The sequence below is a fragment of the Paracoccus pantotrophus genome, assembly GCF_008824185.1.
In the GTDB taxonomy this organism is placed as follows: domain Bacteria; phylum Pseudomonadota; class Alphaproteobacteria; order Rhodobacterales; family Rhodobacteraceae; genus Paracoccus; species Paracoccus pantotrophus.
This window is the reverse complement of record NZ_CP044425.1, coordinates 389,739-503,100: the sequence shown is the minus strand read 5'-3', so window position 1 is coordinate 503,100 and position 113,362 is coordinate 389,739. Positions and strand designations below refer to the sequence as shown.

Here is a 113,362-nt window from a genome sequence, read left to right as displayed (position 1 = left end):
CAATATCTGGCTGGACAAGGGCGTGCCGGCCCGCAACGGCGATCTGGTCGAGCGGGCGGTGACGATCCTGAATGCGATGGGCTGCCGCATCCTCGGTCCGCAGGAGGTGCGCGACAAGCTGAAGCTGACCCGGCGCTGAGCCGCAGGCCGAACCAATCCATAACACAAGACAGGGGGTCCATCATGAGTTTCAATCTGACGAGGCAGGGACTGACAAGGCGGGGGCTGCTGGCCGGTGCGGCGGGCGTGGCGGCGGCGGGGCTGATCCTGCCGCGCGGCGCGCGGGCGCAAGAGGCCAGGCGCGGCGGCAGGCTGCGCATCGGCCATCTGGGCGGGGCGACCTCGGACACGCTGGACCCGGCGACCTATGCTGCCGGCCCGGTGGTGACGGCGATGCTGGCGGTCTGCAACAACCTGGTCGAGATCGACGCCAAGGGCCAGGCCGTGCCCGAACTGGCCGAGTTCGAGCCCGATGCCGAGGCCCGCATCTGGACCTTCCGCCTGAAGGACGGCGTCACCTTCTCGGACGGGCGCAAGGTCACGGCGCGGGATGTGATCGCCTCCTTCGACCACCATCGCGGCGCCGATACCAAGTCCGGCGCCAAGGGCTCGCTGGAACAGGTCAAGGAGATCCGCGCCGATGGCGACAATGTGGTGGTGTTCGAGCTGACCTCGGGCAATGCCGATTTCGCCTATCTGACTTCGGACTATCACTTCGTCATCATGCCGGCGAACGAGGACGGCACGCTGGACTGGCAGTCGGGCCTGGGCACCGGCGGCTATGTGCTGGAGAATTTCGAGCCGGGCGTGCGCATCACGCTCAAGCGCCGCGACGATTACTGGAAGCCCGACCGCGCCTGGTTCGACGAGGCGGTGCTGCTGACCATCAACGACGCCACCGCCCGGCAGAACGCGCTGATGACCGGCGAGGTCGATGTCATCAACTCGCCCGACCTCGCTACGCTGCACCTGTTGCAGCGCCGTCCGGGCCTGCAACTGGTCGAGGTGACGGGGACCGCGCATTACACCATGCCGATGTTCTGCGACCAGGCGCCCTTTACCGATCCGAACCTGCGGCTGGCGCTGAAATACGCCATCGACCGGCAGGAGGTGCTGGACAAGGTGCTGCGCGGCCATGGCCAGATCGCCAATGACAGTCCGATCGCGCCGGCGAACCGCTTCTTTGCCGCCGACCTGCCGCAGCGGGCCTATGACCCGGACAAGGCGAAACATTACCTGAAACAGGCCGGCATGGAGGGGCTGAAGGTCGAGATTTCCGCCTCGGACGCGGCCTCGGTCGGGGCGCTCGACATGGTGCAGCTGTTCCAGCAATCGGCCAAGGCGGCCGGGATCGAGCTGACCGTCAAGCGCGAGCCGGACGACGGCTATTGGTCCAACGTCTGGCTGAAGAAGCCCTTCTGCGTCAGCTACTGGAACGGCCGCCCGACCGAGGACGACATGTTCAGCCTGGTCTATGCCCGTGGCGCCGAGTGGAACGAGAGCCACTGGGACAACGAGCGCTTCAACGAGTTGCTGCTGAAGGCGCGGGCCGAGCTGGACGACGGCCTGCGCGCCGAGATGTATCGCGAGATGCAGGGGCTGGTCTCCGAGGATGGCGGCACGATCATCCCCATTTTCGTGAACTATATCGACGTGGCCAATGACAAGGTGGCGCATGGCGAGGTGGCGTCGAACCGCTTCCTCGACGGCTGGAAGATCGTGGAACGGTGGTGGCAGGCATGAAGATCGCGGCAATCGGCGGCGGGGTCATCGGCGGCGGCTGGATCGCCCGCTTCATCCTCTCGGGGCATGACGTGGCGGTCCACGACCCCCACCCCGAGGCGCAGCGCATCGTCGGCGAGGTGCTGGCGAATGCCACCCGCGCCTGGGAAAAGCTGTTCCAGGCGCCGCTGCCCCGGCCGGGGCGCATCCTCTGGGCCGGCTCGCTGGCCGAGGCGGTCCGGGACGCCGACTATATCCAGGAAAGCGTGCCCGAGCGGCTGGAGCTGAAGCACCGCATCATCGCCGAGATCGAGGCCGCCGCGCCCGGGACGGCGCTGATCGGCTCCTCGACCTCGGGCTTCAAGCCGTCTGAGTTGCGGCAGGGGGCGCGGCATCCCGCCCGCATCCTCGTCGCCCATCCCTTCAACCCGGTCTACCTTCTGCCCGTGGTCGAGGTCGTGGGCGGCGGCGAGGCGGCCGGGCGCGCCTGCGAGATCCTGGCGGCGGTCGGCATGAAGCCGGTCCGGATCGCGCGCGAGATCGACGCCCATATCGGCGACCGCCTGCTGGAAGCCGTCTGGCGCGAGGCGCTGTGGCTGGTCCATGACGGCATCGCCACCACCGAGGAGATCGACGACATCATCCGCTTCGGCTTCGGCCTGCGTTGGGCGCAGATGGGCCTGTTCGAGACCTATCGCATCGCCGGCGGCGAGGCCGGGATGCGGCATTTCCTCGGCCAGTTCGGCCCGGCGCTGAAATGGCCCTGGACCAAGCTGATGGAGGTGCCCGACCTCGACGAGGCGCTGATTGACCGTATCGCCGGCCAGTCCGACGCGCAGTCGGGCCGGCATTCGATCCGCGAGCTGGAGCGGATCCGCGACGACAACCTGGTCGGCATCTTCCAGGCGCTCAAGGCGAACGACTGGGGTGTCGGCCAGACCGTGCGCGCGCAGGAGGACGGCTTCTATGCCCGCGCGCCCACGCCTGCGACGGGCTACCCGCTGCGCATCCATCAGGCCCGCGTGACCGGCGGCTGGGTCGATTACAACGGCCACATGACCGAGTTCCGCTATCTGCAGGTGCTGGGCGATGCGACGGACGCCTTCCTGATCCATATCGGGCTGGATGCCGATTACCGGGCGCAGGGCCGCTCGGCCTATACGGTCGAGACTCATATCCGCCACCTGGCCGAGGTGAGGGCGGGCGAGCTTTTGACCGTCGAGACCCGGCTGCTGGGCCATGACGCCAAACGCTTCCGCCTGCATCATGCCATCCTGCGCAAGGACGGAACCGAGGTCGCGACCGGCGAGCATATGCTGCTGCATGTCGATACCGGCGAGGGGCGCGCCATCCCGATGCCGTCCGCGCTGCTGGAGGCGCTGGACCGGGTGGCCGCGCAGGACGGCGCGCCGCATCCTGATCATGCCGGCGCCGGCATCCGCCCGATCCGCCAGAAGGAGGCCACCGCATGAGCGCCGCCGAGGCCCGGCGGCGGCCCATCCTGCGGATGATCGCGGGCCGGCTGGGCATCGGGGTCTTTACGCTCTTCGTCATCTCGGTGCTGATCTTCCTGGCCGTCAGCCTGCTGCCCGGCGACATCGCCCAGCAGGTGCTGGGCCAGTCCGCCACGTCCGAGACCGTCGCCGCCTTCCGGCGCGAGCTTGGCCTCGACCAGCCCTTGGCCTGGCGCTATCTCGACTGGGTCGGCGGGGTGCTGTCGGGCGATTTCGGCCGCTCGCTGGCCAATGGCCGGCCGGTGGCGGACCTGCTGGCCGCGCGGCTGGGCAACACCATGTTCCTGGCCGCCTATGCGGCGGTGATCGCGGTGCCGCTGGCGGTGGGGCTGGGGCTGCTGGCCGCCCTGTGGCGCGGCAGCTGGTTCGACCGCATCGCCAATGTGGCGACGCTGTCGGCGATTTCCTTCCCGGAATTCTTCATCGCCTATATCCTGATGTTCTGGCTGTCGGTCAGGATGGGCTGGTTCCCCTCGATCGCCGATCCCGGCGCCTCGCCGCGGCTGGCCGAGATGCTGGGCCGCGCCTTCCTGCCCGCGATCACCCTGGTCCTGGTGGTGACCGCGCATATGATGCGGATGACGCGGGCGGCGGTGGTCAACGTGCTGGGCGCGCCCTATGTCACCATGGCGCGGCTGAAGGGCGTGTCGCGCTGGCGCGTCGTCACCCGCCACGCCCTGCCGAACGCGCTGGCGCCCATCGTCAACGTGGTGGCGCTGAACGTGGCCTGGCTGATCACCGGCGTCGTCATCGTCGAGGTTGTCTTCGTCTATCCCGGCCTCGGCCAGCTGATGGTGGACAGCGTCACCAATCGCGACATTCCGGTGGTGCAGGCCTGCGCGCTGATCTTTGCCGCGGTCTATATCCTGCTGAACCTGCTGGCCGACGTTCTGGCGATCACCACGAACCCCCGCCTGCTGCATCCGAGGTAAGGCCATGATCCGGATGCTGAAAACCATGCCGTCGACCGCGATCCTTGGGGTTCTGGTCATCGCCGCCTATGCGGTGATCGCGCTCTTCGCGCCGCTGCTGGCGCCCCATGCCGAGGCGCAGATCGTCGGCGCCCAGTTCGAGCCGTGGAGCGCCGCCTATCCCCTTGGCACCGACACGCTGGGCCGGGACATGCTGTCGCGGCTGATCTGGGGCGCGCGCAATACCGTGGGCGTGGCGCTGGTCACCACGGCGCTGGCCTTCGGCATCGGCGCCATTTCCGGACTGCTGGCGGCGGCGCTTGGCGGCTGGGTCGATCTGGCGCTGTCGCGGCTGGTCGATGTGCTGATGGCGGTGCCGGCGCTGATCCTGACGCTGCTGGCCTTGTCGGCGCTGGGACCGGGGGTGGCGAACCTGGTCGTCGTGGTGGCGATCCTCGATTCCACCCGGGTCTTTCGCCTGGCCCGCGCCACGGCGATGAACGTCATGGTGATGGACTATGTCGAGGCGGCGCAGCTGCGCGGCGAGGGCACCTGGTGGATCATCAGCCGCGAGGTGCTGCCGAACATCTCGGCGCCGCTGATCGCCGAGTTCGGGCTGCGCTTCTGCTTCGTGTTCCTGACCATCTCGGCGCTCAGCTTCCTGGGCCTCGGCCTGCCGCCGCCGATGGCGGACTGGGGCGCGATGGTGCGCGACAATGCGGCGCTGATCACCTTCGGCGACATCACGCCGCTTATGCCCGCCGCCTGCATCGCGGTGCTGACGGTCTCGGTCAATTTCGTGGTGGACTGGATGCTGCACCGCGCCTCGGGTCTGAAGGACTGAACCATGCTGCTGAACATCGAGAAGCTGAAGGTCGAGGCGCGGGGCGAGGAAGGCTGGACCCCGATCCTGCACGGCGTCGACCTGCAGGTCGCCCGGGGCGAAGTCGTCGGGCTGATCGGCGAATCCGGGGCCGGGAAATCCACGCTGGGCCTTGCGGCGCTGGGTTTCGCCCAGGGCGGGCTGCGCTTTGCCGGCGGGCGGGTGATCTTCGACGGCACCGACCTGCTGCAATTGCCCGAGCGCCGGCGCCGCGCCTTTCGCGGCCGCCGGGTCGCCTATGTCGCGCAATCGGCGGCGGCAAGCTTCAACCCGGCATGGCGGCTTCTGGACCAGTTCTGCGAGGGGCCGGCGATCCACCACACGGCGGACCGCGCGGAATCCGAAGCCTTCGCGCGCCGGCTCTATGCCGCCATGCACCTGCCCGACCCGGAGCATTTCGGGCTGCGCTTTCCGCATCAGGTCTCGGGCGGGCAGTTGCAGCGGGCGATGGTCGCCATGGCCATGGCCTGCAAGCCCGACCTGATCGTCTTTGACGAGCCGACCACGGCGCTGGACGTGACCACGCAGATCGGCGTGCTGGCGGCGATCCGGCAGGCGGTCGAGACCACGGGCACGGCGGCGATCTACATCACCCACGACCTGGCCGTGGTCGCCCAGATGGCCGACCGCATCAAGGTCATGCGCCACGGCCGCGAGGTCGAGGACGCACCGACCCGCCGGATGATCGAGGCGCCGGCGCAGGACTACACCCGCTCGCTCTGGGCGGTGCGCGCGTTCCGCCGGCCCCAGCGCGCCCTGCCGCAGGCCAGCGCGCCGACGATCAGCATCCGCGAGGTGACGGCGGGCTATTCGTCGCTGGACGTGCTCAGCGAGGTCAGCTTCGACATCCCGCGCGGCGCCACCGTGGCGGTGGTGGGCGAATCCGGCTCGGGCAAGTCCACCACGGCGCGGGCGATCACCGGGCTGCTGCCGCCGCGTGCGGGCAGCATCGCGCTGAACGGCACGCCCCTGCCGCCGCGCTTGGCGCAGCGCGGGCTGGAACAGAAGCGGGCGGTGCAGATGATCTACCAGATGGCCGACACGGCGCTGAACCCGCGCCAGACCATCCGGCAGATCCTGTCGCGGCCGCTGCAATTCTACCTGGGCCTGACCGGCCGGGCGCGCGAGGCGCGGCTCAACGCGCTGATGGAGCAGATCGAGCTGGAGCCGGCGCGGTTTCTCGACCGCCTGCCGGGCGAGCTGTCGGGCGGACAGAAGCAGCGCATCGGCATCGCCCGGGCGCTGGCCGCCGATCCCGAATTCATCATCTGCGACGAGGTGACCAGCGCGCTGGACCAACTGGTGGCCGAGGGCATCCTGCGGCTGCTCAGCAAGGTGCAGGACGAAACCGGCGTCAGCTACATGTTCATCACCCATGACATCGCCACCGTCCGCGCCATCGCCGACGAGGTGGTGGTGATGAGGGGCGGACGGGTCATGGACAAGGGCCTGAAGGCCGAGGTGCTGGACCCGCCGCGCCATGCCTATACGCGCGAATTGCTGGCCTCGGTGCCGCAGATGGACCCGGACTGGCTGACGCGTCGTATCGCCGAGGGCCGCATCGCCGAGGGCGCGGCATGATCCGCGATCCGCAGGTGCTGGACTTCATCGCCCGGACCGAGGCCGCCTATCCGCCCGAGGCGAACGGCGCCAGCGCCGCCGACAACCGGCGCTTCTACGATGCGATGTGCGCCGTCTTTCGCGCCCCGCGCCCGCCGGGCCTGAAGGTCGAGGATCGCCGCATCGGCGGCGTGCCCTGCCGCGTCTATGGCCCCGAGACCCCCGTGGCCGTGGCCTATGTGCATGGCGGCGGTTTCGTGGTCGGCGGGCTCGACAGCCATGACGATGTCTGCGCCGAGATCGCCGATGCCACCGGGTTGCAGGTCGTCGCGGTCGATTACCGGCTGGCGCCCGAGCATCGCTGGCCGGCGCAGATCGCGGATGTGCAGGCGGTCTGGGACGCGCTGGACCGTCCCGCCGTCATCGCGGGCGACAGCGCGGGCGGGCTGCTGGCCGCCGCGCTTTGCCTGTCGCGGCGCGGGGCGCGGCAGCCATTGGGGCAGGTGCTGGTCTATCCCGGCCTGGGCGGCGACGGCAGCGCGCCCTCCTATCGCGAGAATGCCGAGGCGCCCTTGCTGCGCACCGAGGATCTGGCCGGCTATCACGCCGCGCTGCATGGCGAGGGGCCGGCCGATCCGCTGGCGCATCCCTTGCAGGCCGACAGCCTGGCCGGGCTGGCGCCGGCCTTCGTCGTCACCGCCGATGTCGATCCGCTGCGCGACGACGGGCGCGACTATGTGCGGCGGCTGCGGGCCGAGGGCGTCGCGGCGCATTGGCGCAACGAGCCGGAACTGCCCCACGGCTATCTGCGGGCCCGCCGCCACTGCGACCGCGCGCGGCGCAGCTTCCAGGCGATCCTGGCCGCGATCCAGCGGTTCGCCGGCCCGCCGCGCTGAGGGGCGATCCGCTGCGGGCTTGACATCCCGCCCCCCGGCACGAATGCCATGAGAGAGCCATGAGAGAGGGGGATCGCCATGCAGCGCAAACGGGTCACGCTGGACGAGGTCGCGCGGATCGCCGGCGTGTCGCGCGCCACCGTGTCGCTGGTGGTGCGCAAATCGCCCCTGGTCGCCGATCACACCCGCGAAAAGGTCGAGCAGGTCATGGCAGACCTGGACTATGTCCGCGACATCGGCGCCGCGCGGCTGCGCAACAACAGCAGCCGCACCGTTGGGGTGATCGTGCCGAATCTGGTGAACGCGTTCTTCACCGAGTTCCTGGCCGGGGTCGAGCGGGTGATGGGCGAGGACGACCGGGTCGTGCTGCTGGCCAACAGCCAGGACGATCCCCGGCGCCAGGAGGGCATCCTGCAACGCTTTCGCGGCCATGGTGTCGATGGGGTGATCCTGTGCCCGGCGGCGGGGACCGATCCGGGCCTGCCCGCGCGCATGCGCCGCTGGGGCCTGCCGATGGTGCAGTCGCTGCGCGAGATCGACCGGGGTGCCACCGATTACGCCGGCGCCGACTATATCGAGGGGGTGCGGCTGGCGGTGCAGCACCTGGTCGGCCTCGGCCGTCGCCGCATTGCCTTCCTGTCGGTCGGCGCCCGCACCTCGGCGCGCGAGGAGCGGCTGGCCGGCTTTGCCCGCGCCCTGGCCGAGACCGGCGCCGAGGATGCCGGTATCGTTGAGGCCGACCTGACCTGGGAGGGCGCGGCGCGCTCGGCCGCCGAGGTGCTGGCGCTGCAAAGCCGGCCCGAGGCGGTGCTGTGCTTCAACGATGTCCTTGCCGCCGGTCTGATGCTGGGCCTGCGCCGCGCCGGGCTGGAACCGGGGCGCGACCTGGGCGTGGTCGGCCTGGACGACCTGCCGCTGGCCGAGCTGACCTATCCGCCGCTGACCAGCGTCGCCATGGACCCGGCCGGGATCGGCGCTGCCGCGGCGCGCCTGCTGGCCCGGCGGCTGGCCGATGCCGGCGCGCCGGTCGAGCGCGCGATCCTGGCGCCGCGGCTGGTGATCCGGGAAAGCAGCGGGCGGGAAGCGGGTTGACTTTTGCATTTGCTTCTTTTAGATCGTTCTAAATAACAGGAATCGACGCATCCGCAGGGGAGGGCAGATGTATCAGTTCAATTTCCAGCCGGTTTTCGGCAATCTCGACCTGCTGCTTTACGGCGCCTGGCTGACGGTGCGGCTGTCGCTGATGGCCATGGTGCTGGGGCTGGTCGTCTCGGTCCTGGGCGCGGTGGCCAAGACCTCGGGCATCCGGCCGCTGCGCTGGCTGACCGATGTCTATGTCGAGGTGATCCGCAACACGCCGTTCCTGGTGCAGATCTTCTTCATCTTCTTCGGCCTGCCCGCTGCCGGTATCAGCCTGTCGCCGAACACCGCCGCGCTGGTGGCGCTGGTGGTCAATGTCGGCGCCTATGGCACCGAGATCATCCGGGCCGGCATCGAATCGATCCCCCGCGGCCAGATCGAGGCCGGCCGCGCGCTTGGCCTCGGCCCCGCCCAGATCTTTCGCTATGTCGTGATGATCCCGGCGCTGCGCAACATCTACCCCTCGCTGACCAGCCAGTTCATCTACCTGATGCTGACCTCCAGCGTGGTCTCGGTCATCTCGGCCAACGACCTTGCCTCGGCCGGGGCGGACCTGAACGCCCGCACCTTCGCCAGCTTCGAGATCTACCTGGTGCTGACGATCCTGTATTTCCTGCTGGCGCTGGGGTTCTCGACCCTGTTCGCCGCCATCCGCCGCGCCTTCTTCACCTATCCTGCGAGCCGCTGAGATGATCCGCGAATTTTCCTCTGCCGACATCCTGTTCATCGTCTCGGCCGTCCGCTGGACGCTGATCCTCTCGGCCATCGCCTTTCTTGGCGGTGCCATCGGCGGGCTGGCCGTCGCGCTGGCGCGGACCGCGCAGGGCCGGCTGCCGCGCCGGATCGCGGCGGGCTTCATCCAGGTCTTCCAGGGCACGCCGCTGCTGATGCAACTGTTCCTGGTCTATTTCGGCCTTGCCGTCCTTGGCCTGCCCATCGACCCGCTGCTGGCCGCCGCCGTCGCGCTGACGCTGCATGCCAGCGCCTACCTGGGCGAGATCTGGCGCGGCGCCATCGAGGCGGTGCCGCCGGGCCAGACCGAGGCGGCGGTGGCGCTGTCGCTGTCCTACCGGGACCGGATGCGCCATGTCGTCCTGCCGCAGGCGCTGCGGCTGGCGACCGCGCCGACCGTGGGCTTCTTGGTGCAGCTGATCAAGGGCACCTCGCTGGCCTCGATCATCGGCTTCACCGAGCTGACCCGCGCCGGGCAGATCATCAACAACGCGACCTTCAAGCCGTTCCTGGTCTTCGGCACGGTGGCCGCGCTTTATTTCGTCCTGTGCTGGCCCCTGTCGCTTCTGGCCCGGCACATGGAGGCGCGCATGCGGCTGGCGATCACCCGCTAGAGCCCCGCGCAGAGGATTTCACGGAGGAGGAAACCATGAAACTGAACCGTCGCATCTTTACCGCCCTGGCCGCCGGCGCGCTGGCCATGGGGCTGGCCCCGCCCGCAAGCGCCGCCGATCTTGACGCAGTCAAGAATGCCGGCACCGTCAGGGTGGGCATGCTGGTCGATTTCCCGCCCTTCGGCATCCAGGACGCCTCGGGCAAGCCCGATGGCTATGATGCCGACGTGGCCAAGGCGCTTGGCGAATTCCTGGGCGTGCAGGCGCAGATCGTTCCGGTGACCGGGCCGAACCGCATCCCCTATCTGCTTTCGGGCCAGGTCGATGTACTGGTCGCCTCGCTGGGCATCACCGAGGAGCGGGCAGAGAAGGTCGACTTCTCGAAACCCTATGCCGGGATCAGCATCGCCGTCTATGGCGACAGCGGGCTGGAGATCGCCGCGCCCGAGGGGCTGGCGGGCCAGTCCCTCGCTGTCGCCCGCGCCTCGACCCAGGACACCGGCGTCAGCGCGGTTGCGCCGCAGGGCACCGACATCCGCCGCTTTGACGACGACGCCAGCGCGGTGCAGGCGCTGATGTCGGGGCAGGTCAGGCTGATCGGGCTGTCGAACGTGGTGTTCTCGCAGGTCTCGACCGTCGCGGGCGACCGTTTCGACAAGAAGTTCGACCTGTCGAGCCAGGTGCAGGGCATCGCCGTTGCGCCGGGGTCGGATGCGCTGCTGGAACAGGTCAACGCCTTCGTGGACCAGGCGAAATCCGACGGCACGCTGGACCAGATCCATCAGAAATGGCTGGGCGAGCCGCTGCCCGATTTCGTCAAGAACGCCCAGTGACGCGCGCCGCGCGGCCGTGCCCCGGCCGCGTGCCATCCCAGGGGAAAGCCACATGACCGAACATGCCATCATCATGCGTGCCGTGAACAAGTATTACGGTGCCTATCACGCCCTGGTCGACATCGACCTGACCGTGACGCGGGGCGAGCGCATCGTCATCTGCGGGCCCTCGGGCTCGGGCAAATCGACGCTGATCCGCACCATCAACCAGCTGGAGCCCATCGAATCCGGCACCATCATCGTGGACGGGGTGGAGCTGACCGCCGGCGGCGAGAACGTGGCCCGGGTGCGGCAGGATGTCGGCATGGTCTTCCAGTCCTTCAACCTGTTCCCGCACATGACCGTGCTGGAGAACTGCGTCCTGGCGCCGATGAAAACCCGCAAGATCCCGCGCGTCGAGGCCGAGGCGACGGCGCGCAAATACCTGGAGCGGGTGCGCATTCCCGAACAGGCCGACAAATATCCGGCCCAGCTTTCCGGCGGCCAGCAGCAGCGCGTCGCCATCGCCCGCGCGCTGTGCATGAAGCCGCGCATCATGCTGTTCGACGAACCGACCTCGGCGCTGGACCCGGAAATGGTAAAGGAGGTGCTGGACACCATGATCGACCTCGCGCGCGAGGGGATGACCATGCTTTGCGTCACCCATGAGATGGAGTTCGCCCGCGCCGTGGCCGACCGGGTGATCTTCATGGACAAGGGCGTGATCGTCGAGGAGAACGCGCCCGACCAGTTCTTTGGCAATCCCCAGAACGAGCGGTTGCAGAACTTCCTGGGCCAGATCGCATGACCCGGCCGCGCATCCTGGCCCTGGCCGAGCTGAAGCCGCAGGACATGGCCGACCGGCTTGCCGCCGAATACCGGGTGATCCGCGACATCGGCGATGCGGCGGATGTCGAGGCGGTGCTGACCGCCGGCAATGTCGGGATCACGGCGGCGCAGATGGCGCGGCTGCCGGCGCTGCGGCTGATCGCGGTGAACGGCGTCGGCGTCGATGCCGTCGACCTGGCCGAGGCGCGGCGTCGCGGCATCGCCGTCACCACCACCCCCGACGTGCTGTCGCTGGCCGTGGCCGAGATGGCGCTTGGCCTGGCGCTGGCGGCGGGGCGCCGGATCGCCGAGGGCGACCGTTTCGTGCGCGCCGGCCAATGGTCCTCGGGCGGCAAGCTGGGCCTCGGCCTTTCGGTGCTGGAGCGGCGGGCTGGCATCCTGGGCTATGGCCGCATCGGGCGCCGGCTGGCCGACCTGCTGCGCGGCATGGGGATGGCGGTGCTCTATACCGCCCGGCACGAAAGGCCGGACGCCCCGGACGGCTTCCGCCCCGATGCGCTGGCGCTGGCGCGGGATTGCGAGTTGCTTTTCGTCACCGCCGCCGGGGGCAAGGATACGCGCGGCCTGGTCGATGCCGGCGTGCTGGCGGCGCTCGGCCCCGATGGCGTCCTGGTCAATGTCGCTCGCGGCCCGGTGGTCGATGCCGGGGCGCTGGCCGCGGCGCTCCATGCGGGCGCCATCGCCGGGGCGGGGCTCGACGTTTTCGACGATGAGCCGAACGTGCCGCAGGCGCTGCTCGATGCCCCGAATTGCGTGCTGACCCCGCATATCGGCTCGGCCACGGCCGAGGCGCGGCGCGCGATGGCGCAGCTGGTGCTGGACAATATCGCCGCCCATTTCGCCGGCCGGCCGCTGCCCACCCCCTACGAGGCCTAGCATGCGCTATCTTTGCATCGGCGAGCCGCTGGTCGAGTTCACCGCCCGCCGCGATGCGCCCTCGACCTTCGACCGGCGCGCGGGCGGCGACACGCTGAACAGCGCCATCTATCTGGCGCGGCTCTTGCCCGCCGGCTCGGTCGGCTACCTGTCGCGACTCGGCGACGACGCGATGAGCGCCTGGCTGCGCGGCGTCATGGCCGAGGAGGGGGTGGCCGATCTGTGCGCCACCGAGCCGGGCGGCCGGCCCGGACTGAGCTTCATCTCGACCGATGCGCGGGGCGAGCGCAGCTTTCTTTACTGGCGCGAGCAGGCGCCGGCGCGGCGCATGTTCGATGATGGCGACATGGCGCTGGGGGCCGTGGCCGAGGCCGGGACGGTGCTTCTGTCCGGCGTCACGCTGGCGATCCTTTTGCCCGAAAGCCGCGAGCGGCTGCTGGCCGCGCTGGAACGGCGGTTGGCGGCGGGGGGGCGGATCGTGCTGGACACGAACTACCGCCCCGCCCTTTGGCCCGATGCCGCCACGGCGCGCGCGGTGATCGGCCGTGCGGCGGCGCTGGCGACGCTGGTCCTGCCCTCGCTGGACGACATGGCCGGTTGTTTCGGCATCGCGGACCCGGCCGGGGCAATGGCGGCCCTGGCCGGGCTGGGCGGGGCCGAGATCGTGCTGACCACCGGCGGGGGCAAGGTGCTGCGCCGCCCGCCCGGCCAGGACCGCATCGAGCCCCATCCGCTGCCCCCGATGGTTGCCGCGGTCGATACCACCGGCGCCGGCGACAGCTTCAACGCCGGCTGGCTGGCCGCGCGCGATGCCGGCCTGCCGCCGGTCGCGGCCGTGACCCTTGCCGCCCGCCTGGCCGCGGTCGTCGTCACCCATCCCGGTGCGGTCATCCCGCGCCCCGCCATGCCCGATCTGGGCCTGGGGGTGGCGACATGAGTGCCGCATTCGATCCCGAGGCCGCCGCCCGCGCCCTGCTGGCGGTCCATGGCGCTGCGCCGCGCCTGCCGGGCCTGGTCCCGCCGCCACCCGATCCCGACGCGGCCTATGCGGTGCAACGGGCGGTGATCCGTGCGCTAGGCGGCGGTGCCTGGAAAATGGCGTTGCTGGCCGGCCGCGACCGCCATGCCGGGGCGCTGCCGGGGCGGGGGGTCGTCCGCTCGGACGCCCTTTTGCCGCCGCTGCCGGCCGATGCTTGCATCGAGGTCGAGACCGCCCTGATCCTTGGCGCGGACCTGCCCGCCGGTGCGACAGCCGCTGCCGCGGCGGACGCCATTGCCGAGGTGCGGCTGGCCTTCGAACTGGTCGCCCCGCGGCTTGCCGACCGCGGGACGGTGCTGCCGCTGGAACTGATGGCCGATGGTTTCGGCTCGGCCGGGATCGTGCTGGGCGATGTTTTGCCCGATTGGCGCGACGGCATGACCGGCCCGCTGGGGATCGCGCTCTGGCTGGACGAGCGCCGGGTCGCGGTCCCGGAGACCGCGGCGAGCCTGGCCGAGGCGGTGGATTTCCTGGCCTGGCTGGCCGGTCACGCGGCGGCGCAGGATCTGCCGCTCTGCCAAGGCGACGTCATCATCACCGGCGCCCGGATCGGCCCGCTGCCACTGGACGGTGCGCGGACCGCGCGGGCCCGCGCCGGCGGGGCCGCGGTCTCGGCCCGGTTCGCCGGGCCCTGAATCAGCGCGTCAGGATGGGCGCGGGCCGGTAGCGCCCGTACAGATGGGCCGGCGCGGCGGCAGCCAGCCGCTCCAGCCGGTCCCGCACCCGCGCGCATCCCTGCGCGGCCAGGATCTCGAACGGGCCGCGCGGGAAGTTCAGGCCCAGTTTCAGAGCCGTGTCGATGCCCTCCTGCGTCGTGCCGCCCTCGGCCAGAAGCCAGCCGGCCTCGTTGACCAGCGTCGCCTCGATGCGCCGGACGATGGCCGCGGCATCCTCGGGGGCGGGGCCGGGCTTTTCCGGGTAAACGAAGCCCCGGCCGGTCTTGCGCCCCAGAGCGCCCGAGGCGACCTGCCGCCGCGCCGCCTCGAAGACGTGATAGCGCGGGTGGCCATCCATCGCCGCGGCAAGGCTTTCGGTCGCGGCCAGGTTGATGTCGGCGCCCACCAGGTCGATCAAGCCGAAGGGGCCCAGCCGATAGCCCGCCGCCAGCATCGCCGCGTCGATCTCGGCCGCGCTGCGGCCCTCCTCCAGCAGCGCCAGCGCCTCGCCGTAAAAGGGCCGGGCGCAGCGGTTGACGATGAAACCGGGCCGGTCGGGGCACGGGATCACGGTCTTGCCGGCGGTCTCGGTCAGACGCCGGGCGCGGTCCAGCGCCGCCGCACCGGTGCCGGGATGGGCCACCAGCTCGACCAGCTTCATCACCGGTGCCGGGTTGAAGAAATGCAGGCCCAGCAGGCGCTGGGGCTGCGAAAGCCCCTCGGCCATGGCGGCGACCGACAGCGACGAGGTATTGCTGGCCAGCACCGCATCGGGCGCCAGCACCGATTCCAGTGCCGCGAACAGGGCGCGCTTGACCTCCATGCGCTCGACCACCGCCTCGATGGCCAGATCGGCGGCGCCCATGGCCTCGGGGCCCTCGACGACGGTGATGCGGGCCAGGGTCGCGTCCAGATCGGCTTGCGCCAGCTTGCCGGCCTGGACCCGAGGCGCAAGGCCGGCGCGCAGCCGCTCCAGCGCCGTTTTCCGCGCGTCCGCCGCGGCATCGGTCGCCAGCACGGCAAAGCCGGCGGCGGCATAGGTCTGGGCGATGCCGAGGCCCATCGTGCCCAGGCCGATGACGGCAATGGTGGTCATGTCGGAAACTCCGCGCTGCATCCCATGGACATCATGCCATCGGCAAGAATCATTTCAAGCTTGAAATTTTAAACTTGAAACGAATCCGATTCGCTGGCAGCTTTTCCCCAACAGGCCGAAAAGGCGCAGGGAGGTGAGCGATGAAGATCTTGTGTATGGGCGGTGGCCCGGCTGGACTGTACTTCGCCATTTCGATGAAGCTGCGCGATCCCTCGCACCAGATCACCGTGCTGGAACGCAACAAGGCCAACGACACCTTCGGCTGGGGCGTGGTGCTGTCGGACGACGCGCTGGGGCGGATGCAGCAGAACGACCCCGCCAGCACCGAGGCGATCCGCAGCCATTTCGCCTATTGGGACGATATTGCCGTGGTGCATGACGGGGTGCGCACCGTCTCGGGCGGGCATGGCTTCGCCGGCATCGGCCGCAAGCAGATGCTGGTCCTGCTGCAAGCCCGCGCGCGCGAGCTGGGGATCGACCTGCGCTTCGAGACCGAGTTCCGCTCGGCCGAGGAATACCGCCGGGACTACGACCTGGTGGTGGGCTGCGACGGCATCAACAGCCTGGTGCGCAGCGAATATGCCCAGGTGTTCCAGCCCGATATCGACACCCGCCGCTGCAAGTTCGTCTGGCTGGGCACGCATCAGAAATTCGATGACGCCTTCACCTTCATCTTCGAGCGGACCGAGCATGGCTGGGTCTGGGCGCATGTCTACCAGTTCGACGGCGACACCGCGACCTTCATCGTCGAGACCCTGCCCGAGACCTGGGAGAAGCTGGGCTTTGCCGACATGTCCAAGGAGGAATCGGTCGAGACCTGCCGCAGGATCTTCGAGCGCCATCTGGGCGGCCACGCGCTGATGTCCAATGCCGCGCATCTGCGCGGCTCGGCGGTCTGGATCCAGTTCCCGCGGGTCATCTGCGAGCGTTGGTATCACGAGAATGTCGTGCTGATGGGCGATGCGGCGGCGACCGGGCATTTCTCGATCGGCTCGGGTTCGCGGCTGGCCTTCGACAGCGCCATCGCGCTGGCCGAATACCTGCATTCCGAACCGACCATGCAGCGCGCCTTCGAACGCTATCAGGAAGAACGCCGCGTCGAGGTGCTGCGCCTGCAATCGGCCGCCCGCAACAGCCTGGAATGGTTCGAGCAGGTCGAGCGTTACCTGGACATGGAGCCGCTGCAATTCGCCTATTCGCTGCTGACCCGTTCGCAGCGCATCAGCCACGAAAACCTGCGCCTGCGCGACCCTGAATGGCTGGGGCAGGCCGAGGACTGGTTTCAGGGACGCGCCGGCGGGCGCAAGGGCCGGCGGCCGATGTTCGCGCCCTTCCGGCTGCGCGACATGGCGCTGGAAAACCGCGTCGTCGTCTCGCCCATGGCACAATACAAGGCCGTGGACGGCTGCCCGACCGACTGGCATTTCGTCCATTACGCCGAGCGCGCCAAGGGCGGCGCCGGGCTGGTCTATACCGAGATGACCTGCGTCTCGGCCGAGGGGCGGATCAGCCCCGGCTGTCCCGGCCTCTACGCGCCCGAACACGAGGCTGCCTGGAAGCGGATCGTCGATTTCATCCATGCCGAGACACGGGCCAAGATCTGCATGCAGATCGGCCATTCCGGCCGCAAGGGCTCGACCCAGCTGGGCTGGCAGGATGCCGACCGGCCGCTGGCCCAGGGCAACTGGCCGCTGATCTCGGCCAGCGCGATCCCGTGGCAGGACGGCAATGCGGTGCCGAAGGCCATGGACCGCGCCGACATGGACATGGTGCGCGACCAGTTCGTCGCCGCGACCCAGATGGCGGCGCGGGCGGGCTTCGACATGGTCGAGCTGCATGCGGCGCATGGCTATCTGATCTCCAGCTTCATCTCGCCGCTGTCGAACCGGCGCGAGGACGACTATGGCGGCAGCCTGGAAAACCGCATGCGCTATCCGCTGGAGGTGTTTCGGGCGATGCGCGCCGTCTGGCCGGAGCAAAAGCCGATGTCGGTGCGCATCTCGGCCAATGACTGGGTGGGCGACGAGGGCGTGACGCCCGAGGAGGCGGTCGAGATCGCCCGGATGTTCGCCGATGCCGGCGCCGACATCATCGACGTCTCGGCCGGGCAGACCAGCACCGGGGCGCGGCCCATCTATGGCCGGATGTTCCAGACCCCGTTCAGCGACCGCATCCGCAACGAGGCCGGGCTCGCGACCATGGCGGTGGGCAATATCACCGAGGCCGACCAGGTGAACGGCATCCTGCTGGCCGGCCGGGCCGATCTGGTCTGCCTGGCGCGGCCGCATCTGGCCGATCCCTATTGGACCTTGCACGCCGCCGTCGAGGCCGGGGACGAGGCCGCGGCCTGGCCCTTGCCCTATCAGGCCGGCCGCGACCAGGCGCTGCGGCTGCGCAGCCGCGCGCAGGAGGCGATCCGGGCATGACGGCGATGGCGGGCAAACGGGTGCTGATCACCGGGGGGGGCACGGGCACCGGCGCCGATCTGGCGCGCGCCTTTGCCGGGGCCGGGGCCGAGGTGGTGATCTGCGGCCGCCGCAAGGCACCGCTGGAGGCCGTGGCCGAACGGACCGGCGCCCGCGCCCTGACCGCCGACGTGACCGACGAGGCCAGCGTCAGGGCGCTGTTCGCCGAGGCCGGTCCCTGCGACATCGTCATCGCCAATGCCGGGGCGGCGGACAGCGCGCCGCTCAGCCGCACCACGCTGGAGCAGTGGAACGCCATGCTGGCGGTGAACCTGACCGGCACCTTCCTGACCTTCCGCGAGGGGCTGGCGCAATTGCCCGGCTGGGGCCGGCTGATCGCCGTGGCCTCGACCGCCGGCCTTCGCGGCTATGCCTATGTCGCGCCCTATGCGGCGGCCAAGCATGGCGTCGTGGGTCTGGTGCGCAGCCTGGCGCTGGAGGTGGCGCGGCGGCCGGTGACGGTCAACGCGCTGTGTCCCGGCTTTCTGGATACCGAGATGACGGCGCGTTCCATCGCCACCATCATGGACAAGACCGGCAAGAGCCGGGATCAGGCGCTGGCCGCGCTGACCGCGACCAATCCGCAGGGCCGGCTGATCCAGCCCGCCGAGGTCAGCGCCGCGGCGCTGTGGCTGTGCGGGCCGGGCTCCGAGGGGGTCAACGGCCAGGCCATCGGTATTTCGGGGGGCGAGGCATGAACGATCCGCTGTCCAAGCGCCGGCTGAAGCTGTGGATCCGCCTGCTGGGCGTCACCCGCGCGGCCGAGGGGCAGCTGCGCGAGTTCCTGCGGGTCAGGCACGACACGACGCTGCCGCGTTTCGACGTGATGGCCGCGCTCTATCGCCGGCGCGAGGGCGTCACCATGAGCGAGCTCAGCCGCATGTTGCTGGTCTCGAACGGCAATGCGACGGCGGTGGTGGACCGGCTGGAACGGGACGGGCTGGCGCGGCGCGAGCCCTCGGAAACCGATCGGCGCACCGTCTTCGTCAGCCTGACGCCCGAGGGGCTGGCGGCCTTCGAGGGTTTCGCCGCCGATCACGAGGCCGAGGTGAACCGCATCTTCGCCGGCCTGACCGAGGAGGACATCGAGTTGCTGACCGAGATCCTGAAACGCATGGGGGGCGCGAAATGACCGAGCTGGCCGGGCTGAAGCCGCAACATTTCATCTGGGAGGTGCGGGACCGCATCGCCACCATCCGCCTGAACCGCCCCGAGCGCAAGAACCCGCTGACCTTCGACAGCTATGCCGAGCTGCGCGACACCTTCCGCGCGCTGGTTTATGCCCGCGACGTGGATGTCGTGGTTCTGGCCTCGAACGGCGGCAATTTCTGCTCGGGCGGGGATGTGCATGACATCATCGGCCCGCTGGTCGGCATGGACATGAAGGGGCTTCTGGCCTTTACCCGCATGACCGGCGATCTGGTCAAGGCGATGATCGGCTGCGGCAAGCCGGTGATCGCGGCGGTGGACGGGATCTGCGTCGGCGCCGGCGCGATCCTGGCCATGGCCTCGGACCTGCGGCTGGCGACGGCGCAGGCGAAATGTGCCTTCCTGTTCACCCGCGTCGGGCTGGCCGGCTGCGATATGGGCGCCTGCGCCATGCTGCCGCGCATCATCGGCCAGGGGCGGGCGGCCGAACTGCTTTACACCGGCCGGGTGATGGGCGCAGAGGAGGGCCATGCCTGGGGTTTCTGGAACGCGCTGCATGACGCGGACGCGCTGGAGGCCGAGGCGCAGGCGCTGGCGCGGCGGCTGGCCGCGGGGCCGGTCTTTGCCCATGGCATCACCAAGACCCAGCTGAACCAGGAATGGAACATGGGGCTGGAACAGGCCATCGAGGCCGAGGCGCAGGCGCAGGCGATCTGCATGCAGACCCGTGATTTCGAGCGCGCCTATCGGGCCTTCGTCGCCAGGGAAAAGCCGGTGTTCGAGGGCGACTGAAGCCGGGGGCTGTCTGCCCCGTTGTCCATTGGTCCTCGGACCAATGGCGGGCTCAATGGACAACCTCCGAGGATATTTGGACAAGGAAGATGGACAAGAGCTTTCTGGACTGGCCGTTTTTCGAGACCCGCCACCGCGAACTTTCGGCGGCGCTTGAGGATTGGTGCGCCGCGCATCTGCCGGTGGATCACGGCGATGTCGATGCCGCCTGCAAGGTGCTGGTCGCGGCGCTTGGGGCGGCGGGCTTCTTGCGTCATAGCGGCGCGGGCGCGGGCGAGGCGCTGGACGTGCGCAGCCTGTGCCTGATCCGCGAGACGCTGGCGCGGCACGATCCGCTGGCCGATTTCGCCTTTGCCATGCAGGGGCTGGGCATGGGGGCGGTGACGCTGTTCGGCACTCCCGGCCAGCGGGAATGGCTGGAGCAAACGCGCGCGGGCCGGGCGATCTCGGGTTTCGCGCTGACCGAGCCCGGCGCCGGTTCGGACGTGGCCAGCACCGCGACGCTGGCCGAGCGTGCCCCGGGCGGCTGGCGGCTGACGGGCGAAAAGACCTATATCTCGAACGGCGGCATCGCCGATCTCTATGTCGTCTTCGCCCGCACCGGCGAGGCACCGGGCGCGCGGGGCTTGTCGGCCTTCCTGATGCCGGCCGACAGCGCCGGGCTGACGATCGCCGAACGGATCGAGGTCATCGCCCCGCATCCCCTGGCCCGGCTGAAGCTGGACGGGGTGGTGCTGCCGGATGCGGCGCTGATCGGCCGGCCGGGCGAGGGGTTCAAGATCGCCATGTCGGTGCTGGACGTGTTCCGCCCCACGGTCGGGGCGGCGGCGCTTGGCATGGCGCGCCGCGCGCTGGACGAGGCCCTGGCGCGGGCGCGGCGGCCGCGGGCCGGCGGCGGCACGCTGGCCGATCACCAGATCGTGCAGGGCCATCTGGCCGACATGGCGCTGAAGGTGGATGCGGCGGCGCTGCTGGTCTATCGCGCCGCCTGGACCAAGGACATGGGCGCGCCGCGCGTCACCCGCGAGGCGGCGATGGCCAAGCTCTATGCCACCGAGGCCGCGCAGGAGGTGATCGACGCCGCGCTGCAACTGCATGGCGGCGACGGCGTGCGCCACGGCAGCGCGGTCGAGGCGCTTTACCGCGACATCCGCGCCCTGCGCATCTACGAGGGCGCCAGCGACGTGCAGCGCGTGGTCATCGCCCGGAGCGTTCTGGCATGATCTACCGGCGCCGCATCCAGGTCGAGTTCAACCATTGCGACCCGGCGGGGATCGTCTTCTATCCCCGTTACTTCGAGATGCTGAACTCGGTGATCGAGAATTTCTTTGCCGAGGTGCTGGCCTATCCTTTCACCCGCATCCATGTCGAGGAGGATTGCGCGGTTCCGACCGTGCAGATCGAGGCCGGGTTTCGCGCGCCCTCGCGTCTGGGCGAGGTGCTGGATTTCGCGCTGGAGGTGCAGCATGTCGGCGGCTCCAGCGCGCGGCTGGTGCAGCGGGCCAGCGCCGGCGGGCAGTTGAAGCTGCAATGCGTCTCGACCCTGGTCTGGGTCACGCCGCAGGGGCGCGCCGCGCCCTGGCCCGAGGCGATCCGCCGCAAGATGATCGCGTTCATGGAGGCAAGCGATGGTGCATGAGGTTCTGCATCCGAGGAACTGGAAGGCGACGCCGGGCTATTCCAACGGCATCGCCGCCACCGGGCGGATGGTGTTCACCGGCGGCATGATCGGCTGGAACGACCAGCAGGAATTCGAGACCGACGATTTCGCCGGGCAGGTGCGCCAGGCGCTGCAATCCATCGTCGCCGTGCTGGCCGAAGCCGGCGCGCGGCCCGAACATCTGGTTCGCCTGACCTGGTATGTCACCGACAAGCGCGAATATCTGGGCGCGCTCAAGGACATCGGGCAAGCCTACAAGGAGATCATCGGCCGGCATTATCCGGCCATGGCGCTGGTGCAGGTCGTGGCCCTGGTCGAGGACCGCGCCAAGGTCGAGATCGAGGCAACCGCCGTGATCCCCGCCTGACGGGGGCGCGGCACAAGCGGGCCAAGGCACGACAAGATGCCGGCCCGCCCAACAGGGAGATTGAAGATGACGGGCAATCCGCCGCTTGGACCCTCGGCGCATGTCGATAGCTTCTCGCGCGACAACCTGCCGCCGGCCGAGCTTTGGCCGCGGCTGAAGCTGGAGGGCTTCGCCTATCCCGAATACCTGAACGCCGCGGTCGAGCTGACCGACTGCATGGTCGAGAAGGGTTTCGGCGACCATATCGCGCTGATCGGCAACGGCCGCATCCGCAGCTACAAGGAACTGACCGACTGGACCAACCGCATCGCCCATGCGCTGGTCGAGACTTACGGCCTGCGGCCGGGCAACCGGGTGCTGATCCGCTCGGCCAACAACCCGGCCATGGTGGCCTGCTGGCTGGCCGCGACCAAGGCCGGGGCGGTGGTGGTCAACACCATGCCGATGCTGCGCGCGGGCGAACTGGCCAAGATCATCGACAAGGCGCAGGTCAGCCACGCGCTTTGCGACACAAGGCTGATGGACGAGCTGGCGCTGGCCGCCAAGGGCAGCCGGCACCTGAAGACCGTGATCGGCTTCGACGGCACGGCGAACCACGATGCCGAGCTGGACCGCGCCGCCCTGTCGCAGCCGGTGCGGTTTCAGGCGGTGCGCACGGGGCGCGACGACGTGGCGCTTCTGGGCTTCACCTCGGGCACCACGGGCGAGCCCAAGGCGACCATGCATTTCCACCGCGACATCCTGATCATCGCCGACGGCTATGCCCGCGAGGTGCTGGAGGTGCGGCCCGAGGATGTCTTCGTCGGCTCGCCGCCTTTGGCCTTTACCTTCGGGCTGGGCGGGCTGGCGGTGTTTCCGCTGCGCTTCGGCGCCTCGGCGGCGCTGCTGGAGAACGCCTCGCCGCCGAACATGGTCGAGATCATCCAGAAATACCGCGCCACCATCTGCTTCACCGCGCCGACCGCCTATCGGGTGATGATGCGGGCGATGGACGAGGGCGCCGACCTGTCCAGCCTGCGCGCCGCCGTCTCGGCCGGCGAGACGCTGCCCGGCCCGGTCTACGAGGAATGGATGGCCAAGACCGGCAAGCCGATGCTGGACGGCATCGGCTCGACCGAGATGCTGCACATCTTCCTGACCAACCGTTTCGGTGACAGCCGCCCGGCCTGCACCGGCCGCCCGGTCGCGGGCTACGAGGCGCGGATCATCGGCCCGGACGGGCGCGAATTGCCGCCGGGCGAGACCGGGCGGCTGGCAGTGCGCGGCCCGGTCGGCTGCCGCTATCTGGCCGACCCCGAGAAGCAGCGCGCCTATGTGCAGGACGGCTGGAACCTGACCGGCGACAGTTTCTGGCGCGACGAGCAGGGCTATTTCCACTTTGCCGCCCGCACCGACGGTATCATCGTCTCGGCCGGCTACAACATCGCCGGCCCCGAGGTCGAGGCGGCGCTGCTGGCCCATCCCGACGTGCTGGAATGCGCCGTGGTCGGCGCCCCGGACGAGGCGCGCGGCCAGATCGTCGAGGCGCATGTCGTGCTGCGCCCCGGTGCCGCGGCCGGCGAGGCCTTGGCCAAATGCTTGCAGGATCATGTCAAATCCGTCATCGCGCCCTTCAAATACCCGCGCCGCGTGGTCTTTGCCGAGGCGCTGCCCAAGACCGAAAGCGGCAAGATCCAGCGATTCCGTCTGCTGGAAGGGCGGGCGTGACCCTTGGGGTTGCGGACTGATGCGCGAAAGCCGTTGCAGCCCGCGACCGCATCATAAAAACATGCGACGACCAATCATCGCGCATTATTCAGGGAGTTCGACATGAAACTGAAAAGACTGCTGATCTGCGGCTCTGCCGCCCTGGCCCTGGCCGGGGCCGCCCAGGCCGAACCCGTCAAGGTGGGCATGATCACCACGCTGTCGGGCGGCGGGGCCGGGCTGGGCGTCGACACGCGCGATGGCTTCCTGCTGGCGCTGAAGAACGCCGGCGATGCCGGCAAGCAGGTCGAGCTGGTGATCGAGGACGACCAGCAGAAACCCGATGTCGCGGTGCAGATCGCCGACAAGATGATCCAGTCCGAACAGGTGGACGTGCTGACCGGCATCGTCTGGTCGAACCTCGCCATGGCGGTGGTGCCGGCGGCGGTGGCGCAGGACAAGTTCTATCTGTCCACCAATGCCGCGCCCTCGCAGCTGGCCGGGGCGGGCTGCAATCCGAAATACTTCTCGGTCTCCTACCAGAACGACAACCTGCACGAGGCGGCGGGCGCCCATGCCACGGATGCCGGCATCGGCAAGGTCTTCATCATGGCGCCGAACTATCCCGCCGGGCAGGATTCGCTGGCGGGCTTCAAGCGTTACTACAAGGGCGAGGTGGTCAGCGAGATCTATACCCAGGTCGGCCAGACCGATTACGCCGGCGAAATCGCCCAGATCCGCGCCAGCGACGCGGATGCGGTGTTCTTCTTCCTGCCCGGCGGCATGGGCATCGCCTTCATGAAGCAATATGCCGAATCCGGCGTCGGCAAGCCGGTGATCGGCCCGGCCTTCAGCTTCAGCCAGGACATCCTGCCCGCGGTGGGCGATGCCGCGCTGGGGGTCAGGAACACCGCGCAATGGTCCAAGGATCTGGACAATGAGGCCAACAAGGCTTTCGTCGAGACCTTCCAGGCCGAATACGGCCGGCTGCCCTCGCTTTACGCGGCGCAGGCCTATGACACGGCCAACCTGCTGCTCTCGGCCGTCGCCAAGGCGGATGTGGGCGATGCCGATGCCTTCCGCGCCGCGCTGGCCGAAGCGGATTTCCCCAGCGTGCGCGGCAAGTTCCGCTTTGGCCCGAACCAGCACCCGATCCAGGACTATTACGTGCGCGAGGTGGTCAGGGAAGGCGAGGTGCTGACCAACAAGATCATCGGCCCGGCCATGGCCGACCATGGCGACGCCTATGCCGAGCAGTGCAAGATGTAAGCCCTGCCGGGCCGGGTCGACAAAGCCCGGCCCCCTGGCAAATCGGGAGAGAAAGCGGTGATGCTTCTGGCCGAGCAGGCGCTGAACGGCCTGCAATACGGGATGATGCTGTTTCTGATGGCGGCCGGGCTGACGCTGGTCTTCGGCGTCATGGGGCTGATCAACCTTGCGCATGGCTCGCTCTACATGACCGGGGCCTTCGCCTGCGCGGCGGTGGCGGCGGCCACCGGCTCGTTCTGGCTGGGGCTGGTCGCCAGCCTGGCGGCCGCCGCCGCCGCGGGTGCGCTGGTCGAGATCGCGGTGATCCGCCGGCTTTACGCCCGCGACCACCTGGACCAGGTGCTGGCGACCTTCGCGCTGATCCTGGTGTTCTCCGAGGGCACGCGCTGGCTCTTCGGTTCCTTCCCGCTTTACCTCAAGCTGCCCGGCTCGCTTTCCGGCGCGGTGGTGCTGCCGGGCGGACTGCATTATCCGCTGTTCCGGCTGGTGATCATCGGCTTCGGCGCGGCAGTGGCCCTGGGCCTGTGGTGGCTGATCACCCGCACCCGGCTGGGCATCCGCATCCGCGCCGGCGAGGCGGATCGCGAGATGATCGGCGCGCTGGGGGTGGACATCGCCCGGCTCTACACCATCGTCTTTGCGCTTGGCGCGGCGCTGGCGGGACTGGCGGGCGCGCTGGTCGGCACCATCCAGTCGGTGCAGGTCGGCATGGGCGAGCCGGTGCTGATCCTGGCCTTCGTCGTGGTGGTGATCGGCGGCATCGGCTCGATCAAGGGCGCCTTCATCGGCGCGCTGCTGGTCGGCATGACCGACACGCTGGGCAAGGCGCTGCTGCCGGGGCTGCTGTCGCGGGTGCTGGACGCGTCCAGCGCCAATACCGTGGGCGCCTCGCTGGCCTCGGTGCTGATCTATGTGCTGATGGCCGTGGTGCTGATCCTGCGGCCGCAGGGGCTTTTCGGGGCGAGGGCCTGAGCGATGCGAGAGACATTGAACCGCGACACCGCGATCAACCTGGCGATCCTGGCCCTGCTGGTCGCCACCGCCGTCGCCGCGCATCTGCTGGGCGAGGGCTTTGCCGTCACGCTGGCGACCAAGGCGGCGATCTTTGGCCTGGCGGGGGTGGGGCTGAACCTGGCGCTTGGCTATGGCGGGCTGATCTCGTTCGGCCATGCCGCCTTCTTCGGCATCGGCGGCTATGTGACCGCGATCCTGGCCAGCCATGCCGCGGCGGGCACGCCGGTCGCCACGCTGCCCTTCACCGTCATGGGCAGCAACGAGATGCTGGGCATCTGGCCCATGGCGATGCTGGCGGCGGGGCTGGCGGCGCTGGCCATCGGGGCGCTGTCCTTGCGCACCTCGGGCGTCTATTTCATCATGGTGACGCTGGCCTTCGCGCAGATGCTTTACTATTTCGCCATCAGTTGGCCGCGCTACGGCGGCGAGGACGGGCTGAGCTTCTATGTCCGCAACAGCTTTCCCGGCCTGAACACCTTTGCCCCGATCCAGTATTTCGCCATCTGCGCCACATTGCTGGCCGTGGCGCTGGCCTTTACCGCGGTCGTTACCCAGTCGCGCTTTGGCCTGGCCTTGCAGGCGGCGCGGCAGAACAGCCAGCGCACCGTCGCCGTCGGCATCCGCCCCTATGCGATCCGGCTGACGGCTTTCGTGCTGTCGGGGATGATCGTCGGGCTGGCGGGGTCGCTTTACGCCGATCTGAACCGTTTCGTCAGCCCGGCCATGCTGTCCTGGCACATGTCGGGCGAGATCATGGTCTTCGTCATCCTGGGCGGTGTGGGGCGGCTTTGCGGCCCGGTCGCGGGTGCGGCGATCTTCATCCTGCTGGAGCATGTGCTGGGCGGCATCAGCGATTACTGGCAGGCGCTGCTGGGCCTTCTGCTGCTGGGGATCGTGCTGTTCGCGCCGGGCGGGCTGATCGGCATCGTCACGAAAAGGGGCCGCCATGCCTGAACCCAAGCTGAACGAACCCATCCTGGAGATCCGGGGCCTGCGCAAGGCCTTCGGCGCCTTGCTGGCGACCGACGATGTCAGCCTGGATCTGCGCCCGGGCGAGATCCACGCCCTGATCGGCCCGAACGGCGCCGGCAAGTCCACGCTGATCAAGCAGATCGTCGGCGAGATCCGACCCGACGCCGGCAGCATCCGCTTCGAGGGGCAGGTGATCGACGGGCTGGGCGCCGCGGCGCGGGCGCGGCTGGGGCTGGCGCGCAGCTTCCAGGTGTCCTCGGTGATCCCGGATTTCACCGTGCTGCAAAACGTCATGCTGGCGGTGGCCGGGGCCAGCGGCACGGTGTTCCGCTTTCACCTGCCGGCGCTGGCCGACCGCAAGCTGACCGAACCCGCCCTGTTCCATATCGAGCAGGCGGGCCTGGCCGGGCGGCACCTGGTCCCGGCCGCGAGGCTTTCGCATGGCGAGCGCCGCAAGCTCGAGATTGCCATGGCGCTGGCCCTGCGCCCGCGCGCCTTCCTGCTGGACGAGCCGATGGCCGGCATGGGGCTGGAGGGCGGGCGACAGCTGACCGCGATCCTGTCGGAGCTGCGCAACGAGGCGCCGATCCTGCTGGTCGAACATGACATGGATGCGGTCTTTGCGCTGGCCGACCGCATCTCGGTGCTGGTCTATGGCCGCGTCATCGCCACCGGCAGCGTGGCCGAGATCCGCGCCAATCCCGAGGTGCGGCGCTCCTATCTGGGAGAGGATGCATGACCCGGCTTTTGGAACTGCGCGACGTGACCGCATCCTATGGCCCGGTGCAGGCGCTGTTTGGCATCACGCTGGACCTGGATCAGGGCGAGGTGGTGGCGCTGATGGGCCGCAACGGCATGGGAAAGACCACGACGATCCGCTGCATCAGCCGCCTGATGCCGCATTCCGGCGGCAGCCTGCGCCTTGCCGGCCGCGATGTCGCCGGGCTTTCCGCGCCCAAGGTGGCGCGGCTGGGCGTCGGGCTGGTTCCCGAGGGCCGGCGCTGCTTCGCGCCGCTGACCGTGGCCGAGAACCTGACCGTCGCCGCCCGTCCCGGCCCCTGGGACATGGCCCGGGTCTGCGCGCTGTTTCCCCGCCTGCAGGAACGCATGGGCCAGGTCGCGCGCACCCTGTCGGGGGGCGAGCAGCAGATGCTGGCCATCGGCCGGGCGCTGATGACCAATCCGCGCCTGCTGGTGCTGGACGAGGCGACCGAGGGTCTGGCCCCGGTCGTGCGGCAGGAGATCTGGGCCGGCGTGCGGCGGCTGAAATCCGAGGGGTTGTCGATCCTGCTGGTGGACAAGTCGCTCAGCGAGATCGCCTCGGTCGCCGACCGCGCCGTGATCGTGGAACGCGGCGCGACGGTCTGGCAGGGCGGCATCGCCGACCTGACCGCCGACCTGACCGACCGCTATCTGGGGGTATGAATGGCGGTGGCGATTTACCGGGGGATGACCCGGCAGGAACTGGGCGTGGCCTATAGCAACACTGGCAGGCTTGCGGATTTTCCGGGGCTGATGCGGGATTTCCGCGCCCGCAGCGACCGGTTCTACGCCGCGCATGACTGCCGGCGGGATCTGCGTTACGGCCCCCGCGCGCGCCAGACCTATGACTGGTTTTCCTGCGGCCGGCCGGATGCGCCGGTCTTCGTCTTCATCCACGGCGGCTATTGGCAAAGCTGCGTCAAGGAGGATTTCGCCTTCTGCGCCCAGGGCCCCATGGCGCGCGGCCATGACGTGATCCTGGCCGAACACACCTTGGCGCCCGAGGCGTCGATGACGCAGATCGTGGCCGAGATCGGGCAGCTTCTGGACCATCTGGCGGCACAAGGGGTCGGGCCGCTTTGCCTGGCCGGGCATTCCGCGGGCGGGCACCTGGCGGCCATGCATCGGGGCCATCCCGCCGTCGGCTCGGTCCTGGCGATCAGCGGGCTGTTCGACCTGGAGCCGATCGGCCTGGGCCAGCTGAACGACAAGCTGCGACTGACCGCGGCCGAGATCGCCGCCTGCAGCCCGCAGCGCAATATCGGCGCCGGCGCGCCCATGCTGATCGCTGTCGGCGCCGAGGAACTGCCGGAACTGATCCGCCAATCCGACGATTATGCCGGGGCCTGCCGGCTGGCGGGCGAGCGGGCGGCGCTGCTGCACGTTCCGGGCTGCGACCATTTCCAGGTGCTGGACGATCTGGCGGACCCGGCCGGGATGCAATTGTCGGCCCTGGCGGCGCCGGACATGCGGCCCTGATCCGGGCGTGTGGCGCGGGGTTCAGCGATTGCTGTCGATCCAGCGCGACAGCAACTGGCGGTCGCGGAAGCATTCGTCGGGCACGGCGCGGCGCTTGAGCCGGGCGATGCGCTCGGCAAAGGCGACCTGTTTCGATGTCGGCAGTCCCGTGGCCGGCCGCATCCGCGCCTGCGCCTCGATCCAGGCGCTGAGCGTGCGGCGGTCCTGCTGCACATCCCAGGGCAGCAGCGTCTGGTTCCTCAGCGCCAGCGAGCGGGCATAGGCGATCTGGCGCGGCGTGGCCGGCAGGGCAAAGGTGGTGGCATCCATGGCGGATCTCCCTTGCGGATCATGGCCCCAATCTAGAACATATCGGGAACAAAATCAATCCGGGGGGAGCGATGCCGCCGCGGCTAGAGGGTCAGGCGGCGGGTCACGATCTTTTCGATCTCCAGGATGGCCATGGTCACGACGCCGGCCAGCACGATCACCAGCCCGTCGACAAAGGCCAGGGGCGCGCTGTCGAACAGGGCGTGCATGAAGGGCGCATAGGTGAACAGAAGCTGCGCCGCGACCACCACGGCAATCGCCCCCAGCACCGCGGGCGTGCCCATGGCGCCGATCAGGCTGAAGGATGTGCGATGCAGGTAGCGCACGTTGAACAGGTAGAAGATCTCCATCACTACCAGCATGTTGACCACCATGGTGCGGGCACCCTCGATCCCGTAGCCGCGATGCTGGGCATAGGCGAAGATGCCGAACACCCCCAGCATGAACAGCACCGAGACGAAGCCGATGCGCCAGACCAGGAAGCGCGACAGGATCGGCGCGTCGCGCGGGCGCGGCGGGCGGTTCATCACGTCGGGCTCGGGCGGCTCGAAGGCCAGCACGAGGCCCAGGGTGACGGTCAGGATCATGTTGATCCACAGGATCTGCACCGGCGTCATCGGCAGGGTCACGCCCAGGATGATGGCCAGGATCACGCAAAGCACCTCGCCGCCATTGCTGGGCAGCGTCCAGCCGATCACCTTGCGGATATTGTCGTAGACGGTGCGGCCCTCATGCACGGCGGCGACGATCGAGGCGAAGTTGTCGTCCAAAAGCACCATCTGCGCCGCCTCCTTGGCGGCTTCGGTGCCCTTGCGGCCCATGGCGACGCCGACATCGGCCTGCTTGACGGCGGGCGCGTCGTTCACCCCGTCGCCGGTCATGGCGACGATATGGCCGTTCGCCTGCAAGGCATTGACGATGCGCAGCTTGTGCTCGGGCGTGGCGCGGGCAAAGACACTGACCTCCTCGACCACCTGGCGCAGCCTTTCGTCGGGCATGCCGTCCAGCGCGGTGCCCTCCAGCACCTTCGGGTCGTCGGCGATGGCCAGCTGGCGGGCGATGGCCGCCGCCGTGCCCTTGTGGTCGCCGGTGATCATCTTGATCGCGATCCCGGCCGAGCGGCATTCGGCCACCGCGGCGATGGCCTCGTCGCGCGGCGGGTCGATGAAGCCGGCCAGGCCCAGGAAGGTCAGCCCGCCCTCGACCATGGCGAAATCCAGCCGCTCTACCTCGGGGCCGGCGGCAAGGCTGGCAAAGCCCAGCACCCGCTCGCCGCCCTCGGCACAGGCGTCGATGCATTCCTGCCAATAGCCGGGATCGAGCGGCAGGGTGGTGCCGCCCGCCGCCTGCGCCGCGCACATGGCCAGCACCCGTTCCGGCGCGCCCTTGACGAAGATGCGCCGCCCGCCCTGCGGGGTTTCGTGCAGCGTCGCCATGAAACGGTGCTGCGCGTCGAAGGGGATCTCGTCCAGCCGGTTCCAGGCGGCGCGTTCGGTTTCCGGGTGCAGGCCGGCCTTGGCGGCGGTGGCGACCAGCGCGCCTTCCATCGGGTCGCCCAGCACGGCCCAAAGCCCGTCGCGTTCGACCAGCAGGGCGTCGTTGCACAGAAGCCCGGCGCGGATCAGCGCGTCGCGCTCGGGGTCGGGCAGGGGCTCGGCGCCGTCGGGGCCGGAAAACCGCCCCTCGGGGGCATAGCCGGTGCCGGATACCGCGGTCAGGCTGGCGGCAGTCACCAGATGGCGCACGGTCATTTCGTTGCGGGTCAGCGTGCCGGTCTTGTCCGAGCAGATCACCGAGGTCGCGCCCAGCGTCTCGACCGCGGGCAGGCGGCGCACCACGGCATTGCGCGCGGCCATGCGGCGCACGCCGATGGCGAGCGTGATGGTGATCACGGCGGGCAGCCCCTCGGGGACCACGCCGACCGCCAGCGCCACCACCACCATCAGCGCATCCAGCGGGGCATAGCCCCGGAACAGCGTGGCAAAGGCGAACAGCAGCGCCGCGGTGGCGATGGCGAACCAGGTAAAGCGGGTGCCGAAGGCGTTGATCTGGCGCAGAAGCGGCGTGGTCAGGGTCTGCACCGCGCCGATCATGCCGGAAATGCGGCCGATCTCGGTTCGCGGGCCGGTCGCCACGGCCACGCCGATGCCCTGGCCGGTGGTAATCAGCGTGCCGGAATGCAGGATCGGCGCGCGGTCGCCAAGCGCGGCATCGGGCGTCACCGGCGTTTCGGTCTTTTCCGCCGGCACCGATTCGCCGGTCAGGAGCGCCTCGTCGGCGCTGAGCCCGCGGGCGCGCAGCAGGCGCAGGTCGGCGGGCACCTTGTCGCCGGCCTCGACCACCACGATGTCGCCGGGCACGATCTCGCGGGTGTCGAGGGTGTGCCGCTCGCCCTCGCGCAGCACCACGGCATGGGGGGCGATCATGTCGCGGATGGCGTCCAGCGCGCGTTCGGCCTTGCCCTCCTGGACAAAGCCGACGACGGCGTTGACCAGCACCACGACGACGATCACCGCGCCGTCGATGACATGCCCCAACGCGATGGCCGCGACCGCCGCCGAAAGCAGGAAATAGATCAGCGCATTGTTGAACTGCGCGAGGAAGCGCAATGCCGGATGGGTGCGGGCGGCGGGCGGCAGCTCGTTCGGCCCGAAACGCTCCAGCCGCCGCGCGGCCTCGTCATGGGCCAGCCCGTCCAGGCTGGTCGCCAGCGCGGTGCAGACCTCCTCGCCGCTCTGGGCGTGCCATGCGGACCCGTCCGGCACGATCTCGGCTGGCTTCATGGCGCTCTCCTTCGGCAGTCACCTGTCCCGGACCTGTTTGGCGGCATTCGTCCCTGCGTGCAATGCGCGGGGCCGGGCCCTAGCGTTGCAGCACATAGCTGCCGGGCGCATCGGCCAGCGGTGCATAGCCGGCCCTGCGGGCGCCCAGGGCCGGCGGCGGGACGTGCTTGGCCGAGGAATGCGCGGCCAGCCATCCGGTCCAGGCCTCCCACCAGGAACCCGGCCGCGCCTCGGCGGTCTCGGCCCAACTGTCGGGGCTGGGGCAGCGTCCGCCGGCCTCGCGCAGCGCGATGCGATAGCGCCGGCGCGGCCGGCCCGGCTCGCTGACGATGCCGGCATTGTGGCCGCCGCTGGTCAGCACGAAGGTCAGCTCGGTATTGCTGAGGTAATGGATCTTGAAGACCGAGCGCCAGGGCGCGACATGGTCGCGCTCGGTGCCGACGACGAAGATCGGCACGCGGATGTTCTGGATCGCAGCGGGCCGGCCCTCGACCATGAAGCGTCCGGCGGCCAGTTCGTTGTCCAGGTAGAGCCGCTTGAGGTATTCGGCATGCATCCGGTAGGGCATGCGCGTCGAATCGGCGTTCCAGGCCATCAGGTCGATCATCGGCTTGCGCTCGCCCATCAGGTAGTCATGCACCATGCGCGACCAGATCAGGTCGTTCGAGCGCAGCAGCTGGAAGGCCCCGGCCATCTGGTCGGCGGACAAATAGCCCCGGTTCCACATTATGCTTTCCAGAAGGTTGACCTGGCTGTGGTCGATGAACAGCGCCAGCTCTCCCGGCTCGCTGAAATCGGTCTGCGCCGCCAGCAGGGTCAGGCTGGCCAGCCGGTCGTCGTCGCCATGCGCCATATCGGCGGCGGCGATCGACAGCAGCGTGCCGCCCAGGCAATAGCCGACGGCATGGACCTTGCGCTGCGGCAGGATGGCGCCGACCGCATCCAGCGCCGCCATCACCCCCAGCCGGCGATAGTCGTCCAGTGACAGGTCTCGATCCTCGGCCGTGGGATTGCGCCAGGAGATGCAGAAGACCGTATGCCCCTGCGCCACCAGGTGCCGGATCAGGGAGTTCTGCGGCGACAGGTCCAGGATATAGTATTTCATGATCCAGGCCGGCACGATCAGGACCGGCTCGGCCAGCACCGTTTCGGTCGTGGGGGCGTATTGGATCAGCTCGATCAGGTGGTTGCGATAGATCACCTTGCCGGGTGTCACCGCCACGTCCTTGCCGACCACGAAAGCCTCGGTCCCGACCGGGGGCTGGCCGGTGGCCTGGCGGATCACGTCCTCGGTCCAGTTGCGCATGCCGGCGACCAGGTTCATGCCGCCGGTCTTCATGGTGCGGGCGATCACCTCGGGATTGGTGAAGGGCAGGTTCGAGGGCGAGAACACGTCCAGCATCTGCCGCGCGGCGAAGGAGACGATCTCCTCGTGATGCGGGTTCACGCCGGGCACCTCATGCGTGGCATTGTGCCACCATTGCTGTTGCAGCAGGAAGGCCTGCGCCCAGATGCTGAAGGGCGGCTTCTTCCAGCCCTCGGCGGCAAAGCGATAATCGCCGGGCAGCGGGTCGATGCAGGCCGGCGTCTCGCGGTCCACGCCAAGCGCGGCCAGGTGGCACAACAGCCGCGCGGCCTTGCGGTTGGCCTTGTCGACCAGTTCCATCCGCTTGCCCGGCGCGGCGGCCAGGTGCATGGTCCAGTCCTGCAGGGCCAGCGTCAGCGCCGCCGGCGACAGCCCGCCGGTGAACTGCGCCGCCATTGCCTCGCGCATGCGGTCGAAGGTGCGGAAGGCTTCGCGCCCCAGCGTCTCGGGGCAGGGCACGGGCGGCAGGTCGGCGGATGCGGATGCGGCAGCGGGCTTCGGTGCGCTGGTCGGGGTCTTCATGGGCATCTCCTTGGCGGACGCGGGGGCGGGCACGCAGGGACCGGATGACGATGGGGCGCGGCTCGGTCCTTCCGACCTGGCGGCGCCAGCATCTTGCCCACCCTTGCGGATATCAAGCCGCCAGGACGTTGATTCAAGTCAAGTCGCGTGGGTTTTCCTGGGCCCTGGCCCCTTCGCGCCCGTCAGTCCCGCGCGCCCCGGCGCCGGGCCCAGAGCAGCCAGCCCGCCCAAAGCGCCGCCAGCGAGAACCAGGTCAGGGCATAGCCCAGGTGGCTGTTGCGGAAACGGACCACGGTCAGCCCGCCGATGGGCTGCGCCCCGCCGCCCTGGGCATCGGCGTCGAGAAACCAGGGCGCGACCGGGCCAAGCCCCTGCGCCGCGGCGATGGCGGCGGTGTCGCGGGAATACCAGCGCCCGGCCGCGGGATCGTTGCCGCGCAGGAAGGCGCCGCCGGGCTGGCTCATGCGCAGCAGGCCCGTCACCGTGACCTCGCCCTGGGGGAGGGGGCGGTCGTCGCGGGCGGTATCCGCGACGAAGCCGCGATTGACCAGCACGGTCCAGCCCTCGGGCGTTTGCAGCGGCGTCATCACCCAGAAACCCGGCCCGCGTTCCGTCACCGCCTTGACCAGCGTGTCGCTGTCCGCGCGATAGGTTCCCGTCACCGCGATGCGGCGGTATTCGGCATCGCGCGCGTCCATCCCGGCCCATTCGGCAGGTCCGGGGGCGGGGACCGGGCCTGCCGCCAGCCGCACCTCGACCCGCGCGATCAGGTCGGTCTTCCAGGCCAGCCGCTGCACCTGCCAGAGCCCCAGCGCCATCAGCGCCAGGAACACCGCCAGCGCCCCGGCCGGCGCCGCCAGCCGGCGCAGGGTCACGAACCGAAGCCCTGCATCAGCTCATGGTCCATCTGCGGCATCATGTTGGTGTTCATGTGATACATGACCCAGAGCGAGCCGGCCAGCAGGATGACCACCACCACCACGGTGAAGATGGTGGAGAGCATGGTCCAGCCCTCTTCCTGCCTGCCGTTCATGTGCAGGAAATAGACCATGTGGACCAGGATCTGCACCACGGCAAAGCCGATCACCGTGACGGCGGTCAGGGCGCGGCTTTCGAAGCCGCCGGCCATGACCAGGCCGAAGGGGATCGCGGTCAGGATCACCGAGAGCAGGAAACCCTTGAGGTAAGAGGCATAGCTGCCATGGTCGTGGCCGTGATCGTCGTGATGCGCGGCATGGGCGTGTTCGGCGGACATCAGATCATCCCCAGCAGATAGACGAAGGTAAAGACGCCGATCCAGATGACGTCGAGGAAATGCCAGAACATCGACAGGCAGACCATGCGGCGCTGGTTCGCCGGGATCAGCCCGGTCCGGGTGATCTGCACCATCAGCGTCACCAGCCAGATCGAGCCGAAGGTGACATGCAGCCCATGCGTGCCGACAAGCGTGAAAAAGGCCGACAGGAACCCGGACCGCTGCGGCCCGGCGCCGATATGGATCAGGTGGTGGAACTCGTAAAGCTCGATGGCCAGGAAGCACAGGCCGAAGAACAGCGTCACCGCCAGCCAGCGCAGCGTGCCGCGCTGGTCGCCCTTGCCCATGGCCAGCATGGCGAAGCCGAAGGTGATCGAGGACAGCAGCAGCATGGCGGTGTTGACCGCCACCAGTTCCAGGTCGAACAGGTCCTTCGGTCCCGGCCCGGCGGCGAAGCTGGTGCCCAGCACGCCATAGACCGCGAAGAGCACCGCGAACATCAGGCAGTCGCTCATCAGGTAGACCCAGAAGCCTAGGCTGGTCGAGGCGCCCTCGGGGTGGTGATGGGGCTCAAGCTCCCAGTATTGGCGCATGGTGTCGGTTGTCGCGTGGCTCATCTCTCAAACCCCCTGCGCAAGCTGGCGCGTCCGGGCATCCTCGGTCGCCTCGATGTCCGAGACGGGGATGTAATAGTCGCGGTCGTAGTTGAAGGTATGGGCGATCGACACGGCGATGATGCCCAGGAAGCTCAGGGCCGCCAGCCACCAGACATACCAGACCAGCGCCATGCCGCAGACCGTGGCCAGCGCGGCCAGGATCACGCCGGCGCCGGTGTTCTTGGGCATGTGGATCGGCATGTAGCCCCCGGTCGGACGCACGGCGCCCTGCTGCTTCATCTCCCACCAGCTGTCCAGCCCGTGCGAGATCGGGCTGAAGGCGAAGTTATAGGCCGGGGGCGGCGAGGAGGTCGCCCATTCCAGCGTGCGCCCGTCCCAGGGATCGCCGCTGACGTCGCGATAGTCCGGCCGGTTGCGGCGCAGGATCGAGACGCCGAACTGCACGAACATGGCCGCGATGCCGCAGGCGATCAGCACCGCGCCGAAGGCGGCGATGGCGAACCAGATCCGCAGGTCCGGGTCGTCGAAGACGCGCAGCCGCCGCGTGACGCCCATCAGGCCCAGGATGTAAAGCGGCATGAAGGCCACCCAGAAGCCCACGACCCAGAACCAGAACGAGACCTTGCCCCAGAACACGTCCAGCTTGAAGCCGAAGGCTTTGGGCCACCAGAAGTTGATGGCCGCGAACAGGCCGAACAGCACGCCGCCGATGATCACGTTGTGGAAATGCGCGATCAGGAACAGCGAGTTGTGCAGCACGAAATCCGCCGGAGGCACCGCCAGCAGCACGCCCGTCATGCCGCCGATCACGAAGGTCAGCATGAAGGCGATGGTCCACATCATCGGCAGCTCATAGCGGATGCGGCCGCGATACATGGTGAACAGCCAGTTGAAGAGCTTGGCCCCGGTCGGGATCGAGATGATCATCGTGGTGATCCCGAAGAACGAGTTCACCGAAGCGCCCGAGCCCATGGTGAAGAAATGGTGCAGCCAGACCAGATAGGACAGCACCGTGATGCAGACGGTCGCGTAGACCATCGAGGAATAGCCGAACAGCCGCTTGCCCGAGAAGGTCGAGGTGACCTCGGAAAACACGCCGAACAGCGGCAGGATCAGGATATAGACCTCGGGGTGGCCCCAGATCCAGATGAGGTTGATATACATCATCGGATTGCCGCCAAGGTCGTTGGTGAAGAAATTGGTGCCGACATAGCGGTCCAGCGTCAGCAGGATCAGCGTCATGGTCAGCACCGGGAACGAGGCGACGATCAGGATGTTGGCGCAGAACGAGGTCCAGGTGAAGACCGGCATCCGCATCATGGTCATGCCCGGCGCCCGCATCTTCAGGATCGTCACCAGCAGGTTGATCCCCGACAGCGTGGTGCCGACGCCGGCGACCTGCAACCCCCAGATGTAATAGTCCACCCCGACCCAGGGGCTGTAGCCGATACCCGACAGCGGCGGAAAGGCCAGCCAGCCGGTCTGCGCGAACTCGCCCAGAAACAGCGAGGCCATGGTGATGACCGCACCCCCCACCGTCATCCAGAACGAGAAATTGTTGAGGAAGGGGAAGGACACGTCGCGCGCGCCGATCTGCAGCGGCACGATATAGTTCATCAGCCCGGTGATGAAGGGCATCGCCACGAAGAAGATCATGATCACGCCATGGGCCGTGAAGATCTGGTCGTAGTGATGCGCGTTCAGGTAGCCCTCGGAGCCGCCGAAGGCCCAGACCTGCTGCAGCCGCATCATGACCGCATCGGCAAAGCCGCGCAGGAACATGACCAGCGCCAGCACGATATACATGATGCCGATCTTCTTGTGATCGACCGAGGTGAACCATTCGCGCCAGAGCCAGCCCCAGAGCCGGTATTTCGTCAGCGCGGCCAGCAGCGCGATGCCGCCCAGGGCGACGACGACGAAGGTGGCCCAGACGATCGGCTCCTTCGGGATCGCGTCCCAGTTCAGCCGGCCCAGAAGAAAGGTGGTCTCGTTGGAAAAGGTAGCCATGCTTTGCGTCCGATCAGAAGTTCCGCGCCCGGCCCTCGGCGGGGTCCAGCAGCGTGACGGCATTGTCTTGCGAGGGGGCGAAGGGCCCTTTCGGCGGCACCAGCGCATGGCCGCGCAGCGGGGCCGTGTCCAGCGGCGTGCGGGCCAGCTCGGGCGATTGGCCGAACATCAGCGCCGAATCCTCGGGCGTGCAGAACGAGGCGACCTGGAAGGGTTCCCAGCCCAGCACCGGCGCGCGGGTGCCGCGGCGCTGATGCTTGTCATAGGTCAGGGCCGTCACGTTCATCGTACCGGCCAGCCCGGTGCCGCCCTGCGCGTCCAGCGCCATCATCTCGGCCATGCAGATCTTGCCCGGCTCGACGCACATGTTGACGATGCGCTGGAACAGCTGCGGGTCGACCTCGGCAAAGGACATCGGCGGCACGTTCTCGCTGGGCGCCTCCAGTTCCAGGTAGCGCGGGCGGTCCAGCGTGCCGCCGGTGGCCCGCGCCTTTTCGACCCAGGCGTCGAAGCCGGCCTCGTCGGTGGCATGCGCCTTGAAATGCATCCCCGAGAAGCCGTGTCCCGAATAATGCGAGGCGATGCCCTTGTATTCGCCGGGATGGTTGAAGACGCCGTTCAGCTTGGTCTCCATCCCCGGCATGGCATAGATCATGCCGGCCATCGCGGGGATGTAGAAGGCGTTCATCACCGAGGTCGAGGTCAGCGTGAACGCGACCGGGCGATCCACCGGCACGGCCAGCTCGTTGACCGAGGCGATGCCCTGCTCGGGATAGATGAACAGCCATTTCCAGTCCATCGCCACCACCTGCACCGGCAGCGGCTCATGCGCCTCGGTCAGCGGGCGGTCGGCGCTGATGCGGTCCAGCGGCCGATAGGGATCCAGCAGATGCGTGCCGACCCAGGTCAGCGCGCCCAGGGTGATGATGATCAGAAGCGGCGCGGCCCAGATGACGAATTCCAGCTTGGTCGAATGATCCCAGTCCGGGCGATAGTCGGCGTCCTTGTTCCTTTCGCGATAGCGGCGGGCAAAGATCACGGTCAGCACCATCACCGGCACGATGATCAGCAGCATCAGCAGGGTCGAGATCACCAGCAGGTCGCGCTGCCGCGCGGCCACGTCCCCGGCGGGCGCCAGCACCTCGGCCTTGCAGGCGGCAAGCGGAATCAGCAAGGCAAGCCAGGGCAGGCGGGCGAATTTTCTTATGTAGGTCATTGGACTACCCGATGTCGGTGAGCGACGGGAACGGAGGGCTGAGTCGCGGGGCGCGACATGGCACGGGGCGAATTACCTTGATCTAGATCAAATCCGCCATGCGACGTTTTGTCCTATACAGTTCAGTTTTGGCTTGCGGCAGCTATGAGGCCGGAAACGCCGCGGCGGGTTGGCCCGTGCCCGGCACGAATCTGCATCGCATCGGATTCCTCGACACATGAGCACCACCTCCTCCACGCCCGCCGTGCAATCGGCCGCCCCGTCCTCGCATGGCCGCCACCGGGTTTCGCCCTCGGATGTCGCGGTGGGCGTCATCATCGGGCGCACCTCGGAATTCTTCGATTTCTTCGTCTTCGCCATCGCCTCGGTGATCGTCTTTCCGCAGCGGATCTTTCCCTTTGCCGATCCGCTGACCGGGACGCTCTTGTCCTTCGCGCTGCTGGCGCTGGCCTTCGTCGCCCGACCGCTGGGCAGCGTGCTGTTCATGAGCATCGACCGCCGCCACGGCCGCGTGACCAAGCTGACCGCGGCGCTGTTCCTGATGGGGACCGCGACCGTCGCCATGGGCCTCATCCCCAGCTACGAGAACGTCGGCGGCTGGGCCGTGGCCATCCTGGCCGTGCTGCGTATCGCGCAGGGGCTGGCCCTGGGCGGCGCCTGGGACGGCATGCCCTCGCTGCTGGCGCTGACCGCGCCGCGCCATCGCCGCGGCTTTTACGCCATGGTGCCGCAGCTGGGCGCACCCATCGGGCTGATCGTGGCCAGCCTGCTGTTCGCCTATCTGGCGGCCAACCTGACGGCGCAGGATTTCCTGGACTGGGGCTGGCGCTATCCGTTCTTCGTCGCCTTCTCGGTCAATGTCGTGGCGCTGTTCGCGCGGCTGCGCATCGTCGCGACCGAGGAATTCGCCGAGCTGTTCGAATCGCGCGAACTTCAGCCGACCCGCATCGGCAAGACCCTGCGCGAGGACGGCGGCGCGATCCTGATCGGTATCTTCGTGCCCCTGGCCAGCTTTGCCATGTTCCACATGGTCACGGTCTATCCGCTGTCCTGGATCTATCTTTACACCGACGAGACGCTGCTGAGCTTCCTGATCATCGAGGCGGTGGCGGCGACCGGCGGCATCCTGGCCATCCTGCTGTCGGGCTGGCTGGCCGACCGCTTCGGCCGGCGCAACCTGCTGCTGGTGGGCGCGCTGCTGATCGGCGGCTTTGCCGCGCTGGCGCCGCTGCTGCTGTCCGGCGGCCAGACCGGCGAGCTGGTCTACATGATCGTCGGCTTCTTCATCCTCGGCCTCAGCTTCGGGCAAAGCTCGGGCGCGGTGGCCTCGCTGTTCGAGGCGCGCAACCGCTATACCGGCTCGGCCATCGTCTCGGACCTGGCCTGGATGTTCGGCGCGGGCTTTGCGCCGCTGACCGCGCTGTTGCTGTCCACCTGGCTGGGATTGCCCGCCGCGGGGCTTTATCTGCTGTCGGGCGCGGTCTGCTCGACCGTTGCCATCCTGCTTTCGGGCAAGCTGGAGTTCCGCGCCGTCGACCCCTGATCGCGGCCCTTCCGCACCCCCACCCGCGGCAAGGATGTTGTGCAAGCCCTGGGCTTAGGCTTATCAAGGTATTGCGAGCAGGAGGAAGGCCGGTATGGCGCCGGGCGCAGCCTTGAAAAGGTTGCGCCTGGTGCGGTTTCAAGGTTGGGAGGGGGCAGAGAATCCATGCGCGATTCCTCTGAAGCGGTGGCTTGGTGTCTGTTGGCCGGGCGGCGGGAAGGCCGGCGATGACGGCCGTCGAGCGCGCGCAGCGCCACGAGCAGCGCGAGATGGTGACGCTGGTTACCGCGCGGGTGGGCGACGCCATCCTGCGCAAGCCGCATTTCGTCGATGCCGAAACCGACCTGCTGACGCTGTGCCGCGAACTCGCGGCGCGCGGCATCACCGATGCGCTGGTGCGGGACGGCACGCGCCTGGGCATCTTCACCACCACCAACCTGGTGCAGGCGATCCTGCGCGAGACGCCCCCCGAGGCGCTGAAGGTGCGCGACTTCACCAGCTTCACGCCCTTTTCCGTCTCGATCGACGACGACCTTTTCGACGCGATGACGCTGATGCTGCGCCACCGCATCCACCGCGTGCTGGTGCGCGAGGGCGACGCGGTTGCCGGCATTCTCAGCCAGCTGGACCTGATGGGCTTCCTGGCCAACCAGTCGCACCTGGTCGCGGCCGAGATCGCGCGGGCGACCAGCCCGGCCGAACTGGCCCGGCCCGCCGCCCAGGTCGAGGTGCTGATCCGCGCCCTGCACGAGGACGGCGTGCGAATCGAGGTCATCGCCGGGCTGGTCGGCGGGCTGAACCGGCAGATCTTTCGCCGGCTGTGGCAGCTGCTGGCGCCGCAGGCGCTGCGCGACAACAGCTGCCTGATCGTCATGGGCAGCGAGGGGCGGTCGGAACAAATCATCCGCACCGACCAGGACAACGCCCTGATCCTGCGCGACGATTTCAGCTTCGACGGGCTCGACCGGGTGACGCAGGCCTTTACCGAGGCTTTGATCTCCTTCGGCTATCCGCCCTGTCCGGGCGGCATCATGCTGAGCCGGCCGCTGTGGTGCCAAAGCGTGCAGGGCTTCGGCGACACCATCCGCGACTGGGTCCATGGCGGCGATGCCGAGGGGCCGATGAACCTGGCGATCTTTCTCGATGCCGCGGCGGTGGCGGGCGACGAAGGGCTCTTGGTCGCGCTGCGGGACCGGTTGCGGCGCATCCTGACCGGCAGCGACAGTTTCCATGCCCGCTTCGCCGCCGCGATCCGGCAGTTCGACAGCGGCGCCGAGGGCGGCTGGTGGCGTCGCCTGCCGGGGATGCGCGGACCCGAGGCGGCCGAGATCGACCTCAAGAAGCTGGGCATCTTCCCGGTCGTGCATGGCACCCGCGCCCTGGCGCTGGAATATGGCATCGCTGCGACCGGCACCCGCGCCCGCTTGCAGGCGCTGGCGGCGGCGGGGCGCATCGATGCCGGGCTGGCGCGCGACCTGACCGACGCGCTGCATTGCATGATGGCGCTGAAGCTGGACGGCAACCTGGCGCAGATCGCGCGCGGGCAGGCGCCCGACAACAGCATCCGTCCCGCCGACCTGGGCCGGCTGGATCGCCAGGCCCTGCGCGATTCGCTGAACATCGTGCGCGATTTCAAGCAATGGCTGGGCCAGCATTACCGGCTGGACCTGCTATGAGGCGGCGCGACGGTCCCCGATCCGAGGTGCTGCTGGCGCTGTGCGGCGCCGGCTTCCTGCTGCTCAATTTCCCGCTGCTGCTGGTCTGGGACCAGCCGCTGACGGTGCTGGGGCTGCCGCTGCTGCCGGTGGCGCTGTTCGTGATCTGGATCGGGCTGATCGCCGCCCTGGCCTGGGTCAGCGCGCCGCGCACCGGCCGCGGCGGCAAGGAGCCGCGGGACGCCGGGGAGCGCGAGGGATGATCCAGCCTGCCCTGGTCCTTGCGGTTTCCTTTGGCTACCTGCTGCTCTTGGTGGCGGTGGCGGCGCATGGCGACCGCCGCGCCGGCCAGGGCCGCTCGCTGATCGACAACAGCCTGGTCTATGCGCTGTCCTGGGCGGTCTATTGCTCGGCCTGGACCTATTTCGGCAGCGTCGGGCGCGCCGCCTCGGGCGGGGTGTGGTTCCTGCCGATCTATCTGGGGCCGATGCTGGCCATGCTGCTGGCCTGGCTGGTGCTGCGCAAGATGGTGCGGATCGCCCGCAGCTACCGCATCACCTCGATCGCGGATTTCATCGCCAGCCGCTATGGCAAGAGCCCGCTGCTGGCGGCGCTGGTCACGCTGATCACCGTTGTCGGCATCCTGCCCTATATCGCCTTGCAATTGAAAGCGGTCTCGGCCGGCTACGAGGCGCTGACCGGCGGCCCCGGCCCGGCCGATGCGGCCTGGTGGCAGGACGGCACGCTTTACATGGCGCTGTCGCTGGCCGGTTTCGCCGTGGTCTTCGGCACCCGCCACCTGGACCTGTCCGAGCGGCACGAAGGCATGGTCGCCGCCATCGCCTTCGAATCGGCGGTCAAGCTGGCGGCCTTCCTGGCGGTGGGCATCTTCGTCACCTACGGGCTTTTCGGCGGCATGGGCGACATCTGGGCGCGGGCGCAGGCCCAGCCCGACATCGCCGCGTTGTTGCAACTGGGCGGGCAGGGGTTCCAGGGCTTCCAGGGCGCGCAATGGTTCACGCTGACGCTGCTGTCGATGCTGTCGGTGCTGCTGCTGCCGCGGCAGTTTCAGATGATGGTGGTCGAATGCGTGAACGAGCGGCACATCCTGCCCGCCTCGTGGCAGTTTCCGGCCTATCTGCTGCTGATCAACATCTTCGTGCTGCCCATCGCCATCGGCGGGATGCTGATCTTCGGCGACGGCGGGGCGGGGGCGGAAAGCTATGTGCTGACGCTGCCCTTGTCGCAGGGTGCGGAATGGCTGGCGCTGCTGGCCTATCTGGGCGGGCTTTCGGCGGCGACGGGCATGATCATCGTGGAAACCGTCGCGGTCTCGACCATGGTCTGCAACGACCTGGTGATGCCCGCCCTGCTGGGCAGCGGCCGCTTTGCCCGCACCGGGGGCGATCTGACGCAGCTTTTGCTGAACATCCGCCGGGCCGCGATCCTGCTGGTGCTGCTGCTGGGCTATCTTTATTTCCGCGTGGCGGGCGAGGCCTATGCGCTGGTCTCGATCGGGCTGATCAGCTTTGCCGCGGTGGCGCAATTCGCCCCGGCGCTCTTGGGCGGCATGTATTGGCGTGGCGCGACGAGGGCCGGCGCGCTTGGCGGGCTGATCGGCGGCTCGCTGGTCTGGGCCTATACCCTGATGCTGCCCTCGGTCGCGCGTTCGGGCTGGATTCCGGGCGGTTTCCTCGACGGTCCCTTCGGCCTGGCCTTCCTGGCACCGCAGCGCCTGTTCGGGCTGACCGGCTTTGACGAGCTGACCCATTCGCTGTTCTGGAGCCTTCTGGTCAATATCGGGCTTTATGTCGGCCTGTCGCTTCGGGGCCGCGCCTCGGCCCGCGAGGCCAGCCAGGCGCTGCTTTTCGTCGAGGTGTTCCAGCGCGGCCAGGCGCAGCCGGTCTTCTGGCGCGGCCGGGCGCGGCCCGAGGATCTGCGCCGGCTGGCCGGCCGTTTCCTGGGCGCGGCGCGGGCCGAGGCGCTGTTTCGCGACCACGCGCGCGAGACCGGAACCGCACTGGACAGCCTGACCGCCGACGCCCGGCTGGTGGAGCGGGTCGAGCGCCAGATCGCCGGCGCCATCGGCACCGCCTCGGCCCGTGTCATGGTGGAATCGGTGGCGCAAGAGGAACCGCTGAGCCTGGGCGACGTGCTGGAGATCATCGACGAGGCCTCGCAGGTGCGCACCTATGCCCGCGAGCTTGAGGAGGCGACGGTCGAGCTGCGCGCCGCCAATGAAAAGCTGAAAAGCCTCGATCAGCTCAAGGACGATTTCATGTCCTCGGTCACGCATGAATTGCGCACGCCGCTGACCTCGATCCGGGCGCTGACCGAACTGATGCTGGACACGCCCGATATCCAGCCCGCCGAGCGCGAGGAGTTCCTGGGCATCATCCTGTCGGAAAGCGAAAGGCTGAGCCGGCTGGTCAACCAGGTTCTGGACCTGGCCAAGATCGAATCCGGCATGGCCGAATGGCACAATACCGACGTGGACATGAAGGCGCTGATCGCGGCGGCCCTGCGTTCCACCGCCGAGCTGTTCCGCGAGCGTGGCGCCGAGGTGATGCTGGACCTGCCCGAGCAGGTGCCGATGGTGCTGGCCGATCCCGACCGGCTGACGCAGGTTCTGGTCAACCTTTTGTCGAATGCCGCGAAATTCGTCCCCGAGGGCCGCGGCCGGGTCGAGGTCGCCCTGCGCCATCAGGGCGACGAACTGGTGGTCATGGTGCGCGACAACGGTCCCGGCGTCGCGGCCGCGGACCAGGCCGCCGTCTTCGACAAGTTCCGTCAGGGCGGCGAGGCCGGCAACCGCCCGCCCGGCACCGGGCTCGGGCTTCCGATCAGCCGGCAGATCGTGGTTAATCTGGGCGGCAGGATGTGGCTGGACAGCCAGCCGGGGCAGGGGGCGTGCTTTGCCTTCAGCCTGCCGCTTTCGCAGCAAGGGAGGGTTGGATGACGGAGAGGGTGCTGATCGCGGATGACGAGCCGAATATCGTTGTCTCGCTGTCCTTCATGCTCAAGCGCGAGGGCTACGAGGTGCTGGTTGCGCCCGACGGTACCCAGGCGCTGGCGATGATCCGCGGCGAGCGACCGCGGCTGGTGCTGCTGGATGCGGCCATGCCGGGCATGAGCGGCTTCGAGGTCTGCGAGGCGGTACGCGCCGATCCCGACCTTTCCGGCATCCGCATCCTGATGCTGACCGCCAAGGGCCGCGACACCGACATCGCCCGCGGCATGGGGGCGGGGGCGGATGCCTATGTGACCAAGCCCTTCTCGACCCGCGAACTGATCGTGCGCATCCGCGAGATGCTGGCATGAGGCCCGGGCCGCGCCGCCTGCTGCTTGCCGCCGCGCCGGGGCTGGCGCTGGCGCTTTGGGCGCTGCTGGGCGCGGGGCTGTTTTATGCCTCGCTGCCCCTGGGGCCGCGCGGGGGGCTGGGCGCCGCCTTGGCCCCGGCGCTGCAAGCCAGCGGCGCGATCCTGTTCGGCTGGTGGCTGGTGGGCGCGGCGCTGACGGGCTGGTGGGCGGCGCGGCTTCATGCCCGCCATGTCGAGGCACCGGCGCGGCTGGCCGATGCCGCGCGGCTCTTGGCCGGGAATGCCGACGCGCCGCGGCCGCAGGCGGATGGTGCGCTGGCCGGGCTGGCCGATGCGGTGAACCGGCTGGCCGACCAGCGCCAGACCCTGCAGACCGACATGGCCCGGCTGGTGGCCGAGGCGCAAGAGAAGGTGGCGCAGGAACGCGACCAGCTTGGCGCGCTGATGGCCGAGCTGCGCCAAAGCGTCGTGGTCTGCAATCTCGACGGCCGCATCCTGCTTTACAATGACCATGCCCGCGGGCTGTTCCATCGCGTCTCGGGTGGGCAGCTTGCCGGCGGGGCCGAGGCGATCGGGCTGGGCCGCTCGATCCACGCGGTGATCGACCGCGCGCTGATCGAGCATGCGCGCGAGACGGTGGACCGCCATATCGCGCGGGGCGACACGGCGGTTTCGGCGCAATTCGTCACCACCACCACCACCGGCAGCCTGCTGCATGTCGTGCTGGCGCCGGTGCGGCCGCAGGCGGGCGCGATCAGCGGCTATGTGCTGCTGCTTGACGACATCACCCAGGATTATGCCGCCCAGTCCCGCCGCGACCGCCGCCTGACCGAGCTGACCGAGGCCAGCCGCGCCTCGCTGGCCAATATGGGCGCGGCGCTGGACATGCTGGATTATCCCGACCTGGAGCCGGCCGAGCGCGACGGCTTCCACGCCATCGTCCGCGACGAGGTGGCGGCCATGGGCCAGCGGCTGGCGGCGATGACGGCCGATGCCTCGCAAGAGATCCTGACCCGCTGGCCCCTGCAGGAGATGCTGGGCGACGACCTGCTGGCGGCGGCGGCGCAGCATGTGCTGGCGCAGACCGGGCGGGTGGCCAAGGTGGAAAGCGCCGATGACGGTTTGTGGCTGCGACTGGACAGCTTTTCGCTGATCCAGGCGCTTGGCGCGCTGGCAGAATCGCTGTCGGGGCCGCAGGGCATGCCGTCCCTGACGCTGCGCCTTGCGCCTGCCGCGACGCCGGGCTGGGCGCATCTGGACCTGGTCTGGCCGCTCGATCCGGCCGCCCCGGCCGCGGGCGGCGATGGCGGCGCGCAGGCCGCCGCCCGCGACATCGCCGAGCGGCATGGCGGCGAATTGTGGCTGGAGCAGGACCGCCCGGCCGGCCTGTCCTTTTTCCGCTTCCTGCTGCCGACTGCCTCGGCCGGGCCCGAGGCCGAGGCGCTGGAGACGCGGCCGGAATTCTATGATTTCGACCTGTTCGCGGCCAGCGATTCCAGCCGCTCGCTGGACGACCAGCTGCTGGAGCGGCTGAGCTATACCGTCTTCGACACCGAGACGACCGGCCTGAACCCGGCGCAGGGCGACGAGATCATCCAGATCGGCGCGCTGCGCATCCTGAACGGCAAGATGCTGCGTGGCGAGCGTTTCGACCAGCTGGTCGATCCGGGCCGCGAGATTCCGCCCGAATCCATCCCCTATCACGGCATCCGCCCCGAGATGGTGCAGGGCCAGCCCCGCATCGCCGCGGTGCTGCCGGCCTTCCACGCCTATGCCGCGGACACGGTGCTGGTCGGCCACAACGTCGCCTTCGACATGCGCTTTTTGCAGATGAAAGAGGCGGCGACCGGGCTGCGCTTCGATCAGCCGGTGCTGGATACGCTGCTGCTGGCCAGCATCGCCCAGCCGCACGAGCCCTCGCATTCGCTGGAAGCCATCGCGGCGCGGCTGGGGGTCGAGATCACCCAGCGCCACAACGCGCTGAGCGATGCGCTGGTGACGGCCGAGGTGTTCCTGCGCCTGCTGCCGCTGCTGAAGGCGCGGGGCATCGTCACCCTGGGCCAGGCGCGCGCGGCGGCCGAGCATTCCTATTACGCCCGGCTGCGCTATTGACGGGCAGGGCCGGCGCCGGCCCTGCCCATGGCATCACAGCGCCAAGGTTCCAGAACAGCGTTTCGCCCGAACTGTCGTCCACGCCGTCATTGTCGGTCACCACCCAGGCGTCGCCCCGTGCGTCGAAGGCCAGCCCCTCGACCTTGTCCACGACATAGCCGTTGGTCAGCGCCCGCAGTTCCGGGATCAGGTCGCGGACTTCTTCCTTGGCGACGACCGGCAACTCGCCGTCCAGCGGGGCCGGCTGCAGGTCGGCCAGCGCCACGCGGAAGATCTTCTTCACCGCCGCCTTGTCGCCGATCAGGTTGTCGCGCTCGATGACATAGGCGTGCCCGCCCTTCACCGCGATTTCCGACAGGCCCATCCAGCCCTCGCCCTTCGGCTCCAGCGGATAGCGCACTGCGCCCCATTCCCCGGCATCGAGATCATAGGCCAGCAGCTTCACCTGACCCTGCGGATCGTCGCCCCATTCGCGCTGCATCGCGACCCAAAGCGTGTTGCCCACCTTGGCGATGCCCTCGGCGCCGAAGCGGGTCTGATGCGCCAGCAATACGGCGGGCAGGGCGATTTCCTGCGTGATCTCGCCCGTCTCGTTCACATGCAGGATTGCGTGGGGCACCAGCTTGGCCGCATCGCCCTCGTTCGCCAGCCAGAAGCCGCCTTCGCCATCCGAGGTCAGACCCTCGATGTCGAGCTTTTGCGCCGGATCGCCGCCGCGGGTGACGATGGTCTGCTTCACGATCCGCGCCGGTTTCGTGCCGGTGTCGATCTCGTAGATCGAGGGCATGGCGGAATAGACGCTGTCCGAGGCGGCGAACAGCCGGTCCTCGCGCCCGGGGGCCGAGGCCAGCGCACCAAGCGCACCCCAGCCGATCAGCCCGTCGGCGCCGGCCGAGGTCAGCATGGGATAGGCCGGTTCCGCGATGCTGCGCTCGAAGATCATCACATGCGCCCGTGCCGCGCCATCCTCGCCCAGGTCGGCCTCGTTGGCGGTGACGAACAGGTTGCGCGCCGGGATGGCGACCGCCCCTTCGGGCGAGATGCCCGAGGGCAGGATCTGGGTCAGTTGCGGCGCTGCCGGGTCGGTCAGGTCATAGACCGCCACGACCGAGGCACGCTCGGACAGCACGAACAGATAGGGCGTCTCGCCAAAGCGGGCGAACTCGACGCTTTCGATCTCGACCCCTTTGGATTTCGAGCGTTTTTCGGGATAGTGGCCGATCTCGGCGATGGCATGTTCCAGCGTGGCGCCGGATTCGGAAACGACCGTGCCGTCCTTGTTCCAGATGGTGAAGCCGCGCGAGCCGCCCTTCCAGTCGCCTTCGTTGGCGGTGACGAAATGGTCGGCGTCGATCCATTTCACCCCGTCGGGTTCGCGCGGGATCGGGTCGGTCTTGCCGGAAAAGTCCAGCCTGCCATCGGTCCTGGTATCGACATTCTCCAGCGCCACGGCGCCGGCCGGAAAATGCGCGGCGACCCGGCCGTCGGCGCCGATGACGGCGATGTGGTTGTTTTCCTGAAGCGTGACGACGATCTCGCCCGCCTCGTTGATGTCGACGAATTCGGGTTCGGGGTCTTCGGGGGCGATGCCGGCCAGGCCGGTCAGGTCGATCCGCTCAAGCGCCGCGCAATCGGGCATGCCGTCGCGGATGGGCAGCTTGGCCAGGAAACCGGCGGGCATCTGCGGCAAGCCGCCGTCGCCCGCCTCCTCGTCGCGCTCGTTCTCGATCGCCACGGCCAGGAAGCTGCCGTCCGGCGCCACCGCCACCGAATCCGGCTGGCCGCCCAGGTCGCAAGAGGCCACCTCGGCCGCGCTGTCCAGATCGACCACGGCAAGCCGGCCCGAGGGTTTGGCACGGCTTTCCGAGGTGTTCACGCCGACGAAAGCGTGCGTGCCGATGATATGGGCGGTCGTCGGCTCGCCCTGCAGCGCGACATTGCCCAGCGGTTTCGGCGCCCTGGGATCGCGGATGTCGATCAGCCCGACCACGCCCAACGGGCTGTCAGTATAGATCAGCGTCATGCCGTCGGGCGAGGCCGAGACGATCTCGGCCGAGGAAGCGCGCGCCCTGTCTTCGCCCTCGGCCATGTTGGCGATGACCGGGATGGAGGCGATGCGGTTGAAGCTTTCGGACAGGGCGGGGCCGGCAAGAAGCGCAAGCATCGAGGCGGCGGAAAGCAGGCGGGCGGTCATGGCAACTCCTGGGATGCGGGTCGCGCGGACGCTAGGGCCGGCATGCAACGGTTCGGCAACGGTTGGCGGACAGTTTGATGTCATTTCTCCGGCTGCGCGGGGCGAAACCTGGGGGCGAAACCTGGGGGCGGGACCGGGGGGCAGGACCGGGACGCCGGCGCAGCGTCGCGCTGGGAAACTGTCGCCGTGCCTTGCCGGGATTCATTGGCCGTCAAAATAATTTGCAATACAAATTATTTTGACATACATGTATCATCATGACCAATCATCCGACCCCTGCGCGCGGCGGTTTCGGCCGCTATTTCGTGACGCTCGGCCGCCAGTGGCGGCGGGCCGTCGAGCAGGCCCTGGCCCCGGCCGGGCTGACCGATGCGACCTGGGCGCCGCTCATCCATCTGGCCGAGGGCGGCGACGGCATCAGCCAGACCGAGCTTGCCGCAAGGCTGGCGCTGGACGGCTCGACGCTGGTGCGGCTGCTGGATCTGCTGGAGGGCCGCGGCCTGGTCGAGCGCCGGCCCGATCCCGCCGACCGCCGTGCCCGCCGCATCCTGCTGACCGCCGCCGGCCGGGACGAGGTGGCGCGCCTGCGCCGGCTGCTGGACCGGATCGAGGCGGAGCTGCTGGCCGATCTGGACGATGCCGCGCTGGACGAGATGCTGCGCCACCTGTCCCGGATCGAGGCGCGCATCGCCCACAGGCTGGCGGTCGGGCAGGAATGAGCGCGGACTGGCTGCTGCGGCGCGGCTTCGACGGGGCAGGCTGTGCTTTGCCAGCCGCACGGCACTGGCCTGCTGCCTTGCGGTTCTGGTCGCCTGGGCCATGGGGCTGGAGCATCCGCAATGGTCTGGCATGTCGGTCTGGGCGGCGGCGCAGCCCTTGCGCGGGCAATTGCTCGAAAAGGCCTTCTTCCGCTTTGCCGGGACGCTGGTCGGCACGGGGGCGGGGGTGCTGCTGGTGCTGGGCGCGCCGCTGCATCCGGGGATCCTGGTGCTGGGGCTGGCGCTCTGGGTCGGGCTTTGCACCTGGGCCGGCAATCTCCAGCGCGGCTTTATCGCCTATGGCACGGTGCTGGCGGGCTATTCGGCCTCGATGGTGGCGCTGCTGGACACGGCGCATCCCGACCGGGTGCTGCATCTGGGCGCCGACCGGTTGGCGACGGTGCTGACCGGGGTCGTGGTGGCGACGCTGGCCGGCTATTTCCTGGCCGGGCAGGGCGGTGTCGCCGATCTGCGCGCCCGCATCGGCGGCCTGCTGGTCGATCTGCTGCGCCATCTGGCCGGAACGGCGCCGGCCGAGGGCCGGGCGCTGCTGTCGCGCATCGCCGCGCTGGAGGAGGGCCTCGATCCCCATGCCGCCGGTTCGCTGCGCTCGCGGCGCGAGGTGCGGGCCAGCCGGGCGGTGCTGCTTGCCGCCATGCCGCTGCTGCTGCGGGCCGAGGGCGCGGCGCCGGTGCCGGTGCCGCTGGCGCGGCGGCTGGCCGATGCGGCGGGGGCGCTGGATCGCGGCGATGCGGCGGCGGCGTGCCGCATCCTTGCCACCCCCGAGGGCGATGACGAGCTGCGCCGGCTGGTGCAGGGGCTGGCCGAGGCGCTGCGCGGCTGGGATGCGCATCCCGTCCCGCCTGCTGCGCCGCCGCCGGTGGCGCTGCATCGCGACTGGATCGGCGCACGCGAGGCCGGGTTGCGTGCCGGCGGGGCGATGCTGCTGTTCGGCCTGATCTGGCTGGCCACCGGCTGGAGCCTCGGCCCCTTCATGCTGCTGGGCCTGTCGGTGATGATCTCGCTGTTCTCGACCTTCGAGAACCCGGCCCAGATGATGCGCCACGTCAGCGCCGGGCAGGCGCTCGGCATGGTGGCGGCGATCCTGTGCCACTGGCTGCTCTGGCCCCTGGCCCGGACCGAATTGCAGCAGATCCTGATGCTGGTGCCCTTGCTGATGCTGGCACCGCTTTTGGCCGGACACCGCCGGACCATGCTGGCCGCCACGGATTACAGCATGATCCTGTTGCTGATGTCGCAGCCGCATCTGCCGCTGCAGGAAGGCTTGCCGGACCTGCTGCTGAAGGGGCTGGCGGTCCTGGCCGCGCCGCTGACGGCCTGGGCCGGTTACCGGCTGGTCTATCCGGTCAGCCTGCAACGCCGCCAGCGGCACCTGGTGCAGATGATGCTGCGCGATCTGGCCGCAATCGCCGACAACCCGGATGCGCTGGCGCGCCGCAGGGTCTGGCAGGCGCGGCTGTATCATCGTGCGCTGCGGCTGGTGCGGCTTTCCGAGCGGCTGGCCGGGGCGCGCGACCGGGCGCTGGCGCAAAGCCTTGCCATTCTGACCCTGGCCCATGCCGCGATGCGCTGCCACGCGCTGCTGGCCGCGCCCGACACGCCGGACCCGACCCGACGCGCGGCGGGGCTGGCCCGGCGGCGGCTGGCGCGCATCGCCCGCGACGCCGGCCGCGCCGGCCCCAGCCTCGACCGGCTGGCGCAGCGTCTGGACGGCGCCGAGGCGCAGGCCATCCGGCAGGCGGCCCGCGGTTTGCGGCATGTGGCGCCGGCCGCCTGACCGCGCGGCGCCGGCGCGGGCTTCCGCCCTGTCAGCCCGCCAGCGGGCTTTTTCGCGCCGTATGGGGCTGGACGAGGTCATAGGCATGGCCCAGTTCCAGCACCGCCCGGTCCGCGTGCGGCGGCCCCATGATCTGCAACCCCATCGGCAGGCCCTGCGCGCCGAAGCCCGCCGGCACCGCCAGCACGGGGATGCCGGCCATGCTGCCCGGTATCACCACCTCCATCCAGCGGTGATAGCTGTCCATCCTGCGCCCGGCGATCTCCTTCGGCCAGGGCTCGCCGGCGTCGAAGGGGAAAAGCTGCGCCGTGGGCAGCGCCAGGTAATCGTAGCGGTCGAACAGCCGCAGAACCTCCTGGTACCAGGCCGAGCGCGTCACCGAAGCCTCGAAGACCTGGCTGCCGGTCAGCGCGCGGCCGGTCTCGATCTCCCAGATCGCCTCGGGCTTTAGCAATGCGCGGGTGCGGGGCAGGTCGTGGACCGCCCGCAGGCTGCCCGAGACCAGAAAGCTGCGCAGCACGACCCAGGCCGACCACAGCCGCGCCATGTCGAATTGCGGCAGGGCGGGCTCGACGGCGCAGCCCATCGCCTCGAAGATCCGCAGCGCGCTTTCGCAGATGTCCAGCACGCCCGGTGCCATCGCCAGATGGCCGCCCAGATCGCCCAGCCAGCCGATCCGCTTGCCCCTGGCATCGCCGGCCAGCGGCGCGGCGAATTCCGCGCCGTCGCCCGCCAGCGACAGCGGCAGCCGCGGATCGCGGCCGGCCTGGGTCGCAAGCAGCATGGCAAGGTCGGCGACATTGCGCGCCATCGGCCCCTCGTGGCCGAGCTGCTGGAAGAACAGCTCGGGCGCCGGGCCGTTGGGCACCCGGCCCATCGAGGGGCGGAAGCCATAGACGTTGTTCCAGCCCGCCGGGTTGCGCAGCGAGCCCATCATGTCGCTGCCATCCGCGACCGGCAGCATGTGCAGCGCCAGCGCCACCGCCGCGCCGCCGGAACTGCCGCCCGCCGAAAGCGCCGGATCCCAGGCGTTCGGCGTGGTGCCGAACAGGGCGTTGTAGGTATGCGAGCCAAGGCCGAATTCCGGCGTGTTCGTCTTGCCGATCAGGATCGCGCCGGCCGCGCGGCTGCGCTCGACCAGCACGGAATCGGCCTTGGGCAGGTGGTCCCGGAGGCCGCGGAACCCCATGGTCGTGGGAATGCCGGCGGTCGCGGTCAGATCCTTGGGCGCCTGCGGGATGCCGTGCAGCCAGCCGCGCGACCGCCCCGCCGCCAGTTCCGCATCCGCCGCGCGGGCTTCGGCCAGCAGCGCCTCGCGCGGGCGCAGCGAGACGAGGGCGTTCGCCCTGGGATTCAGCGCCTCGATCCGGTCCAGGAAGGCCGTCATCACCTCGACGCAGCCCAGGTCGCGGGCCTGGATGGCGCGGCTGAGGTCCAGCGCCGAAAGCCCGGTGATCCCGGTCGCGGGCAGGGGGGTCGGGGAAGGGGTGCCGGTCGCCGGGGTCGGTTTCATCATCGCATGCGGATCAGGGGACAGGGTGGCCTGCCGGCGATGTTCGCCCGTCGCGCGGGCCGGCGCAACCCCGGTGCCTGTTCTGCGCCCGTCCTGCGCCCGATCCGGGCGGATCTGGTTCGATCGCAGCATGTCCGGGCCGCGTGACGCATATCGCAAGCCTCCTACCGCCCCTGTCGGCGTTCCGGGTCTTGGTGCTGCAGGCTAGGGCGCGCCGGCTTCCGTGCCGGCCAGCCGTGCCAGCGCCCTGTCGAGGGCCTCGGCCTCCGGCCCCAGCTCGGCGAGCAGCTCGGCCTGGAAGGCCTCGGCGATGCGCCCGAGCCGCGCCATCAGCGCGCGGCCCTCGGGCGTCAGCTCCAGCACCACCAGCCGGCGGTCGGCCGCGTTGCCCGATTTGCGCACCCAGCCCGCCTCTTGCAGCCGCGCGGCGGCGCGGCTGACCACCGACTTGTCCAGATGCACCCGCGCGTTGATGTCGCGCACGCTCACCGCGCCGGAATGGGCCAGATGCGCCAGAACCCGCCATTCGGGAATGCTCAGCCCGGCCTCGGCCGCGTAGCGGGCGGCAAAGCGGCGGCTGACCTGGGCGGCGGCGACCGACAGGCGATAGGGCAGGAACCGGTCCAGAGCGAATGACATGCGCTTCTCCTTGGCCGGCAGAACAGCAGAAAGCCGTTGCGCCTGCAACAAGGATCGGCCGAGCCGCAGATCCGCGTTGACATCGTTGCCGATGCAACGGCATATTCGTTGCAACAGCAATGATGCCGACCGAGGAGGAGCGCCCATGACCCACGACCTGCCGCGCGGGATGACCCGCGCCACCGTCGCCACCGGCACGCATCCGGGCTACATGCCCGGCTTCGGCAACGATTTCGAGACCGAGGCCCTGCCCGGCGCCCTGCCGCAGGGCCAGAACAGCCCGCAGAAATGCGCCTACGGGCTTTATGCCGAGCAGCTGTCCGGCACCGCCTTCACCGCGCCGCGCGGCCAGAACGAGCGGACCTGGTGCTATCGAATCCGGCCCTCGGTCCGCCATACCGGCGATTTTGCGGCCATCGACCTGCCCCATTGGAAGACGGCGCCGAACCTGCGCGACGACATCGTCAGCCTGGGCCAGTATCGCTGGGATCCGATCCCGGTGCCGGAGGAGGAGCTGACCTGGATCACCGGCATGCGCACCATGACCACGGCCGGCGACGTGAACATCCAGGTCGGCATGGCCAGCCATGTCTACCTGGTGACGCAATCCATGCAGGATGAATACTTCTTCTCGGCCGACAGCGAATTGCTGGTGGTGCCGCAGGAGGGCCGGCTGCGCTTCTGCACGGAACTGGGCGTGATCGAGCTGGAGCCGAAGGAGATCGCCATCATCCCCCGCGGCCTCGTCTATCGCGTCGAGCTGCTGGAAGGCCCGGCCCGCGGCTTTGTCTGCGAGAATTACGGCCAGAAGTTCGACCTGCCGAACCGCGGCCCGATCGGCGCCAATTGCCTGGCCAATCCGCGCGATTTCAAATGCCCGGTCGCCGCCTTCGAGGATCGCGAGGCCCGCTCGCGCATGGTCATCAAGTGGTGCGGCCGGTTCCACGAGACCTGGATCGACCACAGCCCGCTGGACGTGGTGGCCTGGCACGGCAATTACTGCCCCTGCAAATACGACCTGCGGACCTATGCGCCGGTGGGTGCGGTTCTGTTCGACCATCCCGACCCGTCGATCTTCACCGTGCTGACCGCACCCTCGGGGCAGGAGGGGACGGCGAATATCGACTTCGTGCTGTTCCGGGAACGCTGGCAGGTGGCCGAACACAGCTTCCGCCCGCCCTGGTATCACAAGAACATCATGTCCGAGCTGATGGGCAATATCCACGGCATCTATGACGCCAAGCCGCAGGGCTTCGCGCCGGGCGGCATCAGCCTGCACAATTGCATGCTGCCGCACGGCCCGGATCGCGACGCCTTCGAGGGGGCCTCCAACGCGGAACTGAAGCCCGAGAAGCTGGACGACACCATGTCCTTCATGTTCGAGACCCGCTTTCCCCAGCACCTGACCGAATTCGCCGCCCGCGAGGCCCCGATGCAGAAGGACTATATCGAGGTCTGGAAAAAGCTGGAGAAGAAGTTCGACGGCACGCCGGGCGGGAAGTGACGCGCCCCCGGACCCGTGGCCCCCGGACCCGTGGCCCCCGAAGGCCGGGGGTTTCACACCCGTCGCCGGCTGGTTCTCGAACCGGTGGCGCACCAGCCGGCGACCTCCCGCGGGATATTTTCACAAGAAAGAAGGAAGATGCGCATGGCGTTGCTGCGGTCTCGGGTCGAAAGCGCCAATCGGCCGGATTGTCCCTTTCCCCTGAACAACCTGCCCTATGGGGTGTTCTCCGTGTCGGGCGCTGCGCCGCGCTGCGGGGTGGCCATCGGCGACATGATCCTGGATCTGGCCGAATGCGAGGCGTGCGGGCTGGTCGATGCGGACGGCACCTTCGCGCAGCCGGCACTTAACAGCTTCATGGCGCTTGGCCGGGCGCGTTGGGACGCAGTGCGTGCGCGGCTGACCGAACTGCTCGCCGAGGGCGCGACGCCAGACCTGCCGCTGGTCGCCATGTCTGACGCGCAGATGCACCTGCCGATCCGGGTCACGGAATACACCGACTTCTATGCCTCGAAGAACCATGCCTTCAACGTCGGCGTGCTGTTTCGCGGTCCCGAGAACGCCCTGCCGCCGCAATGGACGCATATGCCCATCGGCTATAACGGCCGGGCCTCGTCGGTGGTGGTCTCGGGCACGCCGATCCGCCGGCCGATGGGGCAGGTCCGGGGCGAGGCCGGGCCGGAATGGGTGCCCTGCCGCCGGCTGGACCTGGAGCTGGAGCTGGGCGCCGTCGTCGGCGCGGACAGCGAGATGGGCAGCCGCGTCAGCGTGGAGCAGGCCGAAGCGATGATCTTCGGCTATGTCCTGCTGAACGACTGGTCGGCGCGCGACATCCAGGCCTGGGAATACCAGCCGCTGGGGCCCTTCCAGTCCAAGGCGCTCGGCACCACCATCGGCGCCTGGATCGTGACCCAGGCGGCGCTGGAGCCGTTCCGTTGCGCAGGGGCCGAGAGGCTGAACCCGCTGCTGCCCTATCTGCACGAGCGGCGGCCGGGGCTTTACGACCTGGAGCTCGGCTGGACCATGAACGGCCAGGTGATGGGACGGACGAATTACAACGTCATGTATTACTCCAGCGCCCAGCAGCTGGCGCATCACACCAGTTCCGGCTGCCCGATGCGGGTCGGCGACCTCCTGGGCTCGGGCACGATCTCGGGGCCGGGCCGCGACCAGGCCGGGGCGCTGCTGGAGATGACCGGGGGCGGCAAGGCGCCGGTCACGGTCAATGGCGCGCCCCGCACCTTCATCGAGGATGGCGACGAGATCGGGCTTTTCGCCCAGGCGCAGGGCGCGGGCTATCGCATCGGCTTCGGACCCTGCACCGGGCGCATCCTGCCGGCGCAGCCATGAGCGCGGCCCTGGCCGCGGCAGGGGGGCTGTCGCCGGTCCTGCTGCGGCATCGGCGCGCGCCCGAAACCCGCCCGGCCCGTTGATCGGCGCCGCGCGGTCGGGCAACATCGGCCAGGCGCGCGCTTGTCGACCAGGCGCCCAGCAGCCGGGCGCCGGCATGGAGAAGACATGGAGAAAAGGACCGAGTTCCACATCTGGTATTGGATCCTGGCCTTCCTGGCCGTGATCCTGGTCCAGGATCTGTTGTCGGGCGCGCGCGATGTCGCGCCGATCAGCTACAGCCAGTTCGAGGATTACCTGGAGCAGGGCCGCATCTCGTCGGTGGCGGTTGGCGGCGACCGCATCACCGGCAATTTCAATAGCCCGGTCGACGGCCGCAACCAGTTCGTCACCACCCTGGTCGATCCGGCCGTCCTGGAGCGCATCGACCAGGCCGGGGTCGAGATCAGCGGCGTGCCGCAGAACACCTGGCTTGGCGCGCTGCTGTCCTGGGTGGTGCCGGTGGTGCTGTTCCTGGCACTGTGGATGTTCGTCTTTCGCAAGTTCGCCGAGCGCCAGGGCCTGGGCGGCTTCATGCAGGTCGGCAAGAGCCGGGCCAAGGTCTATATGGAAAAGGAAACCGGCGTGACATTCGCCGATGTCGCCGGCGTGGACGAGGCCAAGGCCGAGCTGGAGGAGATCATCGCCTTCCTGCGCGACCCCGAGGGCTATGGCCGCCTGGGCGCGCGCATTCCCAAGGGGGTGCTGCTGGTCGGTCCGCCCGGTACCGGCAAGACGCTGCTGGCGCGGGCCGTGGCGGGCGAGGCGGGGGTGACCTTCCTGTCGATCTCGGGCTCGGAATTCGTCGAGCTGTTCGTCGGCGTCGGTGCCGCGCGGGTGCGCGACCTGTTCGAGCAGGCCCGCAAGAGCGCCCCGGCCATCATCTTCATCGACGAACTCGACGCGCTTGGTCGCGCCCGCAACTCGGGCCAGTTCACCGGCGGCAATGACGAGCGCGAGCAGACCCTGAACCAGCTGCTGTCCGAGCTGGACGGCTTCGACCCTTCGTCGGGCGTGGTGCTGCTGGCCGCGACCAACCGGCCCGAGATCCTGGACCCGGCGCTGCTGCGCGCCGGCCGCTTCGACCGGCAGGTGCTGGTGGACAAGCCCGACCGCAAGGGCCGCATCGACATCCTCAAGGTGCATATGAAAAAGGTGCGGCTGGCCCCGGATGTCGAGGTCGGGCAGGTCGCCGCGCTGACGCCGGGCTTTTCCGGCGCCGACCTGGCCAACCTGGTGAACGAGGCGGCGCTGCTGGCCACCCGGCGCAGCGCCGATGCCGTGGCCATGGCCGATTTCAACCAGGCGGTCGAGCGCATCGTCGCCGGGCTGGAAAAGCGCAACCGCCTGCTGAACCCGCGCGAGCGCGAGATCGTCGCCTGCCACGAGATGGGCCATGCGCTGGTCGCCATGGCGCTGCCCGGCGTGGACGTGGTCCACAAGGTCTCGATCATCCCGCGCGGCATCGGCGCGCTTGGCTATACCATCCAGCGCCCGACCGAGGACCGCTTCCTGATGACCCGCGCCGAGCTGGAGGACAAGATCGCCGTCCTGCTGGGCGGGCGGGCGGCGGAAAGCGTGGTCTTCGGCCATCTCTCGACCGGCGCGGCCGACGATCTGGTCAAGGCGACCGACATCGCCCGCGCCATGGTCACGCGCTATGGCATGGACGACGATCTGGGCCATGTCAGCTATGACAGCGACCGCCCCGGCTTCCTGGGCACGAACGAGCAGGGCTCGTGGCTGAGCCGGCGTTATTCCGAGGCCACGGCGCAGCGGATCGACGCGGGGGTCAAGCAGATCACCGACAGGATCTTTGCCCGCACGGTGGCGCTGCTCGAGGCCAATCGCGACCTCCTGGAGCAATCCGCGCGCGAATTGCTGGAGCGCGAGACGCTGGAGGATGCCGAGCTGCGTGCCTTCGCGGCAAGGGTGCGGCCGGCGGCCGCGGCCGCCTGAGCCCAGCCCGGCCGGTCAGGCCAGCAGCGCCGCCATCCCGCGGACCTGCGCCAGGGCCGCGGCATTCAACGTCCGCGCGGCCTCGTCGGTCCCGGCCTCGGTGTAAAGCCGCAGCTCCGGCGCGTTGCCGGACGGGCGCAGGTGGATGATCGCGCCGTCCGCGAAGGTCATGCGCAGCCCGTCGGTCTGGTCGATCCGCCACAACCCGCCGGCCAGCGGGCCGAATTGCGCCTCGATCCGGGCGCGGCTCTCCGCCTCGCTGCCCGCGGTCAGCCAGGCCAGGATCGCCTGGGAATCCCGGGTCGGGAAATCCTGCAGCCGGTCGCTGAAGGTCACGCGCCGCGGCAGGCCGGCGCAAAGCTCGGCCAGCGGCCGCGCCCTGGCCGCCGCCAGCACCGCGACCACCGGCAGGACCGCGTCGCGCGTCGGCAGCGCCGCCAGCCGCCGCCCGTCCCGCACGATCTCGCTGCCCAGCAGGAAGCCGCCGTTCGCCTCGTAGCCGCAGACCGGTCCCAGGGTCTCGCACGCCGCCTCGCTCATCGCCGCGATGACATAGGGCGAGCCGATGCGGGTGCGGATGGTGCGGGCGAAGGCCCCGCTCAGTTCCAGCGCGGTATTGCTGCTGACCGGGGTGACGACGCATTCGGCGCCCAGTTCGCGGGCGCAAAGCAGGCCCAGCAGGTCGCCGCGCAGCCATTCGCCGCGGTGGTCGGCCAGGAGCGGACGGTCGGAATCGCCGTCGGTCGAGACGATGGCGTCCAGCCGCTGCCCCGCCGCCCAGTCCCGCGCCAGGGCGATGTCCTCGGGCCGCAGCGCCTCGGTATCGACGGGGATGAAACGGTCCGAGCGGCCCAGCGGCAGAACCTCGGCGCCAAGCGCGCGCAGGATGCGGGCGATGAGGTCGCGGCCGACGGCGGAATGCTGGTAAAGCCCAAGCCGCAGCCCCGAAAGCGCGTCCTTGCCGAAGAAGTCCAGATAGCGGCGCAGATAGCCGTCCTCGATGTCCATGGGCTCGGGCAGGGGGGCGGCTTCGGCCAGCCCGCCGTCGGGGTCGAAGCGGGCGGGATCCGGCGCCAGCGCCTGCCGGGCCATGCCTTCCTCGTCCGGCTTCAGGATCTCGCCGCCGGGGCGGTGGAACTTGATGCCGTTGCGGTCGTCGGGAATATGGCTGCCCGTGACCATGAGCGAGGGGATGGCGCGGCCAAAGGCGTAATGCGCCAGCGCCGGCGTGGGCACATGGCCGCAGAACAGCGCCCGCCCGCCCGCGTCGCGGACCGCCTGGGCGCAGGCGCGCAGGATGCGCGGGGTCGAGGGGCGCAGGTCGCCCGCCAGCGCCACCTCGGTTCCGGGGGCGAACTCGCCGATCTCGCGCAGATATTGCAGGAAGCCCTGGACGCAGCCATGGGCCACGCGGTCGGTCAGCGCGCTGGCCAATCCGCGCGCGCCGCTGGTGCCGAAGGCGACGCCGCTTTGCGCCATCAGCGTCCGGAGGGTGAGGGGGCCTGTCTCGGTCATGCTCGAAGCTCGCTCTTTGGAAAGCCGATCATGCAGGCGCGGCGGGCGGTTCGTCCAGAGCCGCCGTGCCGGGTCTCGCGGCTTCTCTGTTCCGAAAATACCCGAAATCCCGCGACGCCGGGCGCAAGCCGGGCCCGGATCGCGGCCACCTTGCGGCGCTGGCAAGCCGCTGAAACCGGTGGCAGAATGCGCCGATGGACCCGGATCAGATCCTCAGCCGCCTTGCCGTGTCGCTGGCCATCGGCCTGCTGGTCGGGCTCGAACGCGGCTGGCGCACCCGCGACGAGCGCGAGCATCAGCGCGCCGCCGGCCTGCGCACCTTCGCGCTGGCCGGGCTGACCGGCGGGGCGACCGGCGTCCTGGCGCTGCAATACGGCGGTCTGGTGATCGGCATCGTGTTCTGCGGCTTCGCGCTGGTCTTTGCCGCCTTCCAATGGCTGGAATCGCGGCTCGACCGGAATGTCAGCGCCACCTCGGCGGTGGCGGGGATGCTGGTCTTCCTGCTGGGCGCGCTGGCCGTCACCGGGCCGCTGGTCCCGGCCGTCGCCGCCGCCGTGGCGATGACGCTGCTTCTGGCGGGGCGCGAACACCTGCACCGCTGGGTCGCGGCGCTGAGCTGGGCCGAGATCCGGGCGATCCTGACGCTGGCGGCCATGTCCTTCCTGCTGCTGCCGGTCATCCCCGACCGCAGCGTCGATCCCTGGGGCGCGGTCAACCTGCGCGAGATCTGGCTGCTGGCGATCCTGATCGCCGGGATTTCCTTTGCCGGCTATGTCGCGGTCCGGGCCTTTGGCGACCGGCTGGGGATCGTGGTGATGGCGGCGGCCGGGGGGCTGGCCTCATCGACCGCGACCACGCTGGCCTTTGCCCGGCTGGGCAAGGCCCAGCCCGGCGCCGCCCGGTTGCTTGCCGCCGGCATCCTGATTTCCGGCATCGTCATGCTGGTCCGCGTCGGCGTGGTGACGGTCGGGTTGAACCGGGCGCTGCTGGCGCATCTGGCGCTGCCGCTGGCGGCGGGGGCGGCGGTGATGGCCGCGGCGGCGGCGCTTCTGCTGTGGCGGCGGCCGGCGCAGGCCGGACCGGCGCTGCCGATCAGCAACCCGCTGGCGGTGGGCACGGCGCTGAAGATCGCCGCCTTCATCGCCCTCGTGCTGCTGGCGGCCGAGATCCTGCGCCACCACTATGGCGATGTCGGCGTGCTGATCATCGCGGCGATCTCGGGCATCGGCGATGTGGATGCGGTGTCGATCTCGATGGCGCGGCTCGGCGGCGGCGACCTGGCCACCCCGGTCGCGGCGCGCGCGATCCTGGTCGCGGTGGCGGTGAATACCCTGTCCAAGGCGGCGATGGCGGCGCTGGTCGGCAACCGGCGGATCGGGCTGACCGTCGCCGGGATCAGCGCGCTGGCGCTTGCCGCCGGGCTGGCGGCGGTCTGGGCGCAGGCGGTGCTGGAGCGGGGATGAACGCCGCCCCTAGACCGGGCCGGAATCGCCGAAATCGATGCTGTCGAAGATCCGTGTGACCTTTTGCGCATAGTCCGGACTGTCCAGCCAGTCGGCCAGCTTGTCCATGGTGGCGATGAAGGCCTGCACCTCGGCCGGCGAGAGCGGCTCGAACACCGCCTCCAGCGCGCGGGCGGAGAGCAGGTCGGCGCGGTCGCGCACCCTCTGCCCGGCCTGGGTCACGAACAGGCCGAAGCGGCGGGCGTCGGCATCGTCGTTGCGCCGCTCGACATGGCCGCCGCGCACCAGATTCTGGATCAGCCGCGATACCAGGCTGCGCTCCAGCCCGGTCATCACCGTCAGTTCGGCAAAGGTCGTGCCGGGATTGTCGCCGATCAGCCGCAGCACCCGGATCGTGCGCACGTCCAGCCCGACCAGGGCGATGAAACGATCCTCGACCGAGCGGATCGATTCGGTCGCCAGCAGGTTCAGCTTGTAGATCGCATTGCCCTGACGAAAGCTTCTCGACCAGGTTTTTCCCATGTTTCCGCCCATTTGTCCGTCCTTGGCCCGGGGGCATAGCAAAGGTGAAATAATTCCTTTGCGCAATGATCTTATTATGCAACAATTTCATATCAAGACAGACAGGCGTGATTCGCAGGGAGGGAAGCATGGGTCTGATCGAGGATATCGTCGCGCAGGAAAGCACCTTCGTCGGCTGGCGCCGCGCGATGCACGAAAACCCGGGTATCGGCTTTCAGGAAACCTTTGCCGCCGAACTGGTCGCGCGCAGCCTGCGCGATTTCGGCTTTGACGAGGTGCATGCCGGCATCGGCGGCACCGGCGTGGTGGGGGTGCTGCGCGGCAAGCGGGAATCGAACCGCGCCATCGGGCTGCGGGCGGATATGGACGCGCTGCCGATCCAGGAGGAGACCGGCAAGCCCTATGCCTCGAAGATTCCGGGCGTGATGCATGCCTGCGGCCATGACGGCCATACCGCGACGCTGCTGGCCGCGGCCTGGCACCTGGCGCGGACCCGCGACTTCGCCGGCACCGTGCATTTCATCTTCCAGCCCGCCGAGGAGGGGCTGGGCGGTGCGCTTGCGATGATCCGCGACGGGCTGCTGGAGCGTTTCCCCTGCGACCGGCTTTACGCCTATCACAATTTCCCCGGCATGGAGCAGGGCCATATCTACAGCAGCACCGGCCGGGCCATGGCGGGATGCAGTTTCTTCACCATCCGGGTGCAGGGGCGGGGCGGCCATGCCGCGCTGCCGCAGACCACCGTCGACGCGGCGCAGATCGCCGCCAATCTGGTGGTGACGGCGCAAAGCGTCGTGGCGCGCAACCTCGACCCGCTGGAAACCGGCATCCTGTCCTTTACCGATGTCTATGCCGGCACCAACAGCCATAACGTCATCCCCGACAAGGCCACGCTCAAGGGTTGCCTGCGCTATTTCGACAAGGCGGTCGGTGCGCTGATGAAGCGGCGGCTGGACGAGGTCGCCCAAGGCATCGCCGCGACCTATGGCGGCGCGGCGCGCGTGGAATATGACGACAATTTCGTGCCGCTGGTCAACGATGCCGAGGCGACACGGCTGGCGCTGGCCGTGGCCGCGCAGGTGGTCGGGCCGCAGCGGGTGCATGCCGATGCGCCGCCGCTGACCGGCAGCGAGGATTTCGCCTTCATGACCGAGCGCGTGCCGGGCAGCTATGTCCTGGTCGGCGCCGGCCCCGGCGCCATGCCGCACAATCCCGGCTATGACTTCAACGATACGATCCTGACGGTCGCGGCCAGCTATTTCTGCCGCCTGGTCGAAACCGAACTGGCCTGAGCGCCCCCTGCCCGGCAGGGCTTGCAAGGATTACCCGCATGGAACATGTCTTCTCGGTGGCCAACGGCCCCGTGCTGTGGCTGCTTGCCGGCCTGATCGTCGGCACCGTCGTGGTGCAGGCATTGCTTTACCTGCGCATGACGCTGCGCCTCTCGAACGATTACGGCATCCTGACCCGCGACGAACGCCTGCGGGTCTACAAGACCGCGACGATCAACTCGATCGGGCCGGCGATCGCGGTCTTCTTCGTCGCCGTCTCGCTGGTCGCCATGGTGGGCGGGCCGGTGACGCTGATGCGGGTCGGGGTGATCGGCTCGGCCATCTTCGAATTCGTCGCCGCCGAGATGGGCGCCAAGGCCGCGGGCGCGACGCTGGGCACCGACAGCTACACGCTGCAAGCCTTTACCGCCTCGGTCTGGGTGATGACGCTGGGCGGCATGGGCTGGCTGGTCAGCACCTTCCTGATGACGAAAAGCCTCGACCGCACGCGCGACAAGCTGTCGGTCGGCAATCCGCAGCTGATCCGGGCGCTTGGCAGCGCGACGCCGGTGGCGATCTTCCTGACGCTGGGGCTGGGCGCGGCCGTGGCCAAGACCGGGCTGGCGGAGATCGCCGTGGCCTGGGACGATCTGGCCGCGCTGCTGATCGGGGCCGGCACCATGCTGGTGCTGGGCCAGCTTGGCAAACGCTGGCTGTGGCTGCGCGAATGGGCCGTGGGCTTCGCGCTGATCGGCGGGCTCGCCGCCGGATATCTCGTCGGCCAGATCCTGGCCTGATCCCCAAGCATCAGGAGCGATCCATGACCAAGCAGAACCTCGAGACCCATTACCGGACCAGCTTCATCCCGCGGGCGCATCGCATCGGGCGCATCACGCTGCTGATCGCCATGGCGGTCTGCCTGCTGCCCGCGCTCTACCTGTCCTTCGTGCTGGGCGCCTGGCCCGGCGCCGGGGTGATCCTGACCGGCTTTCTGGCCGTGCTGGCCTTTGTCGGCATCATCTGGATCGTCGAGCCGATCTCGTATTTCCCGGTGCTGGGAGTGTGCGGCACCTATATGAGCTTCCTGTCGGGCAATATCGGCAACATGCGCATGCCGGTGGTGATCTCGTGCCAGCAGGCCGTCGAGGCCGAGACCGGCTCGCGCAAGGCCGAGGTCGCGGCGGTGCTGGGCATCGCCGTCTCGGTGCTGGTGAACCTGGTCTTCCTGGTGGCGCTGGTGGTGATCGGCCGGGCGCTGATCGACGCCATGCCCGCGCCGATGGCGCTGGCGGTCAAGGAATACACGCTGCCCGCGCTTTACGGCGCCGTGCTGGTCATGTTCATGAACAGCGCCACCCGCCGCAACGCGCTGACCGGCATTCTGTGCGGGCTTGCGATCTTCCTGTCGCCGATCCCCGGCGTTCTGGGCACGGCGGTCGCGGGCATCCTGGCGATCCTCGTCTGCTTCGCGACCAACCGCAGGCCCGCACGCCCGGCCGGCAGCGGCCAGTCCGCCTGACCATCCCCGCGGCTCGGGCTGTCCCGGTCGGCGCCGCCGGCCGGCTGTCCCGGAGCGGGGCCTCAGCGATCCGCTTCGGCCAGCCGCACCAGTTCCGCCACCCGTTCCGCATTCGAGGCGGCCGGGTGGCCATCCATGTTCAGCAGGTTGTTCTCGAACCCGATCCGCGCCTTGCCGCCCCGCCGCATCGTCGCCAGCAGGCATGCGGTCTCGGCCGGGCCGAAGGCGCAGGCCGCCCAGTCGGCGGCCAGCCCGGCGGCGCGCTGGCGGGCCAGGGGCGCGTCGAGCTCCGAGGGCTGCGAGATCTGGCCCGCCGCATAGCGGCCCAGCACATGCAGGATCTGCAGCCCCGCGGCCGGCACGGTGCCATCCGCCAGCAGGGCGGCGAGCCGGTCCACCTCCTCGGGCGCATAGAGGATATGCTGCACCGCGATCCCGGCCGCGGCGCAATCGTGGAAGAAGGCGCGGGTCAGCCGCGCATCCGGCTCGGCCGTGATCTCGCGCAAGGCGACCGAGACCGCGGCCGGGCGCAGCCGCGCCACCAGCGCGCGCTGCTCGGCAGGACTGTAGCGGCCCACCGCCTCGGTGGTGATCTGCACTGCCATATCGGGCACCGCGCGGGCCAGTTCGGCGATCAGCTCGGCATAGAGCCCGGCGTCCAGCACATGCCGGCCCTCGGCGTCCCGGACATGGGCATGGATGCCGCCTGCGCCAGCCGCATGGCACGCCCGCGCGCAGCCGACGATCTCGGGGATGGTGACGGGCAGGGCGGGGTGGTCCGCCTTGCCGCGCCGCGCGCCGTTCGGCGCGACCATGATCCGCGGCAGGCTCATGCCGCCAGCGCCCCGCGGATCGCGCCCGAAAGCTTGCCGACCAGCTCGTCGATCTGCGCGTCCTCGATGATGAAGGGCGGCGCCAGCAGGATGTGGTCGCCGCGCTGCCCGTCGATGGTACCGCCCATCGGATAGCAGATCAGCCCGGCCTCGAAGGCCAGCTTCTTGATCTGTGCATGCAGCTTGCGCGCCGGGTCGAAGGGGGTCTTGCCGGCGCGGTCCTCGACCAGTTCGATGCCGCGGAACAGCCCGCGGCCGCGGATGTCGCCGACATGCGGATGCTGGCCGAACTCGGCCCGCAGCGCCGCGTCGAGCTTGGCGCCCTGTTCGCGCACCCGCGCCAGCAGGCCGCGCCCCAGGATGGCGTCCAGCACCGCCCCGGCCGCCGCCGCCGCCATCGCATGGCCCATATAGGTATGGCCATGCTGGAAAAAGCCCGAACCCGCCGCGATGGCACCGTAGATGCGCCCCGAGGCCAGCAGCGCCCCGACCGGCTGGTAGCCGGCGCCCAGTCCCTTGGCGATGGTGATCATGTCGGGCGCGACGCCGTCCTCCTCGCAGGCGAAAAGATGGCCGGTCCGTCCCATGCCGCACATCACCTCGTCGAGGATCAGCAGCACGCCATGGCGGTCGCAGATCTGGCGGATGCGCTTCAGATAGCCGGGCACGGCGGGCACCGCGCCGGCGGTCGCGCCTACAACCGGCTCGGCGATGAAGGCCATCACCGTCTCGGGGCCGAGGCGGCGGATCTCGGCCTCCAACTCGTCGGCGGCGCGCTGGCCGTAGGCCTCCTGCGTCTCGTCCTCCTGCCGGTCGCGATATTCGTAGCAGGGCGCGATATGGCTGGTCTCGACCAGCAGCGGCGCGAATTGCGCCCGCCGCCAGGCATTGCCGCCCGCCGCCAATGCGCCCAGCGTATTGCCGTGATAGCTCTGCCGCCGGGCGATCACCCGGTGCCGCTGCGGCTGGCCGATCTCCAGGAAATACTGCCGCGCCAGCTTGATCGCTGCCTCGACCGCCTCGGAGCCGCCCGAGACCAGATAGACCCGCTCGATCCCCTCGGGCGCATGGGCGGCCAGTGCGTCGGCCAGCGATTCGGCGGGCTCGGAGGTGAAGAAGCCGGTATGGGCAAAGGCCAGCGCATCCAGCTGCGCATGCAGCGCGGCGCGCAGCCCGGCATCGGAATGGCCAAGGCAGGACACCGCCGCCCCGCCCGAGCCGTCCAGATAGCGTTTCCCAGAGGAATCAATGATGTAGCAGCCTTCGCCGCGTGCCGCCACCGGCAGCACCCCCTTGGTCGTTCGTCCGAAAACATGTCCGGGCATCGCGACTCCATCCTTTCATGGGCCAGTGATCGGCAAATCTAATTGCATTGTTTGGTGATTTATGCAAATAAATTTGCGAGCGCGGTGCCGGTCTCTCGGTGCCGTTCCACAGGGAGAAAGAACAAATGAAGACGCTTTTCGCATTCGCCGGCGCTGCCACCCTGGCCCTGGGCATCGGGACCGCCGCCATGGCCGAGGATCTGGTCGTCGCCACCGACACCGCCTTCGTGCCCTTCGAGTTCAAGGAGGGCGACAAGTATGTCGGCTTCGACATCGACCTCTGGGATGCCATCGCCACCGAGATCGGCGTCACCTATAAGCTGCGGCCGATGGATTTCGCCGGCATCATCCCGGCCTTGCAGACCGGGCAGGTGGACGTGGCGCTGGCCGGCATCACCATCAAGCCCGAGCGGCAGGAAGTCATCGACTTCTCGGACGGCTATTACGACAGCGGCCTGATGCTGATGGTGCCGGCCGACAGCGAGGTCGCCAGCCATGCCGACCTGGCCGGCAAGACCCTGGCGGTCAAGACCGGCACCTCGTCCTCGGACTATGCCGAGGAGAACTTCAAGGAAACCACGCTGCGCAAGTTCCCCAACATCGACAACGCCTATCTGGAGCTGCGCACCGGCGGCGTCGATGCGGCCATGCATGACACGCCGAACGTGCTTTACTACATCGCCACCGCCGGCGGCGGCCAGGTCAAGGCCGTGGGCGAGCAGATGATGGCGCATGAATACGGCATCGGCTTTCCCAAGGGCAGCGAGCTGACCCCCAAGGTCAACGAGGCGCTGGCCAAGCTCAAGGCCGACGGGCGCTACGAAGCGATCTACGAGAAATGGTTCGGCACCAAGCCCGCCGAGTGATCGTTCCGGGCGGCCAGCGCGGGTGACGGGGACCGATCCGTCCCCGTCCGTCCGGCCGTATCCTGTCCTTTCCGCGTCACGGAGGTCTTCCCTTGGAAGTCGATTGGTCCGTCGTTCCCGGCTTCTTGCCGCAACTTCTCGCCGGCGCCCGCGTCACCATCCTCATCGCGCTGGCCGGTCTGGTCGGTGGCACCGTCCTCGGGCTGATCGCCGGGCTGATGCGCGCCTATGGCGGCGTCATCCTGAACGCCATCGCCTTCGCCTATATCGAGGTGATCCGGGGTACGCCGATCGTGGTGCAGGTGATGTTCCTGTATTTCGCGCTGCCGGTGCTGGCCGGGGTGCGCATCGACCCGATGACCGCCGCGATCCTGGCCATCGTGGTCAATGCCGGCGCCTATATCGCCGAGATCGTGCGCGGCGCCTTCCTGTCGATCCCGCGCGGCCTGACCGAGGCGGGGCTGGCCATGGGCCTGCCGCAATGGAAGGTGCTGACCCATATCGTCGGTCCGCTGGCCTTTCGCCGGCTGATCCCGCCCCTGGGCAACCAGTTCATCGTCTCGCTCAAGGACACCTCGCTGTTCATCGTGATCGGGGTGGGCGAGCTGACCCGTACCGGGCAGGAGATCATGGCCTCGAACTTCCGCGCCGTCGAGATCTGGACGGCGGTGGCGGTGCTTTACCTGGCCATGACCGGCGTCCTGACCTTTGTCCTGCGGCTGATCGAAAAACGCATGAGGATCCTGTGAGCATCATCGAGTTTCGCAAGACCTCCAAGCACTTCGGCGACCTGAAGGTGCTGGACGAGGTCGATCTCTCCATCGAGACCGGCGAGGTGGTGGTGCTGATCGGCCCCTCGGGCTCGGGCAAGTCCACGCTGCTGCGCTGCATCAACGGGCTTGAACAGATCACCGGCGGCGACCTGCTGGTGGACGGCATCTCGGTTCGCGCCGGGGCCAAGCAGCTGCGCCGCATCCGGCAGGAGGCCGGGATGGTGTTCCAGCAGTTCAACCTGTTCCCGCAGATGACCGCCTTGCAGAACGTGGCCTTTGGCCCGCGCAAGGTGCGCGGCCTGCCGCGCGCCGAGGCCGAGGCGCAGGCGATGCGGCTTCTGGAAAAGGTCGGGCTGGCGGCGCGTGCCCATCATCCGCCCTCGGCGCTGTCGGGCGGCCAGCAGCAGCGCGTGGCCATCGCCCGGGCGCTGGCGATCCGACCCAAGGTCATGCTGTTCGACGAGCCGACCTCGGCGCTCGACCCCGAGCTGAAGCAGGAGGTGCTGAACGTCATGCGCGAACTGGCGCAGGAGGGCATGACCATGGTCGTCGTCACCCATGAGATGGGCTTCGCCCGCCAGGTCGGCACGCGGCTGATCTTCATGGAACATGGCAAGATCTCGGTGGACGGCGATCCGGTCCAGACCATCGCCAACCCGCCCAACGACCGTCTGAAGGATTTCCTGCAACATGTCTGAGGTTTCGACCGCGCCCGGGCTGGGCTGGCTGCAACTGGCCGGCACCCCGCATCAGATCGGCGTCGCGCTTGGCCGCGCCGGCCGCGCGGCGGTGCGGCGGCACCTGTCCGGCCATCCGCTGTGGCAGGAGGTCAACGCCGCCGCCCATGCCCCCCGCCTTGCCGCCATGGCCGCGGCGACCCGTGTCCGCTTTCCGCGCATCTGGCAGGAAATCGAGGGGCTGGCCGAGGGGCTGGGCCTGCCGGTGGCGCAGGTCTTTGCCTGGAACTGCCGCGGCGACCTGCTGGCCTCGGTCCCGGACGGCTGCACCACCGTCATGCTGCCGGGCCCCGAGCCGCTGCTGGCGCATAACGAGGACGGGCTGCCCTGCTTTCGCGGCGCCTGCTTCATCGCCGAGGCCCGGCCCGAGGCCGAGCCGGGCTTCCATGCCTTCTGCTATCCCGGCTCGATCCCCGGCCATACCTTTGCCTTTACCGGCGCCGGGCTGGTGCAGACGGTGAACAACCTGCGCCTGACCGGGGTCGAGGCGGAAATCCCGCGCATGGTGCTGGGCCGGGCGGTGCTGGCCTGCCCGACGCTGGCGGCGGCGCTGGAGGTGCTGGCCGATGCGGCCTCGGGCGGGTTCCATTTCGCGCTGATGCAGCGCGGTGACGGGCGCATCCTGTCGGTCGAGTTCGGCGGCGGCGCGATGTCGCGGCGCGAGATCGTCGCCCCGGCGCTGCATGCCAATCACGCGCTGCACCTGCCGCGCGGCCTTGACGGCCAGATCGTCACCGCGTCCTCGGGCGACCGGCAGCGGCGCGGCGATGCGCTGGTGGCGGCGGGCGCGGCTCCGCTGGCGATCCTGCGCGATACCGGCGGCGAGGGGCTTCCCATCCGGCGCGATGCGGAGGATGATCCCGACGAAGAAAACACCCTCGGCACCGCGATCCTGCGCCTGACCGTCCGGGGGCTCGATTGGAGCATCCATGACCGCGCCACCGGACCCGCCCGCTACAGCGGCACCGCCTGAGACCCTGCAAGAGCTGCGCGCCCTGGCCGTCGCCATCGCGCAGGGCGAGGGCGGCATCTCGCTGGGGGCCAAGGCGCGCGGCGCGCTGTCGCGCATCCTGGACCTGACCGGCGATCCGGTGCTGCTGTCGATCACCACGCTGGCCGAGCGGCTGGAGGTCAGCCCCTCGACCCTGACCCGGCTGGCGCATTCGCTGGGCTACTCCGGCTTTCCCGGTTTCCAGCAGGTTCTGCTCTCGGCCTCGATGAGCGCGCCGGGGGCGTTCTATTCGCGCCGGGCGGCTTCGGCGCTCGAGGGCGGCAGTTCGACCCGCGCCCGCGCCGCGCGGCTGTGCCGCGAGAACCAGGCCAATATCGACCGGTTCATCGAACAGTTCGACGAGGCCGCCTTCGATATGGCGGCCGAGATGATCATGGCGGCGCCGCGGGTCGTGGTTCACGGCATCCGCCAGTTCCATTCCATCGCCAGCTTCCTGGTCTATGGGCTGCGCATGATCCGCTCGGACGTGGCGCTGCTCGATGCGAACGGGCTGGGCATTGCCGAGGGGCTGGCGCTGCTGGGCGAGGGCGGGGTGCTGATCTCGACCAGCTGCGCGCCCTATTCGGCGCAGGTGGTCGAGGTCGCGGCCGAGGCGCGCAAGCTTGGCATCGGCACCGTGGCCCTGACCGACCGGACCGATTCGCCGCTGGTGCAAAGCTCGCGCGCCGCGATCCTGGTCGCGCATGAGACCAGCTTCCTGTCGAACAGCATCGGCGCCTTTACCGTCGCCGTCGAATGCCTGGTCAACGCCTGCGCCGCCACCCGGCCGGCGGCCGCGCGCCGCGCCCTGCGCGAGCGCGACAGGATGATCGAAAGGCTGCGCGTCGAAATCGGCTGATCCGGTCCGGCGCGCGCGCCGCCGTCAGGCCGGCTCGTTCTCGCGCCGCAGCGCCGGCAGGCCGACGCCGGTGGCGTCGAAGCCGCCATCCACCGCCAGCGTCTGCCCCGAGACGAAGCTGGCCTTCTCCGAGCACAGGAACACGATGGCCTCGGCGATCTCGCGCGCCTCGCCATAGCGGTTCAGCGGGATGGCGTCGTAATAGGCCGAGATGATCTCGGGCGCATGCACCGCCATGGCCAGCTTGGTCTTGACCGGGCCGGGGGCGACGCAGTTGACGCGGATGCCATGCTCGCCCAGTTCGGCGGCGAATTGCTTGGTCAGGTGGATCACCGCCGCCTTCGAGGTGCCATAGGCCACCCGCAGCGTCGAGGCCCTGAGCCCGGAAATCGAAGCGATGTTGACGATGGCGCCGCCGGTTTTCGCCAGTTCCGGCGCCGCGGCCTGGGTACACAGGAACACGCCGTCCAGATTGGTCGCCATCACCTCGCGCCATTCCTCGAAACTGGTGCGGCCCGCGCGCGAAAACAGCGCCACGCCCGCGTTGTTGACCAGCGCATCGACGCGGCCAAGGCCGGCGACGGTCTCGGCCACCATGCGCTCGACCTGGTCGGGGTCCGAGACATCGGCCTCGACCGCCAGCACGTTCTCCATGCCCTCTGCGACCCGGTGCAGTTCCTGGGTGTCGCGGTCGACCATGGCGACGCGCCAGCCCTGTTCCAGGAAGATCTCGGTGGCGGCCAGGCCGATGCCGCGGCAGCCCCCGGTGACGATGGCGGTTTTCATGGCGTTTCCCCTGTCGGTTCGATGATGAGTTCCAGCGTCACGCCGACGGGGTTCGCGCCCCGTTCCAGCGTGCCGCGCGCGATATGGCCGTCGATGTCCACAACCTCGATCGGCACATGCGCCGTGCCCCGGGCCAGCCGCGCGCCGTCCAGCCGCAGCTCGGTGGCCAGGCAGTCCATGCGATGCCCCTTGGCGAAGCGGATATGGTCGATGCTGCCCACGCCATGCAGCCGCGCCGTGGCGATGCCGTGCCGGGCGGCCAGCGTCTCGATGGCTGTGATCACATCCTCGCCCGGCAGGATGCGGGCGAAAAGGCCGGGGCCGTCACCGCCGCCCTGCGGGGTGAACAGGGTGAAGGCGGTTTCCTCGTCGGGCAGCGCCTCGAACCATGTCTCCGCCGCGCCCAGCCCCTCGACCGCCACGTCCTCGGCAATCACCGCATCAAAGGGCAGCAGGTGGCCCATCGCGACCTCTCGCCCGTCCGACCAGATGCCGTGGCAATGCAGGAAGGGCGCGCCGTCCTTCCTGCCGACCGTCGCGGTGGCGCTGTCGAGGGTCCAGCGGCCGGCGGGCGCATGGGTGTCGGAATACCAGGCCGCGTGCAGCCCGTCGGTCGACAGCGCCGGCAGGACATAGCGCATCGGCGCGCAGGCAAGGCCCGCCAGCGAGACGACGCCACCCTTGCAGCCGTGATCGGCGAACAGCTCGCCCACCGCCTGCATCACCGTCTGCCCGGCGCGCAGTTGCCCATGGACGGGACGCAGCGCGGCGCGCCGGGCCTGCACGCGCTCGACCGCGCGGGGGCCGGGATGGACCATGTTCATGCCGGGGCCTGCTCCAGCAGGCCGCGCGCCTCCAGCTCCTCGCGGATCATCTTCTTGGTGATCTTGCCATAGGCCGATTTCGGCAGGCCGTCCCAGAACAGGAAGCGCCTGGGCAGCTTGTAGCGCGACAGTTTCGGTGCAAGGAATGCCGCCAGCTCCTCCTCGGTCACGGGGGTTTCGGCCACGCAGACCGCCCAGCCGACCTCGCCCCAGAGCGGATCGGGCACGCCTAGCACCGCGACCTCGGAAATGGCGGGATGGGTCAGGATCTTTTCCTCGATCTCGCGCGGATAGACGTTCGAGCCGCCCGAGATGAACATGTCCGACTCGCGCCCGGTGATATACAGGAACCCCGCCTCGTCCATATGGCCCAGGTCGCCGGTGCGGAACCAGCCGTCGCGGAAGGCCTTCGCATTGGCCTGCGGGTTCTGATAGTAGCCGGCAAAGACTGCCGGGCCGATCACGCAGATCTCGCCGGTCTGGCCGGGCGGCAATTCGCGGCCCTGGTCGTCCTGGATCTGGATCTCGATGCCGGTGCGGGCATGGCCGCAGGTGCCGATGCGGGCGGTCGGGCCGTCCTCGGCCTCGTGCAGATGCGCGGGCAGCACGGTGATGTTGCCGGTGCATTCGCCCAGGCCGAAATATTGCACCAGCACCTTGCCCAGGACGCGCAGCGCCTTTTGCTGGTCCACGCGATACATCGGCGCTCCGGCATAGATCACGTAGCGCAAGGACGAGGTGTCGGCCGTCTCCGTCGCCGGATGCTCGACCAAGAGCTTCAGGATCGTCGGCACGGTGAACATGGTGGACACCCGCCATGCCCGCACCAGATCCCAGACCTGCGCCACGTCGAAACGCTCGGTCGGCAGCAGCACGGTTTTCACCCCGCGCGCCACCTGGGTCAGCTGGTGTACGCCCGCGCCATGCGACAGGGGCGCCACGACCAGCGAGGCGTCGTCTCTGGTCAGGCCCGGCATCAGGTCGGCCAGGTGGTTCGTGACCACGAAACCCATCTGGCCGTGGGTCAGCACCGAGGCCTTGGGCCGGCCGGTGGTCCCCGAGGTGAAGAAGAACCAGCAGGGATCGTCGCGATCCACCGCCGCCACCTGCGGGCGGCTTCCCATATGCTCGGCGGTGATGGCCTGCACCGAGGGGCCGAAACCGGCCTGCCCGAAGACCAGCGTGGTCACGCCGCAGGCGGCGGCGTGATCGGGAAAGGCGGCATTGCAGAACATCAGCGTCGCGCCCGAGGATTCGGTCAGCCAGGCCACTTCCTCGGGCGTCTGGCGGAAGTTCGCGGGCACCCAGACGCCACCCGCGCGCCAGGTGGCGAACATGGCCTGCATCATCTCCATGCAGTTCTGCGACTGGCACATGACCCGGTCGCCCTTGCGCAGGCCAAAGCGGGTCTGCAGCGCATGGGCCAGGGCGTCGGCGCGGGCCTCGAACTCGGCCCATGTCCAGCGCGCCTCGCCCATGACCAGCGCGATGCCGTCCGGGTCGCGCCGCGCGGCCTGGGTCAGGAAGGTGGCAAGATTCATTACCCGGGTCGAGACCGGGGTCACGCCGCCAGCCGGGTCGGTGGCGGGTTCGGTCATTTCACCCGCTCCAGGATCGAGCAATAGCTGGCGACCGCGGCGCCGCCCATGTTGAAGACCCCGCCCAGGCTGGCGCCCGGCACCTGCATGGCGCCGGCATCGCCGGCCAGCTGCATGGCGACCATGACATGCTGCGAGACGCCGGTGGCGCCGATGGGATGGCCGCGCGATTTCAGCCCGCCCGAGGGGTTCACCGGCAGCGCGCCGTCGAACCGGGTCACGCCGTCGCGGATGACGCGCCAGCCCTGGCCGCGCGGGGCCAGGCCCATGGCCTCGTATTCGATCATCTCGGCGGTGGTGAAGCAGTCATGCGTCTCGACCAGCGACAGGTCCGTGATGCCCAGGCCCGCCTGCTCCAGCGCCGCAGCCCAGGCCCGGTGCGGGCCGTCGAAGGCGATGGGATCGCGCCGCGACAGTGCCAGCAGGTCGCCGGCCTGCGCACGGGCGCGGAAGCGGATGGCGCGCTGCAGGTCGGCCGCCAGTTCGGGCGCGGCCAGCACCAGCGCCGCCGCCCCGTCCGAGACCAGCGAGCAATCCGTGCGCCTGAGCGGCCCGGCGACGCGCGGGTTCTTGTCCGAGATGGTGTTGCAGAAGGCGAGGTCGAAAGGCTTCTGCATATGCGCATAGGGGTTGCGCATGCCGTTTTCGTGGTTCTTGGCGGCGATCATCGCCAGTTCCTCGGACCGGTCGCCGTGGCGCTGGAAATAGCTCTCGGTGATGCGGCCGAAGACGCCGGCGAAACCGCCGGGGATCTCGCCCTCCTCGGGGACGTAGCTGGCCGACAGCAGGATGTCGCCGACCTGGTCGCCGGGCGTCGCGCTCATCTTCTCGGCGCCGATGACCAGGGCGACCTTGCCGCGCCCCGAGGCGATGAAATCGGCCGCCGCATAGAGCGCGGCCGAGCCGGTGGCGCAGGCGTTTTCCGTGCGCATGAAGGGCACGCCCGCCAGCTCCGGCGTGCCCATGGCGACCAGCGCGCCCTGGAAATCCTGGCGCGAGAAGCCGTTGTTGTAGACGCCGACGAAGATGCCGTCGACGGCATCGGGCGGCAGGCCGGCATGGTCCAGCGCCGGCCGCGCCACCTCGGCCATCAGGGCCAGCGTGTCGGGGGCCTCGGACTTGCCGAATTTCGTATGCGCCCAGCCGACGATCAGCGGATCACTCATGCGATGTTCCTTTTCGGTTGCGTGTCCAGCGCGGCCAGGCGGGCTTCGACCCGCCGCGCCTCGCGATGCAGCAGGGCGGCCAGTTCGGCCTGCCGCGCCGCGCCCATGCGGTTCTCGATGGCGGCGATGGAAAGCGCGCCGGCCGGCCGCCCGTCGGGCCACAGGATCGCCACCCCCAGGCCCCAGGATCCCGGCACCACCCGGCCGGGGTTCAGCGCGTGCCCGGCCGCGCGTGCCCCTGCCAGATCCTCGGCCAGCGCGGCGGCAAGGCCGGGGGCCAGCGCCTCGGCCAGGGGCGCCACGCGGCGCAGCAGCGCGTCGCCCTCGGCCACCGGCAGGGCGGCGAGGATCGCCAAGGCGCCCGCGCCGACGCCCGCGGGCTTGCGGTCGCCGCGCATCAACGCATGGGTGCGGATCGGGAAATCGCCCTCGATCCGTTCCAGGCACAGGGTATGGTCGCCCTGCGGCACGGTCAAAAGCAGGGTGTCGCCGGTCTCGCGCGCCAGCCGCAGCATCGGGTCGCGGGCGTGATGCAAGATGCCGTGGCGCTCGGCGGCGAAGCTGCCCAGCAGATAGGCCTCGGGGCCCAGGTGATAGCGCCGGGTTTGGCGGTCCTGCTCGACCATGCGCGCCGCGGCCAGCGCCAAGAGCAGCCGCCGCACCGTGGGCCTTGCCAGCCCCGAGGCGGCGGCCAGCTGCCCCAGCGCCAGCCCCGCATCGCCGCCCCTGCCGACCAGCGACAGCAGCGACAGCGCCCGCGCCACCGCCTGCGCGCCGCCGGTCGTTTCGGGGGCGGGCGCGTCCGTCATCAGGCCAGCTTCCGGCCGATGGCGGCTTCCAGGATCTCCCATGCCTCGTCGCCATAGGTCTTTTTCCACTCGGCATAGAAGCCCGCCTCGCGCAGCTTGCCCTCGAAGGGCTGCGGATCCACGTCGTTGAAGACGAAGCCGTGGCTTTCCAGATCGCCGCGCAGGGTGGCGTTCAGCGCCATCACATCCTCGCGCTGGCGTTCCGCGCCGGCGTTGAAATGCTTGGCGATGGCCTGCTGCGCGTCCTCGGGCAGGGCGCCCCAGGCGCGGCGGTTGCCCAAGAGCCAGAACCCGTCCCACATGTGGTTGGTCATGGACAGGTATTTCTGCACCTCCCACAGCTTGGCGACCTTCATGATCGCCAGCGGGTTTTCCTGCCCGTCCACGATGCCGGTCTGCAGCGCGGTATAGACCTCGGCGAAGTTGATCGAGGCGGGCGCGGCGCCGAAGGCCGAGAACAGCGAGGTCCAGAGCGGGCTGACCGGCACGCGGATCTTGAAGCCCTGCAGATCCTCGGGCGTCTGGATCGGCTTGGTCGAGGTGGTGGTCTGGCGAAAGCCATTGTCCCAGATCTTGTCCATCACCACCAGGCCGGCATTCTCGATCTGGCCGCGGGCATAGGCGCCCAGCTCGCCGTCCATCGCCTTCCACACCGTGTCGTAGTCGGGGAAGGCGAAGCCCACGCCGTTGATCGAGGCGTTCGGCACCAGCGTGGACAGGATCACCGGCGAAAGCTGGAAGAACTCGACCCCGCCCGAGCGCAGCTGGCCCAGCACGTCGGTATCGGCGCCCAGCTGGTTCGAGGGGAAGATCTGGATATCCACCGCGCCCGAGGTTTCCTCCAGGATCGCCTTGACCGCCTCGGCCAGCCGCACGTTGCTGGGATGCTCGAGCGGCTGGTTGTTCGCGATCTTGTAGCTGAACTCGGCGGCGCGGGCGGCGCCCGGCCGGATGAAGGGCGCGGCAAGCGCCCCTGCGGCGGCACCCATCAGGACGCTGCGGCGGGTGATGGTCATGGTTTCCTCCTCCCCGAGGGTTGTTGACGTCAAAGCAAGGCGGTCGAGAACCAGGGCACGGCGGCGATGGCCAGCAGGCCGACCAGCAGCGCCGCCAGATAGGGCCAGATCCGGCGCATGACCTGGTCGGCGGGCACGTTGGCGATCTTGCAGGCGATGTAGAAGCCGATGCCGATGGGCGGGGCCATCAGGCCGATGTTCATCGCCGTGACGATGACCATGGCGTAATGGATGTCGTGGATGCCCAGGCCGCGGGCGATGGGGAACATGATCGGCGCCAGAAGCACGATGGCCGGCAGCCCCTCCAATACGCAGCCCAGGATCAGGAAGATCAGGATCGAGGCCAGCATGAACACCACCCAGCCGCCCGGCAGGCCGGTGACGACGGCCATCAGGTCGCGGGCGAAGCCCGATTGCGTTAGCGCCCAGGCCATTGCGGATGCCGCGCCCAGGATCAGCAGGATCGCGCCCGACATGGCCGCGGTCTCGACCAGCATGGTGCCCAGCTTGCGCAGCGGGATGCCGCCATAGAGCACGACGCCGATGACGAAGGCATAGACCACGGCGATGGTCGAAACCTCGGTCGCCGTGGCGACGCCGCCGCCGACCAGGCTGCGGATCATGAAGGGCAGGACCAGCGCCGGCGCCGCGATCAGCGCGGTCCGGCCGATCAGCGGCAGGGTGGCGGCGCGTACGCCCGACATGTCCTCGGCCCGCGCCTTCCAGCGTGCCAGCACCGCCAGCACGACCAGCAGCACCATGGCGATGACGAAGCCCGAGGTGAACAGCCCGGCGATGGACACGCCCGCGACCGAGCCCAGCACGATCAGCACGATCGAGGGCGGCACCGTATCGGCCATGGCCGCGCCGGTCGCGAGCAGCGCCGTCATCTCGGGCGCGGAATGGCCGCGACGGCGCATTTCCGGGAAAAGCGCAGGCGCCACCGTCGCCATGTCCGACACCTTCGAGCCGGAAATCCCCGAGACCAGGAACATCGAGCCCAGCAGCACATAGCTCATCCCCGCCTTGACGTGGCCCAGAAGCGAGGCGAGGAAATTGACGATGGCCTTGCCCATGCCGGTGGCGTCGAGGATGCAGCCCAGCAGCACGAAGACCGGCACCGACAGCAGGATCAGCGAGGACATGCCCTCGTCGATGCGGCCCATCATCACGAAGATCGGCGCGTGGCTGGCGAAGGTCAGATAGGCCAGCGTCCCCAGCGCGAAGCAGAAGGCGATGGGCACGCCGATGCACAGCAGCACCGCGACCAGCAGGCCCAGCCAGATCGGCAGGTTCCAGTTGCCGATGGACAGAAGCGCCGGCCGCGCGAACCACATCAGCGCCACTGCCAGTGCCGTAATGGCCAGGGTCGCGGCGATGATGCGCCATTCGCGCGAGCGCAGGACCGAAAGCACCGCCAGCACCGCCATCAGCCCGATCCCGGCCGGCAGGGCCGAGGCGCGCCAGGACATCGGCAGTCCCAGCGCCGGCGACCTGACAAAGCTTTCCTCATAGGCATATTCCACCGCGACCGGCAAGAGCCGCAGCAGCAATACGCAGACCAGCACCTGACCCGCCACCTCGGCCACCCGCGCCAGCCGCTCGGGCAGCAGCGGCAAAAACACGGTCAGGCGCATATGCTCGTGCCGGTCCACCGCCAGCGCCGCGCCCAGCATCGCCATCCAGATGAAGCTGATGGACGCGACCTCGTCGCCCCAGATCAAGGGCTTGGTCAGCACATAGCGGAAGAACACGTTGGCCAGCACGGTGACGATCATCACCACCAGAAGGCCAGCGGCGGCGATCTCGACCGGGCGCATCCAGAACTCGGCGCGCTTGGGCTCGGCCAGTGCCTCGATGCCGCCCAGGGCCAGCTCGCCCTCGGGCGGGGTGTCGGTCAGTTGCATCGCATCCCTCCCATGGCGGCGGGCCTCCCCTCCCTGCTGATGATCCATGATATGGACATTACAGCTGCCGCGTTTTTGGGAATTTCTGGGCGATTCTTGACAAAGTGCAAGTGAAAATTGCCAGTTGCCGCGATTTTGGCGGTATTTGGCGATCCTTTGCAAATATGCCATTCTACATCATGGAACAAATCTCCGCTCGGGCAGCGAAAATGACAAGGGCCGCGCCGGCTTGGCGCGGCCGTTTCTGTCAGGGCTTGCGACTCGGCTCGAATCCGCCTTGCGCGGCGCGTCATCGGATGATGGGCTGGCCGTCGATGCGCAGGAAGGCAGCGAACAGGCCCCGCCTGCCCGGCCCACCCCGGACAGGATCCGGGCGGGGCGGACGGCACCGGGACCAGAGGGCGGTCCCTTACTCCGCCGCCAGCGCCGGGCTGTCGGCCAGGTCCAGCGTGCGCATCACCGCATCGACGCGCTGCTGGAAGACCTCGGGGCTGTTTGCTGTGGCCGCAACATAGAAATCCGGCCGGATCAGCACAAATTTCGCGTCGATCTCGTCGAACCAGCGCCTGTAGGTGCCCTCGGTGTCGATCACGGCGCAGCCGCCGCCGGGGGCGCAGAGCTGCACGCCGAACCCCTCGAGCAGGTCAAGCTGCGCCCGCTGCCTCGGCGTCAGCGCCGCCAGCGGATCGGCCTCGTGGCCGATCACCACCCAGCCCCGGCCCACGGCCTGGTCGAAGCGGTCGCGCCGGCCCTTGTGCTCGACCACGCCCTGCACCGACAGCTCGCCGGCATGGGCGCTGGCCGGGCACCAGGCGCCGGGGCCGAGATGGCAGATGTCGGTCGGCACCGGCCGTTGGCCGCGGGCCTGAAGCTCGGCGATCATGCGGGTGTCGCGCACCGCGGCCTCGGCCGCGTCGGCGATGCAGATGATGCGGCCCAGTTCCCGGCTGAAGTCGATGTAGTGGCAGGCATGATCCTTGCGCTCGCTGGTATAGCTGTCGAGCAGGCCGAGCCCTGCCTTGCCCTCGAGGATCAGGTCCAGCCGCCAGGCCATCGCCACCGCGTCGCGGATGCCGGCGCACATGCCCTCGCCGGCAAAGGGCGGCATCAGATGCGCGGCGTCGCCGCCGATCAGGCAGCGGCCCTTGTGCCATTGCTTCGCCCAGCGGGCCTGGAAGCGATAGACGGCGGCGCGCTCCAGCGCGGCATTCTCGGGGGTCAGGCCCCAGGGCTGCAGCAATTCCCACGCCTTTTCCGGGGTCTGCATCTCGGCCGCCGATTCGCCGGGCAGGACCATGAACTCCCAGCGGCGGCGGTCGGGCTGGCCGGGCAGCGGTGCCGGCCCGCCGGGGACGATGGTGGTCGGGCGGCTGGGGTCGCAAAGCTGCCATTGCGCCGGCTCATCCGGGTGCGCGGCGCAATAGTCGAATTTCGGCAGCATGTCGAGGATCAGCCAGTCGAAGAAATAGCCCTTGTCCTCGTTCTCGATGCCAAGCGCATGGCGCACGAAGCTGTTGGCGCCGTCGGTGCCGACGACGAATTTCGCCCGGATCGTCCGGCGCTCGCCATCCGGGCCGACCTCCTCGGGGTTCCGTTGCAGCGCCAGGGTGACGCCCTCGGCCTCCTGGTCCAGCGCGACGGCGTTCCAGCCGCGCATCACGGTGATTTCCGGCATGCCGGCCGCGATCTTCAGCAGGCGCTTTTCCAGCAGCGGCTGGTTGAACCAGTAGCGCACGCGCCAGCCGCTGGCCGACTGGCTCTGCCAATCCACGATCTGCAGGTTCTCGCCCCTGGCGTTGCGCCAGTAGTAAAGCTCGTCGTGATGGTTGATCGACGGGTCGGATTCGGCGTCGATGCCCAGCGTGGCCAGGATGCGCGCGATCTCGTGGTCGAAGGTCACGGCGCGCGGCAGGTCGTAATGCGTGCTCCAACGCTCGATCAGCGTGACGCGCTTGCCGCGCTGGCCCAGCAGGATCGCCAGCAGCGTCCCGACCGGACCGGCGCCGACGATGGCGACATCGGTGTCGATGGCTTGGGTTGATGGGGTCATGCTTGCTCCTCCCTGAAACGATTGCCGGGGGTTCCGGCCCGATCGCCCGCGCTCCCATGCGGGTGGATCGGTCGGCGGTGAATTTGTTCTAAAAATGAATTATCGTCAACTTTGATTATAATTCATATCGGCCGGAAGCTTGCAACGCATTGACTGGACGCTAAAAACTCTCCCACCGCCCGCGGCTTCTTGTCGCGCCGGCGGGGCGAGCCGCCCCTCGGCTTGAGATCCGATTCGTTTCCGAATATGGTTCGGGTTCGAATACGGAGCAGGGCATGGCCGAGGCAGGGATCCAGGGCGAGGGCCGCGTGGCGCGGCGCCAGCGGCGCAACCGGGCGGCGCTGATCAAGGCGGCGCGCGAGATCATGACCGAGAAGGGCACCGAGGCCGCCACCATGCTGGAGATCGCCGAACGCGCTGATGTCGGGGCGGGGACGATCTACAATTACTTCAGATCCAAGGACGAACTGGCCATCGCCGTACTCGAGGGGCTGATGCATGACCTGGGGGTCAGCATCCAGGCCGTCACCGACCGGTTCGAGGATCCGGCGCAGGTCTATGCCTTCGGCATCCGCACCGTGCTGGACGCTGCGACCGGCGATCCGCGCTGGCGGCAGATGCTGCGCCGTTCCGAGGTGATCGCAGATGCGCTGTTCCGCATGATGGGCCCCTTTGCGATCCGCGACCTGCGCCAGGCCTCGGCGGCCGGCCGCTTTCGGGCCGAGGACGCCGAGTTGACCTGGCGGCTGACCTGCCACGCGCTGATCGGCGCCAGCCTGGCGATCACCGAAGGCCAGCTTTCCCCCGCGGAAAGCGAGCGGATCGTGGCCCGCCTGCTCTGCATGGCCGGTCTGGACCTGGCCAGCGCCACCGAACTGGCAGGCCGGCCGCGCCCGCCGCTGCCCGGCCGCTAGCGCAGCACCCGGCGCAGCCCCTCCTGCACCCGGAGCAGCGCCGGCAGGTAGAGTGCGACCAGTTCCTCGGCCGAGGATTGCACCGCCGCCACCCCGGTATTCAGCGCCGCCACCACCCGGCCATGCGCGTTCAACAGCGGCACGGCAAGCGAGCGCAGGCCCAGCTCGACCTCCTGGTCGATCACCGCATGGCCGTCGTCGCGGGCTCGGGCGATGCGCGCCATGATCTCGTCCGGCGCGGTCAGGCTGTGGCGGGTGCGCGGCGTCAGGTCCGAGCGCTCGACGATGGCGCGCGCCTCGGGCTCGGGCAGGGCGGCCAGCAGCACCCGGCCCATCGAGGTGCAATGCGCCGGCAGCCGCGAGCCCGGCATCAGCCCGATGGACATCACCCGCCTTTGCGCCGCCCGCGCCAGATAGACGATCTCGGTATCATCGAGGATCGAGACCGAGGTGGATTGCCCGATCTGCTCGGACAGCTGGTCCAGCCAGGGCTGCACCAGCTGCGCCAGCGGCATCGCCGCCAGGGCCCCCATGCCCAGCCGCAGGATGCGCGGCGTCAGGGTAAAGAACTTGCCGTCGTAATCGGCATAGCCCAGCTCGTGCAGGGTCAGCAGGCAGCGCCTAGCCGTCGCCCGGTCCAGCCCCGTCGCCTCGGCCACCTCGGCGATGGAAAGCCGCGGCCGTTCCGCCCGGAACGCCTCGATCACGCCCAGACCCTTGGCCAGCGAGGCGATGAAATCGGTCTTGTTCACCATGCGCACAGGTTTTTACGCAGTTTGAACAAATGTCAACATCCGCACGAAATCTCTGGCCTCGCGGCGGCCATGCGCGCATGACATCCCCGGAACCCGCAGGAGGAGGTCATGGACAAACGCATCCCCAACCTGGCCGAGGCCGTCGCCGGCATCCCGGACGGCGCCACGGTGATGATCGGCGGCTTCGGCGGCTCGGGCGCGCCGATCGAGCTGATCCACGCGCTGATCGACCGCTACCTGGCCACCGGCAGCCCCAAGGATTTGACCGTCATCAACAACAATGCCGGCAACGGCCATGTCGGCATCGCCGCGATGATCGAGCAGGGCATGGTCCGCAAGATGGTCTGTTCCTTCCCGCGCTCGGCCGATCCGCGGGTCTTTACCGAGAAATACCTGGCCGGAGAGATCGAGCTGGAACTGGTGCCGCAGGGCACGCTGGCCGAACGCATCCGTGCCGGCGGGGCCGGCATCCCGGCCTTCTACACGCCGACCAGCTACGGCACCGACCTGGCCCGCGGCAAGCCGGTCGCCGAGTTCGACGGCCGTCCCTATGTGCAGGAACGCTGGCTCAAGGCCGATTTCGCGCTGATCAAGGCCGAGCTGGGCGACCATTACGGCAACCTGACCTATCGCATGGCGGCGCGGAACTTCTCGCCCTTGATGGCGATGGCGGCGGCGCGCACCGTCGCGCAGGTGACGCAAGCGGTCGCGCCGGGCGGCATCGACCCCGAGCATGTGGTGACGCCGGGCATCTTCGTCTCCGGCATCGTCGAGGTCGCCAACCCGGCGCAGGAAGAGGCGCTGAACCGCGCCGAGGCGGCCCATCCCCCCGCCCGTCCCCAGGAGGTGCAGGCATGACCACGCAGCTTTCCAACGCCCAGATCGCCTGGCGCGCGGCGCAGGACATCGCCGACGGCGCCTATGTGAACCTCGGCATCGGCTTTCCCGAGATGGTGGCCAAGTTCCAGCCCCCCGGCCGGCAGGCGGTGTTCCATACCGAGAACGGCGTGCTGGGCTTTGGCGAGGCCCCGCCGGCGGGCGAGGAGGATTGGGATCTGATCAATGCCGGCAAGAAGGCGATCACGCTGAAGCCCGGCGCGGCCTTCTTCCACCATGCCGACAGCTTTGCCATGGTGCGCGGCGGGCATCTGGACGTGGCGATCCTGGGCGCCTATCAGGTGGCGCAGAACGGCGATCTTGCGAACTGGTCCACCGGGCCGAAAGGCGTGCCGGCGGTGGGCGGCGCCATGGATCTGGTGCATGGCGCCAAGCGCGTCGCGGTCATCACCGACCATGTCACCAAGGACGGCAAGCCCAAGCTGGTCGAAGCCTGCACCCTGCCGCTGACCGGGGTGGGCTGCGTGACGCGGGTCTATACCTCGCTCGCCGTGGTGGACATCGAAGGCGGCCGCTTCGTGCTGCGCGAGAAGCTGGCCACGATTTCCCTTGACGACCTGCAAGCCGTGACCGGCGCGCGGCTGCATCTGGACGGTGCGGTCGGCGACCTGGTCGTGCCGGAGCTGTGACATGACCGACGTCTTCATCTGCGACTATATCCGCACGCCCATCGGCCGCTTCGGCGGCGCGCTCTCCCCGGTGCGGGCCGACGACCTGGGCGCCATCCCCTTGCGGGCGCTGATGGCCCGCCATGCCGGCCTGGACTGGCAGGCGGTCGACGATGTGATCTATGGCTGCGCCAATCAGGCCGGCGAGGACAACCGCAACGTCGCCCGCATGTCCGCGCTGCTGGCCGGCCTGCCGATCGAGGTGCCGGGCACCACGATCAACCGGCTCTGCGGCTCGGGCATGGATGCGGTGCTGGTCGCCGCGCGCCAGATCGCGGCGGGCGAGGCCGGGCTGATGATCGCCGGCGGCGTCGAGTCCATGTCGCGCGCGCCCTTCGTGCTGCCCAAGGCCGAGACCGCCTTTTCCCGCCATGCCGAGATCCACGACACCACCATCGGCTGGCGCTTCGTGAACCCGGCGATGCAGGCGGCCTATGGCACCGACTCGATGCCGCAGACCGGCCAGAACGTCGCCGACGACTACGGCATCTCGCGCGAGGCGCAGGACGCCATGGCGCTGGCCTCGCAGGCCAAGGCTGCGGCGGCGATCGCCAGCGGCCGGCTGGCGCAGGAAATCACCCCGGTGACGATCCCGCAACGCAAGGGCGATCCGGTGGTGGTCGATACCGACGAGCATCCCCGCGCCACCACGGCCGAGGCGCTGGCCAAGCTCAGGCCGCTGTTCCCGGACGGCTCGGTGACGGCGGGCAATGCCTCGGGGGTGAACGACGGGGCGGCGGCGCTGATCCTGGCCTCGGAGGCGGCGGCGAAACGGCACGGCCTGACGCCCATCGCCCGGGTGCTGGGCGGGGCGACGGCGGGGGTGCCGCCGCGCATCATGGGCATCGGCCCGGCGCCGGCGTCGCAGAAGCTGATGGCGCGGCTGGGGCTGACGGCAGCCGATTTCGACGTGATCGAGCTGAACGAGGCCTTCGCGGCCCAGGGCCTCGCCACGCTGCGCCAGCTAGGCATTGCCGATGACGACCCGCGGGTGAACCCGAACGGCGGGGCTATCGCGCTGGGGCATCCGCTGGGCATGTCGGGCGCCCGCATCACCGGCACGGCGGCGCTGGAACTGGCGCGGACCGGCGGACGGCGCTCGCTCTCGACCATGTGCATCGGCGGAGGCCAGGGCATCGCCATCGCGCTGGAACGGGTCTAGGCGGCTTCCGCCGCGCGGCGGCAGACGCCGGAGACAGCGAAAGCCCGGATCCGGGCCGTCATGGCCGCCTGCCACGGATGGCGGGCGGCAGCAATCCGCTGCGCAGCGACAGCTTGCCCCGTAGCCGCAAGGGTCGCGGTGCCCAACAGCCGCCTGAAGCGTATGGGTGCGCCGATCTGCGCGCCATGGCAATGGGTCAGCCCCATGCCTTGCCTGGCCTGCCTAGCCAGACGCGGCATCGGGATTTCGAAGGCGCCTTTTCCGCCGGGCGCGCTGCGCAAGCATGCGCCCGGTGGCCGGGGCTCAGCGCGCCAGCACCTGGCGCAGCACGCGGGCCAGTTCCGCCTCGGGCCGGGGAACAAGGCCGGTCGCGCGCCAGCAGACATGGTGGTCGGGGCGCACCAGCAGGCAGCCGTTATCCCTGATTTCCGAGGCGCGGGCCCAGTCGCCGCTGTGGTCGACATGGGCCCGGCGCGGGCCGATGACATGGGCGACCAGGTCGATGCCCAGGTCGCGCGCCACCCTGCCGGCCGCCTCGGCCCAGGCTTCGCCGCCAAGGCCGGTCAGCAGGGTGAAGCGGCCATGGCCGCACAGGTCCAGGGTCGAGACCTCGGCCCCGTCGTCGTGGCGATAAAGCCAGGCATGCGGCAGGCGGGCGCCCGGCCAGGTGGTCGGCTGGTAATGCAGCTCGGGGTCGAGCTGGAAGTCCGGCTCCAGCTGGTCGTCGGTCACGATGGCATCCGAGCGGTAGCGCTGGTTCATCTCGACGCCATGCGCGTCGAATTCGTATTTCTTGAAGGCGATGGCCTTGCGGATCGCCTCGCGCTGCAACTCGGCTTCGGGCGTGCCGTCGGTGCGGGCCTGCAGGTTCTTCTGCATCTGCACCGGGTCCACCCCCTCGGCCATGCCGAGCGCGGCAAAGATCGGGCCGGTCTCGGTGATCGACTGGTTGGCGCGGGTGACGATCTGCCTGGCCACCGGCGCGCGCTCGGCGTCATAGCTGTCCAGCAGCCGCTCGCCGGCCTGGCCCTTCAGCACCAGGGCCAGCTTCCAGGCCAGGTTGAACGCATCCTGGATCGAGGTGTTCGAGCCCAGCCCGTTCGACGGCGGATGCCGGTGGATCGCATCGCCCATGCAGAACACCCGTCCGTTCGAGGTCCGGGTGGCGTAAAAGTTGTTCACCGTCCAGGTGTTGGCGGACAAAAGCTCGATCTTCAGCTCGGGATCGCCGACCAGCTGGCGGGCGACGCCGGTGGCGAGTGCCTCGGTCACTTCCGGTTCGGGGCCGTTGATGTCATAGCCCCAGACGATCAGCCATTCGTTCCAGGGCCGCACCATGCGCACCAGCCCCATGCCGATGCCGCCGACATCGGCGCCGGGCTGCATCACCCAGTAAAGCACCGAGGGCCGGTGCGCGACGTATTTCGACAGGTCGGCCCGGAACAGGATGTTCATGCTGCCGCCCACGCCCATCCTGCCCTCGAAGGGCAGGCCGGCATGTTCGGCCACCAGCGACTTGCCGCCATCGGCGCCGACCAGGTATTTCGAGCGGATGGTGATCTCCTGTCCGGTCAGCCGGTCGCGGCAGGTGGTGGTGACGCCGGTCTCGTCCTGCTCATGGCGCAGGTATTCGGTGGACAGCCGCCCCTGCGTGCCGCGCGAACAGGCGGTCTTGAACAGCAGGGGCTCCATATAGGTCTGCGGCAGGTCGTTCATCCGGGTGGGCGAGGACATCAGGTGTTCGGCCTTGGACAGCGGATGGTTGCCCCAGGCCTTCAGCCGGCCGATTTCCTCGCCTGCCAGGCTTTCGCAGAAGATATTCTCGCCCATCAGCTCCTGATGGGTGGCGAACATATAGGCCTCGTCCTCGACCTCGCGGCCCAGGTCGCGCAGCACCTCCATGGTGCGCTGGTTGGTGATATGGGCGCGGGGCGTGTTGGCCAGCCAGCGATAGCGGTTCACCGCCATGTTGGCGATGCCGTAGGTCGACAGCAGCGCGGCGGTGGCCGAGCCGGCCGGGCCGGTGCCGATGATCAGCACATCGGTGGTGATATCAGTCATTCGAGGTCTCTCCTCCCAGAGGTTTCGTCGAAATGCGTGGCTGCGGGGCGGGCGGCTCAGCGGTCCGGCGCCTCGCCCGCCCAGGCGGCGGCCAGCAGCCGGCGCAGGGCGTCGCGCTCGACCGGGCGCGGGTTCCAATAGGGGTTGCGGGTGGCGATCTCGGCGGCGCGGTCCAGATCCGTTTCCTTCAGGCCCAGGTCGCGCAGCGCCAGCGGCGCGCCGCTTTCGCGGGCGAAGCGGTGCAGCGCCCGGCCGGGATCGGCATCGCCGAAGATCTCGGCCACCGGTGCCAGCAGCTCGGGCACCGCCTGCGCGTTATAGGCGATGGCATGCGGCAGGATCACGGCATGGGTCTCGGCATGGGGCAGGTCGAAGCTGCCGCCCAGCGTGTGGCAAAGCTTGTGGTGCAGCGCCATGCCGACCTGGCCCAGCACCGAGCCGCAAAGCCAGGCGCCATAAAGCGTCTCGCCCCGCGCCGCCAGGTCGCCGGGCGCGGCGATGACGCGGGGCAGGGCGTCGCGAAAGGCGCGCAGCCCCTCGACCGCCATCAGCGAGGTCAGGGGCGAGCGGTCGCGGGCGTAAAGCCCCTCGGCGGCATGGGCCATGGCATTGATCGCGCTGGTCACGGTCATCGCCACCGGCAGGGTGGCGACCAGTTCGGCATCGTAGAGGATGATCTCGGGCTGCACGCGGCGGTCGGTGATCGTGGTCTTCAGCCCGTTTTCGGTCTGACCCAGGATCGGCGTCGCCTCGCTGCCGGCATAGGTGGTGGGCACGACGATCTGCGGCAGGCCGGTGCGCAGCGCGATGGCCTTGCCGAGGCCGGTGGTCGAGCCGCCGCCCACCGCGACCAGCACGTCGGCGCCGATGCTGCGGGCCTGTTCGGTCGCCTGTTCCGAGACCTCGACCGGGGTGTGCATGACCGCGCCGGTGAAGCGGCCGGCCGCGCGGTCGCCGCAAAGCGCGGCAAATTCCTCGGCCATATCGGCCTGCTGCGGCGTGGTCAGAATCAGCGCGCGGCGGGCGCCGAGCGCGTCGATCTCGTCGGCGATGCTGTTGCGCACATTGCGGCCGAACCGCACCCGGACGGCCGGGCTTTGCGCGGTGAATTCCTCGCGGAAAAAGGACACGGCTATTCCTCCCTCGATCCTCATCGGGGGCAAGCTACACCGGGCAAAGACAAATATTGATCGGATGAATGGAGTATAATATAGCGATAAGTTATGAAAATAGACAGCGAACATCTGGAAATCCTGGCGGTGATCGTCGAAAAGGGCGGGCTGACCGAGGGGGCCGAGGCGCTTGGCAAGTCGCAGCCCTCGGTCTCGCGCAGCATGGCGCTGCTGGAAAAGCGCATCGGCATGCCGCTGTTCCAGCCCGGCCGCCGGCCGCTGCGCCCGACCGAACTGGGGCTGAGCCTGGCGCGCTTCGGTGCCCGCATCCGCGCCGCCAACCAGGAGGCGAGCCTGCTGGTCCAGCGTTTCCGCAAGGGCCATGCCGGGCGGCTGCGGGTCGGCGGCTCGCCGATCTTCATGGACGGCGTGGTCTCGACCATGATCGCGGATTTCCAGATGCGCCACCCCGAGGTGCAGATCGACCAGTCCTATGGCTATGTCGATACGCTGGAGGCGTCCTTGCGCAACGGCACGCTGGACATGGCGATCCTGCCCCTGCATCCCAGCCAGGTGCCGCCGGGGCTGGGCTTCATCCCGGTCCTCGCGGGCCGCAACGTGGTGGCGGCCCGCGCCGGCCATCCGCTGACCCGGCGCAAGGCCATCGCCCAGGCCGACCTGGCGCCCTATCCCTGGATCGCGCCGCCGGCGAACAGCCCGCTTTACCGTGACCTGGAGCGGGCGCTGAAATCCATCGGGCAGGAGGATTTCAACGTCAGCTTCTCGGGCGGCACGCTGGCCTCGATCCAGTCGGTGATGGCGGGATCGGATGCGCTGACCGTGCTGCCCTATTCGGTGGTGTTCCTGTCGCGCCGCAGCGTGCCGCTGGAGGCGCTGCCGCTGCGCATCGACCACCCCGAGCGGCAATTGGGCCTGCTGATGCCCGAGAACCGCCCCGGCCCCCCGGCCATGCGCCAGCTCATCGCCTTCCTGACCGAGGAATTCGCCCGGCTGACCGCGCGGATGGAACACGACCAGCAGGTGACGCGCCGGCGCGGCTGAGGGGGCTATTTCAGCGCCAGATAGGTTTCGGGGTCCAGCATGCCCACCCGCACCGCGACATCGAGGCCGCTGGCCTGTTCCAGCACCTGCCGCATGGTCCCGGCGACGGCGCGGATGCGCTCCGGCGTGCGCCCGCTGCGCGGCAGGATCAGCAGCTCGGCATTCACCTGCGGCTGGTCTGGCAGGCCCAGCACCGGCAGCGCGGCGATCTGGCAGGCGCTGGCCTCGACCGCCAGCCGCTCGCAGAGCAGGTCACGCAGCCGGGGCAGCGCGTCCTCGATGGCGGCGCGGCAGGCGGCGAGGCGGGTTTCGTCGATATAGATCTTGACGTTGGGCATGATCGGCTCAGGCGGGAACGAGGACGAAGTCGAAGGGCGAGCGCCAGAGGGTGTCGCCATCGACGCGCTGGAAGGGGGCGATCAGCGTCTCCTTGACGCCGAACACGGTATCGTCGGCGATATAGTCGTCCTCGGCGACGAAGGTATGGGTGACGACGCGCTGATAGCCCGGTGCCGTCACCATGTAATGCATATGCGCCGGCCGATAGGGATGGCGGCCCAGCTGGCCCAGCATCTGCCCGACCGGCCCGTCATCGGGGATCGGATAGCTGACCGGCTTGATGCCGACAAAGCTGTAGCGCCCGTCCGGTCCGGTGACGAAACGGCCGCGATTGTTCCATTTCGGCTGGATGCCCGGCTGCTGCACGTCGTAATAGCCGTCGGCATTGTCGGACCAGACATCGACGGTCGCGCCCTCGACCGGATTGCCGTCGAGATCCAGCACCCGGCCCTCGAACAGGCAGCTTTCACCCTTGCCGTCCAGGCTGATGCATGCGCCCATCTCGCGGATCGGCGCGCCCTCGACATGGAAGGGGCCGAAGACGGTGTTCTCGGTCGCGCCCTCGGGGCGGCGGTTGTTGATCGCATCGACCAGCATGGAGAATCCCAGCACGTCCGAAAGCAGGATGAACTCCTGCCGCTCGCCCGAGCAGATCCGGCCGGTGCGGGTCAGGAAGTCGATACCGATCTCCCATTCCTCCTGGGTCAGGGCGATTTCCTTGGCAAAGGCGTGCAGGTGTTTGACCAGGCAGGCCATTACCTCGGCCAGCCGGGCGTCGGTCGTCTCGCCCATGCGGGCGTTCACCGCCTCGACCGAGCCTGCTTCGGTGAAATAGGACATGATGCTTTCCTTTCGTGAATCTCAGGGCCGGACGGCCGATGCAGGGTCGGGGGCGCGGTGGCCCAGCGGCAGCAGCTCCAGCCCGGTGCGTCCGGACAGGCTGCCCCAGAGGCCGCGCCGGGCGAACAGCATGACCGCGATGCCGAACAGGCCCAGCACGATCAGATAGGCGCTGCCGTAATCCGACAGCAGCCGCTCCAGCGCATAGAACAGCACCACGCCGACGATGGGGCCGGGCAGGGTGCCGATGCCGCCGATCACCACCACGAACAGCACGAAGGCGGTCCAGTCCAGCAGCGAGAAGGCCGCGTCCGGGGTGATGCGGGTGATCTGGATGAACAGCAGCCCGCCGCAAAGGCCGGTGCCGAAGGCGGTCAGCAGAAAGACCAGCGCCTTGAGCCGCACCGGATCGACGCCCACCGCGCGCGCGGCCATGGCATTGTCGCGGATCGCCTGCAATCCCAGCCCCAGGCGCGAGCGCAGGAAGGCCCAGGACACGCCCAGCGTCACCAGCACCAGCCCCAGCGCCAGCCAGTAAAGCAGGATGTCGCTGGCCGCGGCGCTGGACACGCCCAGCCATTCCTTGACCGGCCCGACGCCCAGCATGTCGCGGGTGGTGCCCTTGGGCAGCGAGGTGCCGGTGCCGCCGCCAAGCGCCTTCCACTGGCCCAGGCCCAGCCGGGCGATCTCGGCCGCGACCCAGGTGCCGATGGCGAAATAGGCGCCGTTCAGGCGAAAGACGAAACAGGCCACCGGCACGGCCAGCGCCATGGCGACCAGCCCGCCCAAGAGCACGCCGGCCAGCGGGTCCAGCCCGAACAGGATGACGGCGGCGAACATGGTATAGGCACCGATGCCGACGAAGGCCTGCTGCCCGACCGAGACCAGCCCGGCAAAGCCCGCCAGCATGTTCCAGTTCAGCGCCAGCACCAGCAGGCAGAGGATGCCGAACAGATCCTGCACCATGGCGCGCGGGCCGATCAGCGGCACCATGGCCAGGACGGCTGCGGCAAGGACGGCGAGCGCCAGGGGGCGATATGCGGGAAAAGCGTTCTTCATCACGGCGCCCTTTCAGTCGATGGCTCGGGGGAACAGTCCGCGCGGGCGGACCATCAGGATCAGCACGAAGGCGACATGCCCGGCCAGGATCTGCCACTCCGGGTTGATCGCCGCGCCCATGGTCTGGGCCAGGCCGATCACCACGCCCCCGGCCAGCGTGCCCCAAAGACTGCCCAGCCCGCCGATGATCACCGCCTCGAAGGCATAGAGCAACCGCGCCGGCCCGATGGACGGGTCGAAATTCGCCCGCGTGCCCAGGTAGAGCGCGGCGATGGCGGCGACGACCAGGGCGATGCCGGTGGCCATGGCGAAGATGCGCTGCGGCCGGATGCCCATCAGCTGCGCCGTCACCGCATCGTCCGAGGTGGCGCGGAAGGCGCGTCCCAGCGCGGTGCGATAGAACAGCAGGTTGAGCCCCAGGATGACCGCGACCGCCGTGGCCAGGGTCATCACCGGCATGACGCCCATCTGCACCGGCCCGACCGCGACCGAGGCGGCCTCGACCGGCCCCGCCGCCAGCTTGCGGCTGTCGGCGGTGAAGGCGGCAAGCAGCCCGTTCTGGATCACCACCGACAGCCCGAACGTGACCAGCAGCGGCGGCAGGATGTCCTCGCCCAGCACGCGGTTCAGCAGGCGGGTCTGCAAGAGCCATCCCAGCGCGAACATCAGCGGCATGGCGATCAGCGCCGCGGCAAAGGGGCTCATGCCCGTCGCCGTGCCGAGGCCGAGGATCAGATAGGCGCCCAGCACGATCAGGTCGCCATGCGCCAGGTTCACCAGCCGCATGATGCCGAAGACCAGGCTGAGCCCGGCGGCGAAAAGCGCATAGAGCCCGCCCAGCAGCAGGCCCTGCACGATCGTATCCAGCGAAAACATCAGTGGGTCGCTCCGAAATAGGCGTCGTGGATGGCGTCGCGCGACAGCTCGCCCGGCCGGCCGGACAGGGTGATGCGGCCCTCCATCATGCAATGCACGTAATCGGCCACCTTCAGCGCCTGGCCCACGTCCTGCTCGATCACCACGATCGAGGCGCCGCCGGCGCGGATCTCGGGGAAGGCGGCATAGATCTCGCGGATCACCACCGGGGCGAGGCCGAGGCTGAGTTCGTCGCAGAGCAGCACGCGCGGATTGGACATCAGCGCCCGGCCGATGGCGACCATCTGCTGCTGGCCGCCCGACAGCGCCGTGCCGGGATGGTCGCGCCGCTCGCGCAGGGCGGGGAACAGGCGATAGACGCTTTCCAGGTTCCAATGCCCGGCGGTGCGGCGCGCATGGGCGCCGATCAGCAGGTTCTCCTCGACGCTGAGCGAGGGGAACAGCCGCCGCCCCTCGGGCACCATGGCGATGCCTGCCATCAGGATGTCGGGTGCGGCGGTGCAGGTGATGTCGCGCCCGTCCAGCCGGACGCGGCCGGCGCTGATGCGGGCGATGCCGGTGATCGCCCGCATCAGGGTGGTCTTGCCGGCGCCGTTGGCGCCGATGATGGCGACGACCTCGCCCGGTTCCAGCGCCAGGTCGACGCCGAACAGCGCCTGGAAATCGCCGTAATGCGCGGTCAGGCCGGACACCGACAGGATGGGGTCGCTCATGCCTCGGCCCCCAGGTAGATCTCGCGCACCTCGGGTGCGTTCATCACCGTGCGGACATCGCCCATCATCAGCAGCCGGCCGAAATTCAGTACGATCAGCCGGTTCACGACGCTGTTGAGCGCATGCAGCACATGCTCGATCCAGACGATGGCGGTGCCCTCGGCGTGGATGGCGCGGATGGTGGCGACCAGTTCGACGCATTCGGCATCGGTCAGCCCGCCGGCGATCTCGTCCAGCAGCAGCACCCGCGGCCGCGTCGCCATGGCGCGCGCCAGTTCCAGCCTCTTGCGGCTGAGCAGCGGCAACCCGCCTGCGGGACTGTCGGCCACGCCGGCCAGCCCGGTGCGGCGCAGGATGTCCATGCAGAATTCCGGCGCCTCGGCCGCCGCGAGCCCGCCGCCGAACCGCGCCGCGACCAGCAGGTTTTCATAGCCCGACAGGTGGCCGAAGGGCTGCGGGATCTGGAACGAGCGGCCGATGCCCGCCGCGCAGCGCGCCATGACCGAATCGGCGCTGACATCGCGCCCGTCCAGCAGGATCTGCCCGGCATCGGGCCGCAGGTTGCCGGTGATCAGGTTGAACAGCGTCGATTTCCCGGCGCCGTTCGGGCCGATGATGCCAAGCGCCTCGTCCGGTTGCAGATCGAAGCTGACATCGTCGGTGACCTTCAGCGCGCCGAAGCTTTTCGACACGGATCGCAACGAAAGCAGGGCCATCACGCCAAGGTCCGGAGGCTGTCGCCCAGCGGGATCTGGGATGCGAGAGCGTTCTCGACGATCACCAGGTCGAAGCTGCCGTCCTGCATGCGGCGCCATTGCCCGCCGACCAGCGGCGTCTTGGCGACGTTCCTGCGGGCGAATTCGGGCACGTTCTCCTGTCCCCAGGCGACGCGGCCGACCACGGTTTGCAGATCGGTGGCGGCGATGGCCTCGGCCAGCGCATCGCCGTCGGTCGGGTCGTCCGTGCGGCGGATGGCGTCGGCGGCGACCTCGAACTGCGCATGGACGAAGCCGGCGGGCTGGGTCCATTGCCGCTTCGCCGCCGCCTCGAAATCGCCGGCCAGTTCGCCTGCGCTCTGCCCGGTCAGCGACGAGCGGAACGGGTGCTGCGGCGACCACCAGACCTCGGCGGTCAGGTTGTCGCCCAGCTCGCCAAGCGCGGCGACGCTTTCGGGGAACAGCAACGCCTTGGCGACCGAAACCAGCTTGGGCCGGTAGCCCTGCTGCCGGGCCTGGGTCCAGAAGGTGGTGAAATCCGGCGGGATCGGGATGCCGACCAGGATCTCGGCCTGCGCCTGCTTGAAGGCGCTGATCTGGGCGCTGAAATCGTCGGTCAGGTTCTGGTAGCGGCCGGGATCGGTCAGCCTGTAGCCGGCCGCGGCCAGCGCCGGCGGCATGCCCACCGCCGAGGACCAGGCATTGCCGTCGCTGTCGTTGGGCCACAGCGCGCCGACGGACTTGTTGGTCTGAACGGCGTCCCACATGTTCATGAAGACCCGGACATTGTCCTCGAGCCCCCAAAAGAAGTGATAGACATAGTCGAATTCCTGCCAGCTGCCCGGATCGGCGGGGTTGCCCTGCTGGCCGATGAACCAGGGCTGCCAGGGCGCCACGGTCGAGATCACCGGGATCTCCTCGGATTCCGCCACGCTGCAGACCGGGTTGGTCGTCTCGGGGGTCGATGCCACCAGGATCAGGTTCACCTCGTCGCGGCTGATCAGCTCGCGCGCCACCTCGGCGGCGCGGTTGGGATTGGACTGGCTGTCCTTGACGATGACCTCGGCATCGAGGCCAAGCCCCGGCGCCGCGGCCAGGAACTGCCGGACCATGAAATCGTCCGCGGCGGAAAAGGCCGAAAGCGGCCCGGTCTGCGGGCTGACATAGCCGATCCTGATCGCCTTGCGCTGCGCCAGTGCCGGGCGCGCCAGCCCCAGCCCGGCCAGGGCCGAGCCCGAGGCGATGAATGTCCGTCTGTTGAGCATTGCCAAACCTCCCATGATCCGCCGCATGCCGTTGCGGGTCCGGCCCTCCTCCGACCGGCGCTTGCGGCAAGCGTCCTGAAGCGGCACTCTATCTCGGGTAAGGTTGCCATATTATCGCATGGTCGCGCAGAAATATGCCCTTGGGTTATATCTCTGCGGATCGCATCCAGGGGGCCGGCCCGTATGGACGGCAGGTCCGGCGAGGGCGCGTCGGCCCGTCCAATACCGGCGTTTCAGGGATTCCCGATCCTGCCGCGCGCCGTCACAGAAAGCCGATCCAGCGCCCCGCCAGCAGCACGGACAGCCAGATCGCCAGCGAAAGCGCCGCCAGGATACGGGCATCCAGGCCGGGCGTCCCGGTCTCGACGGCCTGTCGCCAACCCTTGCCGGCATGTTGCAGGGCGACGACCAGAAGGCCAAGCGCGATCAGCGCGATTTTCCAGCGAAAGGCGGCATTGGCCAGGTAGTCGCGGGCCGCGACCGACCACAGGACCGGCCCGGTCGCAAGGGTGATGGCCAGCCCCATCCCCGCCGCGCGCGACAGAAAGGGCGCCAGCACGCGCAGCGCGCCGCCGCGGACGATCCCGACAAGGCGCAGGTCCAGCGGAACGATCGCGCCCAAGAGCAGCGCGACGCCCAGGATATGCGTGGCGTTCACCACCATATAGAGATGGCCCGACCGGCGCAGCGCCGCCGCCAGCGCGGTGCCCTCGGCCCAGGCCGCGAGTTCCTGCACGGGCCTTAGTCCGCCTGGATACGCTCGGGATACATGTCGTAATTCTGCCCGTCGATCACGATGCGGACGGCCTTCATATGCGCGCTTTGATCCTGGTTGCGATTGCCGATCACCGTGATCGCATCGCCGGGCCCTGCCGTGTCGGCGGTAAAGCCCGAACGGGCGGTCTGGTTGGGATTGCCCAGGTCGACCTGCCAGACGGTGCCCTGGGCATCGCGGACCTGGATCGTAGGATGGGGCGGGTTCATCGAGACGCTTTCGACGGTTCCTTCCAGCGTCGTCTGTTCGCCCTCGGCCCATGACCAGCCGTGATGCGCAAGCAGGGGTGCGGCGCCCAGCGTCAGCGCAGCGGCGAGCATGATCGAGGGAAGGATGCGGGCGTGATTCTGCATGTCGGACCTCTTTGGGAAATGTTGGTCGGGACTGCCGCGGGCCGTGGCGGCCGCCCCACCATGATCGGCCAGCCTGCGGCGGTCGGCGCTGACAATCGCGTGAACGGCCCGATCCCCTGCCGGCCGGCTGAGCGGGCATCCCTAATTAATTGACCGACCGAACGGTTAACGATAAGCCTTGCCACGCGCCGGAGGAGGCGCTTGCACCTGGAGGAGAATACCATGTTCAGGTCTTCGTTTGGCCGCCTGCTGCTGTCGGCCGGCCTTTCTGCCCTTCTGGCCTGTCCGGCCCTGGCCGACACAAGGGTCGAGATCATCCGCGACAACTGGGGCGTGCCGCATGTCTATGCCGACGACGTGCATGGGCTTTACGCGGGCTTCGGCTACAGCGTGGCGCAGGACCGGCTGTTCCAGATGGAGATGGCGCGGCGCTCGGTCCTGGGCGAGGTGGCCGAGGTGCTGGGCATCGAGCGGCTGCCCTTCGATATCCAGACCCGGGCCATGTTCGACCATGCCGAGATCCGCCGCCAGATCGAGGCGCTGGCGCCGGAGGAGCGCGACATCCTGCGCGGCTACGCGGCGGGCTTCAACCTGTGGGTGGACCGGGTTCTGGCCGAACCGGCCGAGCTGATGCCCAGGCAGTTCAACGATTTCGGCTTCAAGCCCCGCCGCTGGACCGAGTTCGACGTGGCGATGATCTATGTCGGGACCATGGCCGGCCGCTTTTCGGGCTACAGTTCCGAATTGGCCAATGCCAGGACGCTGGCCGAGCTGGAGGCGCAATTCGGCGCCGAACAGGCGCGCGCAGTTTTCGACCAGATGTTCTGGGACGAAGATCCGCTGGCCCCGACCACCGTGCCCGAGGGCGAGCAATACCAGCGCAAGGCCGGGCTGACCCCGCCTTCCGCCAGCGGCTTTGCCGAATTGCTGCACGCCGGCGCGCTGCCCGGCGATGATGAGCGCCCGCGTGCCAGCAACCTGTGGATCGCCGGGCCGCAAAAGACCACCGACGGCAGCACCATCCTGATCAACGGCCCGCAATTCGGCAATTTCAACCCGTCCTATGTCTTCAGCATCGGGCTGCACGGCGCGGGGTTCGACCTGACCGGCAACACGCCCTTTGCCGTGCCCAACGTCCTGTTCGGCACCAACGGCACCATCGCCTGGGGCGCCACCGCCGGGCCGCGCGACGTGAACGACTATTACCGGCTGGAGCTGAACCCCGAGAATCCGCGGCAATACCGCGCCCACGACAGCTGGAAGGAGATGACGGCCCGCCGCGAGACCTTCCGCGTCAAGGGCCAGCCCGAGGTCGAGACCACGGTCTGGGAAAGCGATTACGGCGTGGTCGGCCAGATCGATCCCGAAACGGCGACCGCCTATGCCTTCAACCGCGCCTGGAAGGGGCAGGAGATCTCGACCCTCATGGCCTGGGTGAACTCGACCAAGGCGCAGAATTACCAGGAATGGCTGGACCAGGCGGAAAAGGTCGCGACCACGATCAACTGGTATTACGCTGACCGGGACGGCAATATCGGCTATGTCTCGCCCGGCCATGTCCCCGTCCGCGCCGAAGGCCATGACCAGCGGCTTCCGGCCCGGCCGGGCAAGGACGACTGGCAGGGCGTGCGGCCCTTTGCCGATGCGCCCAAGGCCTATAACCCCAGCCAGGGCTGGATCGCGAACTGGAACAACCGCTCGGCCAAGGGCGATGCCGCGAATTTCGAGGCCACGCCCTGGGGCAGCGCCGACCGTGTGGTCGAGATCACCGCGCGGCTCGACGCCAAGGACAAGCTGACACCCGAGGAGGTGTGGAACATCAACCGCGAGATCAGCTTTCTCGACATCAACGCGCGCTATTTCCTGCCCTTCATCCTCGATGCGGCCGAGGGCATCGACCCGCAAAGCCAGCGCGCCGAACTGGTCGAGATCCTGCGCAACTGGGACGGGCAGCAGATCCGGGCCGAGGACGGCCGCGCGACCAGCCCGGCGGTGGGGCTGTTCCAGGCCTGGCTGGACGTGATGGTCGAGGACGTGCTGCGCGACGACAGCCCGGCGATCCCGCCGGCGATCCTGTACAACCGCATCTCGCGCGCCGCGCAGATGCTGCACAACGCGCTGCTGGGCGAGCGGGCCGGCGTGCCGCAGACCCATGATTTCTTCAACGGCGCCGACGCGGCCGGCCGCAAGGAGATCATCCTTGCCTCGCTGGACAAGGCCGCGGCGCGGCTGGCCGACAGGTTCGGCAGCCAGGAGCCGGCCGACTGGCGCATCGAGATCAAGCAGCACGTGTTCGAGACCAGCAACTACCTGGGCATCCCGCAGGCCGGCGAGGACGAGGTCCGCGCCATCGGCACCGCGATGAACCGCGGCACCGAGAACAACCGGATCACCTTCCGCGACGGCAAGGCCGAGTTCTGCGCCGTGACCCCGCCGGGCCAGAGCGGCTTCATCGGCCCCTCGGGCGAGGCTTCCCCGCATTACGAGGACCAGTTGGCGCTTTACGAGGGCTTCGATTGCCGCCCGCAGGCGCTGACCCGCGATGAGGTCGAAGCGGCCGCCGTGTCGCGCGAGACCATCGCCGTCCCGCGGTAAGGCCCGGCCGGCCATCGCGACGGGTGGCCGGCCTCCGCGCCCGATGCTGGGGCAAGCCGCATTGCGCATGACCGCTTTCCCGGCTTCTATGGCAGCGGCGGCGGATGGCGGGGAAACATGCGGCAGGGCGGAATGGCCGAGCGCGGGCTGATCGACGGGATATTGCAGGGGATGGCGCTGCGTTCGGCCGCCTTCATCGTCACCGTCTATGGCGACGTGGTGGTGCCGCGCGGCGGCGTCTTGTGGACCGGCACGCTGATCGAGGTCTGCGAGCGGGTCGGCATCAGCGAATCGCTGGTGCGCACCGCCGTCTCGCGCCTGGTCGCCGCCCACCGGCTGCGCGGCGAGCGGCTGGGGCGGCGCAGCTACTACCGGCTGGACGCCTCGGCCCAGCGGGAGTTCGACCAGGCGGCGGGGTTGCTCTACAAGGCCGAGGTGCCGGCGCAGGGCTGGCAGATCCTGCACGCCCCGGACCTGACCGAGGACGAGGCCCGCCACCAGCGCATGGGCCATATGGGCGGCGCGGTCTTCATCCGGCCCGACCGCGGCCAGCCGCTGCCGGAAGGCGCGCTGGTCTTTCGTGCCCCGGACCCGCCCGAACTGGGCCGGATCGGGCAGTTCTGGGATCTCTCGGTGCTGCATCAGCGTTATCTCGACATGCTGGCGCGCTTTGCGCCGCTGGCCGAGGCGGGCGCGGCGCTGTCGGACGAGATGGCGCTGATCGCGCGGCTGCTCTTGGTGCATGACTATCGCGGCGTGCTGCTGCGCGACCCCCGCCTGCCGCAGGCCGCCCTGCCGCCGGACTGGAAAGGGCACGAGGCGCGGGCGCTGTTCCGCCGCCTCTATCGCCAGCTTTCCCCGGCGGCGGAACGCTGGATCGGGGCGCAATTCGAAGGCAGCGACGGCCTCCTGCCGGAAAAGACCGCGGAAAGCGAGGCGAGGCTGGCCGACCTGTCCCGCACAACAAGTTGAGAAGAACGGATTATTTTTTGCGCCCCAAAACATCACACGACTGACCAAATTTTTCTTTCTTTGTGATGTTTTGGATTGTATAAGTTGACCAACCGGTCGGTGAATTGGAGAATCATCGGCCGTTGCCAAAAAGGGGAGAGAGCATGCAGGACGCCTTCATCTGTGACGCGGTGCGCACGCCGATCGGCCGCTATGGCGGGGCGCTGGCCTCGGTCCGGGCGGACGACCTGGCCGCGGTGCCGCTGAAGGCGCTGATGGAGCGCAACCCCGGCGTGGACTGGGCGGCGGTCGATGACCTGATCTATGGCTGCGCCAACCAGGCGGGCGAGGACAACCGCAACGTGGGCCGCATGGCGGTGCTGCTGGCGGGCATGCCCATCGGCGTGCCGGGAACCACGGTGAACCGGCTTTGCGGCTCGGGCATGGATGCGGTCGGCATGGCGGCGCGGGCGATCAAGGCGGGCGATTGCGATTTCGTCATCGCCGGCGGCGTCGAAAGCATGACCCGCGCGCCCTTCGTGATGCCCAAGGCGGAAAGCGCCTTTTCCCGCGCCAATGCGGTCTATGACACCACCATCGGCTGGCGCTTCGTCAACCCGGCGATGAAGGCGCGATACGGCATCGATTCGATGCCGCAGACCGCCGACAACGTCGCCGCCGATTTCGCCGTCAGCCGCGCCGACCAGGACGCCTTTGCCGCCCGCAGCCAAGCCCGTTGGGAAGCGGCGCAGAAGGCCGGCGTCTTTGCCGACGAGATCGTGCCCGTCACCATACCGCAGAAAAAGGGCGAGCCGGTGGTCTTCGACACCGACGAGCATCCGCGCCCCGGCACCACGGCCGAGGTGCTGGCCAAGCTGAAGGGCGTGAACGGCCCTGACCTGACGGTGACGGCCGGCAATGCCTCGGGCGTCAACGACGGCGCCGCGGCGCTGGCGATCCTGTCGGGCGAGGCCGCGAAGCGCCACGGCCTGACGCCCAAGGCACGCATCGTTGCCATGGCCGCGGCCGGCGTCGAGCCCCGGATCATGGGCATCGGCCCGGCGCCGGCGGCAAAAAAGGTGCTGGCGCGCGCGGGACTGACCATCGAGCAGATGGATGTGATAGAATTGAACGAGGCCTTCGCCAGCCAGGCGCTGGCGACCTTGCGCGACCTTGGCCTGCCCGACGATGCCGCCCATGTGAATCCGAACGGCGGTGCCATCGCGCTTGGCCACCCGCTTGGCATGTCGGGGGCCCGGCTTGTGACGACGGCGATGTATCAGCTGCATCGCACCGGCGGGCGCTATGCGCTTTGCACCATGTGCATCGGCGTGGGGCAGGGCATCGCGCTGATCCTCGAACGCGTTTGACCCAGGGAGAAGTTTGCCATGTATGCCCAGCTTGTGAAATCCGAAGGGATGAAGGCCCGCGAGGAGATGACTCCCCAGGAGATCGCCTTCCAGGAGCGCATCGACCGCGGCGAGAAGATCGAGCCCAAGGAATGGATGCCCGAGGGCTATCGCAAGACGCTGATCCGCCAGATCGGCCAGCACGCGCATAGCGAGATCGTCGGCCAACTGCCCGAGGGCAACTGGATCACCCGTGCCCCCACGCTGGAGCGCAAGGCGATCCTCTTGGCCAAGGTGCAGGACGAGGCCGGGCACGGGCTCTATCTCTATTCGGCGGCCGAGACGCTGGGCGTCTCGCGCGACGAGCTGATGGAGCTCTTGCATGCCGGCAAGATGAAATATTCCTCGATCTTCAACTATCCGACGCTGACCTGGGCGGACATGGGCGCGGTGGGCTGGCTGGTCGACGGCGCGGCGATCATGAACCAGGTGCCGCTGCAGCGCACCAGCTATGGTCCCTATTCCCGCGCCATGATCCGCATCTGCAAGGAGGAAAGCTTCCACCAGCGCCAGGGCTATGCGGTGATGATGAAGCTGGCCCAGGGCACGCCGGCGCAGAAGCGCATGGCGCAGGACGCGCTGAACCGCTTCTGGTATCCGGCGCTGATGATGTTCGGGCCTTCGGACAAGGATTCGGTGCATTCGGCGCAGTCGATGGCCTGGAAGATCAAGATCAACACCAATGACGAGCTGCGGCAGAAATTCGTCGACCAGACCGTGCCGCAGGCGGAATACCTGGGCCTGACCGTCCCCGACCCGGACCTGAAATGGAACGAGGAAAAGGGTGGCTACGATTTCAGCGAGCCGGATTGGTCGGAATTCTTCGACGTGATCGCCGGCAACGGGCCCTGCAACAAGGACCGGCTGGGCGCCCGCGTCAAGGCCTGGGAGGACGGCGCCTGGTTCCGCGAGGGGCTGATGGCCCATGCCGAGAAGGCCGCCGCCCGCCGGGCGCAGGCCGCCGAATAACCCGTCATCGCCAGGAACACGCGCCAGTCGCAGAACCAAGTTTAGGGAGAGAACCATGTCCAAGGAATGGCCGCTCTGGGAGGTCTTCATCCGGGGCCAGCACGGGCTGAACCACCGCCATGTCGGCAGCCTGCACGCGCCCGACGCCGAAATGGCGATCATGAACGCCCGCGACGTCTATACCCGCCGCAACGAGGGCGTGTCGATCTGGGTCGTGCCCTCGGCGCAGATCACCGCGTCGAGCCCCTCGGAAAAGGGGCCGCTCTTCGAGCCCTCGAACGCCAAGGTCTATCGCCACCCGACCTTTTTCGACATTCCCGAAGAAGTGGGGCATATGTGATGCCGTCGCTGCCCGACATGAACACGCCCCAGGTGGCGGAACTGGCCCGGCGCGAGGCCGAGGCCCATCCGGCCCATCCCGCCGTGCCCCAGCCCGACGAGGGCCAGGAGGCGCTGTTCGAAACCCTGCTGCGCCTTGGTGACTCGACGCTGATCCTGGGCCATCGCGTCTCGGAATGGTGCGGCCATTCGCCGGCGCTGGAGGAGGACATCGCGCTGGCCAACGTGGCGCTGGACCTGATCGGCCAGACCCAGCTGTGGCTGGGGCTTGCCGGCGAGGTCGAGGGGCAGGGCCGCTCGGCCGACGACCTGGCCTATCTGCGCGACGCCTGGGATTTCCGCAACCTGCTGATCTGCGAGCGTCCGAACGGCGATTTCGGCCATACGCTGATGCGGCAGTTCCTGTTCGACGCCTGGCACCATGAATTGCTGAAGGGGCTGGCGGCCTCGTCGGACCCGCGCGTGGCCGAGATCGCGGCCAAGGCCGGCAAGGAGGTCGCCTATCACCTGGAACGCTCCTCCGACCTGGTGGTGCGGCTGGGCGACGGGACCGAGGAAAGCCACCGCCGGATGCAGCAGGCGCTGGACGCGCTCTGGCCCTATACCGGAGAGATGTTCCTGGGCGACGACAAGGATGCGCAGATGGCCGCGCGCGGCATTGCCCCCGATCCGGCCAGCCTGCGCGCCGGCTGGGACGCCTCGCTGCGCCATGTGCTGGGCGAGGCGACCTTGCAGATCCCCGAAAGCGATTTCGCGCATAAGGGCGGCAAGCAGGGCATCCACACGGAACATCTGGGCTACATCCTGGCCGAGATGCAGTTCCTGCAACGCGCCTATCCCGGCGCCAGCTGGTAAGGCGCCATGGCCGCTGCGACCCATCCCAGCGTCGAGCAGGTCTGGGGCTGGCTGTCCGAGGTGCCCGACCCGGAGATCCCGGTGATCAGCCTGACCGACCTGGGCATCATCCGCGGCGTCGAATGGCAGGGCGATACGCTGGTCGTCCGGGTCACGCCGACCTATTCCGGCTGTCCCGCGACCAGCATCATCAACCTGGATATCGAGACCGCGCTGCGCGGCCACGGCATCGACAAGCTGCGGCTGGAGCGCCAGATGTCGCCGCCCTGGACCACCGACTGGATCACGCCGGAGGGCCGGGAAAAGCTGCGCGCCTATGGCATTGCCCCCCCCGTGGATGGCACGGCGGCGGACGGGGTGCTGGCCGGGCGCATCGCCCGGATGACCGGCGCCAACCTGACCATCGCCTGCCCGCGCTGCGGCTCGACCAATACCGAAAAGATCAGCCAGTTCGGCTCGACCCCCTGCAAGGCGAATTATCGCTGCAAGGACTGTCTGGAACCCTTCGACTATTTCAAATGCCTGTAAGAAGGCGACCCGCTTCAGGAAGGATACCCCCATGGCACGCTTCCACCCGCTGAAGGTCATCGACGTGCGCCGCGAGACGCGCGACGCGGTGGTCGTCACCCTGGCGCCCCGCGACGAGGACCGCGCGCTGTTCGACTTCACCCAGGGCCAATACCTGACCTTCCGCCGCGATTTCGACGGCGAGGAGCTGCGCCGCTCCTATTCGATCTGCGCCGGCAAGGACGAGGGCATGCTGCGCGTCGGCATCAAGCGCGTCGATGGCGGCGCCTTCAGCACCTGGGCCAACGAGAACCTGGCGCCGGGCGACGAGATCGAGGCGATGCCGCCGATGGGCAAGTTCTTCACCCCGATCGAGCCCGAGGCGGAAAAGCAGTATCTGGGCTTTGCCGCCGGCTCGGGCATCACGCCGGTCCTGTCGATCATCAAGACCGTGCTGGCGCGCGAGCCGCGCGCGCAGTTCACGCTGGTCTATGCCAACCGCCAGATCAACACCATCATGTTCCGCGAGGAGCTGGAGGATCTGAAGAACCTCTATCTCGGCCGCTTCTCGGTCATCCATGTGCTGGAGCAGGAGGGGCAGGAGATCGACCTGTTCACCGGCCGCATCGACGAGGCCAAGATGGCGGCGCTGTTCCAGCATTGGCTGGATGCCGAGGCCGTGGACACCGCCTTCATCTGCGGCCCGGAACCGATGATGCTGACCGTCGCGGCGTCCTTGCGCGACCACGGGCTGCGCGACGAGCAGATCAAGTTCGAGCTGTTCGCCTCCAGCCAGCCCGGCCGCGCCAAGGCCCGGCCCGTCTCGGCCCAGGCCGCTGGTGCCGGCGAGGGGGTCGCGGCCACCGTGACGCTGGACGGCGCCACCCGCAGCTTCCAGATGCCGCGCGAGGGCGAGACGATCCTGGAAGCCGCGCTCGCCAACAGCATGGACGCGCCCTATTCCTGCAAGGCGGGCGTCTGCTCGACCTGCCGCTGCAAGGTGCTGGAGGGCGAGGTCGAGATGGCGGTGAACCACGCGCTGGAGGATTACGAGGTCCGTGCCGGCTATGTGCTGTCCTGCCAGGCCTATCCGATCAGCGACCGCGTGGTCGTCACCTATGACGAATGATCCGGGCGCAGGAGGGGAACCCATGTCCGATACCATGAATATCGAGGACTACCTGGCGCAGGGCGGGGTGCTGACCGCGCCCGGCAACGCGCCCGCCCGCTATCGCGGCGAGCTTTTGCGGCTGATGTCGTCCTTTGTCGACAGCGAGCTGGCCGCCTCGGCCGGCTTTGCCGATGCGATCAACCTGGCCCCCGGCATCAAGGAGCGCATCGCCGCCAGCCGCATCACGCTGGAAAAGGCCGACCATGCCGAGCGCGTGCTGCGGGTGATGGCCGAGTTCGGCACCGATGCCGCGCGCTATCAGACCAGCCATGACTGGGCGGCGCGGGTCGAGCGCGATGCCGATCTGGGCACCGCGCGCCGGCCGGGCGACATGCGGCTGTCGGTGTTCCATTATCCCATCGCCGGCTGGACCGATGCGGTGGTGATGAACGTGCTGCAAGGGCTGGCGACCGGGGTGCAGATGACCGAACTGACCCGCGTCTCCTACGGTCCGCTGGCCGAGGTGTTCCGCGAGATCGCCCCGCGCGAGGCGCGCCATGCCGAGCTGGGTCTTGAGGGGCTGGAGCAGATCGCCCAGACCGAGACCGGGCGCGAGGAAGCCCGCGCTGCCGTCGCCTATTGGCAGCCGCGCGTCGCGGCCGGCTTCGGCGTGGCCCATTCGGCGCGCTATGACACGCTGGCGCGCTTCGGCCTGCGCCACAGTCCGAACGAGGCGCTGCTGGCCCGCTGGGAGGCGCTGGTGTCGGAACATCTGGCCGCGCTTGGCCTCTGAATCGGTGCTTGCGGCCGTGCCCCGACAGGCGCGGCCTTGCCGCCTGACCAAAACGAAGATTGACCGAGGAAACGCCCATGACCACTCCGCGCCGTCTTGAAAGCTATGTCTGCGGGCGCTGGACCCCCGGCGACAAGCCGGGCCAGGCCCTGCTGGACGCCGCCACCGGCGAGCCGGTGGCCGTGATCGATTCGACCGGCATCGACTTCGCCGCCGCGCTGGCCCATGGCCGCGAGGTGGCCGGGCCGAAGCTGCGCGCCATGTCGTTTCACGAACGCGCCGGCATGCTCAAGGCCCTGGGCCTGGCGCTGATGGCGCAGAAAGAGGAGTTCTACGCCGAAAGCCTGCATACCGGTGCCACCCGCGCCGACGGCTGGGTGGATATCGAGGGCGGCATCGGCACCATGCTGACCTATGCCTCCAAGGGCCGGCGCGAATTGCCCAATACCCGCGTGCTGACCGATGGCGATGTCGAGCCGCTGTCCAGGGACGGCAGCTTCAGTGCCCAGCATATCCTGACGCCGCTGCATGGCGTGGCGGTGCATATCAACGCCTTCAACTTCCCGATCTGGGGCATGTTGGAAAAGATCGCGCCGACGCTGCTGGCCGGGATGCCCTGCCTGGTCAAGCCCGCCAGCCAGACCGCCTATCTGACCGAGCTGATGGTGCGCCGCATCGTCGAGACCGGCATCCTGCCGGAAGGCGCGCTGCAACTGATCTGCGGCTCGGTCGGGGATCTGCTGGACCATGTGACCGAACAGGATGCCGTGACCTTCACCGGCTCGGCCTGGACCGGGCGCAAGCTCAAGACCCATCCGGCGATCGTCGCCAATTCCGTGCGCTTCACCATGGAGGCGGACAGCCTGAACGCCTCGATCCTGGGCCCGGACGCGGTGGCGGGCACGCCGGAATTCGACCTGTTCGTGCGCGAGGTCGCGCGCGAGATGACGGTCAAGGCCGGGCAGAAATGCACCGCGATCCGCCGCGTCATCGCGCCCCGCGCCCAGGTCGACGCCCTGGTCGCCGCGCTGGACGAGCGGCTGGGCAAGACGCCGCTGGGCCTGCCGGGCGACGAGGGGGTGCGCATGGGGCCATTGGCCAGCCTCGACCAGCGCGAGGAGGTGCGCGAGCGCATCCGCGACCTGCAGGCGGCGGCCGAGATCGTGGCGGGCGATCCCGACGCGGTGCGCGTGACCTCGGGCGATGCCGCCAAGGGCGCCTTCCTGAACCCGGTGCTGATGTATGCCGCCAGCCCCTTCCAGGCGACGGCGGTGCATGAGGTCGAGGCTTTCGGTCCCGTCTCGACGGTCATGCCCTATGACGACCTGGACGAGGCGGTGGCGCTGGCGCGGCTGGGCCGCGGTTCGCTGGTCACATCGGTCTTTACCGACGATCCCAAGGTCGCCGAGCAGGCGGTGCTGGGTGCGGCGCCCTGGCACGGCCGGGTGCTGATCGGCAACCGCGCCTCGGCCAAATCCTCGACCGGGCATGGCTCGCCGCTCGCGCCGCTGGTCCATGGCGGGCCGGGGCGCGCGGGGGGCGGCGAGGAGATGGGCGGCATTCGCGGCGTCAAGCATTACATGCAACGCACCGCCGTCCAGGGCGCGCCGCGGCTGCTCTCCGCCGTCACCGGGCGCTGGATCGAGGGCGCCGACGTGCAGCAGGGTGTGCATCCCTTCCGCAAGTCGCTGGCCGAGCTGCACATCGGCGACCAGCTGGTCACGGCGAGCCGCACCGTCACCCGCGAGGATGTCGAGCATTTCGCCCATTTCACCGGCGACACCTTCTATGCCCATATGGACGAGGCGGCGGCCAAGGCGAATCCGTTCTTCGACGACCGCGTGGCGCATGGCTACCTGATCGCCAGCTTTGCGGCGGGCCTGTTCGTCGAGCCGAATCCCGGCCCGGTCCTGGCCAATTACGGCGTGGACAACCTGCGCTTCCTGACCCCGGTCTATTTCGGCGACACGCTGCAGGTGCGGCTGACCTGCAAGGAGATCAACCCGCGCGAGAATGCCGGCCATGGCGAAGTGCGCTGGGATTGCCAGGTGACGAACCAGAAGGGCGAGGTCGTGGCGCAATACGACGTGCTGACCATGGTCGCCAAGGAATGGCCGTTGGCCCAGGCGGCGCAATAGGGCCGTCGCCTGATGCGCGAACGGACCGGCGGGACGGTGGGCGCTTGCGCCCCGCTGATCATCGGCGGAACCGTCTCGCCCGATGATCAGCCTTGCGCGGGCAGCAGGCTGCGCCGGATCGGGGCGTCCAGCGCCTTGAATGCGCCGAGTCCGCTCATGTCGTAAAGTGTGGCCCCGGCCCGCATCTTGGACTGCCGGCCGGCCGGCTGGTCGATGCGTGCGGGCTGGCCCTGAAGAACCCCGCGCCTGCGACGAGGATCGCCCCCGGCTGCAAAGCCCGCGAGCGTCCCGCCTGCCCGCAGCGCGCGCTTCCCGTGCCCTGTTTCGCCCCCCATTCCCGCCGCGCCGGGTGCCCAGGCAGATCGGTTTTCCCAGTCCCGCGCCGATGCGCAGTCCGCGGGAGGGGGCAGGCCCGCGCCGCCCTCCTGTGCTGCAATGCGACGCGGCCCCGGCTCAGTCCGCTTTTCGGCGTTCAAGGATTTCCAGCATCCTCTGGCGCGCGGCGGGGGGCAGGTCGTCGGGCAGGTCGGCCTCGGTCGCGGGCCTGTCGCCGACCTGGATCAGCATCACCATGCCCATGGTGAAATGCGGCGAGCATTTGACGCCCCAGATGCCCTCGGCGTCCAGCGTGACTTCGATTTCCTCGTCGATCTTGCCGACGAATTTCTCGCCGCCCTCGGGGATCATCCCGGCGATGGTGGCGGCATTGTGGCCGGGATCGGCGGCGATGAACCGGACCGTGTCGCCGGGCTGGACCACCAGGTAGTCCGGCTCGAAGGGCATCGGGCCGGTGGCATTGCGGTTGAGCATCCTGACCTCATGCGTCTCGGCCAGGGCGGCGGCGGGCAGCAGGCAGGCAAGAAGCGCGGCGCGAAGCAGCATGGGATGTCCCTTCAGGCAAGGCGTTGGAAGGCAAAGACCGGCCGGCCCCCGCCAGGATGGGGGATGATCTCGGCCTCGACGGCAAAGATCTCGCGGATCAGCGCCGGGGTCAGGATTTCCATCGGCGGGCCAAGCGCCACGCAGCGGCCCGCGCGCAGCACCATGATCCGGTCGCAGCGCAGCGCGTGATGCAGGTCGTGCAGCGCGATGACGGTGGTGACGGAAAGCTGCGCGACCAGGTCGAGGATGGCGATCTGGTGATGGATGTCGAGATGGTTCGTCGGCTCGTCCAACAGCAGGACGCGCGGGGCCTGCGCATGGGCGCGCGCGATATGGACGCGCTGGCGCTCGCCCCCCGACAGCGAGGCCCAGTCGCGCCCCGCCATATGCGCCATGTCCACGGCATCAAGGGCCGCCGCGACGGCGTCGTCGTCCTGGGCACCCCATGGCCGCAGCGCGCCAAGCCAGGGCGTGCGGCCCAACTCCACCGCATCGCGCACGGTGATCCGTTCGGCCGTCTCGGCCGATTGCGCGACCAGCGCCAGCCGCCGCGCGATCTGCCGCCGGCCCAGCCGGGCCATGGGACGGCCTTCCAGCCGGATCTCTCCGCGGCTGGGGCGCAGCAGGCCCGCCATCATCCCCATCAGCGTCGACTTGCCCGATCCGTTCGGCCCGATCAGGCCCAGGGTCTCGCCCGGATGCAGGCGCAGGCTGATGTCGGACAGGATCTCGCGGCCGCGCACGGCATGGCTGGCGCCGACGGCTTCCAGGATGGGCGTCATCGTTGCCTTCCCCGGATCATGACCACGGCAAAGGCGGGCGCGCCGACCAGCGCGGTGATGACGCCGATGGGCAGCACCTGGCCGGGAATGACGATGCGCGAGACGACGTCGGACAGCACCAGGAACACCGCCCCCGCCAGCGCCGTCGCCGGGACCAGCCTGGCATGGCGCGGCCCGACGAGGATGCGCATCGCATGCGGCACCACCAGCCCGACGAAGCCGATGGCCCCGGCGATCGAGACCATGATCGCCGTCGCCAGCGAGGCCGTTCCGATCAGCAGCACCTGCGTGCGCCGCAGGTCGATGCCCAGCGACGCGGCGCTTTCCGCGCCGAAGGCAAAGGCGTCGAGCGCGCGCGCATGCCACAGCGCCACCCCCAGCGCCAGCGCCGCCATCGGGACCGCGACCCAGCTGTCGGGCCAGCGCACGCCGGACAGGTTGCCCAGCAGCCAGAACATGATGCCGCGCGCCTGCTCGGCGCTGGCCGATTGCGCGATGATCAGCGCGGTCAGCGCGTTGAACATCTGCGAGCCGGCGATGCCCGCCAGGATGATGACCCCGGCGCCGCGCATCCCGGTCCCGCCGCCGGCGGCGCGCGCCAGCGCCGCCACCAGCGCGAAGGCGGTCAGCGCCCCGGCAAAGGCGCCCGCCGACATGCTGAGCAGCCCCGCGCCGATCCCCGCCACCGCGACCGTGACCGCCCCGGTCGAGGCCCCGGCCGAAATCCCCAGCAGATAGGGCTCGGCCAGCGGGTTGCGCAGCAGCGCCTGCAGGATCAGCCCCGACAGCGCCAGGCTTGCGCCGCCGCAGGCCGCGACCACCGCCCGCGACAGCCGGTAATGCCAGATCACGCTGGCATCGATCGGATCGAGCGCGGCCGAGCCAAGCCCGGCCTTGACCGCCAGCACCTCGATGACGGTGGCCAGCGGAATGCGCGTCTCGCCCACCGCCGTTCCGAAGAGCAGCGCCGCGACCAGCACGGCGGGGGCCAGCCACAGCCAGCCCCGATTGCGCCCCGTGCTGCGGGTCGCGGCGCGCGCCCTCATTTCAGGTCGAACCCGGCCAGCGAGTCAGCCAGCGATTCCAGCGCATAGATCGCGCGCACCGAGGGGTCCATCGCATTGGCCGGCATGGTCAGGATGCGGTCGTTCTTTACCGCCCCCATCTCGCTCGTCACCGGGTCCGAGGTCAGGAAATCCCGCTTGACGGCGATGTCGTCGGCCGGAAAGCGGCGCCGGTTCATCTCGGCGGCGACGATGAAGCTGGGATTGGCCTTGCTGATGGTTTCCCAGCCCACGGTCGGCCATTCCTCGGCCGAGGCGACGACGTTCCTGACCCCCAGCTTGGACATCATCCAGCCCGGCACGCCATTGGCACCCGCGACATAGGGGTCGATCTCGATCTCGGCCGAGGAATACCAGAACAGGCCCGACACCGTTTCGGGCAGGTCCAGCGCCTGCGCCCGCTCGACCGCCGCCGCCTCGCGCGCCTTCAGGTCGGCGATCACCGCGGCCCCGCGATCCTGCACGTCGAAGATCGCCGCCAGTTCCTCGATGCCCTGGTAGAGCAGCGCGGTGTCGAACAGGACCGAGCGCGCGCCGTCCATGCTTTGCGTATTGTCCTTGCCGACGCATTCGGTGGGCATGATCCAGCTGGGGATCTGCGCGTCGTCGAACATCTCGCGTGTGCCGACCACGCCCTGCGGGCCGATCATCCATTCATAGGCCGTGACCACCAGCCCAGGCTTCTTGGCCAGCACGCTTTCGAAGCTGGGGGCGTTGTCGGCCAGCCGCTCGACCCCGGCATCCGCCTCGGCAAATTCGGGCAGGACGGGGTTGATCCACAGCGCCGTGCCCGCCACCTTGTCGGCCAGCCCCAGCATGTAGAGGATCTCGGTCGTGCTTTGCCCGACGCTGACGACGCTTTCGGGCGCCTTGTCGAAAGTGACTTCGTGGCCGCAGCTGGTCAGCGTCAGCGGGTATTCGGTGGCCCCGAACGCCGCCATCGGCGCCAGGGTGAACGTGGCGATCATCGCCGTGGTGAGCCTTGGCATGATGTTTCCTTCCGCTACATCATGAACAGGCCGGATGAGCGGATGGAGACCGGGCGAATGCCGGTCGCAACCCCTCCCGAGCCGACCCGCTCGGATTGGTCAAACGTCGTCGGCAGGTCTCCTGACTGGCGGGTCACGGCAGGGATGCGGCCTTCCCATGGCGCGGGGCCACAGTGGCATTCTCGCATCCTGCTCGCCGCCTAC

At 69.1% G+C, this 113,362-nt stretch carries 104 protein-coding genes, 1 pseudogene and 1 riboswitch (2 of these 106 only partly in view); of the genes and pseudogenes, 65 read left to right on the top strand and 40 right to left on the bottom strand.

The genetic code is table 11. The annotated features are described in order from the left end of the window. The 15 genes from ESD82_RS10270 to ESD82_RS10200 form a co-directional block, all read left to right on the top strand. A protein-coding gene (locus ESD82_RS10270; protein WP_151208816.1) for a BKACE family enzyme crosses the window boundary here: on the top strand, positions 1-139 show its 3' end. Its footprint begins 749 nt before the window's first position; only the last 139 of its 888 coding nucleotides appear in the window; the start codon falls outside the window, past its left edge; it ends in the stop codon at positions 137-139. 44 nt (positions 140-183) lie between these two features. Beyond that, entirely contained in the window at positions 184-1,743 is a 1,560-nt protein-coding gene (locus ESD82_RS10265; protein WP_147429204.1) for an ABC transporter substrate-binding protein, read from the top strand. Then, entirely contained in the window at positions 1,740-3,194 is a 1,455-nt protein-coding gene (locus ESD82_RS10260) for a carnitine 3-dehydrogenase (protein WP_147429205.1), read from the top strand. The genes ESD82_RS10265 and ESD82_RS10260 overlap by 4 nt, the downstream gene beginning before the upstream one ends. Continuing rightward, a complete protein-coding gene (locus tag ESD82_RS10255) occupies positions 3,191-4,168 on the top strand; it encodes an ABC transporter permease (protein WP_147429206.1) in 978 nt (325 codons plus the stop codon). Before ESD82_RS10260 ends, ESD82_RS10255 begins: the two co-directional genes overlap by 4 nt. 4 nt (positions 4,169-4,172) lie before the next feature. Further along, positions 4,173-4,991: an ABC transporter permease gene (locus ESD82_RS10250; protein ID WP_024843787.1), complete on the top strand. Its 819-nt coding sequence runs from the start codon at positions 4,173-4,175 to the stop codon at positions 4,989-4,991. A gap of 3 nt (positions 4,992-4,994) precedes the next feature. Continuing rightward, positions 4,995-6,611 carry an ABC transporter ATP-binding protein gene (locus ESD82_RS10245; RefSeq protein ID WP_147429207.1) on the top strand — a complete coding sequence of 539 codons (1,617 nt, stop codon included), beginning with the start codon at positions 4,995-4,997 and terminating at the stop codon, positions 6,609-6,611. Continuing rightward, complete coding sequence (locus ESD82_RS10240; protein ID WP_147429208.1) at positions 6,608-7,486, top strand: alpha/beta hydrolase; 879 nt, start codon at positions 6,608-6,610, stop codon at positions 7,484-7,486. The genes ESD82_RS10245 and ESD82_RS10240 overlap by 4 nt, the downstream gene beginning before the upstream one ends. Positions 7,487-7,564: 78 nt before the next feature. Further along, positions 7,565-8,578, top strand: coding sequence for a LacI family DNA-binding transcriptional regulator (locus ESD82_RS10235; protein WP_051419605.1), 1,014 nt, complete (start codon positions 7,565-7,567; stop codon positions 8,576-8,578). A 67-nt stretch (positions 8,579-8,645) separates the two neighbouring features. Further along, a complete protein-coding gene (locus tag ESD82_RS10230; protein ID WP_024843783.1) occupies positions 8,646-9,314 on the top strand; it encodes an amino acid ABC transporter permease in 669 nt (222 codons plus the stop codon). Position 9,315: 1 nt separating this feature from the next. Continuing rightward, positions 9,316-9,972, top strand: coding sequence for an amino acid ABC transporter permease (locus ESD82_RS10225; RefSeq protein WP_024843782.1), 657 nt, complete (start codon positions 9,316-9,318; stop codon positions 9,970-9,972). A gap of 35 nt (positions 9,973-10,007) precedes the next feature. Next, complete coding sequence (locus ESD82_RS10220; protein WP_024843781.1) at positions 10,008-10,805, top strand: transporter substrate-binding domain-containing protein; 798 nt, start codon at positions 10,008-10,010, stop codon at positions 10,803-10,805. A 52-nt stretch (positions 10,806-10,857) separates the two neighbouring features. Beyond that, complete coding sequence (locus ESD82_RS10215; RefSeq protein WP_147429209.1) at positions 10,858-11,592, top strand: amino acid ABC transporter ATP-binding protein; 735 nt, start codon at positions 10,858-10,860, stop codon at positions 11,590-11,592. Further along, on the top strand, positions 11,589-12,509 hold the full coding sequence (locus tag ESD82_RS10210; protein WP_028710259.1) for an NAD(P)-dependent oxidoreductase: 921 nt from the start codon (positions 11,589-11,591) through the stop codon (positions 12,507-12,509). Before ESD82_RS10215 ends, ESD82_RS10210 begins: the two co-directional genes overlap by 4 nt. Position 12,510: 1 nt before the next feature. Next, positions 12,511-13,446, top strand: a complete 936-nt coding sequence (locus tag ESD82_RS10205) for a sugar kinase (RefSeq protein ID WP_024843778.1) — start codon at positions 12,511-12,513, stop codon at positions 13,444-13,446. Continuing rightward, positions 13,443-14,183: a fumarylacetoacetate hydrolase family protein gene (locus tag ESD82_RS10200; protein WP_024843777.1), complete on the top strand. Its 741-nt coding sequence runs from the start codon at positions 13,443-13,445 to the stop codon at positions 14,181-14,183. The genes ESD82_RS10205 and ESD82_RS10200 overlap by 4 nt, the downstream gene beginning before the upstream one ends. Position 14,184: 1 nt before the next feature. On the opposite strand, the gene ESD82_RS10195 is transcribed toward ESD82_RS10200, so the two are convergent. Beyond that, a complete protein-coding gene (locus ESD82_RS10195; RefSeq protein WP_147429210.1) occupies positions 14,185-15,300 on the bottom strand; it encodes a 3-hydroxyacyl-CoA dehydrogenase in 1,116 nt (371 codons plus the stop codon). A 140-nt stretch (positions 15,301-15,440) separates the two neighbouring features. Between ESD82_RS10195 and ESD82_RS10190 the strand changes: the two genes are divergently transcribed. The 14 genes from ESD82_RS10190 to ESD82_RS10125 all read left to right on the top strand — a co-directional run bounded on the left by ESD82_RS10190 (position 15,441) and on the right by ESD82_RS10125 (position 28,915). Further along, entirely contained in the window at positions 15,441-17,726 is a 2,286-nt protein-coding gene (locus ESD82_RS10190; RefSeq protein WP_147429211.1) for a bifunctional salicylyl-CoA 5-hydroxylase/oxidoreductase, read from the top strand. After that, positions 17,723-18,463: an SDR family NAD(P)-dependent oxidoreductase gene (locus ESD82_RS10185; protein WP_024843849.1), complete on the top strand. Its 741-nt coding sequence runs from the start codon at positions 17,723-17,725 to the stop codon at positions 18,461-18,463. The genes ESD82_RS10190 and ESD82_RS10185 overlap by 4 nt, the downstream gene beginning before the upstream one ends. Next, entirely contained in the window at positions 18,460-18,897 is a 438-nt protein-coding gene (locus ESD82_RS10180) for a MarR family winged helix-turn-helix transcriptional regulator (protein WP_147429212.1), read from the top strand. The genes ESD82_RS10185 and ESD82_RS10180 overlap by 4 nt, the downstream gene beginning before the upstream one ends. After that, the gene (locus ESD82_RS10175) at positions 18,894-19,706 is read left to right on the top strand and encodes an enoyl-CoA hydratase family protein (RefSeq protein WP_024843847.1); all 813 of its coding nucleotides are present in this window, start codon (positions 18,894-18,896) and stop codon (positions 19,704-19,706) included. The genes ESD82_RS10180 and ESD82_RS10175 overlap by 4 nt, the downstream gene beginning before the upstream one ends. Before the next feature lie 89 nt (positions 19,707-19,795). Further along, positions 19,796-20,929: an acyl-CoA dehydrogenase family protein gene (locus ESD82_RS10170; protein ID WP_147429213.1), complete on the top strand. Its 1,134-nt coding sequence runs from the start codon at positions 19,796-19,798 to the stop codon at positions 20,927-20,929. Beyond that, positions 20,926-21,345, top strand: coding sequence for an acyl-CoA thioesterase (locus ESD82_RS10165; RefSeq protein WP_024843845.1), 420 nt, complete (start codon positions 20,926-20,928; stop codon positions 21,343-21,345). Before ESD82_RS10170 ends, ESD82_RS10165 begins: the two co-directional genes overlap by 4 nt. Then, entirely contained in the window at positions 21,338-21,733 is a 396-nt protein-coding gene (locus ESD82_RS10160; protein WP_024843844.1) for a RidA family protein, read from the top strand. Before ESD82_RS10165 ends, ESD82_RS10160 begins: the two co-directional genes overlap by 8 nt. 66 nt (positions 21,734-21,799) lie before the next feature. Continuing rightward, on the top strand, positions 21,800-23,440 hold the full coding sequence (locus ESD82_RS10155; RefSeq protein ID WP_114669243.1) for an AMP-binding protein: 1,641 nt from the start codon (positions 21,800-21,802) through the stop codon (positions 23,438-23,440). A 102-nt stretch (positions 23,441-23,542) separates the two neighbouring features. Then, positions 23,543-24,688, top strand: coding sequence for an ABC transporter substrate-binding protein (locus ESD82_RS10150; RefSeq protein WP_028710263.1), 1,146 nt, complete (start codon positions 23,543-23,545; stop codon positions 24,686-24,688). A 60-nt stretch (positions 24,689-24,748) separates the two neighbouring features. Continuing rightward, positions 24,749-25,660, top strand: a complete 912-nt coding sequence (locus ESD82_RS10145) for a branched-chain amino acid ABC transporter permease (protein ID WP_114669241.1) — start codon at positions 24,749-24,751, stop codon at positions 25,658-25,660. Positions 25,661-25,663: 3 nt separating this feature from the next. Continuing rightward, positions 25,664-26,656, top strand: a complete 993-nt coding sequence (locus ESD82_RS10140) for a branched-chain amino acid ABC transporter permease (RefSeq protein ID WP_081750502.1) — start codon at positions 25,664-25,666, stop codon at positions 26,654-26,656. After that, the gene (locus ESD82_RS10135) at positions 26,649-27,413 is read left to right on the top strand and encodes an ABC transporter ATP-binding protein (RefSeq protein ID WP_036747293.1); all 765 of its coding nucleotides are present in this window, start codon (positions 26,649-26,651) and stop codon (positions 27,411-27,413) included. Before ESD82_RS10140 ends, ESD82_RS10135 begins: the two co-directional genes overlap by 8 nt. Beyond that, positions 27,410-28,099, top strand: coding sequence for an ABC transporter ATP-binding protein (locus tag ESD82_RS10130; protein WP_024843838.1), 690 nt, complete (start codon positions 27,410-27,412; stop codon positions 28,097-28,099). Before ESD82_RS10135 ends, ESD82_RS10130 begins: the two co-directional genes overlap by 4 nt. Then, a complete protein-coding gene (locus tag ESD82_RS10125) occupies positions 28,100-28,915 on the top strand; it encodes an alpha/beta hydrolase (RefSeq protein ID WP_147429214.1) in 816 nt (271 codons plus the stop codon). 21 nt (positions 28,916-28,936) lie between these two features. Here ESD82_RS10125 and ESD82_RS10120 read toward each other — a convergent pair whose 3' ends face one another. The 8 genes from ESD82_RS10120 to cyoA all read right to left on the bottom strand — a co-directional run bounded on the left by ESD82_RS10120 (position 28,937) and on the right by cyoA (position 38,993). After that, positions 28,937-29,224, bottom strand: a complete 288-nt coding sequence (locus tag ESD82_RS10120; protein WP_024843836.1) for a hypothetical protein — start codon at positions 29,222-29,224, stop codon at positions 28,937-28,939. 83 nt (positions 29,225-29,307) lie between these two features. After that, the gene (locus ESD82_RS10115; RefSeq protein WP_147429215.1) at positions 29,308-32,007 is read right to left on the bottom strand and encodes a cation-transporting P-type ATPase; all 2,700 of its coding nucleotides are present in this window, start codon (positions 32,005-32,007) and stop codon (positions 29,308-29,310) included. A 79-nt stretch (positions 32,008-32,086) separates the two neighbouring features. Continuing rightward, positions 32,087-33,895: a PHA/PHB synthase family protein gene (locus ESD82_RS10110; RefSeq protein WP_024843834.1), complete on the bottom strand. Its 1,809-nt coding sequence runs from the start codon at positions 33,893-33,895 to the stop codon at positions 32,087-32,089. Positions 33,896-34,077: 182 nt separating this feature from the next. Continuing rightward, positions 34,078-34,770 carry an SURF1 family protein gene (locus ESD82_RS10105; protein ID WP_147429216.1) on the bottom strand — a complete coding sequence of 231 codons (693 nt, stop codon included), beginning with the start codon at positions 34,768-34,770 and terminating at the stop codon, positions 34,078-34,080. Then, complete coding sequence (cyoD, locus tag ESD82_RS10100) at positions 34,767-35,150, bottom strand: cytochrome o ubiquinol oxidase subunit IV (RefSeq protein WP_024843832.1); 384 nt, start codon at positions 35,148-35,150, stop codon at positions 34,767-34,769. Before cyoD ends, ESD82_RS10105 begins: the two co-directional genes overlap by 4 nt. Then, entirely contained in the window at positions 35,150-35,767 is a 618-nt protein-coding gene (gene cyoC / locus ESD82_RS10095; RefSeq protein ID WP_011751324.1) for a cytochrome o ubiquinol oxidase subunit III, read from the bottom strand. Before cyoC ends, cyoD begins: the two co-directional genes overlap by 1 nt. A 3-nt stretch (positions 35,768-35,770) precedes the next feature. Further along, positions 35,771-37,777, bottom strand: coding sequence for a cytochrome o ubiquinol oxidase subunit I (gene cyoB / locus ESD82_RS10090; RefSeq protein ID WP_028710266.1), 2,007 nt, complete (start codon positions 37,775-37,777; stop codon positions 35,771-35,773). A gap of 13 nt (positions 37,778-37,790) precedes the next feature. Next, positions 37,791-38,993, bottom strand: a complete 1,203-nt coding sequence (cyoA, locus tag ESD82_RS10085) for a ubiquinol oxidase subunit II (RefSeq protein WP_147429217.1) — start codon at positions 38,991-38,993, stop codon at positions 37,791-37,793. Positions 38,994-39,210: 217 nt separating this feature from the next. Between cyoA and ESD82_RS10080 the strand changes: the two genes are divergently transcribed. The 6 genes from ESD82_RS10080 (at position 39,211) to ESD82_RS10055 (ending at position 47,623) form a co-directional block, all read left to right on the top strand. Then, on the top strand, positions 39,211-40,536 hold the full coding sequence (locus ESD82_RS10080) for an MFS transporter (RefSeq protein WP_024843829.1): 1,326 nt from the start codon (positions 39,211-39,213) through the stop codon (positions 40,534-40,536). Positions 40,537-40,763: 227 nt separating this feature from the next. After that, positions 40,764-42,212 (top strand): putative nucleotidyltransferase substrate binding domain-containing protein, encoded by a 1,449-nt coding sequence (locus tag ESD82_RS10075; protein WP_114669405.1) that lies wholly within the window; start codon positions 40,764-40,766, stop codon positions 42,210-42,212. Continuing rightward, a complete protein-coding gene (locus ESD82_RS10070; protein WP_024843827.1) occupies positions 42,209-42,454 on the top strand; it encodes a hypothetical protein in 246 nt (81 codons plus the stop codon). The genes ESD82_RS10075 and ESD82_RS10070 overlap by 4 nt, the downstream gene beginning before the upstream one ends. After that, complete coding sequence (locus tag ESD82_RS10065; protein ID WP_028710268.1) at positions 42,451-45,150, top strand: ATP-binding protein; 2,700 nt, start codon at positions 42,451-42,453, stop codon at positions 45,148-45,150. The genes ESD82_RS10070 and ESD82_RS10065 overlap by 4 nt, the downstream gene beginning before the upstream one ends. After that, positions 45,147-45,512: a response regulator transcription factor gene (locus ESD82_RS10060; RefSeq protein WP_024843825.1), complete on the top strand. Its 366-nt coding sequence runs from the start codon at positions 45,147-45,149 to the stop codon at positions 45,510-45,512. The genes ESD82_RS10065 and ESD82_RS10060 overlap by 4 nt, the downstream gene beginning before the upstream one ends. Beyond that, positions 45,509-47,623 (top strand): exonuclease domain-containing protein, encoded by a 2,115-nt coding sequence (locus ESD82_RS10055; RefSeq protein WP_024843824.1) that lies wholly within the window; start codon positions 45,509-45,511, stop codon positions 47,621-47,623. Before ESD82_RS10060 ends, ESD82_RS10055 begins: the two co-directional genes overlap by 4 nt. Here the strand turns inward: ESD82_RS10055 and ESD82_RS10050 are convergent. Then, positions 47,562-49,817, bottom strand: a complete 2,256-nt coding sequence (locus ESD82_RS10050) for an esterase-like activity of phytase family protein (protein ID WP_244314513.1) — start codon at positions 49,815-49,817, stop codon at positions 47,562-47,564. The genes ESD82_RS10055 and ESD82_RS10050 overlap by 62 nt on opposite strands. 257 nt (positions 49,818-50,074) lie before the next feature. On the opposite strand from ESD82_RS10050, the gene ESD82_RS10045 reads away from it, so the two are divergent. Both ESD82_RS10045 and ESD82_RS10040 read left to right on the top strand, forming a co-directional pair. Further along, positions 50,075-50,536: a MarR family winged helix-turn-helix transcriptional regulator gene (locus ESD82_RS10045; protein ID WP_024843822.1), complete on the top strand. Its 462-nt coding sequence runs from the start codon at positions 50,075-50,077 to the stop codon at positions 50,534-50,536. Further along, positions 50,454-52,373 (top strand): FUSC family protein, encoded by a 1,920-nt coding sequence (locus ESD82_RS10040; protein ID WP_151208815.1) that lies wholly within the window; start codon positions 50,454-50,456, stop codon positions 52,371-52,373. Before ESD82_RS10045 ends, ESD82_RS10040 begins: the two co-directional genes overlap by 83 nt. Before the next feature lie 31 nt (positions 52,374-52,404). On the opposite strand, the gene ESD82_RS10035 is transcribed toward ESD82_RS10040, so the two are convergent. Both ESD82_RS10035 and ESD82_RS10030 read right to left on the bottom strand, forming a co-directional pair. Further along, positions 52,405-53,886, bottom strand: a complete 1,482-nt coding sequence (locus ESD82_RS10035; protein ID WP_147429430.1) for an amidase — start codon at positions 53,884-53,886, stop codon at positions 52,405-52,407. A gap of 204 nt (positions 53,887-54,090) precedes the next feature. After that, a complete protein-coding gene (locus tag ESD82_RS10030) occupies positions 54,091-54,525 on the bottom strand; it encodes a MarR family winged helix-turn-helix transcriptional regulator (RefSeq protein WP_114669620.1) in 435 nt (144 codons plus the stop codon). Positions 54,526-54,670: 145 nt separating this feature from the next. On the opposite strand from ESD82_RS10030, the gene hmgA reads away from it, so the two are divergent. The 3 genes from hmgA to ftsH all read left to right on the top strand — a co-directional run bounded on the left by hmgA (position 54,671) and on the right by ftsH (position 59,377). After that, positions 54,671-56,029, top strand: a complete 1,359-nt coding sequence (gene hmgA, locus ESD82_RS10025; RefSeq protein ID WP_123130434.1) for a homogentisate 1,2-dioxygenase — start codon at positions 54,671-54,673, stop codon at positions 56,027-56,029. 144 nt (positions 56,030-56,173) lie between these two features. Beyond that, positions 56,174-57,379, top strand: a complete 1,206-nt coding sequence (gene fahA / locus ESD82_RS10020) for a fumarylacetoacetase (RefSeq protein WP_114669164.1) — start codon at positions 56,174-56,176, stop codon at positions 57,377-57,379. 168 nt (positions 57,380-57,547) lie between these two features. After that, positions 57,548-59,377, top strand: coding sequence for an ATP-dependent zinc metalloprotease FtsH (ftsH, locus tag ESD82_RS10015; protein WP_024843450.1), 1,830 nt, complete (start codon positions 57,548-57,550; stop codon positions 59,375-59,377). 15 nt (positions 59,378-59,392) lie between these two features. On the opposite strand, the gene ESD82_RS10010 is transcribed toward ftsH, so the two are convergent. Continuing rightward, a complete protein-coding gene (locus ESD82_RS10010; protein WP_114669160.1) occupies positions 59,393-60,892 on the bottom strand; it encodes a phosphomannomutase in 1,500 nt (499 codons plus the stop codon). 194 nt (positions 60,893-61,086) lie between these two features. Between ESD82_RS10010 and ESD82_RS10005 the strand changes: the two genes are divergently transcribed. Then, positions 61,087-62,355 carry an MgtC/SapB family protein gene (locus ESD82_RS10005; RefSeq protein WP_028710273.1) on the top strand — a complete coding sequence of 423 codons (1,269 nt, stop codon included), beginning with the start codon at positions 61,087-61,089 and terminating at the stop codon, positions 62,353-62,355. A gap of 9 nt (positions 62,356-62,364) precedes the next feature. Here ESD82_RS10005 and ESD82_RS10000 read toward each other — a convergent pair whose 3' ends face one another. Further along, positions 62,365-62,877, bottom strand: coding sequence for a MarR family winged helix-turn-helix transcriptional regulator (locus ESD82_RS10000; RefSeq protein WP_114669163.1), 513 nt, complete (start codon positions 62,875-62,877; stop codon positions 62,365-62,367). A gap of 128 nt (positions 62,878-63,005) precedes the next feature. On the opposite strand from ESD82_RS10000, the gene ESD82_RS09995 reads away from it, so the two are divergent. The 3 genes from ESD82_RS09995 to ESD82_RS09985 are packed head-to-tail and all read left to right on the top strand — an operon-like array spanning position 63,006 to position 65,667. After that, the gene (locus ESD82_RS09995) at positions 63,006-64,169 is read left to right on the top strand and encodes an amidohydrolase (protein WP_147429219.1); all 1,164 of its coding nucleotides are present in this window, start codon (positions 63,006-63,008) and stop codon (positions 64,167-64,169) included. 38 nt (positions 64,170-64,207) lie between these two features. Further along, on the top strand, positions 64,208-64,945 hold the full coding sequence (locus ESD82_RS09990; RefSeq protein ID WP_024843445.1) for a DUF5058 family protein: 738 nt from the start codon (positions 64,208-64,210) through the stop codon (positions 64,943-64,945). 23 nt (positions 64,946-64,968) lie between these two features. Beyond that, positions 64,969-65,667 carry a hypothetical protein gene (locus ESD82_RS09985; RefSeq protein WP_024843444.1) on the top strand — a complete coding sequence of 233 codons (699 nt, stop codon included), beginning with the start codon at positions 64,969-64,971 and terminating at the stop codon, positions 65,665-65,667. Positions 65,668-65,729: 62 nt separating this feature from the next. On the opposite strand, the gene ESD82_RS09980 is transcribed toward ESD82_RS09985, so the two are convergent. Both ESD82_RS09980 and ESD82_RS09975 read right to left on the bottom strand, forming a co-directional pair. After that, positions 65,730-66,500, bottom strand: coding sequence for a BKACE family enzyme (locus tag ESD82_RS09980; RefSeq protein ID WP_024843443.1), 771 nt, complete (start codon positions 66,498-66,500; stop codon positions 65,730-65,732). Continuing rightward, a complete protein-coding gene (locus ESD82_RS09975) occupies positions 66,497-67,825 on the bottom strand; it encodes an aspartate aminotransferase family protein (protein WP_147429220.1) in 1,329 nt (442 codons plus the stop codon). Before ESD82_RS09975 ends, ESD82_RS09980 begins: the two co-directional genes overlap by 4 nt. Before the next feature lie 125 nt (positions 67,826-67,950). On the opposite strand from ESD82_RS09975, the gene glnH reads away from it, so the two are divergent. The 5 genes from glnH to ESD82_RS09950 all read left to right on the top strand — a co-directional run bounded on the left by glnH (position 67,951) and on the right by ESD82_RS09950 (position 72,051). Then, the gene (gene glnH / locus ESD82_RS09970; protein ID WP_147429221.1) at positions 67,951-68,691 is read left to right on the top strand and encodes a glutamine ABC transporter substrate-binding protein GlnH; all 741 of its coding nucleotides are present in this window, start codon (positions 67,951-67,953) and stop codon (positions 68,689-68,691) included. A gap of 92 nt (positions 68,692-68,783) precedes the next feature. Continuing rightward, positions 68,784-69,440: a glutamine ABC transporter permease GlnP gene (glnP, locus tag ESD82_RS09965; RefSeq protein ID WP_147429222.1), complete on the top strand. Its 657-nt coding sequence runs from the start codon at positions 68,784-68,786 to the stop codon at positions 69,438-69,440. Then, entirely contained in the window at positions 69,437-70,162 is a 726-nt protein-coding gene (gene glnQ / locus ESD82_RS09960) for a glutamine ABC transporter ATP-binding protein GlnQ (protein ID WP_147429223.1), read from the top strand. The genes glnP and glnQ overlap by 4 nt, the downstream gene beginning before the upstream one ends. Further along, a complete protein-coding gene (locus ESD82_RS09955; protein ID WP_147429224.1) occupies positions 70,155-71,174 on the top strand; it encodes a C45 family autoproteolytic acyltransferase/hydolase in 1,020 nt (339 codons plus the stop codon). Before glnQ ends, ESD82_RS09955 begins: the two co-directional genes overlap by 8 nt. Continuing rightward, positions 71,131-72,051: a MurR/RpiR family transcriptional regulator gene (locus tag ESD82_RS09950; protein ID WP_024843437.1), complete on the top strand. Its 921-nt coding sequence runs from the start codon at positions 71,131-71,133 to the stop codon at positions 72,049-72,051. The genes ESD82_RS09955 and ESD82_RS09950 overlap by 44 nt, the downstream gene beginning before the upstream one ends. 24 nt (positions 72,052-72,075) lie before the next feature. On the opposite strand, the gene ESD82_RS09945 is transcribed toward ESD82_RS09950, so the two are convergent. From ESD82_RS09945 to mhpA, 8 genes are all read right to left on the bottom strand, one after another. Then, on the bottom strand, positions 72,076-72,837 hold the full coding sequence (locus tag ESD82_RS09945; protein ID WP_024843436.1) for an SDR family NAD(P)-dependent oxidoreductase: 762 nt from the start codon (positions 72,835-72,837) through the stop codon (positions 72,076-72,078). Next, positions 72,834-73,661, bottom strand: a complete 828-nt coding sequence (locus ESD82_RS09940) for a PCC domain-containing protein (protein ID WP_147429225.1) — start codon at positions 73,659-73,661, stop codon at positions 72,834-72,836. Before ESD82_RS09940 ends, ESD82_RS09945 begins: the two co-directional genes overlap by 4 nt. Continuing rightward, on the bottom strand, positions 73,658-75,259 hold the full coding sequence (locus ESD82_RS09935; RefSeq protein ID WP_147429226.1) for an acyl-CoA synthetase: 1,602 nt from the start codon (positions 75,257-75,259) through the stop codon (positions 73,658-73,660). The genes ESD82_RS09940 and ESD82_RS09935 overlap by 4 nt, the downstream gene beginning before the upstream one ends. After that, complete coding sequence (locus tag ESD82_RS09930) at positions 75,256-76,425, bottom strand: acetyl-CoA acetyltransferase (protein ID WP_147429227.1); 1,170 nt, start codon at positions 76,423-76,425, stop codon at positions 75,256-75,258. Before ESD82_RS09930 ends, ESD82_RS09935 begins: the two co-directional genes overlap by 4 nt. Next, a complete protein-coding gene (locus ESD82_RS09925; RefSeq protein WP_024843432.1) occupies positions 76,422-77,234 on the bottom strand; it encodes an IclR family transcriptional regulator in 813 nt (270 codons plus the stop codon). The genes ESD82_RS09930 and ESD82_RS09925 overlap by 4 nt, the downstream gene beginning before the upstream one ends. Beyond that, positions 77,234-78,250, bottom strand: coding sequence for a TRAP transporter substrate-binding protein (locus ESD82_RS09920; RefSeq protein ID WP_147429228.1), 1,017 nt, complete (start codon positions 78,248-78,250; stop codon positions 77,234-77,236). Before ESD82_RS09920 ends, ESD82_RS09925 begins: the two co-directional genes overlap by 1 nt. A gap of 29 nt (positions 78,251-78,279) precedes the next feature. Beyond that, on the bottom strand, positions 78,280-80,157 hold the full coding sequence (locus ESD82_RS09915; RefSeq protein ID WP_024843430.1) for a TRAP transporter large permease: 1,878 nt from the start codon (positions 80,155-80,157) through the stop codon (positions 78,280-78,282). A gap of 409 nt (positions 80,158-80,566) precedes the next feature. Next, positions 80,567-82,207, bottom strand: coding sequence for a bifunctional 3-(3-hydroxy-phenyl)propionate/3-hydroxycinnamic acid hydroxylase MhpA (mhpA, locus tag ESD82_RS09910; RefSeq protein WP_147429229.1), 1,641 nt, complete (start codon positions 82,205-82,207; stop codon positions 80,567-80,569). Positions 82,208-82,482: 275 nt separating this feature from the next. On the opposite strand from mhpA, the gene ESD82_RS09905 reads away from it, so the two are divergent. After that, positions 82,483-83,121 carry a TetR/AcrR family transcriptional regulator gene (locus tag ESD82_RS09905; protein ID WP_147429230.1) on the top strand — a complete coding sequence of 213 codons (639 nt, stop codon included), beginning with the start codon at positions 82,483-82,485 and terminating at the stop codon, positions 83,119-83,121. On the opposite strand, the gene ESD82_RS09900 is transcribed toward ESD82_RS09905, so the two are convergent. Next, entirely contained in the window at positions 83,118-83,876 is a 759-nt protein-coding gene (locus ESD82_RS09900; RefSeq protein ID WP_114669151.1) for an IclR family transcriptional regulator domain-containing protein, read from the bottom strand. The genes ESD82_RS09905 and ESD82_RS09900 overlap by 4 nt on opposite strands. 108 nt (positions 83,877-83,984) lie before the next feature. Here ESD82_RS09900 and ESD82_RS09895 point away from each other — a divergent pair, with 108 nt between their 5' ends. Genes ESD82_RS09895 through pcaF (ESD82_RS09885) form a run of 3 tightly spaced genes read left to right on the top strand, consistent with a single transcriptional unit; the run spans position 83,985 to position 86,603 of the window. Continuing rightward, a complete protein-coding gene (locus ESD82_RS09895; RefSeq protein WP_147429231.1) occupies positions 83,985-84,734 on the top strand; it encodes a 3-oxoacid CoA-transferase subunit A in 750 nt (249 codons plus the stop codon). Then, the gene (locus ESD82_RS09890; RefSeq protein WP_147429232.1) at positions 84,731-85,402 is read left to right on the top strand and encodes a 3-oxoacid CoA-transferase subunit B; all 672 of its coding nucleotides are present in this window, start codon (positions 84,731-84,733) and stop codon (positions 85,400-85,402) included. The genes ESD82_RS09895 and ESD82_RS09890 overlap by 4 nt, the downstream gene beginning before the upstream one ends. A 1-nt stretch (position 85,403) precedes the next feature. Continuing rightward, a complete protein-coding gene (gene pcaF, locus ESD82_RS09885) occupies positions 85,404-86,603 on the top strand; it encodes a 3-oxoadipyl-CoA thiolase (protein WP_147429233.1) in 1,200 nt (399 codons plus the stop codon). A gap of 303 nt (positions 86,604-86,906) precedes the next feature. Here the strand turns inward: pcaF (ESD82_RS09885) and ESD82_RS09880 are convergent, their stop codons facing one another. Beyond that, positions 86,907-88,664 (bottom strand): FAD-dependent oxidoreductase, encoded by a 1,758-nt coding sequence (locus tag ESD82_RS09880; protein ID WP_147429234.1) that lies wholly within the window; start codon positions 88,662-88,664, stop codon positions 86,907-86,909. Between the two features lie 56 nt (positions 88,665-88,720). Continuing rightward, positions 88,721-89,794 (bottom strand): maleylacetate reductase, encoded by a 1,074-nt coding sequence (locus tag ESD82_RS09875; RefSeq protein ID WP_024843421.1) that lies wholly within the window; start codon positions 89,792-89,794, stop codon positions 88,721-88,723. Positions 89,795-89,887: 93 nt separating this feature from the next. Between ESD82_RS09875 and ESD82_RS09870 the strand changes: the two genes are divergently transcribed. Next, complete coding sequence (locus tag ESD82_RS09870; RefSeq protein ID WP_024843420.1) at positions 89,888-90,838, top strand: LysR family transcriptional regulator; 951 nt, start codon at positions 89,888-89,890, stop codon at positions 90,836-90,838. A 5-nt stretch (positions 90,839-90,843) separates the two neighbouring features. Here the strand turns inward: ESD82_RS09870 and ESD82_RS09865 are convergent, their stop codons facing one another. The 9 genes from ESD82_RS09865 to ESD82_RS09825 all read right to left on the bottom strand — a co-directional run bounded on the left by ESD82_RS09865 (position 90,844) and on the right by ESD82_RS09825 (position 97,774). Then, the gene (locus ESD82_RS09865) at positions 90,844-91,176 is read right to left on the bottom strand and encodes a hypothetical protein (RefSeq protein ID WP_024843419.1); all 333 of its coding nucleotides are present in this window, start codon (positions 91,174-91,176) and stop codon (positions 90,844-90,846) included. A gap of 7 nt (positions 91,177-91,183) precedes the next feature. Further along, a complete protein-coding gene (locus ESD82_RS09860; RefSeq protein WP_147429235.1) occupies positions 91,184-92,020 on the bottom strand; it encodes an intradiol ring-cleavage dioxygenase in 837 nt (278 codons plus the stop codon). 18 nt (positions 92,021-92,038) lie between these two features. Next, positions 92,039-93,076, bottom strand: a complete 1,038-nt coding sequence (locus ESD82_RS09855) for a branched-chain amino acid ABC transporter permease (RefSeq protein ID WP_167521749.1) — start codon at positions 93,074-93,076, stop codon at positions 92,039-92,041. 12 nt (positions 93,077-93,088) lie between these two features. Further along, a complete protein-coding gene (locus ESD82_RS09850; protein ID WP_147429237.1) occupies positions 93,089-93,952 on the bottom strand; it encodes a branched-chain amino acid ABC transporter permease in 864 nt (287 codons plus the stop codon). Beyond that, positions 93,952-94,665, bottom strand: coding sequence for an ABC transporter ATP-binding protein (locus tag ESD82_RS09845; protein WP_147429238.1), 714 nt, complete (start codon positions 94,663-94,665; stop codon positions 93,952-93,954). The genes ESD82_RS09850 and ESD82_RS09845 overlap by 1 nt, the downstream gene beginning before the upstream one ends. After that, on the bottom strand, positions 94,662-95,381 hold the full coding sequence (locus ESD82_RS09840) for an ABC transporter ATP-binding protein (protein ID WP_147429239.1): 720 nt from the start codon (positions 95,379-95,381) through the stop codon (positions 94,662-94,664). Before ESD82_RS09840 ends, ESD82_RS09845 begins: the two co-directional genes overlap by 4 nt. Then, the gene (locus ESD82_RS09835; protein WP_147429240.1) at positions 95,381-96,646 is read right to left on the bottom strand and encodes an ABC transporter substrate-binding protein; all 1,266 of its coding nucleotides are present in this window, start codon (positions 96,644-96,646) and stop codon (positions 95,381-95,383) included. Before ESD82_RS09835 ends, ESD82_RS09840 begins: the two co-directional genes overlap by 1 nt. Positions 96,647-96,908: 262 nt before the next feature. After that, positions 96,909-97,382, bottom strand: a complete 474-nt coding sequence (locus ESD82_RS09830) for a DUF6644 family protein (protein ID WP_028710286.1) — start codon at positions 97,380-97,382, stop codon at positions 96,909-96,911. 5 nt (positions 97,383-97,387) lie between these two features. After that, positions 97,388-97,774 carry a DUF6152 family protein gene (locus ESD82_RS09825; RefSeq protein ID WP_024843411.1) on the bottom strand — a complete coding sequence of 129 codons (387 nt, stop codon included), beginning with the start codon at positions 97,772-97,774 and terminating at the stop codon, positions 97,388-97,390. A 222-nt stretch (positions 97,775-97,996) separates the two neighbouring features. Between ESD82_RS09825 and ESD82_RS09820 the strand changes: the two genes are divergently transcribed. From ESD82_RS09820 to ESD82_RS22515, 11 genes and pseudogenes are all read left to right on the top strand, one after another. Then, positions 97,997-100,369: a penicillin G acylase gene (locus ESD82_RS09820; RefSeq protein WP_147429241.1), complete on the top strand. Its 2,373-nt coding sequence runs from the start codon at positions 97,997-97,999 to the stop codon at positions 100,367-100,369. A 117-nt stretch (positions 100,370-100,486) separates the two neighbouring features. Beyond that, positions 100,487-101,341 (top strand): PaaX family transcriptional regulator C-terminal domain-containing protein, encoded by an 855-nt coding sequence (locus tag ESD82_RS09815; RefSeq protein WP_147429242.1) that lies wholly within the window; start codon positions 100,487-100,489, stop codon positions 101,339-101,341. 143 nt (positions 101,342-101,484) lie between these two features. Further along, entirely contained in the window at positions 101,485-102,690 is a 1,206-nt protein-coding gene (pcaF, locus tag ESD82_RS09810) for a 3-oxoadipyl-CoA thiolase (RefSeq protein WP_147429243.1), read from the top strand. Positions 102,691-102,708: 18 nt separating this feature from the next. Continuing rightward, positions 102,709-103,698, top strand: a complete 990-nt coding sequence (paaA, locus tag ESD82_RS09805) for a 1,2-phenylacetyl-CoA epoxidase subunit PaaA (RefSeq protein ID WP_024843407.1) — start codon at positions 102,709-102,711, stop codon at positions 103,696-103,698. Between the two features lie 55 nt (positions 103,699-103,753). Beyond that, complete coding sequence (gene paaB / locus ESD82_RS09800) at positions 103,754-104,038, top strand: 1,2-phenylacetyl-CoA epoxidase subunit PaaB (protein WP_011751029.1); 285 nt, start codon at positions 103,754-103,756, stop codon at positions 104,036-104,038. Then, on the top strand, positions 104,038-104,892 hold the full coding sequence (gene paaC / locus ESD82_RS09795; RefSeq protein ID WP_024843405.1) for a 1,2-phenylacetyl-CoA epoxidase subunit PaaC: 855 nt from the start codon (positions 104,038-104,040) through the stop codon (positions 104,890-104,892). Before paaB ends, paaC begins: the two co-directional genes overlap by 1 nt. Positions 104,893-104,898: 6 nt before the next feature. Further along, a complete protein-coding gene (gene paaD, locus ESD82_RS09790) occupies positions 104,899-105,420 on the top strand; it encodes a 1,2-phenylacetyl-CoA epoxidase subunit PaaD (RefSeq protein ID WP_028710288.1) in 522 nt (173 codons plus the stop codon). A 31-nt stretch (positions 105,421-105,451) separates the two neighbouring features. Further along, on the top strand, positions 105,452-106,528 hold the full coding sequence (gene paaE, locus ESD82_RS09785; protein WP_147429244.1) for a 1,2-phenylacetyl-CoA epoxidase subunit PaaE: 1,077 nt from the start codon (positions 105,452-105,454) through the stop codon (positions 106,526-106,528). 22 nt (positions 106,529-106,550) lie between these two features. Beyond that, positions 106,551-107,303: a Phenylacetic acid catabolic protein gene (locus tag ESD82_RS09780; protein ID WP_024843402.1), complete on the top strand. Its 753-nt coding sequence runs from the start codon at positions 106,551-106,553 to the stop codon at positions 107,301-107,303. A 77-nt stretch (positions 107,304-107,380) separates the two neighbouring features. Next, positions 107,381-109,441, top strand: coding sequence for a phenylacetic acid degradation bifunctional protein PaaZ (paaZ, locus tag ESD82_RS09775; RefSeq protein WP_147429245.1), 2,061 nt, complete (start codon positions 107,381-107,383; stop codon positions 109,439-109,441). Between the two features lie 92 nt (positions 109,442-109,533). Next, positions 109,534-109,743: pseudogene (locus tag ESD82_RS22515) on the top strand (hypothetical protein); the annotation flags it as partial. Positions 109,744-109,894: 151 nt separating this feature from the next. On the opposite strand, the gene ESD82_RS09765 reads toward ESD82_RS22515, so the two are convergent. The 4 genes from ESD82_RS09765 to ESD82_RS09750 are packed head-to-tail and all read right to left on the bottom strand — an operon-like array spanning position 109,895 to position 113,158. Further along, positions 109,895-110,323 (bottom strand): pseudoazurin, encoded by a 429-nt coding sequence (locus ESD82_RS09765; RefSeq protein WP_147429246.1) that lies wholly within the window; start codon positions 110,321-110,323, stop codon positions 109,895-109,897. 11 nt (positions 110,324-110,334) lie between these two features. Then, positions 110,335-111,105, bottom strand: a complete 771-nt coding sequence (locus ESD82_RS09760; RefSeq protein WP_147429247.1) for an ABC transporter ATP-binding protein — start codon at positions 111,103-111,105, stop codon at positions 110,335-110,337. Next, positions 111,102-112,151 carry a FecCD family ABC transporter permease gene (locus tag ESD82_RS09755; protein ID WP_024843397.1) on the bottom strand — a complete coding sequence of 350 codons (1,050 nt, stop codon included), beginning with the start codon at positions 112,149-112,151 and terminating at the stop codon, positions 111,102-111,104. Before ESD82_RS09755 ends, ESD82_RS09760 begins: the two co-directional genes overlap by 4 nt. Continuing rightward, a complete protein-coding gene (locus ESD82_RS09750; RefSeq protein WP_024843396.1) occupies positions 112,148-113,158 on the bottom strand; it encodes an ABC transporter substrate-binding protein in 1,011 nt (336 codons plus the stop codon). The genes ESD82_RS09755 and ESD82_RS09750 overlap by 4 nt, the downstream gene beginning before the upstream one ends. Positions 113,159-113,252: 94 nt before the next feature. Then, positions 113,253-113,362, bottom strand: a riboswitch (cobalamin riboswitch); it runs 93 nt beyond the window's last position.

Coding starts and splice junctions, on each gene's coding strand:
- cyoA (WP_147429217.1), bottom strand. CDS start 38,993: ATGACCTACATAAGAAAATTCGCCCGCCTGCCCTGGCTTGCCTTGCTG.
- ESD82_RS09880 (WP_147429234.1), bottom strand. CDS start 88,664: ATGACTGATATCACCACCGATGTGCTGATCATCGGCACCGGCCCGGCC.
- ESD82_RS09840 (WP_147429239.1), bottom strand. CDS start 95,381: ATGGCCCTGCTTTCGTTGCGATCCGTGTCGAAAAGCTTCGGCGCGCTG.
- ESD82_RS10140 (WP_081750502.1), top strand. CDS start 25,664: ATGCGAGAGACATTGAACCGCGACACCGCGATCAACCTGGCGATCCTG.
- ESD82_RS09925 (WP_024843432.1), bottom strand. CDS start 77,234: ATGACGGACGCGCCCGCCCCCGAAACGACCGGCGGCGCGCAGGCGGTG.
- ESD82_RS10125 (WP_147429214.1), top strand. CDS start 28,100: ATGGCGGTGGCGATTTACCGGGGGATGACCCGGCAGGAACTGGGCGTG.
- ESD82_RS09955 (WP_147429224.1), top strand. CDS start 70,155: ATGTCTGAGGTTTCGACCGCGCCCGGGCTGGGCTGGCTGCAACTGGCC.
- glnH (WP_147429221.1), top strand. CDS start 67,951: ATGAAGACGCTTTTCGCATTCGCCGGCGCTGCCACCCTGGCCCTGGGC.
- ESD82_RS10200 (WP_024843777.1), top strand. CDS start 13,443: ATGAGTGCCGCATTCGATCCCGAGGCCGCCGCCCGCGCCCTGCTGGCG.
- paaB (WP_011751029.1), top strand. CDS start 103,754: ATGTCCAAGGAATGGCCGCTCTGGGAGGTCTTCATCCGGGGCCAGCAC.
- ESD82_RS10120 (WP_024843836.1), bottom strand. CDS start 29,224: ATGGATGCCACCACCTTTGCCCTGCCGGCCACGCCGCGCCAGATCGCC.
- paaD (WP_028710288.1), top strand. CDS start 104,899: ATGGCCGCTGCGACCCATCCCAGCGTCGAGCAGGTCTGGGGCTGGCTG.
- ESD82_RS10115 (WP_147429215.1), bottom strand. CDS start 32,007: ATGAAGCCAGCCGAGATCGTGCCGGACGGGTCCGCATGGCACGCCCAG.
- ESD82_RS09940 (WP_147429225.1), bottom strand. CDS start 73,661: ATGAACATGGTCCATCCCGGCCCCCGCGCGGTCGAGCGCGTGCAGGCC.
- ESD82_RS10135 (WP_036747293.1), top strand. CDS start 26,649: ATGCCTGAACCCAAGCTGAACGAACCCATCCTGGAGATCCGGGGCCTG.
- ESD82_RS10245 (WP_147429207.1), top strand. CDS start 4,995: ATGCTGCTGAACATCGAGAAGCTGAAGGTCGAGGCGCGGGGCGAGGAA.
- ESD82_RS10145 (WP_114669241.1), top strand. CDS start 24,749: ATGCTTCTGGCCGAGCAGGCGCTGAACGGCCTGCAATACGGGATGATG.
- ESD82_RS09755 (WP_024843397.1), bottom strand. CDS start 112,151: ATGAGGGCGCGCGCCGCGACCCGCAGCACGGGGCGCAATCGGGGCTGG.
- ESD82_RS09995 (WP_147429219.1), top strand. CDS start 63,006: ATGGGTCTGATCGAGGATATCGTCGCGCAGGAAAGCACCTTCGTCGGC.
- ESD82_RS09980 (WP_024843443.1), bottom strand. CDS start 66,500: ATGAGCCTGCCGCGGATCATGGTCGCGCCGAACGGCGCGCGGCGCGGC.
- paaC (WP_024843405.1), top strand. CDS start 104,038: ATGCCGTCGCTGCCCGACATGAACACGCCCCAGGTGGCGGAACTGGCC.
- ESD82_RS10205 (WP_024843778.1), top strand. CDS start 12,511: ATGCGCTATCTTTGCATCGGCGAGCCGCTGGTCGAGTTCACCGCCCGC.
- ESD82_RS09855 (WP_167521749.1), bottom strand. CDS start 93,076: ATGAAGAACGCTTTTCCCGCATATCGCCCCCTGGCGCTCGCCGTCCTT.
- ESD82_RS09865 (WP_024843419.1), bottom strand. CDS start 91,176: ATGCCCAACGTCAAGATCTATATCGACGAAACCCGCCTCGCCGCCTGC.
- ESD82_RS10060 (WP_024843825.1), top strand. CDS start 45,147: ATGACGGAGAGGGTGCTGATCGCGGATGACGAGCCGAATATCGTTGTC.
- ESD82_RS10210 (WP_028710259.1), top strand. CDS start 11,589: ATGACCCGGCCGCGCATCCTGGCCCTGGCCGAGCTGAAGCCGCAGGAC.
- paaA (WP_024843407.1), top strand. CDS start 102,709: ATGTATGCCCAGCTTGTGAAATCCGAAGGGATGAAGGCCCGCGAGGAG.
- ESD82_RS09870 (WP_024843420.1), top strand. CDS start 89,888: ATGAAAATAGACAGCGAACATCTGGAAATCCTGGCGGTGATCGTCGAA.
- ESD82_RS10185 (WP_024843849.1), top strand. CDS start 17,723: ATGACGGCGATGGCGGGCAAACGGGTGCTGATCACCGGGGGGGGCACG.
- ESD82_RS10260 (WP_147429205.1), top strand. CDS start 1,740: ATGAAGATCGCGGCAATCGGCGGCGGGGTCATCGGCGGCGGCTGGATC.
- ESD82_RS10175 (WP_024843847.1), top strand. CDS start 18,894: ATGACCGAGCTGGCCGGGCTGAAGCCGCAACATTTCATCTGGGAGGTG.
- ESD82_RS09945 (WP_024843436.1), bottom strand. CDS start 72,837: ATGAAAACCGCCATCGTCACCGGGGGCTGCCGCGGCATCGGCCTGGCC.
- mhpA (WP_147429229.1), bottom strand. CDS start 82,207: ATGACCCCATCAACCCAAGCCATCGACACCGATGTCGCCATCGTCGGC.
- ESD82_RS10035 (WP_147429430.1), bottom strand. CDS start 53,886: ATGAAACCGACCCCGGCGACCGGCACCCCTTCCCCGACCCCCCTGCCC.
- ESD82_RS10190 (WP_147429211.1), top strand. CDS start 15,441: ATGAAGATCTTGTGTATGGGCGGTGGCCCGGCTGGACTGTACTTCGCC.
- ESD82_RS10215 (WP_147429209.1), top strand. CDS start 10,858: ATGACCGAACATGCCATCATCATGCGTGCCGTGAACAAGTATTACGGT.
- pcaF (WP_147429243.1), top strand. CDS start 101,485: ATGCAGGACGCCTTCATCTGTGACGCGGTGCGCACGCCGATCGGCCGC.
- ESD82_RS10010 (WP_114669160.1), bottom strand. CDS start 60,892: ATGACCGAGACAGGCCCCCTCACCCTCCGGACGCTGATGGCGCAAAGC.
- ESD82_RS10265 (WP_147429204.1), top strand. CDS start 184: ATGAGTTTCAATCTGACGAGGCAGGGACTGACAAGGCGGGGGCTGCTG.
- ESD82_RS09930 (WP_147429227.1), bottom strand. CDS start 76,425: ATGAGTGATCCGCTGATCGTCGGCTGGGCGCATACGAAATTCGGCAAG.
- ESD82_RS09760 (WP_147429247.1), bottom strand. CDS start 111,105: ATGACGCCCATCCTGGAAGCCGTCGGCGCCAGCCATGCCGTGCGCGGC.
- ESD82_RS09765 (WP_147429246.1), bottom strand. CDS start 110,323: ATGCTGCTTCGCGCCGCGCTTCTTGCCTGCCTGCTGCCCGCCGCCGCC.
- ESD82_RS10225 (WP_024843782.1), top strand. CDS start 9,316: ATGATCCGCGAATTTTCCTCTGCCGACATCCTGTTCATCGTCTCGGCC.
- ESD82_RS10235 (WP_051419605.1), top strand. CDS start 7,565: ATGCAGCGCAAACGGGTCACGCTGGACGAGGTCGCGCGGATCGCCGGC.
- ESD82_RS10005 (WP_028710273.1), top strand. CDS start 61,087: ATGGACCCGGATCAGATCCTCAGCCGCCTTGCCGTGTCGCTGGCCATC.
- ESD82_RS09935 (WP_147429226.1), bottom strand. CDS start 75,259: ATGACCGAACCCGCCACCGACCCGGCTGGCGGCGTGACCCCGGTCTCG.
- ESD82_RS09845 (WP_147429238.1), bottom strand. CDS start 94,665: ATGAGCGACCCCATCCTGTCGGTGTCCGGCCTGACCGCGCATTACGGC.
- ESD82_RS10065 (WP_028710268.1), top strand. CDS start 42,451: ATGATCCAGCCTGCCCTGGTCCTTGCGGTTTCCTTTGGCTACCTGCTG.
- cyoD (WP_024843832.1), bottom strand. CDS start 35,150: ATGTCCGCCGAACACGCCCATGCCGCGCATCACGACGATCACGGCCAC.
- ESD82_RS09780 (WP_024843402.1), top strand. CDS start 106,551: ATGTCCGATACCATGAATATCGAGGACTACCTGGCGCAGGGCGGGGTG.
- ESD82_RS10130 (WP_024843838.1), top strand. CDS start 27,410: ATGACCCGGCTTTTGGAACTGCGCGACGTGACCGCATCCTATGGCCCG.
- ESD82_RS10050 (WP_244314513.1), bottom strand. CDS start 49,817: ATGACCGCCCGCCTGCTTTCCGCCGCCTCGATGCTTGCGCTTCTTGCC.
- ESD82_RS10040 (WP_151208815.1), top strand. CDS start 50,454: ATGCCGCGCTGGACGAGATGCTGCGCCACCTGTCCCGGATCGAGGCGC.
- ESD82_RS10075 (WP_114669405.1), top strand. CDS start 40,764: ATGACGGCCGTCGAGCGCGCGCAGCGCCACGAGCAGCGCGAGATGGTG.
- ESD82_RS09915 (WP_024843430.1), bottom strand. CDS start 80,157: ATGCAACTGACCGACACCCCGCCCGAGGGCGAGCTGGCCCTGGGCGGC.
- paaZ (WP_147429245.1), top strand. CDS start 107,381: ATGACCACTCCGCGCCGTCTTGAAAGCTATGTCTGCGGGCGCTGGACC.
- ESD82_RS09975 (WP_147429220.1), bottom strand. CDS start 67,825: ATGCCCGGACATGTTTTCGGACGAACGACCAAGGGGGTGCTGCCGGTG.
- ESD82_RS09890 (WP_147429232.1), top strand. CDS start 84,731: ATGACCACGCAGCTTTCCAACGCCCAGATCGCCTGGCGCGCGGCGCAG.
- cyoB (WP_028710266.1), bottom strand. CDS start 37,777: ATGGCTACCTTTTCCAACGAGACCACCTTTCTTCTGGGCCGGCTGAAC.
- cyoC (WP_011751324.1), bottom strand. CDS start 35,767: ATGAGCCACGCGACAACCGACACCATGCGCCAATACTGGGAGCTTGAG.
- ESD82_RS10110 (WP_024843834.1), bottom strand. CDS start 33,895: ATGAAGACCCCGACCAGCGCACCGAAGCCCGCTGCCGCATCCGCATCC.
- ESD82_RS10080 (WP_024843829.1), top strand. CDS start 39,211: ATGAGCACCACCTCCTCCACGCCCGCCGTGCAATCGGCCGCCCCGTCC.
- hmgA (WP_123130434.1), top strand. CDS start 54,671: ATGACCCACGACCTGCCGCGCGGGATGACCCGCGCCACCGTCGCCACC.
- ESD82_RS10070 (WP_024843827.1), top strand. CDS start 42,209: ATGAGGCGGCGCGACGGTCCCCGATCCGAGGTGCTGCTGGCGCTGTGC.
- ESD82_RS09985 (WP_024843444.1), top strand. CDS start 64,969: ATGACCAAGCAGAACCTCGAGACCCATTACCGGACCAGCTTCATCCCG.
- ESD82_RS10250 (WP_024843787.1), top strand. CDS start 4,173: ATGATCCGGATGCTGAAAACCATGCCGTCGACCGCGATCCTTGGGGTT.
- ESD82_RS09820 (WP_147429241.1), top strand. CDS start 97,997: ATGTTCAGGTCTTCGTTTGGCCGCCTGCTGCTGTCGGCCGGCCTTTCT.
- fahA (WP_114669164.1), top strand. CDS start 56,174: ATGGCGTTGCTGCGGTCTCGGGTCGAAAGCGCCAATCGGCCGGATTGT.
- ESD82_RS10255 (WP_147429206.1), top strand. CDS start 3,191: ATGAGCGCCGCCGAGGCCCGGCGGCGGCCCATCCTGCGGATGATCGCG.
- pcaF (WP_147429233.1), top strand. CDS start 85,404: ATGACCGACGTCTTCATCTGCGACTATATCCGCACGCCCATCGGCCGC.
- ESD82_RS09750 (WP_024843396.1), bottom strand. CDS start 113,158: ATGCCAAGGCTCACCACGGCGATGATCGCCACGTTCACCCTGGCGCCG.
- ESD82_RS10240 (WP_147429208.1), top strand. CDS start 6,608: ATGATCCGCGATCCGCAGGTGCTGGACTTCATCGCCCGGACCGAGGCC.
- ESD82_RS09990 (WP_024843445.1), top strand. CDS start 64,208: ATGGAACATGTCTTCTCGGTGGCCAACGGCCCCGTGCTGTGGCTGCTT.
- ESD82_RS10055 (WP_024843824.1), top strand. CDS start 45,509: ATGAGGCCCGGGCCGCGCCGCCTGCTGCTTGCCGCCGCGCCGGGGCTG.
- ESD82_RS09905 (WP_147429230.1), top strand. CDS start 82,483: ATGGCCGAGGCAGGGATCCAGGGCGAGGGCCGCGTGGCGCGGCGCCAG.
- ESD82_RS09920 (WP_147429228.1), bottom strand. CDS start 78,250: ATGACCATCACCCGCCGCAGCGTCCTGATGGGTGCCGCCGCAGGGGCG.
- ESD82_RS10220 (WP_024843781.1), top strand. CDS start 10,008: ATGAAACTGAACCGTCGCATCTTTACCGCCCTGGCCGCCGGCGCGCTG.
- paaE (WP_147429244.1), top strand. CDS start 105,452: ATGGCACGCTTCCACCCGCTGAAGGTCATCGACGTGCGCCGCGAGACG.
- ESD82_RS10000 (WP_114669163.1), bottom strand. CDS start 62,877: ATGGGAAAAACCTGGTCGAGAAGCTTTCGTCAGGGCAATGCGATCTAC.
- ESD82_RS09815 (WP_147429242.1), top strand. CDS start 100,487: ATGCGGCAGGGCGGAATGGCCGAGCGCGGGCTGATCGACGGGATATTG.
- ESD82_RS10180 (WP_147429212.1), top strand. CDS start 18,460: ATGAACGATCCGCTGTCCAAGCGCCGGCTGAAGCTGTGGATCCGCCTG.
- ESD82_RS10155 (WP_114669243.1), top strand. CDS start 21,800: ATGACGGGCAATCCGCCGCTTGGACCCTCGGCGCATGTCGATAGCTTC.
- ESD82_RS09850 (WP_147429237.1), bottom strand. CDS start 93,952: ATGTTTTCGCTGGATACGATCGTGCAGGGCCTGCTGCTGGGCGGGCTC.
- ESD82_RS10150 (WP_028710263.1), top strand. CDS start 23,543: ATGAAACTGAAAAGACTGCTGATCTGCGGCTCTGCCGCCCTGGCCCTG.
- ESD82_RS10165 (WP_024843845.1), top strand. CDS start 20,926: ATGATCTACCGGCGCCGCATCCAGGTCGAGTTCAACCATTGCGACCCG.
- ESD82_RS09825 (WP_024843411.1), bottom strand. CDS start 97,774: ATGCAGAATCACGCCCGCATCCTTCCCTCGATCATGCTCGCCGCTGCG.
- ESD82_RS10230 (WP_024843783.1), top strand. CDS start 8,646: ATGTATCAGTTCAATTTCCAGCCGGTTTTCGGCAATCTCGACCTGCTG.
- ESD82_RS10170 (WP_147429213.1), top strand. CDS start 19,796: ATGGACAAGAGCTTTCTGGACTGGCCGTTTTTCGAGACCCGCCACCGC.
- ESD82_RS10030 (WP_114669620.1), bottom strand. CDS start 54,525: ATGTCATTCGCTCTGGACCGGTTCCTGCCCTATCGCCTGTCGGTCGCC.
- ESD82_RS09895 (WP_147429231.1), top strand. CDS start 83,985: ATGGACAAACGCATCCCCAACCTGGCCGAGGCCGTCGCCGGCATCCCG.
- ftsH (WP_024843450.1), top strand. CDS start 57,548: ATGGAGAAAAGGACCGAGTTCCACATCTGGTATTGGATCCTGGCCTTC.
- ESD82_RS10195 (WP_147429210.1), bottom strand. CDS start 15,300: ATGACCACCATTGCCGTCATCGGCCTGGGCACGATGGGCCTCGGCATC.
- ESD82_RS09950 (WP_024843437.1), top strand. CDS start 71,131: ATGACCGCGCCACCGGACCCGCCCGCTACAGCGGCACCGCCTGAGACC.
- ESD82_RS09900 (WP_114669151.1), bottom strand. CDS start 83,876: ATGGTGAACAAGACCGATTTCATCGCCTCGCTGGCCAAGGGTCTGGGC.
- ESD82_RS09835 (WP_147429240.1), bottom strand. CDS start 96,646: ATGCTCAACAGACGGACATTCATCGCCTCGGGCTCGGCCCTGGCCGGG.
- ESD82_RS10045 (WP_024843822.1), top strand. CDS start 50,075: ATGACCAATCATCCGACCCCTGCGCGCGGCGGTTTCGGCCGCTATTTC.